This is a genomic window from Enterococcus sp. DIV1096b (assembly GCF_050498765.1).
In the GTDB taxonomy this organism is placed as follows: Bacteria; Bacillota; Bacilli; order Lactobacillales; family Enterococcaceae; genus Enterococcus_D; species Enterococcus_D entomosocium.
Genome location: NZ_JBMHEK010000001.1, coordinates 3,051,789 through 3,167,131, shown reverse-complemented (window position 1 = coordinate 3,167,131; position 115,343 = coordinate 3,051,789). Strand labels below are relative to the sequence as shown.

The 115,343-nt window shown below is 43.3% G+C and carries 111 protein-coding genes, 1 tRNA gene, 1 pseudogene and 1 other annotated feature (2 of these 114 cut by a window edge); of the genes and pseudogenes, 77 read left to right on the top strand and 36 right to left on the bottom strand.

Annotated features, from left to right (window positions below; translation table 11 throughout):
- From IGJ17_RS14820 to IGJ17_RS14795, 6 genes are all read left to right on the top strand, one after another.
- Positions 1 to 1,411 carry the 3' portion of an ABC transporter permease gene (locus IGJ17_RS14820; protein ID WP_429961624.1) on the top strand. It extends 38 nt beyond the left edge of the window, so 1,411 of the gene's 1,449 nt are visible here — the last part of the coding sequence; its start codon lies beyond the left edge, outside the window; the stop codon is at positions 1,409 to 1,411.
- 12 nt (positions 1,412 to 1,423) lie between these two features.
- Positions 1,424 to 2,098 (top strand): ABC transporter ATP-binding protein, encoded by a 675-nt coding sequence (locus tag IGJ17_RS14815; RefSeq protein ID WP_008379303.1) that lies wholly within the window; start codon positions 1,424 to 1,426, stop codon positions 2,096 to 2,098.
- On the top strand, positions 2,091 to 3,404 hold the full coding sequence (locus IGJ17_RS14810; protein WP_422705384.1) for a PASTA domain-containing protein: 1,314 nt from the start codon (positions 2,091 to 2,093) through the stop codon (positions 3,402 to 3,404). The genes IGJ17_RS14815 and IGJ17_RS14810 overlap by 8 nt, the downstream gene beginning before the upstream one ends.
- A gap of 41 nt (positions 3,405 to 3,445) precedes the next feature.
- Positions 3,446 to 3,604, top strand: coding sequence for a hypothetical protein (locus IGJ17_RS14805; RefSeq protein WP_005233508.1), 159 nt, complete (start codon positions 3,446 to 3,448; stop codon positions 3,602 to 3,604).
- Between the two features lie 74 nt (positions 3,605 to 3,678).
- Entirely contained in the window at positions 3,679 to 4,365 is a 687-nt protein-coding gene (locus IGJ17_RS14800; protein ID WP_005233513.1) for a response regulator transcription factor, read from the top strand.
- Positions 4,359 to 5,690 carry a sensor histidine kinase gene (locus tag IGJ17_RS14795; RefSeq protein WP_429961582.1) on the top strand — a complete coding sequence of 444 codons (1,332 nt, stop codon included), beginning with the start codon at positions 4,359 to 4,361 and terminating at the stop codon, positions 5,688 to 5,690. Before IGJ17_RS14800 ends, IGJ17_RS14795 begins: the two co-directional genes overlap by 7 nt.
- 84 nt (positions 5,691 to 5,774) lie before the next feature.
- On the opposite strand, the gene IGJ17_RS14790 is transcribed toward IGJ17_RS14795, so the two are convergent.
- Together IGJ17_RS14790 and IGJ17_RS14785 are read right to left on the bottom strand one after the other, a co-directional pair.
- The gene (locus IGJ17_RS14790) at positions 5,775 to 6,968 is read right to left on the bottom strand and encodes a toxic anion resistance protein (RefSeq protein ID WP_005233515.1); all 1,194 of its coding nucleotides are present in this window, start codon (positions 6,966 to 6,968) and stop codon (positions 5,775 to 5,777) included.
- 97 nt (positions 6,969 to 7,065) lie between these two features.
- Positions 7,066 to 7,707 (bottom strand): 5-bromo-4-chloroindolyl phosphate hydrolysis family protein, encoded by a 642-nt coding sequence (locus IGJ17_RS14785; protein ID WP_008379306.1) that lies wholly within the window; start codon positions 7,705 to 7,707, stop codon positions 7,066 to 7,068.
- Between the two features lie 218 nt (positions 7,708 to 7,925).
- Here IGJ17_RS14785 and IGJ17_RS14780 point away from each other — a divergent pair, with 218 nt between their 5' ends.
- On the top strand, positions 7,926 to 8,504 hold the full coding sequence (locus IGJ17_RS14780; protein ID WP_008379307.1) for an NUDIX hydrolase: 579 nt from the start codon (positions 7,926 to 7,928) through the stop codon (positions 8,502 to 8,504).
- On the top strand, positions 8,497 to 8,793 hold the full coding sequence (macP, locus tag IGJ17_RS14775) for a cell wall synthase accessory phosphoprotein MacP (RefSeq protein ID WP_005233519.1): 297 nt from the start codon (positions 8,497 to 8,499) through the stop codon (positions 8,791 to 8,793). The genes IGJ17_RS14780 and macP overlap by 8 nt, the downstream gene beginning before the upstream one ends.
- Positions 8,794 to 8,850: 57 nt before the next feature.
- Here macP and IGJ17_RS14770 read toward each other — a convergent pair whose 3' ends face one another.
- On the bottom strand, positions 8,851 to 9,453 hold the full coding sequence (locus tag IGJ17_RS14770; RefSeq protein ID WP_008379308.1) for a class I SAM-dependent methyltransferase: 603 nt from the start codon (positions 9,451 to 9,453) through the stop codon (positions 8,851 to 8,853).
- A 151-nt stretch (positions 9,454 to 9,604) separates the two neighbouring features.
- Between IGJ17_RS14770 and IGJ17_RS14765 the strand changes: the two genes are divergently transcribed.
- Genes IGJ17_RS14765 through IGJ17_RS14755 form a run of 3 tightly spaced genes read left to right on the top strand, consistent with a single transcriptional unit; the run spans position 9,605 to position 11,207 of the window.
- Positions 9,605 to 10,300, top strand: a complete 696-nt coding sequence (locus IGJ17_RS14765; protein WP_005227823.1) for a 5'-methylthioadenosine/adenosylhomocysteine nucleosidase — start codon at positions 9,605 to 9,607, stop codon at positions 10,298 to 10,300.
- Between the two features lie 43 nt (positions 10,301 to 10,343).
- A complete protein-coding gene (locus IGJ17_RS14760) occupies positions 10,344 to 10,907 on the top strand; it encodes a cysteine hydrolase family protein (protein ID WP_008379309.1) in 564 nt (187 codons plus the stop codon).
- Positions 10,908 to 11,207, top strand: coding sequence for a hypothetical protein (locus IGJ17_RS14755; RefSeq protein WP_087664562.1), 300 nt, complete (start codon positions 10,908 to 10,910; stop codon positions 11,205 to 11,207).
- Between the two features lie 50 nt (positions 11,208 to 11,257).
- On the opposite strand, the gene IGJ17_RS14750 is transcribed toward IGJ17_RS14755, so the two are convergent.
- A complete protein-coding gene (locus IGJ17_RS14750; RefSeq protein WP_429961581.1) occupies positions 11,258 to 13,150 on the bottom strand; it encodes a M13 family metallopeptidase in 1,893 nt (630 codons plus the stop codon).
- A 140-nt stretch (positions 13,151 to 13,290) separates the two neighbouring features.
- Here IGJ17_RS14750 and IGJ17_RS14745 point away from each other — a divergent pair, with 140 nt between their 5' ends.
- Positions 13,291 to 13,830, top strand: a complete 540-nt coding sequence (locus IGJ17_RS14745; protein ID WP_005233534.1) for a C39 family peptidase — start codon at positions 13,291 to 13,293, stop codon at positions 13,828 to 13,830.
- A gap of 71 nt (positions 13,831 to 13,901) precedes the next feature.
- A complete protein-coding gene (locus IGJ17_RS14740; RefSeq protein WP_005233536.1) occupies positions 13,902 to 14,867 on the top strand; it encodes a ribose-phosphate diphosphokinase in 966 nt (321 codons plus the stop codon).
- 77 nt (positions 14,868 to 14,944) lie between these two features.
- On the opposite strand, the gene IGJ17_RS14735 is transcribed toward IGJ17_RS14740, so the two are convergent.
- Positions 14,945 to 15,964 (bottom strand): LacI family DNA-binding transcriptional regulator, encoded by a 1,020-nt coding sequence (locus IGJ17_RS14735; protein WP_060791571.1) that lies wholly within the window; start codon positions 15,962 to 15,964, stop codon positions 14,945 to 14,947.
- 107 nt (positions 15,965 to 16,071) lie between these two features.
- On the bottom strand, positions 16,072 to 18,336 hold the full coding sequence (locus tag IGJ17_RS14730) for a glycoside hydrolase family 65 protein (protein ID WP_429961580.1): 2,265 nt from the start codon (positions 18,334 to 18,336) through the stop codon (positions 16,072 to 16,074).
- Positions 18,337 to 18,587: 251 nt separating this feature from the next.
- Between IGJ17_RS14730 and IGJ17_RS14725 the strand changes: the two genes are divergently transcribed.
- Positions 18,588 to 20,762 (top strand): PTS transporter subunit IIBC, encoded by a 2,175-nt coding sequence (locus IGJ17_RS14725; RefSeq protein ID WP_429961579.1) that lies wholly within the window; start codon positions 18,588 to 18,590, stop codon positions 20,760 to 20,762.
- A gap of 93 nt (positions 20,763 to 20,855) precedes the next feature.
- Positions 20,856 to 21,686: an endonuclease/exonuclease/phosphatase family protein gene (locus IGJ17_RS14720; RefSeq protein WP_005233544.1), complete on the top strand. Its 831-nt coding sequence runs from the start codon at positions 20,856 to 20,858 to the stop codon at positions 21,684 to 21,686.
- Between the two features lie 56 nt (positions 21,687 to 21,742).
- Here IGJ17_RS14720 and IGJ17_RS14715 read toward each other — a convergent pair whose 3' ends face one another.
- The 7 genes from IGJ17_RS14715 to IGJ17_RS14685 all read right to left on the bottom strand — a co-directional run bounded on the left by IGJ17_RS14715 (position 21,743) and on the right by IGJ17_RS14685 (position 29,756).
- The gene (locus IGJ17_RS14715) at positions 21,743 to 22,183 is read right to left on the bottom strand and encodes a hypothetical protein (protein ID WP_313151146.1); all 441 of its coding nucleotides are present in this window, start codon (positions 22,181 to 22,183) and stop codon (positions 21,743 to 21,745) included.
- Positions 22,176 to 22,949, bottom strand: coding sequence for a MurR/RpiR family transcriptional regulator (locus IGJ17_RS14710; RefSeq protein ID WP_142437366.1), 774 nt, complete (start codon positions 22,947 to 22,949; stop codon positions 22,176 to 22,178). The genes IGJ17_RS14715 and IGJ17_RS14710 overlap by 8 nt, the downstream gene beginning before the upstream one ends.
- A gap of 63 nt (positions 22,950 to 23,012) precedes the next feature.
- Positions 23,013 to 24,344 (bottom strand): 6-phospho-alpha-glucosidase, encoded by a 1,332-nt coding sequence (locus tag IGJ17_RS14705; RefSeq protein WP_008379332.1) that lies wholly within the window; start codon positions 24,342 to 24,344, stop codon positions 23,013 to 23,015.
- Positions 24,345 to 24,357: 13 nt separating this feature from the next.
- Positions 24,358 to 25,950 (bottom strand): alpha-glucoside-specific PTS transporter subunit IIBC, encoded by a 1,593-nt coding sequence (locus IGJ17_RS14700; RefSeq protein WP_005233553.1) that lies wholly within the window; start codon positions 25,948 to 25,950, stop codon positions 24,358 to 24,360.
- A 187-nt stretch (positions 25,951 to 26,137) separates the two neighbouring features.
- A complete protein-coding gene (locus tag IGJ17_RS14695) occupies positions 26,138 to 26,809 on the bottom strand; it encodes a type 1 glutamine amidotransferase (protein ID WP_005233555.1) in 672 nt (223 codons plus the stop codon).
- Positions 26,802 to 28,151, bottom strand: coding sequence for a Mur ligase family protein (locus IGJ17_RS14690; protein ID WP_196043813.1), 1,350 nt, complete (start codon positions 28,149 to 28,151; stop codon positions 26,802 to 26,804). The genes IGJ17_RS14695 and IGJ17_RS14690 overlap by 8 nt, the downstream gene beginning before the upstream one ends.
- Positions 28,152 to 28,349: 198 nt before the next feature.
- Positions 28,350 to 29,756 (bottom strand): TrkH family potassium uptake protein, encoded by a 1,407-nt coding sequence (locus tag IGJ17_RS14685; protein WP_008379338.1) that lies wholly within the window; start codon positions 29,754 to 29,756, stop codon positions 28,350 to 28,352.
- A gap of 391 nt (positions 29,757 to 30,147) precedes the next feature.
- Here IGJ17_RS14685 and IGJ17_RS14680 point away from each other — a divergent pair.
- Together IGJ17_RS14680 and IGJ17_RS14675 are read left to right on the top strand one after the other, a co-directional pair.
- Positions 30,148 to 30,965 (top strand): annotated as a pseudogene (locus tag IGJ17_RS14680) (Cof-type HAD-IIB family hydrolase).
- Between the two features lie 183 nt (positions 30,966 to 31,148).
- Entirely contained in the window at positions 31,149 to 31,943 is a 795-nt protein-coding gene (locus IGJ17_RS14675) for an HAD family hydrolase (protein ID WP_396207440.1), read from the top strand.
- A 152-nt stretch (positions 31,944 to 32,095) separates the two neighbouring features.
- Here IGJ17_RS14675 and IGJ17_RS14670 read toward each other — a convergent pair whose 3' ends face one another.
- Positions 32,096 to 33,160: an iron-containing alcohol dehydrogenase family protein gene (locus IGJ17_RS14670; protein WP_429947822.1), complete on the bottom strand. Its 1,065-nt coding sequence runs from the start codon at positions 33,158 to 33,160 to the stop codon at positions 32,096 to 32,098.
- 162 nt (positions 33,161 to 33,322) lie between these two features.
- Positions 33,323 to 33,841 carry a peptide-methionine (S)-S-oxide reductase MsrA gene (msrA, locus tag IGJ17_RS14665; RefSeq protein WP_008379347.1) on the bottom strand — a complete coding sequence of 173 codons (519 nt, stop codon included), beginning with the start codon at positions 33,839 to 33,841 and terminating at the stop codon, positions 33,323 to 33,325.
- 92 nt (positions 33,842 to 33,933) lie between these two features.
- Between msrA and IGJ17_RS14660 the strand changes: the two genes are divergently transcribed.
- From IGJ17_RS14660 to upp, 9 genes are all read left to right on the top strand, one after another.
- A complete protein-coding gene (locus tag IGJ17_RS14660; protein WP_429961578.1) occupies positions 33,934 to 34,455 on the top strand; it encodes an AAA family ATPase in 522 nt (173 codons plus the stop codon).
- 2 nt (positions 34,456 to 34,457) lie between these two features.
- Entirely contained in the window at positions 34,458 to 34,883 is a 426-nt protein-coding gene (locus IGJ17_RS14655) for a GNAT family N-acetyltransferase (RefSeq protein WP_429961577.1), read from the top strand.
- A 54-nt stretch (positions 34,884 to 34,937) separates the two neighbouring features.
- Positions 34,938 to 35,519, top strand: coding sequence for a GNAT family N-acetyltransferase (locus IGJ17_RS14650; RefSeq protein ID WP_429961576.1), 582 nt, complete (start codon positions 34,938 to 34,940; stop codon positions 35,517 to 35,519).
- Between the two features lie 136 nt (positions 35,520 to 35,655).
- Positions 35,656 to 36,240: a thymidine kinase gene (locus tag IGJ17_RS14645; RefSeq protein WP_005227882.1), complete on the top strand. Its 585-nt coding sequence runs from the start codon at positions 35,656 to 35,658 to the stop codon at positions 36,238 to 36,240.
- Between the two features lie 3 nt (positions 36,241 to 36,243).
- The gene (prfA, locus tag IGJ17_RS14640; protein ID WP_005227884.1) at positions 36,244 to 37,317 is read left to right on the top strand and encodes a peptide chain release factor 1; all 1,074 of its coding nucleotides are present in this window, start codon (positions 36,244 to 36,246) and stop codon (positions 37,315 to 37,317) included.
- Positions 37,310 to 38,167 carry a peptide chain release factor N(5)-glutamine methyltransferase gene (gene prmC / locus IGJ17_RS14635; RefSeq protein WP_429961575.1) on the top strand — a complete coding sequence of 286 codons (858 nt, stop codon included), beginning with the start codon at positions 37,310 to 37,312 and terminating at the stop codon, positions 38,165 to 38,167. The genes prfA and prmC overlap by 8 nt, the downstream gene beginning before the upstream one ends.
- 176 nt (positions 38,168 to 38,343) lie before the next feature.
- Positions 38,344 to 39,372, top strand: coding sequence for an L-threonylcarbamoyladenylate synthase (locus IGJ17_RS14630; RefSeq protein ID WP_086298302.1), 1,029 nt, complete (start codon positions 38,344 to 38,346; stop codon positions 39,370 to 39,372).
- An 81-nt stretch (positions 39,373 to 39,453) separates the two neighbouring features.
- Positions 39,454 to 40,698 carry a serine hydroxymethyltransferase gene (gene glyA / locus IGJ17_RS14625; RefSeq protein ID WP_008379359.1) on the top strand — a complete coding sequence of 415 codons (1,245 nt, stop codon included), beginning with the start codon at positions 39,454 to 39,456 and terminating at the stop codon, positions 40,696 to 40,698.
- Between the two features lie 248 nt (positions 40,699 to 40,946).
- Positions 40,947 to 41,576, top strand: a complete 630-nt coding sequence (gene upp, locus IGJ17_RS14620; RefSeq protein WP_005227894.1) for a uracil phosphoribosyltransferase — start codon at positions 40,947 to 40,949, stop codon at positions 41,574 to 41,576.
- A gap of 178 nt (positions 41,577 to 41,754) precedes the next feature.
- Here upp and IGJ17_RS14615 read toward each other — a convergent pair whose 3' ends face one another.
- Positions 41,755 to 41,991: a hypothetical protein gene (locus IGJ17_RS14615; protein ID WP_005227896.1), complete on the bottom strand. Its 237-nt coding sequence runs from the start codon at positions 41,989 to 41,991 to the stop codon at positions 41,755 to 41,757.
- A 126-nt stretch (positions 41,992 to 42,117) separates the two neighbouring features.
- On the opposite strand from IGJ17_RS14615, the gene IGJ17_RS14610 reads away from it, so the two are divergent.
- Positions 42,118 to 42,190, top strand: a tRNA-Thr gene (locus IGJ17_RS14610).
- Positions 42,191 to 42,292: 102 nt separating this feature from the next.
- Here the strand turns inward: IGJ17_RS14610 and IGJ17_RS14605 are convergent.
- The 7 genes from IGJ17_RS14605 to IGJ17_RS14575 are packed head-to-tail and all read right to left on the bottom strand — an operon-like array spanning position 42,293 to position 48,420.
- The gene (locus IGJ17_RS14605; RefSeq protein WP_016612944.1) at positions 42,293 to 42,808 is read right to left on the bottom strand and encodes a YjbQ family protein; all 516 of its coding nucleotides are present in this window, start codon (positions 42,806 to 42,808) and stop codon (positions 42,293 to 42,295) included.
- A gap of 4 nt (positions 42,809 to 42,812) precedes the next feature.
- Positions 42,813 to 43,505 (bottom strand): triose-phosphate isomerase, encoded by a 693-nt coding sequence (locus tag IGJ17_RS14600; protein ID WP_008379366.1) that lies wholly within the window; start codon positions 43,503 to 43,505, stop codon positions 42,813 to 42,815.
- The gene (locus IGJ17_RS14595) at positions 43,505 to 44,353 is read right to left on the bottom strand and encodes a class II fructose-bisphosphate aldolase (RefSeq protein ID WP_429961574.1); all 849 of its coding nucleotides are present in this window, start codon (positions 44,351 to 44,353) and stop codon (positions 43,505 to 43,507) included. The genes IGJ17_RS14600 and IGJ17_RS14595 overlap by 1 nt, the downstream gene beginning before the upstream one ends.
- 12 nt (positions 44,354 to 44,365) lie before the next feature.
- On the bottom strand, positions 44,366 to 44,650 hold the full coding sequence (locus tag IGJ17_RS14590; protein ID WP_008379369.1) for a PTS sugar transporter subunit IIB: 285 nt from the start codon (positions 44,648 to 44,650) through the stop codon (positions 44,366 to 44,368).
- A 15-nt stretch (positions 44,651 to 44,665) separates the two neighbouring features.
- Entirely contained in the window at positions 44,666 to 46,003 is a 1,338-nt protein-coding gene (locus IGJ17_RS14585) for a PTS galactitol transporter subunit IIC (RefSeq protein ID WP_005233598.1), read from the bottom strand.
- 15 nt (positions 46,004 to 46,018) lie between these two features.
- Positions 46,019 to 46,474 carry a PTS sugar transporter subunit IIA gene (locus IGJ17_RS14580; RefSeq protein ID WP_008379372.1) on the bottom strand — a complete coding sequence of 152 codons (456 nt, stop codon included), beginning with the start codon at positions 46,472 to 46,474 and terminating at the stop codon, positions 46,019 to 46,021.
- A gap of 2 nt (positions 46,475 to 46,476) precedes the next feature.
- Complete coding sequence (locus IGJ17_RS14575) at positions 46,477 to 48,420, bottom strand: BglG family transcription antiterminator (RefSeq protein WP_429961573.1); 1,944 nt, start codon at positions 48,418 to 48,420, stop codon at positions 46,477 to 46,479.
- 555 nt (positions 48,421 to 48,975) lie between these two features.
- Here IGJ17_RS14575 and IGJ17_RS14570 point away from each other — a divergent pair.
- From IGJ17_RS14570 to IGJ17_RS14545, 6 genes are all read left to right on the top strand, one after another.
- Positions 48,976 to 50,160 carry an FtsW/RodA/SpoVE family cell cycle protein gene (locus IGJ17_RS14570; protein WP_034872154.1) on the top strand — a complete coding sequence of 395 codons (1,185 nt, stop codon included), beginning with the start codon at positions 48,976 to 48,978 and terminating at the stop codon, positions 50,158 to 50,160.
- A 9-nt stretch (positions 50,161 to 50,169) separates the two neighbouring features.
- On the top strand, positions 50,170 to 50,547 hold the full coding sequence (locus IGJ17_RS14565; protein ID WP_005233612.1) for an arsenate reductase family protein: 378 nt from the start codon (positions 50,170 to 50,172) through the stop codon (positions 50,545 to 50,547).
- Positions 50,529 to 50,867 carry a glycine cleavage system protein H gene (locus IGJ17_RS14560; protein ID WP_010749086.1) on the top strand — a complete coding sequence of 113 codons (339 nt, stop codon included), beginning with the start codon at positions 50,529 to 50,531 and terminating at the stop codon, positions 50,865 to 50,867. The genes IGJ17_RS14565 and IGJ17_RS14560 overlap by 19 nt, the downstream gene beginning before the upstream one ends.
- A gap of 77 nt (positions 50,868 to 50,944) precedes the next feature.
- Positions 50,945 to 51,194: a binding site (T-box leader), on the top strand.
- Positions 51,195 to 51,265: 71 nt separating this feature from the next.
- A complete protein-coding gene (locus tag IGJ17_RS14555) occupies positions 51,266 to 52,300 on the top strand; it encodes a methionine ABC transporter ATP-binding protein (protein ID WP_429961572.1) in 1,035 nt (344 codons plus the stop codon).
- Positions 52,293 to 52,979 (top strand): methionine ABC transporter permease, encoded by a 687-nt coding sequence (locus IGJ17_RS14550; RefSeq protein WP_429961571.1) that lies wholly within the window; start codon positions 52,293 to 52,295, stop codon positions 52,977 to 52,979. Before IGJ17_RS14555 ends, IGJ17_RS14550 begins: the two co-directional genes overlap by 8 nt.
- A gap of 44 nt (positions 52,980 to 53,023) precedes the next feature.
- Positions 53,024 to 53,878 (top strand): MetQ/NlpA family ABC transporter substrate-binding protein, encoded by an 855-nt coding sequence (locus tag IGJ17_RS14545; protein ID WP_008379385.1) that lies wholly within the window; start codon positions 53,024 to 53,026, stop codon positions 53,876 to 53,878.
- 38 nt (positions 53,879 to 53,916) lie between these two features.
- Here the strand turns inward: IGJ17_RS14545 and IGJ17_RS14540 are convergent, their stop codons facing one another.
- The 3 genes from IGJ17_RS14540 to IGJ17_RS14530 form a co-directional block, all read right to left on the bottom strand.
- The gene (locus IGJ17_RS14540; protein ID WP_429961570.1) at positions 53,917 to 54,969 is read right to left on the bottom strand and encodes a helix-turn-helix domain-containing protein; all 1,053 of its coding nucleotides are present in this window, start codon (positions 54,967 to 54,969) and stop codon (positions 53,917 to 53,919) included.
- Positions 54,970 to 55,212: 243 nt separating this feature from the next.
- On the bottom strand, positions 55,213 to 55,530 hold the full coding sequence (locus IGJ17_RS14535) for a DUF960 domain-containing protein (RefSeq protein WP_005233624.1): 318 nt from the start codon (positions 55,528 to 55,530) through the stop codon (positions 55,213 to 55,215).
- 318 nt (positions 55,531 to 55,848) lie between these two features.
- On the bottom strand, positions 55,849 to 56,463 hold the full coding sequence (locus IGJ17_RS14530) for a 50S ribosomal protein L25/general stress protein Ctc (protein WP_005227923.1): 615 nt from the start codon (positions 56,461 to 56,463) through the stop codon (positions 55,849 to 55,851).
- Between the two features lie 300 nt (positions 56,464 to 56,763).
- On the opposite strand from IGJ17_RS14530, the gene IGJ17_RS14525 reads away from it, so the two are divergent.
- From IGJ17_RS14525 to udk, 3 genes are all read left to right on the top strand, one after another.
- Positions 56,764 to 57,480, top strand: coding sequence for a pseudouridine synthase (locus IGJ17_RS14525; RefSeq protein ID WP_429961569.1), 717 nt, complete (start codon positions 56,764 to 56,766; stop codon positions 57,478 to 57,480).
- A 14-nt stretch (positions 57,481 to 57,494) separates the two neighbouring features.
- Complete coding sequence (locus tag IGJ17_RS14520; RefSeq protein WP_008379392.1) at positions 57,495 to 58,178, top strand: YjjG family noncanonical pyrimidine nucleotidase; 684 nt, start codon at positions 57,495 to 57,497, stop codon at positions 58,176 to 58,178.
- Between the two features lie 83 nt (positions 58,179 to 58,261).
- Positions 58,262 to 58,885 (top strand): uridine kinase, encoded by a 624-nt coding sequence (gene udk, locus IGJ17_RS14515; protein ID WP_005227927.1) that lies wholly within the window; start codon positions 58,262 to 58,264, stop codon positions 58,883 to 58,885.
- Positions 58,886 to 59,235: 350 nt separating this feature from the next.
- Here the strand turns inward: udk and IGJ17_RS14510 are convergent, their stop codons facing one another.
- From IGJ17_RS14510 to IGJ17_RS14500, 3 genes are read right to left on the bottom strand one after another with little or no spacing between them, the layout of a single operon-like run.
- Positions 59,236 to 59,709 (bottom strand): GNAT family N-acetyltransferase, encoded by a 474-nt coding sequence (locus IGJ17_RS14510; protein WP_061053337.1) that lies wholly within the window; start codon positions 59,707 to 59,709, stop codon positions 59,236 to 59,238.
- A gap of 13 nt (positions 59,710 to 59,722) precedes the next feature.
- The gene (locus IGJ17_RS14505) at positions 59,723 to 61,039 is read right to left on the bottom strand and encodes a sensor histidine kinase (protein WP_429961568.1); all 1,317 of its coding nucleotides are present in this window, start codon (positions 61,037 to 61,039) and stop codon (positions 59,723 to 59,725) included.
- A 3-nt stretch (positions 61,040 to 61,042) separates the two neighbouring features.
- Complete coding sequence (locus IGJ17_RS14500) at positions 61,043 to 61,717, bottom strand: response regulator transcription factor (RefSeq protein WP_005233644.1); 675 nt, start codon at positions 61,715 to 61,717, stop codon at positions 61,043 to 61,045.
- A gap of 131 nt (positions 61,718 to 61,848) precedes the next feature.
- Here IGJ17_RS14500 and IGJ17_RS14495 point away from each other — a divergent pair, with 131 nt between their 5' ends.
- From IGJ17_RS14495 to IGJ17_RS14470, 6 genes are all read left to right on the top strand, one after another.
- Positions 61,849 to 62,571 (top strand): polyphosphate polymerase domain-containing protein, encoded by a 723-nt coding sequence (locus IGJ17_RS14495; RefSeq protein WP_429961567.1) that lies wholly within the window; start codon positions 61,849 to 61,851, stop codon positions 62,569 to 62,571.
- Positions 62,561 to 63,238: a DUF4956 domain-containing protein gene (locus tag IGJ17_RS14490; RefSeq protein WP_005233649.1), complete on the top strand. Its 678-nt coding sequence runs from the start codon at positions 62,561 to 62,563 to the stop codon at positions 63,236 to 63,238. Before IGJ17_RS14495 ends, IGJ17_RS14490 begins: the two co-directional genes overlap by 11 nt.
- 15 nt (positions 63,239 to 63,253) lie before the next feature.
- On the top strand, positions 63,254 to 65,110 hold the full coding sequence (locus tag IGJ17_RS14485; RefSeq protein ID WP_429961566.1) for a carbohydrate-binding domain-containing protein: 1,857 nt from the start codon (positions 63,254 to 63,256) through the stop codon (positions 65,108 to 65,110).
- 170 nt (positions 65,111 to 65,280) lie between these two features.
- Positions 65,281 to 66,765 (top strand): ABC transporter permease, encoded by a 1,485-nt coding sequence (locus IGJ17_RS14480; RefSeq protein ID WP_429961565.1) that lies wholly within the window; start codon positions 65,281 to 65,283, stop codon positions 66,763 to 66,765.
- A gap of 10 nt (positions 66,766 to 66,775) precedes the next feature.
- A complete protein-coding gene (locus IGJ17_RS14475; RefSeq protein WP_005233653.1) occupies positions 66,776 to 67,441 on the top strand; it encodes an ABC transporter ATP-binding protein in 666 nt (221 codons plus the stop codon).
- A gap of 167 nt (positions 67,442 to 67,608) precedes the next feature.
- Positions 67,609 to 68,061 carry a YaiI/YqxD family protein gene (locus IGJ17_RS14470; protein WP_008379406.1) on the top strand — a complete coding sequence of 151 codons (453 nt, stop codon included), beginning with the start codon at positions 67,609 to 67,611 and terminating at the stop codon, positions 68,059 to 68,061.
- A gap of 52 nt (positions 68,062 to 68,113) precedes the next feature.
- Here IGJ17_RS14470 and IGJ17_RS14465 read toward each other — a convergent pair whose 3' ends face one another.
- Positions 68,114 to 69,856 carry an ABC1 kinase family protein gene (locus IGJ17_RS14465; RefSeq protein ID WP_016612930.1) on the bottom strand — a complete coding sequence of 581 codons (1,743 nt, stop codon included), beginning with the start codon at positions 69,854 to 69,856 and terminating at the stop codon, positions 68,114 to 68,116.
- 182 nt (positions 69,857 to 70,038) lie between these two features.
- Between IGJ17_RS14465 and IGJ17_RS14460 the strand changes: the two genes are divergently transcribed.
- From IGJ17_RS14460 to IGJ17_RS14405, 12 genes are all read left to right on the top strand, one after another.
- Positions 70,039 to 71,133 (top strand): D-alanine--D-alanine ligase, encoded by a 1,095-nt coding sequence (locus IGJ17_RS14460; RefSeq protein WP_005233659.1) that lies wholly within the window; start codon positions 70,039 to 70,041, stop codon positions 71,131 to 71,133.
- An 86-nt stretch (positions 71,134 to 71,219) separates the two neighbouring features.
- Positions 71,220 to 72,569, top strand: coding sequence for a UDP-N-acetylmuramoyl-tripeptide--D-alanyl-D-alanine ligase (locus tag IGJ17_RS14455; RefSeq protein WP_429947802.1), 1,350 nt, complete (start codon positions 71,220 to 71,222; stop codon positions 72,567 to 72,569).
- 290 nt (positions 72,570 to 72,859) lie between these two features.
- Entirely contained in the window at positions 72,860 to 74,386 is a 1,527-nt protein-coding gene (cshA, locus tag IGJ17_RS14450; RefSeq protein ID WP_010749100.1) for a degradosome RNA helicase CshA, read from the top strand.
- A gap of 202 nt (positions 74,387 to 74,588) precedes the next feature.
- Positions 74,589 to 74,954 carry a holo-ACP synthase gene (gene acpS, locus IGJ17_RS14445; RefSeq protein ID WP_005233665.1) on the top strand — a complete coding sequence of 122 codons (366 nt, stop codon included), beginning with the start codon at positions 74,589 to 74,591 and terminating at the stop codon, positions 74,952 to 74,954.
- 121 nt (positions 74,955 to 75,075) lie between these two features.
- Positions 75,076 to 76,197 carry an alanine racemase gene (gene alr, locus IGJ17_RS14440; protein WP_061053329.1) on the top strand — a complete coding sequence of 374 codons (1,122 nt, stop codon included), beginning with the start codon at positions 75,076 to 75,078 and terminating at the stop codon, positions 76,195 to 76,197.
- A gap of 9 nt (positions 76,198 to 76,206) precedes the next feature.
- Positions 76,207 to 76,578: a type II toxin-antitoxin system PemK/MazF family toxin gene (locus tag IGJ17_RS14435; RefSeq protein ID WP_005227961.1), complete on the top strand. Its 372-nt coding sequence runs from the start codon at positions 76,207 to 76,209 to the stop codon at positions 76,576 to 76,578.
- Between the two features lie 8 nt (positions 76,579 to 76,586).
- Positions 76,587 to 76,883 (top strand): hypothetical protein, encoded by a 297-nt coding sequence (locus IGJ17_RS14430; protein ID WP_016612926.1) that lies wholly within the window; start codon positions 76,587 to 76,589, stop codon positions 76,881 to 76,883.
- A gap of 305 nt (positions 76,884 to 77,188) precedes the next feature.
- Positions 77,189 to 78,256, top strand: coding sequence for a 23S rRNA (adenine(2503)-C(2))-methyltransferase RlmN (gene rlmN / locus IGJ17_RS14425; RefSeq protein WP_429961564.1), 1,068 nt, complete (start codon positions 77,189 to 77,191; stop codon positions 78,254 to 78,256).
- Positions 78,257 to 78,452: 196 nt separating this feature from the next.
- The gene (locus tag IGJ17_RS14420) at positions 78,453 to 79,136 is read left to right on the top strand and encodes a DUF969 domain-containing protein (protein ID WP_005233676.1); all 684 of its coding nucleotides are present in this window, start codon (positions 78,453 to 78,455) and stop codon (positions 79,134 to 79,136) included.
- Entirely contained in the window at positions 79,137 to 80,057 is a 921-nt protein-coding gene (locus IGJ17_RS14415; RefSeq protein ID WP_005233677.1) for a DUF979 domain-containing protein, read from the top strand.
- 30 nt (positions 80,058 to 80,087) lie between these two features.
- Positions 80,088 to 80,735 (top strand): pyroglutamyl-peptidase I, encoded by a 648-nt coding sequence (pcp, locus tag IGJ17_RS14410; RefSeq protein WP_034872152.1) that lies wholly within the window; start codon positions 80,088 to 80,090, stop codon positions 80,733 to 80,735.
- A 441-nt stretch (positions 80,736 to 81,176) separates the two neighbouring features.
- On the top strand, positions 81,177 to 82,838 hold the full coding sequence (locus IGJ17_RS14405; protein ID WP_005233679.1) for a peptide ABC transporter substrate-binding protein: 1,662 nt from the start codon (positions 81,177 to 81,179) through the stop codon (positions 82,836 to 82,838).
- Between the two features lie 100 nt (positions 82,839 to 82,938).
- Here the strand turns inward: IGJ17_RS14405 and IGJ17_RS14400 are convergent, their stop codons facing one another.
- Entirely contained in the window at positions 82,939 to 83,274 is a 336-nt protein-coding gene (locus IGJ17_RS14400; RefSeq protein ID WP_005227990.1) for a DUF3899 domain-containing protein, read from the bottom strand.
- A gap of 84 nt (positions 83,275 to 83,358) precedes the next feature.
- On the opposite strand from IGJ17_RS14400, the gene opp3b reads away from it, so the two are divergent.
- From opp3b to IGJ17_RS14375, 5 genes are read left to right on the top strand one after another with little or no spacing between them, the layout of a single operon-like run.
- Positions 83,359 to 84,300, top strand: coding sequence for an oligopeptide ABC transporter permease (opp3b, locus tag IGJ17_RS14395; protein ID WP_005233681.1), 942 nt, complete (start codon positions 83,359 to 83,361; stop codon positions 84,298 to 84,300).
- Positions 84,300 to 85,343, top strand: coding sequence for an ABC transporter permease (locus IGJ17_RS14390; protein WP_005233683.1), 1,044 nt, complete (start codon positions 84,300 to 84,302; stop codon positions 85,341 to 85,343). The genes opp3b and IGJ17_RS14390 overlap by 1 nt, the downstream gene beginning before the upstream one ends.
- Positions 85,343 to 86,395: an ABC transporter ATP-binding protein gene (locus IGJ17_RS14385; RefSeq protein WP_216593164.1), complete on the top strand. Its 1,053-nt coding sequence runs from the start codon at positions 85,343 to 85,345 to the stop codon at positions 86,393 to 86,395. Before IGJ17_RS14390 ends, IGJ17_RS14385 begins: the two co-directional genes overlap by 1 nt.
- A gap of 14 nt (positions 86,396 to 86,409) precedes the next feature.
- Complete coding sequence (locus IGJ17_RS14380) at positions 86,410 to 87,348, top strand: ABC transporter ATP-binding protein (RefSeq protein ID WP_005233685.1); 939 nt, start codon at positions 86,410 to 86,412, stop codon at positions 87,346 to 87,348.
- Between the two features lie 30 nt (positions 87,349 to 87,378).
- On the top strand, positions 87,379 to 88,377 hold the full coding sequence (locus IGJ17_RS14375) for an RNA-guided endonuclease TnpB family protein (RefSeq protein ID WP_008379437.1): 999 nt from the start codon (positions 87,379 to 87,381) through the stop codon (positions 88,375 to 88,377).
- 145 nt (positions 88,378 to 88,522) lie between these two features.
- Here the strand turns inward: IGJ17_RS14375 and IGJ17_RS14370 are convergent, their stop codons facing one another.
- The gene (locus IGJ17_RS14370; RefSeq protein ID WP_005233702.1) at positions 88,523 to 89,353 is read right to left on the bottom strand and encodes an NUDIX domain-containing protein; all 831 of its coding nucleotides are present in this window, start codon (positions 89,351 to 89,353) and stop codon (positions 88,523 to 88,525) included.
- Positions 89,354 to 89,403: 50 nt separating this feature from the next.
- Positions 89,404 to 89,679, bottom strand: coding sequence for a hypothetical protein (locus tag IGJ17_RS14365; RefSeq protein WP_034872151.1), 276 nt, complete (start codon positions 89,677 to 89,679; stop codon positions 89,404 to 89,406).
- A gap of 356 nt (positions 89,680 to 90,035) precedes the next feature.
- Between IGJ17_RS14365 and metG the strand changes: the two genes are divergently transcribed.
- The 10 genes from metG (at position 90,036) to IGJ17_RS14315 (ending at position 105,116) form a co-directional block, all read left to right on the top strand.
- The gene (gene metG, locus IGJ17_RS14360) at positions 90,036 to 92,042 is read left to right on the top strand and encodes a methionine--tRNA ligase (protein ID WP_005233704.1); all 2,007 of its coding nucleotides are present in this window, start codon (positions 90,036 to 90,038) and stop codon (positions 92,040 to 92,042) included.
- A 262-nt stretch (positions 92,043 to 92,304) separates the two neighbouring features.
- On the top strand, positions 92,305 to 94,983 hold the full coding sequence (locus tag IGJ17_RS14355) for a cation-translocating P-type ATPase (RefSeq protein ID WP_429961563.1): 2,679 nt from the start codon (positions 92,305 to 92,307) through the stop codon (positions 94,981 to 94,983).
- A gap of 171 nt (positions 94,984 to 95,154) precedes the next feature.
- Positions 95,155 to 95,583 carry a hypothetical protein gene (locus IGJ17_RS14350; protein WP_005228008.1) on the top strand — a complete coding sequence of 143 codons (429 nt, stop codon included), beginning with the start codon at positions 95,155 to 95,157 and terminating at the stop codon, positions 95,581 to 95,583.
- 484 nt (positions 95,584 to 96,067) lie between these two features.
- Positions 96,068 to 97,570, top strand: a complete 1,503-nt coding sequence (gene abc-f, locus IGJ17_RS14345) for a ribosomal protection-like ABC-F family protein (protein WP_086316601.1) — start codon at positions 96,068 to 96,070, stop codon at positions 97,568 to 97,570.
- A gap of 469 nt (positions 97,571 to 98,039) precedes the next feature.
- Complete coding sequence (locus IGJ17_RS14340) at positions 98,040 to 99,113, top strand: ABC transporter ATP-binding protein (protein WP_005233711.1); 1,074 nt, start codon at positions 98,040 to 98,042, stop codon at positions 99,111 to 99,113.
- Positions 99,113 to 99,994, top strand: a complete 882-nt coding sequence (locus IGJ17_RS14335) for a carbohydrate ABC transporter permease (protein ID WP_008379450.1) — start codon at positions 99,113 to 99,115, stop codon at positions 99,992 to 99,994. Before IGJ17_RS14340 ends, IGJ17_RS14335 begins: the two co-directional genes overlap by 1 nt.
- Positions 99,995 to 99,998: 4 nt before the next feature.
- Positions 99,999 to 100,817, top strand: coding sequence for a carbohydrate ABC transporter permease (locus IGJ17_RS14330; RefSeq protein ID WP_005228015.1), 819 nt, complete (start codon positions 99,999 to 100,001; stop codon positions 100,815 to 100,817).
- A complete protein-coding gene (locus tag IGJ17_RS14325) occupies positions 100,801 to 102,093 on the top strand; it encodes an MBL fold metallo-hydrolase (RefSeq protein WP_005233728.1) in 1,293 nt (430 codons plus the stop codon). The genes IGJ17_RS14330 and IGJ17_RS14325 overlap by 17 nt, the downstream gene beginning before the upstream one ends.
- A 16-nt stretch (positions 102,094 to 102,109) precedes the next feature.
- The gene (locus IGJ17_RS14320; protein WP_429961562.1) at positions 102,110 to 103,393 is read left to right on the top strand and encodes an ABC transporter substrate-binding protein; all 1,284 of its coding nucleotides are present in this window, start codon (positions 102,110 to 102,112) and stop codon (positions 103,391 to 103,393) included.
- Between the two features lie 175 nt (positions 103,394 to 103,568).
- Positions 103,569 to 105,116: a bifunctional metallophosphatase/5'-nucleotidase gene (locus tag IGJ17_RS14315; RefSeq protein WP_005228018.1), complete on the top strand. Its 1,548-nt coding sequence runs from the start codon at positions 103,569 to 103,571 to the stop codon at positions 105,114 to 105,116.
- Positions 105,117 to 105,159: 43 nt separating this feature from the next.
- Here IGJ17_RS14315 and IGJ17_RS14310 read toward each other — a convergent pair whose 3' ends face one another.
- Genes IGJ17_RS14310 through IGJ17_RS14300 form a run of 3 tightly spaced genes read right to left on the bottom strand, consistent with a single transcriptional unit; the run spans position 105,160 to position 106,747 of the window.
- Positions 105,160 to 105,321, bottom strand: coding sequence for a hypothetical protein (locus tag IGJ17_RS14310; RefSeq protein WP_005233739.1), 162 nt, complete (start codon positions 105,319 to 105,321; stop codon positions 105,160 to 105,162).
- Between the two features lie 33 nt (positions 105,322 to 105,354).
- Complete coding sequence (locus tag IGJ17_RS14305) at positions 105,355 to 105,705, bottom strand: hypothetical protein (RefSeq protein WP_005233740.1); 351 nt, start codon at positions 105,703 to 105,705, stop codon at positions 105,355 to 105,357.
- Positions 105,706 to 105,724: 19 nt separating this feature from the next.
- Positions 105,725 to 106,747 (bottom strand): lactonase family protein, encoded by a 1,023-nt coding sequence (locus IGJ17_RS14300; RefSeq protein WP_034878296.1) that lies wholly within the window; start codon positions 106,745 to 106,747, stop codon positions 105,725 to 105,727.
- A 118-nt stretch (positions 106,748 to 106,865) separates the two neighbouring features.
- On the opposite strand from IGJ17_RS14300, the gene IGJ17_RS14295 reads away from it, so the two are divergent.
- From IGJ17_RS14295 to IGJ17_RS14260, 8 genes are all read left to right on the top strand, one after another.
- Positions 106,866 to 107,219, top strand: a complete 354-nt coding sequence (locus IGJ17_RS14295; protein WP_042890673.1) for a PTS glucitol/sorbitol transporter subunit IIA — start codon at positions 106,866 to 106,868, stop codon at positions 107,217 to 107,219.
- 15 nt (positions 107,220 to 107,234) lie between these two features.
- Positions 107,235 to 108,416: an AI-2E family transporter gene (locus IGJ17_RS14290; protein ID WP_005233743.1), complete on the top strand. Its 1,182-nt coding sequence runs from the start codon at positions 107,235 to 107,237 to the stop codon at positions 108,414 to 108,416.
- Between the two features lie 282 nt (positions 108,417 to 108,698).
- Complete coding sequence (locus IGJ17_RS14285) at positions 108,699 to 109,280, top strand: TetR/AcrR family transcriptional regulator (RefSeq protein WP_016621906.1); 582 nt, start codon at positions 108,699 to 108,701, stop codon at positions 109,278 to 109,280.
- A gap of 19 nt (positions 109,281 to 109,299) precedes the next feature.
- A complete protein-coding gene (locus tag IGJ17_RS14280) occupies positions 109,300 to 109,836 on the top strand; it encodes a flavodoxin domain-containing protein (RefSeq protein WP_429961561.1) in 537 nt (178 codons plus the stop codon).
- A gap of 530 nt (positions 109,837 to 110,366) precedes the next feature.
- Entirely contained in the window at positions 110,367 to 111,293 is a 927-nt protein-coding gene (locus tag IGJ17_RS14275; RefSeq protein WP_061053321.1) for an ROK family protein, read from the top strand.
- Positions 111,294 to 111,422: 129 nt separating this feature from the next.
- Positions 111,423 to 113,690: a helix-turn-helix domain-containing protein gene (locus IGJ17_RS14270; protein WP_429961560.1), complete on the top strand. Its 2,268-nt coding sequence runs from the start codon at positions 111,423 to 111,425 to the stop codon at positions 113,688 to 113,690.
- Between the two features lie 19 nt (positions 113,691 to 113,709).
- Positions 113,710 to 115,011, top strand: a complete 1,302-nt coding sequence (locus IGJ17_RS14265) for a family 20 glycosylhydrolase (protein WP_034872147.1) — start codon at positions 113,710 to 113,712, stop codon at positions 115,009 to 115,011.
- 150 nt (positions 115,012 to 115,161) lie between these two features.
- Positions 115,162 to 115,343: the 5' end (the start) of a GNAT family N-acetyltransferase gene (locus IGJ17_RS14260; RefSeq protein ID WP_005233764.1), read on the top strand. The gene runs 319 nt beyond the window's last position; only the first 182 of its 501 coding nucleotides appear in the window; the start codon lies at positions 115,162 to 115,164; its stop codon lies off the right edge, out of view.

Genomic DNA, 115,343 nt, shown 5'->3' with positions numbered 1-115,343 from the left:
GAAATCTGCAATATTGTTTGCTGTTATTCTAATTTTAGGAAATGTGATCGCTGGTGCAATTGCGGTCAATCAGTCGACTCAAAATGTCGAAAAGCAGATCAAAAACCAATTAGGTTCCCTCGCAACGATCGATATCGACTATGAAGCCTTGATGGCAAATAGTGAGGGCGGCGCAAGTATGGAGGAGATTCAGCCGCTGCCGGAGGAGCTGATCAAACAAATTGGCGAGCGCTCGGAAGTCAAACAGTATGACTATTTGCGAGAAGCAATGATTGCTGTTGATAAATTCAAACCCTATAGTTTTAGACCAGAAGTTGAAAACGAGAATATCATGGTTTCTGGAGGTATGGATTCTTGGGTCTATTTAACAGGAACCAATCTCTTACAACCGTTGGATTTTGAAGAAGATACGGTGAATTTAACACAGGGACGCTTCTTTACTGAAGAGGAACAGCGTACCGGAAAACGTGTAGGGTTGATTTCTGAAGAGGTGGCTCAGGAAAACGGCTTGACCGTTGGTGACACCATGGTATTAGATGGACAGTTTATCGATTATTCATCTGGTGGAGATCCAGAGAAACAAAAAGGCAATGATTACCCAATTGAAATCGTCGGGATCTTTAAAAACACCAGTTTAGAAAAAGCGAATGAAAAAAATGATAATTCGAGTTCGTCCTTTTTTGATGATCGTCCCTTCAATCGGATCTATATGCCAAATGATGCTGTGAAAACGATTGTTGAAGAGGAACGTGCGGGACATCAAGCGGCATTTCCAGCGACAGACCCCGGATCTGATAAGGATTTCTTTACCCCGCAATTTATTTTGAATCAACCAGAAGATGCAGAACAATTCAAACAAGAGGTGACACCACTCTTGCCAAATGGCTATAAGGTCAATTCTTCTACGGATGAGTATGACCGTGTGGGAACCAGCATGAATCGCTTATCACAGATTTCCTCATATGTCGTAGTGATTGCGGTGATTGCTTCCTTGATTATTATCTCCTTGATCATTGTCTTGTTTACCCGAGATCGTAAATATGAGTTAGGCATCTACCTTTCGTTAGGGGAACGACGGAAATACGTGTTTGCACAAATCGTGCTCGAACTCCTGTTGATTGGTGTCAGTGCAATGCTGATCTCCTTGGTTACAGGGAATATGCTGGGCAAGATGGTTTCTGAATCTTTGTTAACCAGCAGTATGCTAGAGGCAAACCAGACAGGGATGGAACAATTCTTTGTGGGGGCACCGAAAATCGACCAAGCGACGATCAACGAGGCGTTTCGCGTTCAATATACCTTATCTTATGTGATCGCCTTTTTAGCGACTGGGATCGTGACGATCTTGCTTTCGGCAGTGGTGCCGCTGTTGTATATTTTACGGTTGAATCCGAAAAAAATCATGCTGTAAGGAGCGATGAACATGGCAATTTTAGAAACAAAAGACATGACGTATTACTACCAAGATGGCGAGAATCGCCGGAAAATTTTAGATAAAACCAATATCTCCTTTGAAAAAGGCAAATTTTACACGATCTTAGGAAAATCAGGCTCAGGAAAGACCACTTTTCTTTCCTTGATCAGTGCATTGGATCAGCCAACCGATGGGGAAGTGTTTTTTGAAGAAAAAAATATCAAAACGATCGGTTATGAAGAATATCGCCGCAACAAAATCAGTCTGATTTTTCAAAGTTACAACTTGATCCCTTATTTGACGGCTTTAGAAAACGTCCTTGTTTCGATGGCGATTTCAGACAACAAACTCCCGGATCAGCACGATCAAATTGCGTATCGTTTGCTGGACTATATCGGCATCAATTCCACGAAAGCCGATCGTTTCGTCAATCAGCTTTCCGGTGGGGAACAGCAGCGGGTCGCCATCGCTCGTGCTTTAGCGACCAACGTTGATATCATTTTAGCCGATGAACCTACCGGGAATTTGGATGAAGGCATGGAACAAGAAATCGTGGATATTTTTAAAGAACTAGCGGCGATCCACAACAAGTGCATCATCGTAGTGACCCATTCGACCGAGATCGCCAAGCAGTCAGATCAGACTTTTTACTTAAAAAAAGGTGCGTTGACGGCCTATGAGTGATTTTTTATCGAAGTTTGAAGAAGAACCGAAACAGCCAGACAAGGAATCAGCAGCAGCCGAAGTACCTTCTTCCCGTGCTTCCCGCAAAGAAAAAGGTTCAGCTTCTTTAGAAGAGGGGATCGAACATGATCCCTCCTTCAAAAAGAAGCGGCGAAAAAAACGACTGCTAGGGTTAGCTGCCTTGCTTGGACTCTTTATACTCAGCGGCTTTTTATTTTTCCAATTGGCGTATGTCCGGTTGGATAACTTTGTGGACAAAGAGATCTCAGAGGTCAGAGAATGGGCAGCGGAACATGATCTTGCGGTTGATGTCACACCAGCCTATGATGAAGCCCCAGCCAATCAAGTGATCGCCCAAGCAGAAGCTGCCAGAAGTCGAGTCAGAAAAAGAAGCACTCTGCATCTAACCGTGAGCCAAGGACCTGATCCAGAAGAGAAATTGGCATTGCCAGACTTTATGGAAATGACGAGGGACGAGGCAGCAGAGTGGATCGAAAAAAATCAAGCAAGCAATTTGACGATCGTCGATGAATACCACGATGAGATCGAGGAAAAAGCACCGATTCGAGTAGAATTTACCAATAAAGAAGTCTCACGAGAGAACTATCATCGTCGAGATGTCGGACGAGTCTTTTATTCCAAAGGCGAAGAAACCTTTGAAAAAGATATTGAAGTACCAGACTTTAGTGATAAAACCCGTGCAGAGGTAGAAACATGGGGGAAAGCCCATGAGCTGGAGCTTGAAGTCAAAGAACAGGCTTCGGATACTGTGGAAGAAGGCAAAGTCATTGAACAAAGCGTGGCACCAAAAGAAAAAATCGCGAAACGGGATGCGTTTCAAGTAACGATTTCCCTAGGGAAAGGGGTCACCGTACCAGACTTTTCAACGATTTTACCAGATGATGCCCAGGCCGCTGTTGAGGGTGTCACTGTGCGGATGCGGATGCAGTTTACTCAGAGTCTGCCCTATGGACAATTGATCTCGCAAAGTGAGACCGCCGGGACCGTCTTAACCAGCAAAGATGACAAAGGCATTGAAGTCGTCTATTCGGCAGGTCAACCGTATATCAAAGATTACCGTCGAAGCGAGATCCTTGAAGGGGATCTGCAAAAACTCTTCTTTGATGAATTCCGTTCAAAAGGGGCGAACATCAGCTATCAAGTCCGTTATGTCAATTCAGCAGAACCCTACGGGACAATCGTGGGGATGAGCAAGTTCAATCAGTTTTTACCGTTAGAAGATACGATCACCTTCGATATCAGCTTAGGCAATCAGACAGCCCCAGCGGCTACTGATCCAGAATAGTCGAGCGGATTTGTCGATGACCTGCAAAAAGGAGGAAACCCATGCGTCATCAAGAGAATTTTCAAGACCTTAGGAAAAAGCTGTTTGTCTTTTTGTTAAGCGGTATGGTAGCATTGTTGCTACACATGTGGATTCATCAATCCAGCGAACACGTGCGGATCGTTTCAACAGAACGTTTTATTGGAGAACAATTGGAATGATCCTACAGGAATGATTGTGCTTACCGAAAAGTGATTGAAAATAGAAATGATGAGTGTAAAAGGGGGACTGACCGATGCGGATCTTATTCGTAGAAGATGAGCCATCGATCGCAGAAGCGGTTGCCAGCTTATTGAAGAAACAACATTATTCCGTTGATTTGGCGTATGATGGCGAAACCGGATTAGATTATGCAGCGAGTGGTGTATATGACATTCTCGTTTTGGATATCATGCTGCCAAAAATCGATGGGATCACATTGCTAAAGACGTTACGCAAGCAAAATATTCGCACGCCGATCATTATGTTGACGGCCAAAAGCGAAGTCGATGACAAAGTACTCGGCTTGGATGCAGGGGCAGATGATTACTTGACGAAACCCTTTCAAATGAAAGAGTTGCTGGCACGGATTCGTTCGCTAGGCAGAAGAAAAGATTTGGATTATCAAGAAGACCAGTTAGCCTTTGGCAACGTGGGCTTAGATCGTAATGAGCTGCAGTTAGCCACGCCTAGCAATCAAGTGGTGCTGTCACCCAAAGAAATGAAACTGATGGAGCTATTTTTAGCCAGACCTAAAGTGATTTTATCAAAAGAAACCATCATCAATAAAATTTGGGGCTTTGATCCCGATGTGGAAGAAAACCGCGTTGAAATCTATGTGTCTTTGCTGCGGAAAAAACTGACGCTGCTTGAAGCGGATATCGGCATTCGCACGATCCGCAATGCGGGGTATATTTTGCAGAGCAAGGAGCCACCATGTTAAAAAAATTGCGAAATAAAATGCTGTGGTTCAATATGGCACTGATCTCGATCATTGTCTTAGGTGCCTTTACCTTTATCTATATTTTGAATGCCACCCAAATTGAAAACGAGATCCAATCGCTCGTCTCGCAAGAATCAAATCTCCTAGCTGCAGCACCGTTAGATGAGGAAGAAGTGCGTCAATCACTGGCAGACCCAGAATATCCAATGATTTTGACTGTCATCAATAGTACGAGTGACGTCAGAGAAATTGGCTTAGTTGTCAGCGATCAAGTCGACGTTGAGATCCAAAGTGATGATGAGGGTGTCGATGAGAGCGAACTGTATGCCGCTTTGGTCGATACAGCAACGAAGCAAGGAGCAGTACCAAACGAGGTGAAGTTGAATGATCGTTATTGGCGCTATTCCCTCTTTTTGGTAGCTTCTTTCAGCCATTATTCCATCAATAATGAGTCAATGGGAATGTACTCTACCAGTATCAATAGCTATGAGCCGTATTACCAAGTAATGTTTTTTGATGTCACCGATTATAAGACCAGTCTGAGAAATCTAAGAAACACGCTTTTGCTCATCGGCGTTTTAGCTTTAGCCAGTATTTATATCGCTAGTTTTTATGTGGCCAATCGAGCCTTGCGACCGGTGGAACTGGCTTGGCGCAAACAAAAAGAGTTTGTTTCTAACGCTTCCCATGAGTTGAAAACACCACTGGCGATCATTCAAGTCAATGCTGAGGTATTAGCTGGCAGTCCAGAAGAAACCTTGGAAAGCCAGATGAAATGGCTGGAAAACATTCAGTTAGGTTCCGAACGGATGGATGAGCTAGTGAATAGCTTATTGCTGTTGACCAAATTCGAAAGTGCCGAACAAGAAATGGTGCGTTCTTTGATCGACGCCAGTCAAGTCGTGCAAAGTGTTTATCAAAGCATGGAGGCGATTGCGCTGGAAAAAGGGATCCACTATCAGGAACAGATCGCTAAACAGGTGCACCTTGAAAGCAATGAGCAAGCCTTGCGGCAATTGACCATGATATTGGTAGACAATGCCTTGAAATACACGCCCGCTGGAGAAACAGTCAAAGTGGCCCTAATCGAACGGCAACGAAAGACAGTATTGCAAGTCTCCAACAGTGGTTGTCTGATCCCCGAAGAAAAAATTCCCTATGTCTTTGACCGCTTCTACCGCGGGGATCCTTCTCGCAACCATCAAGACGGTGGCTATGGGTTAGGTTTAGCCATCGCCAAAGCCATCACAGAAATGCTGGAGGCGCAAATCAGTTTGACGGTGGATCAAGACGGCGTCAATCACTTTGAAGTTTCATTTCATTGAGATTTGATTGCTGCCTTCACTTAAATCAATTTTTTCAAAAAAAGAGGACTCCGGGAATGGAAGTCCTCTTTTGATAGGTGAAATTTACTTGTTGCTAGTTAAATCCAATAAGCGGTCTTTCAAGTCTTCTTCTAGATGACCTAATTCCACTTCGGCAGCACGACGTTTTTCTTTTCCTTCTTTTTGGATCCGTAATGTTTCTTGGATCGTTTCCACAAGGTCGTTTTGTGTTTTTTGCAATGTTTCGATGTCGACGATGCCGCGCTCGTTTTCTTTCGCTGTTTCAATAGCAGAAACTTTCAACATTTCTGAGTTTTTCTTCAATAGATCATTGGTGGTCTCAGAAACTTGGCGCTGTGCCGTAACTGCATCTTTTTGACGCAATAAAGTCAAGGCAATGACCACTTGGTTTTTCCATAGTGGGATCGCTGTATTGACAGAAGCTTGGATTTTTTCTGCTAACGCTTGGTTCGTGTTTTGGATCAGGCGAATTTGCGGTGCCTGTTGGATCGTGATTTGACGTGCCAAGCGCAAGTCATGGGTCCGTTTGTCTAAACGATCTAGGAATTGCGTATAATCGTTGGCGATCTGTACGTCCATTTGATCATTCGTTTCTTCTGCTTTTTTCATGGCTTCAGGAATGATTTTGGTTTGCAATTCTTGCATCTTCAACTCGCCAGCGGCAATGTAGATGTTCAATGCATCGAAGTAATCTTTGTTCTTTTGATACAACTGTTCCAACATCAGGTTGTCTTTTAGCAAACCGTCTTTTTCTTTATCCAATTTGACGGCGATCTTGTCGATTTGGGCACCGATTTTTTGGTATTTAGCGGTGATTTCAAAAATGGATTGTTTTACTTTACCAAACATCCGCTTGAATAAGTTGCCTTCACCTGCACGCAGTTCATCTGGATTGGCTTCTTGCAAGCGATACATCAACTCAGTCAATGAGTCGCCCACAGGGCCGATATCAGCTGCTTGGACATGGTTCAACATAGATTGGGAAAACTCCCCAAGTTTGGTTTGGGCAGCTGCACCATAGGTGATGACTGCTTGCTGGTCAGTTGCATCGATCTTGCTGGCTAATTCTTGGGCCTGTGCTTGACGCTCTGGCGGTAATTTGTCAATCAAACGCGGTGCTGTTTGCTGTTCTTTCAACTGACTGATCTCCGCTTGTTGAGTAGTGGTCAAAGTGTCGACAGGGGTTGAAAATGGGTTGTTCAATAAATCGTCAAGCGTATCCGTTACCGGTTTTACTTGATTTGGTGTGTCACTCATAATAACTCCTCCTAATAATTGTCTGCTTTCGAAAAAAATCTAGCCTGGGCTAGATTTTTTTTTAGATTCTTTTTTTGTTGCCAATCAGAATCTATCCCTATTCATTATCTCGTTTTATGCTTTGTTTGGCAATGGATAACTCAATATCCATGTCATCAAGATCGTCTGCTACAAATTGGGAGTAGTCTTTGGCGATCAAGGAAGCCATTTGCTCGATAATTTGTGTGCTTTCTTCGATTTTATCATAGGTCTCACGACTTTTGATCTCATGGCTATTGATTTCAATGAACTTATCGGTCAAATCGACCATATTGGGCAAGTGGGTATAAAGGAAATGACTTGCCAAAGGCAGTTTAGTTGGTTCTTTTACGAGTTCTTTGAAAAGAGCTTTTGAGGCACGCAAGGCATCGTGACGCAAGTCAATGGCTTTTAACTTGTTATTGCTAGTGATATTTTTTTGGTATTTATCGATTTGGTGTTTCGTCTGATTCATCGTTTCACGGAACAATTCGATCTCACGAGCAGTCATTCCGCTCTTCAAGTAATGGGCTTCTCGTTCTCTCGTTAAAGAAGGCAAAACTTGTGGATCCGCTGCCGGAACTTTACGTCCTCTGATACCGACGTAGACTAAAATTGCACCGACGATTAATAATAGGCTCGCAAATGAATCGCCTACTACGTTAAAAATAATACTGATGAGGACGATCGCACCAACGATCAGCCAGATGTTTTTTTTCATTTTTCCTCCTCCTAAAAATCTCTTGGACAAGTAGATTGGGTTATTCGACATCTTTATTTTAGCATGTTCACTAAAAGAAAAATATCAGACTTGGGGTGGATTTTCCGATTTTTAGTAAATTCATAAGCTTTCTTGCCATTTCTTAAGAAGATATTTTTTCTAAATTATGCTAAAGTGTTTGATAGATAAGACGTATGAGGAAAGTTAGGTGTCGATAGATGTTAGAATTTAAAGATTTTGAAGAAAAAACGATCCAACGGAATGAAATTTTCCATGGCAAAATCATTGATGTGGTGGTTGATGATGTCTCCTTGCCCAATGGTGGAACCAGTAAACGCGAACTAGTCTTCCACCCAGGTGGGGTGGCCGTGATCGCCTTGACGAGTGAGAACAAAATGCTGTTCGTTCGCCAATTCAGAAAGCCATTAGAGCGAGTGATTTTAGAGATACCAGCAGGCAAAATCGATCCAGGAGAAGGCGCACGTCCAGATTTGACTGGCGCCCGGGAATTGGAAGAAGAGACTGGCTATCGCGCAAAAACGCTAGAGCATGTTTCTTCTATGTACCTTTCACCAGGCTTTGCGAATGAAATCTTGCACGTCTATTATGCGAAAGAGCTGGAAAAAGTGGCAAATCCCTTACCGCAAGACGAAGACGAAGTGCTGGAAGTCTATGAATTGAGCTTAGAGCAAGCACAAGCCGCTATCGCTGATGGAACGATCTGTGATGCGAAGACCGTGTTTGCGATCCAATTTTGGGAGTTGCTGGAATTGAAACGGAGGAACGGACTTGCCTAAAGAACCATTGATCACCCGCAGTGAACTTCGACGCCGACGCGAAGAAGAACAAGCGGCGTCTGAACGTAATCAGCAAATCGTAGAAAAGCAAAGCAAGAAAGAATGGAAACAAAAAGAAAAACAAATCGATAACCACTACCGAAAAGTGCGCAAGAAAAACAAAGAAATCACGAAGACCCGTGCCGGTGAGAACCAGAAATCTCGGGATTTGAACCGTTTTTTAATGAAAGCCATTGTGATCGTCACTTTATTGTTAGTCGTCGTCGGTTTGGCGATCTTTTTGTTGTGATTCATCTAGAACAAAGAAAAAGCCGCCCCTGCATCTTCTGCAAGTGCGGCTTTTTTGTTATTCGGTCGGCTTTTTCAAAATAGCTAAAAACATGGCAGCTGGCTGATTCATGAACAAATGATCCGCTTCATGAAAAACGGTAAAGGAAGTGTCGGTAAACCCAATCGCCTCTGTCAGTTGAGTCAATGCAGCAGGGTCAAACCCATTATGAACCAGCGGGTGAGACACGGCGGGATTTTTGAGGAAATCCACTAGGTAAAGGGTTCCTCCTGGCTGCAGCAAGGCGTATAGTTTTTCCATCATAGCGGCTGTGTCAGGAATATGCAGCAAGACGAGGGATAGCAGCACAGCGTCTGCTTTTGCTTGTAAGGATTCTTGCAGCAGATCGTGGACAGTTGCAGAAGCATTGGCCAGCTGCAGTTGGTTGATTTTTTTTTCAGAAACCTCGATCATGCCAGGGGCAGTATCCCAGATGGCTAAGTGCTGGACATAAGCTGCTAAGGGCAGACTTACTAGGCCGGTACCGCCGCCGATATCGATCAGAGTTTGGTGCTGGTTGTCTTTAAAATAAGGTTCAAGGGTTTGGGTGACTAATTGTGCTAACGCGATCCGTTCAGGGGTATCGTATTTTGCTGCCATGGCGTTGAAAATTTCAGACATAAGTGCCTCCTTTGATAATGACAAAAAACTGTTCGTTTCGTCAAAACTAGTTTATCATGAAAGGAGAAAAACACGTCAGTAGATACGTGGGAATTTCTGTTGTTTTTCATTTTAAAGGATGAAAAATAAACGAGAAGTAGGAGGCAAACACATGAAAATTGGTATTATTGGTGCAATGGAGGAAGAAATCAAGGCGTTGCGGGAACAGTTGATTTCACCGCTTTCTTGGGAACGCGGCGGCGCACTATTTATTTCAGGAAGTATCGGCAATCATGAAGTGATCGTCGTTCGTTCAGGTATTGGCAAAGTTCTGGCATCGATCACCACTAGTTTACTGATCCAACAATACGGGGTCAATATGGTGATCAATACTGGATCAGCTGGTGGGATCGGTGCCGGTTTACAAGTAGGGGATTTAGTGATCTCAGATAAAGTGGCCTATTTTGATGTCGATGTGACTGGCTTTGGTTATGAATATGGCCAGTTGCCTGGTGGGATGCCTTTGTATTATGAAGCCAGCCGCTATTTGATCAGTGAGATGACGAAAGCCGCAGAAGCGACTCATCATACCGTGAAAAAGGGACTGATCGTTACTGGTGACAGCTTCATTCATGACCCGCAAAAAGTACAGGAGATTTTAGGACATTTTCCAGATGCCTTGGCTTGTGAGATGGAAGGAGCCGCGATCGCACAGACCGCGCAGCAATTCAATATTCCTTTCTTGATCGTGCGCGCGATCAGCGACACCGCCGACCACGCAGCAACCGTCTCTTTTGATGAGTTTATCTTAGAAGCTGGCAAGCGTTCCGCTGAAATGGTCTTGGCATTCGTTGAAACATTAAAGTAACTTAAAAAACAGGAGAGCCGATCCGTAAGAGGAGGAAGGAAGCATGAGAGCATTACTATCCATTGATTATACGTTTGATTTTGTTGCAGATGAGGGACGATTGACGACGGGTGCTGCTGGGCAAGCGATTGAAGCTGCCTTAGTGGCTCGGACGCAAGCCTTTATCGAAGCCGGTGAGTATGTCGTTTTTGCCATTGATCGTCATGAGGAAACAGACAACTATCATCCTGAAAACCGCTTGTTCCCACCCCACAATCTTGCGGGCAGTGCGGGGCGACATCTTTATGGTCGTTTAGCCCCGCTTTATGAAACCTATCAGGAAGCGCCAAATGTCTATTGGATCGACAAGCGCCATTACTCAGCGTTTAGTGGTACCGACTTGGACATCCGACTCCGGGAAAGAGGGATCACGGAATTGTACCTGACCGGCGTTTGTACCGACATCTGTGTCTTGCATACAGCAGTGGATGCCTATAATTTAGGCTACCAACTGGTGATCGATGCAGATACCGTTGCCAGCTTTGACGCGGTCGGACATGAATGGGCACTACGCCATTTTGAAAATACCCTTGGTGCGAAAATCATTTCTGCGAAGGAGGAAGCATAAATGGGATGGATGGATCAATTAAAAGCAAATTTCAGTTTCAGTGAACTGACTAGCCTTTATCAAGCGTATCAAAAAGGGAATCTTGATGTGAAGGCGTTGTTGAACAATGACTTCTTACAAAAGTATACAGATTTTCAGAACTTGGATGAGTTTATGGCTAAACTAGGAATCCAGAATGAAAACCAAATCTTCGACTTTCTAAAAGACCGCCCCAATCGACAAAAAGCCGATAAAGTCGTCAATGAGCATTCTCAATTCGATTCTGTGATTAGTATGATGAAAAAAGCTTTACAGAAATAAACAATTGGCGAAGAAAAAGCGCAAGCAGAAAAATCTGCTTGCGCTTTTGTTTACCAGATCTGCACACGATCTTCTGGTGCACGATACATAGGGTCACCAGGTTTGATATCAAAGGTTGTATAGAATTCATCGATATTTTGGACTTGGATATTGGCCCGTAGTTTAGCTGGTCCGTGGACATCGATCGCCAGTAAGAGCTGTTGGTATTGTTCTTTGGCTTTTGTACGCCAAATCTTCGCCCAATTGGTGAAGAAGTCTGTTAAAGAAACATCGCTTTCTTTTTGCGCTGCTTCTAGCGCACAGCTTAGTCCGCCTGCATCGGCGATGTTTTCAGAAACAGTCAATGTTCCGTTGACGGTACCGCCGGCAAAGGGCAGGCCATCAAACTCGTCGATCATCGCTTGAGCTAAGCGTTCAAAGTGTGCCAAATCTTCTTCTGTCCACCAATTGTTTAAATTACCATATTCATCAAATTTTGCCCCGTTGTTGTCAAAGGCGTGGGAGATCTCATGAGCAATGACCGCGCCGATCCCCCCATAATTTGCGCTGGTGGATTGCTCCAAACTATAAAAGGGCGCTTGTAAGATTGCTGCTGGGAAAACGATCACGTTCTTAAATGGGTGATAGTAGGCATTCACGGTAGCGGCGGACATTTCCCATTCCTCGCGATCCACGGGCTGCTGCCATTTTTTGAAGGTATCTTCTCGGAACAAACGATTGAAATGAAGGGCATTTGCCAACAGACTTTTCTCTTCATCGGTATGCAATTGATCATAAATAGCAGGAACTTGATCAGGGTACCCGACATGGATGCCTAAACGATTCAATTTGATGATCGCTTTTTGGCGGGTTTCTTCACTTAACCACGTGTTGTTGCGCAAACGATCTTGGTAGACAGCAATCATTGTTTCCACCATGTGTTTGACGTCTTTTTTCGCCATTTCCCCAAAGTACTTGCGTCCATAATAATCACCGATCACTTGACTAAAATGACCCATCGTTAAGTAATAAGCCGCTTTTTGTTGGGGAGCCGCTTCATCGATCCCTGATAAGTAGCGACTGTAGGTTCCGCCTAACTGACGCAATTCTTCACTCAGATAGCTAGTATAGCGCAAGCTTTGGTTGACGATCATCCAGCCTTTCAAGAGTTCAAAATGGCTATCAGAAACAATAATGTCAAAGGCTTCAAAGTAAGCGGGTTCCGTTACGATCAGCTCTTCTGGTGTACCTGGTAAAAGGGCTGTCAAGAGTTGTGTGAAATCGATCTTGCTAGCTTGCTTTGCAAATTCCTCCAAGGAGCGAGGATTGTAGTTTTTACTATAATCCGCACTTTCTTCCGCACTGCGGACATGAGGGGCGATCAATTTATCAAATGCGATCGCTTGCTCTACCAACGATTCCGCTTCTGCTTGGTCTTTTCCGTAAGCAACTAAAACGTTGACGGCCATCTCAAAGTAGACTTGCAGCATTTCGCCTGCTTGGGGATTTTCTGTGTAATAGGTTTTATCCGGCAAAATAGTAGCAGGCGGATAGACCGACAAAGTATTCATTTGCGCATTTTTCATGTCTGCATCGACATCCAGTTGGAAAGGCAAGGCAATACCCTCTAAAACGAAACTTGCCAGTTGCTGATTCAATTCCTCATAAGAACGCAACGCTTCGATTTTTGCTAATAGTGCATTTGCTTCAGTAGCGCCAGCTGCCTCTCGTTGGGCAAAATCGCTGGCTAAGCGGTAAAAAGCCACAGCATCCTTCATGCGGCCTTTTGGCGTAGCATGGGGATCGTGTGCCATATTTTCAAATTCTGCGATCATTAAGGAATCGATTCCGTCAACGAGATCTTGGAATCCACCCGTAGCGGGTTTATCTGCTGGAATAACAGCGGTCTCCAGCCACTCGCCATTTACATAGTCATAAAAATCATCTTTTAACAAGGTTGTCATGTCTTTCGCTCCTCTCGCTTTCTACTATTATGAAACAAAATCTGTAAGGACGCAAAGAAAAGTTTTCTAGACGAAAAAGGGTTTTGATCCAAGTAGGAGGAGAATCTAAGGTATAATAAGAAAAAAGGCAGGTGAACGAGATGGAACAAGTAGAGTGGAAAGGGATCGCCGAAGAGCGGTTTCGTCCGTATAAGCAGTGGGTCACTCCTTCAGGGTATTTATGCGGCACCTATGCGGCAGCCGTCTTTTTGGCCTACTATCAAGATTACATCGATGAAACGATCATCCCGAAAGCGTTTCGCAGAAAAAAACAGCGGGATCTGACAGTAGTGACGGAAATGCTGCGTGTGCTGATTCAGCCTCATGGGTTGCCGACAATCGCTTGGCAAGTCAGTCATGGATTGACTCGGTTTTTCGATCAATTCCAATTGCCTTACCGCGGACGTGCGACCGTTGTTGGCGGTTGGCATCGAGCGTGCAAACGAATCGACGAAGGCAAACCGGTGATCATCGGTATTTTGAAGCCTTTAGGTAGCACATATGGCAATCATTGGGTCGTGGCTTACGCCTACGCTGAAACCGCCAGCGGAGAACGCTATTTTAAAGTTCATGACAACTGGGGTAACTACAAAAAAGTGATTCCCGCCAGTTGGGTAAACGGTACCGTCACACTTCCTTGAACGAGACGGTTAAAAAAACAGTCACTTTGTGCTAGAATAGAAGAAAACAACCACATTCATTGGAGGCAATCATGGGCGAAAGTTATAAAGATAGTTCGTTGAAAATTTTTAGTTTAAATGGAAATTTACCATTAGCAGAAAACATTGCGAAAGTTTTCGGTACAGAACTAGGGAAGTCAAAAGTGACACAGTTTAGTGATGGAGAGATTGCCATCAATATTGAAGAAAGTGTGCGGGGCGACCATATTTATATCATTCAATCGACGAATGAACCCGTCAATGATCATTATTTAGAGTTGCTGATCATGATCGATGCGATGAAACGGGCTAGTGCGAAGACCATCAATGTCGTTTTGCCTTATTACGCATATGCGCGGCAAGACCGAACCGCCAACCCGCATGAGCCGATTACTGCAAAATTGATTGCCAATATGCTGGTGGAAGCAGGGGCTTCTCGGATCTTGACGCTTGATTTGCATGCCGTCCAAGTTCAAGGATTTTTCGACATCCCAGTGGATAATCTCTTTACGATCCCATTGTTTGCCCATTATTATCGCGAACAAAAAATGACTGGTGACGACTATGTCGTTGTTTCACCAAAAAACAGCGGTGTCCAACGGACCCGTAGTTTGGCAGAATACTTAGATACAGCGATCGCGATCGTCGATCAAGATGAAGCCGATGGCGGCTATGTGATTGGTGATGTCGTTGGGAAAAAATGTATTTTAGTTGATGACATTTTAAATACCGGCCATACATTGGCAAAAGCGGCAGACTTGTTGAAGGAAGCTGGTGCCAGCGAAGTGTATGCTTGTGTGTCTCACGCCTTACTTTCGCCGCCAGCTAAAGAAATTTTGGATCAATCAGCGATTGAAAGGATTTGTGTCACCGATTCTTGTTGGACCAGCGAAGAACGCCATCCAGAAAAACTGCACTACATTTCTTGTGCTGAATTGATGGGGGAAGCCGTTCGCCGCATTCACGAAAATACACCAATGAGTCCATTGTTCCGCCTGGAAAGCAAAGAGTATAAATAAAAATATGAAAAGCACCCGCTATCCCTAGGGACAGCGGGTGCTTTTGCGTGTGGGGGAAGTGGACCAAACACAGCGGATCAGTTCAACTGGTTGCGGTTCAAGACCGTTTCTCGTTTGATCAGCTTATGTGGTACGACCAGCTGTACGCCGTTTGAATCTTCATGATTCAATTGCGCCATCAGCCGTTCGGTAGCGATTTTTCCTAAGGACAACACGTTGATATCGATACTAGTCAAATACGGATGGGTCAAAGTAGCAAAGATCGAATTATTGAAACTGATGATGGATAAGTCATCCGGGACTTTGTAGCCATACATCGTCGCTAATTGAATGATCCGCACAGCGAACAGATCATCGATCACGACGATGGCCGTTGCTTGGGATTCTTTGATCGTTTCTTCAAACGTGACGTAATCTTCCGCTTTTTCAAAGGTCAATGCTGGATAAAAGGGGAGATTTGCCAGCATCATGGCTTTTTGGTAGCCGAAAAAACGTTCGAAATACAGATTTTCATGGGTCGTATTAGTAGCAAATAAAATCTTCGTATGCCCTTGGGCGATCAGATGCTCGGTTGCTTGCTTGCCTAACAACTGGTTGTCATTATCGACAAAAACGATTTTGTCTTCATTGCTGTATGGTTGACCGATCAAGGTAAAGGGGACTTCTTTTTCGACCAGATAATCGATGATGGGGTCTTTTTCATCGGAATAGACCAAGATAAAGCCATCTACTTGTTTTTGCAAGTGCATTCGTTCCACGTTTTTTAGCAACGTAGTAAAATCACGGGCGGAGGCGACGGCAACTGTCATTTGATGATGACGGGCCTCTTCGTTGATGGCCTCGATCGTTTCTAAATAAAAGGGGTTTCCTAGTCGTTCTTTCGAATCAAGGGGCGGCAAGATCACGCCGATGGCACTAGATATCTGTTTGCCGAGATTTCGAGCCGCAAGATTGGGGACGTAGCCCATTTCTGCCATTACTTTGCGCACTTTCTTCTTAGTATCTTCAGAAATACTGGGATGATCGTTTACGACACGAGAAACCGTGGATGTAGCGACGCCAGCCTTTTTGGCGACATCTTTGACCGTAATGCTCACTGATTTCCCTCCTTTTTTAGCTTATAGTATCACAAAGTGTCGGCACAAGGGTAGAGCCAATCAAAAGAAAGAAGAAATGCAGACATTTCTTCTTTCAGAAGGCTTGTTTAGCTAATCGCTGTACTGATTTCGTCTTCTAAAACATAGTCTTTGCCATACACCTTGATTGGCAATGCCTCACCGCTGATTTTTTTCAAAGTCACCGTCGACTCATTGACGGAAACAAAGAGCAGACGTCCACGATAGTTGATGTGGAAGGCATAGCGGCTCCACGTTTTAGGTAAGAATGGCGCAAACCCTAAGTGGTCGTGATCGGTTTTCATTTGAGCAAAGCCTTGAACGATCGCTAACCAGCTGCCGGTCATAGAAGTGATGTGCAAGCCATCATCGGTATCATTGTTGTAATTGTCCAAATCAAGACGAGCAGTCCGCTCATACATTTCCAACGCTTTTTCTTCCATGCCTAATTCCGCTGCCAAAATCGCATGGATACTTGGGGAAAGGGAAGATTCATGCACTGTCATCGGCTCATAGAAATCAAAGTTCCGTTGTTTTTCTTCTTTGCTGAATTGATCGCCGAAGAAGTAGATCCCTTGCAAAACATCGGCTTGCTTGATAAAGCAAGAGCGCAAGATATGATCCCACGACCAATTTTGGTTCAATGGTAAATGTTTTGGATCAAGATCGGAAACGGGCATCAAGTCTTTGTCTAAGAAGGTATCATGCTGGACGAAGACTCCAAGCTCTTGGTCTTCTGGGAAGTACATATTGTCGATGATGTCTTGCCATTTGGCTTGCTCTTCGTCAGAGATCGTGACAGCCGCTTCGTCTTTGAAGGCTTCATAGCTGGCTAAGGTATAAGCTAAGACCCAAGTAGCCATTTTATTGGTGTACCAGTTGTTATTGATATTGTTTTCGTATTCGTTTGGTCCAGTGACGCCATGGATCATGTATTTTTGCTGACGTTTTGAATAGTGGACACGATCTGCCCAGAAACGTGAAATCGCGCTTAACACTTCTAATCCTTCTTTTTTCAGGTAACTTGTATCGCCAGTATAATTCGTATAGTTGTAGATGGCATAAGCGATGGCACCGTTTCGGTGAATTTCTTCGAAAGTGATCTCCCACTCATTGTGGCATTCGATCCCAGTGAAGGTCACCATTGGGTAAAGGGCACCTGCTAAGCCTTGTTTTTGCGCATTGATATGGGCTTGCGGCAATTGGTTGTGACGGTATTTCAACAAGTTGCGGGTCACTTCTGGTTTTGCTAATGCCAAATACAATGGGACTGCATAGGCTTCGGTATCCCAGTAAGTCGCACCGCCATATTTTTCACCAGTAAAGCCTTTCGGTCCAATGTTCAAGCGCTCGTCTTCGCCATAATAGGTTGAAAACAATTGGAACAGGTTGAAACGAATCCCTTGTTGCGCCGCAGCATCGCCTTCAATGATCACATCGGCTAAATCCCAGCGGGCTTTCCAAGCAGCGACTTGTTCTGCACGCAACGCATCGTAATCTGCTTTGTATAAAGTGCCTAATTCGGTGACTTTTGCTGGATGATCATGAGCGGGAACATCACGACTCGTAACGATCAAGACTTCTTTGATCAATGAGAAGGTGTCACCGGCTGCCCCAGAAAAGGCAAAGGTATCAGCGACGCAAAGTTCGCTTTTCACGGAATCAATCGGTGTTTGGCTATGACGCATAGCAGAAGTGACAGTAAAGCGTTCAATGTCAAAATTATTTTCTACGGTCCGAGTCGTCAAGTAATGGAAGGTTTCGGTTTGGCCATGAGCCAATTCTTCCCAGAAACGTTCGTCGTAGTTGCTGTCTTCGTTATGGACGTTGTTATCTAGTTTAGAAATGACTTTGATCTCAGCGTCGCCTTCAATGATCTCAGCATCCATCTTAATGAGGGCAAGTTCACGTTTTACGATGCTCAAGAAGCGTTCAAAAGAGAATTTAACCGTTGCACCTGCTAAAGTCACAGTATAGTTGCGGCGTAAAATCCCAGTTTCCATGTCTAGTTCTAAATGGAAATCACTTGGGCTGATTTTTGCTAAGTCGACTAATTGGTCATTGATAAATAGATCCATTGCAATAAAGTTGACCGCATTGATCACTTTGCCAAAATAGTCAGGATAGCCGTTTTTCCACCAGCCAACACGGGTTTTGTCTGGGTACCAGACACCTGCGATATAGGTACCTAAGTGATGATCGCCGCTGTATTGTTCTTCAAAGTTGCCGCGCATTCCCATGTAGCTATTCCCGATGCTTGTTAGCGACTCTTGCAGTCGACGATTTTCTTTATCTAAGGTAGATGTCGCGATTTTCCATGGATCGATCTCGAACAATCGTTGGATTTTTTTCATGAAAGTCCCTCCAGAATCTTTTTGATATCTCTATCATAAGCGCAAACGATTGCATCGTCAAGTGAAAGTTGTTGCGTTTAAAGAATTTCCTATTAGGAAACATCGAGAAGGAAAGATTCAGTTAGATAAAGGCGAAAAAGCGAATAGAATCCCTTTTGATATTTCTGGGTTTACAAAATCTTTTTTCTCCGTTAGAATGAAATCATTAAGAAACCGATTGCGTAAATCGATTCAGGGAAGGAAGAAGGAAGATGAAAAAATTATTGAGCTTCGAATTTTGGCAAAAATTCGGAAAAGCGCTAATGGTGGTTGTCGCTGTTATGCCAGCCGCTGGTTTGATGATCAGTATTGGGAAAACGATCCCAATGATCAATGCCGACTGGGCATTCTTGATCACCACAGGAGGCGTCATTGAAAACATTGGTTGGGCAATTATTGGTAACTTGCATTTATTATTTGCATTAGCTATTGGTGGTAGTTGGGCTAAAGAGCGAGCTGGTGGGGCATTTGCTGCCGGGATCGCCTTTATTTTGATCAATCGGATCACTGGTTCGATCTTTGGCGTGACGAGCGCGATGTTAACCGAAGAAGGCGCCTTTACCCATACGTTGTTTGGGACAAAGATCATGATCGACGGTTTCTTTACTAGTGTATTAGAAGCACCTGCTTTGAACATGGGCGTCTTTGTCGGGATCATCGCCGGTTTTGTGGGGGCAACAGCTTACAACAAATACTATAATTTCCGCAAATTACCGGATGCGCTTTCCTTCTTTAACGGCAAACGCTTCGTCCCTTTCGTGGTGATTGCCCGTTCAGTAGTCGTCGCATTAGTGTTATCAATCGTTTGGCCTTACATTCAAGCCGGTATCAACAACTTCGGTTTATGGATCGCGCAATCACAAGAAAGTGCGCCCGTTTTAGCACCTTTCTTGTTTGGAACCTTGGAGCGGCTGCTCTTACCATTCGGGCTGCATCATATGTTGACGATCCCGATAAATTACACCGAATTAGGTGGAACCTACACAATTCTTTCTGGGGCACAAGCCGGCACCCAAGTCTTTGGACAAGACCCATTATGGCTTGCTTGGGCAACAGATCTAGTGAATATGCGCAATGCTGGAGATACGTCACAATATCAATTTTTATTGGAAAACTTTGTTCCTGCCCGCTTTAAAGTTGGACAAATGATTGGTTCATCTGGGATCTTGATGGGCTTGTCTTATGCCATGTACCGCAATGTCGATGCGGACAAACGGCACAAATATACCTCTATGTATTTATCAGCTGCCATCGCTGTCTTCTTGACAGGGGTAACAGAACCGTTGGAGTTCATGTTTATGTTTGCTGCCGTACCGCTTTACATCGTTTATGCAGTCGTACAAGGGGCGGCATTTGCGATGGCGGATATCGTCAACTTACGGGTCCATTCTTTTGGGAATATCGAGTTGTTGACCCGTACCCCAATGGCGATCAATGCCGGCTTAGGACAAGATTTGATCAACTTTGTGTTAGTGACCATCGTCTTTGGTGTCGGGATGTATTTCTTGGCAAACTTCTTGATCAAAAAATTCAACTTTGCAACACCAGGTAGAAACGGCAACTATGAAACAGAAGGGGCCAGCGATGCGCCAGCAACTGCTTCGGCGGATGGCAACTTGAACCCAGATTCACAAGTCGTGAAAATCATTCATTTATTAGGTGGACGTGAAAATATCGCCGACGTTGATGCATGTATGACTCGTTTACGGGTCTCTGTGAAAAATCGAGAAGCGGTCGGCGATGAAAAAGCGTGGAAAGCCGCAGGGGCGTTAGGCTTGATCGTAAAAGACAATGGCGTGCAAGCAGTCTATGGACCGAAAGCAGATGTCTTAAAATCAGACATTCAAGATATCTTAGATTCTGGTGTCACGATTCCCGAACCGACTGCTAGTCAAGCACCCGTAGAAACCACTACCCATCAAAGCCAAGGCGTGACAGCTGAACTAGCTGCCGTTGCCACTGGAGAAGTGATGCCGATCACCTCTGTCAAAGACCAAGTGTTTGCGGAAAAAATGATGGGTGACGGTTATGGTATACGTCCAGAGCAGACGACAGTTGTCGCACCAATCAGCGGGAAAGTCACCAACATCTTCCCAACGAAACATGCGATCGGCTTGCTTTCTGACGAAGGCATCGAAGTATTGGTTCACATGGGGTTAGATACCGTTGACTTAAACGGTGCCCCCTTTACGGTAGCTGTCACTGAAGGTCAACAAGTGGCGGTCGGTGACAAGTTAGCGGAGATGGATCTAGCTGCAGTAAGTGCTGCTGGCAAAGACATCACCATCGTTGTAGTGTTGACCAACAGCGATCAAATCGATTCCTTTGAATTGACCCAAATCGGCAAGCAACAAGCAGCCGCAGTTGTTGGAATCGTAAAACTATAATAAAATGACAAGCGGGTCGACTCTTTTGTTGACCCGCTCTCTTTTATTTTTAAAAGGAATCGTACAAGCAAATCGAGAGAAGGAGCCTTATTCATGAAGGTATTAACTTTGAACACCCATAGCTGGTTAGAAGAAAATCAGCTAGAAAAATGCAAAATGATCGCACAAGAAATTGCAACAGGCGACTATGACATCATCGCCTTGCAAGAAGTCAACCAAACGATTGCTGCTCAAACCATCGTTCCTGATGGGCTTTATTGCCCGACAGATACGCTGGTGGAAATCAAGGAGGACAATTTTGCTTTACGCCTAGTGGAAGAACTGCAACTGTTAGACTGTGACTACTATTGGTCATGGACATACAGTCACGTAGGATATGACATTTACCACGAAGGCAATGCCTTATTGTCCAAACAGCCCATCATTGCCAAAGAATATCTTGCTTCACAAGCCACGGATGTCTGGGATCATACCACGCGCAAAAACCTGAGCGGCGTGACTGAAGCCGATGGGCAGATCGTACAAGTCGTTAGCTGTCACTTTTCTTGGTGGCAAGACGGTAAATTTGCCTACGAGTGGCAACAGACAGAAGCATTTTTAGCAGAACGGGCAGATACCTTATTGATTTTAGGAGATTTCAACAACGATGCGGCCAGTTCTGGTCATCAACTGGTCCTTGACAGCTCCTTACAGCTGCAAGACAGCTTTTTAACGGCTGCTGAAACGACCGGGGAAGCCTCTGTCGTTAAAGCCATTGATGGCTGGCAAGACAATCGAGAAGCGTTGCGGATCGATTATGTTTTTGCATCAAAAGACCTGCAAGCAACGGAATATGAAGTCGTTTTTGACGGAACGCGTACTCCAATCGTCAGCGATCACTTTGGAATCAAAGTGGTTTTTGCTTCAAAAACAGATCCAAACTAACATGAGCTACAGCAAAAAAGCAGTGCCAACCGGCACTGCTTTTCTTTTTGGGGAAGTTAAATCGCTGAACGAACAAGGAGGAAAAATAATAAACTCAATAAAAGAATGAATGCTAATGCCCCATAGGTAAAACTCTTTTCGCCCCACGTTGCGGTTTCCTCCTGACTCGAAAGACTTCTTCTTGTAAAAAAGACGAGTCCTGCGCCGATGACATTCGCTGTCAGCAACTGTTGAAAGAAGATCAGAAATAAATACTGTCCCAAAAGGCCTTTTTTACTCATGGAAAACCGTTGAATAAAGTACAGGCAAGCCCCTTGCAGCAAAAGGAGACTACTTAACAAGACCCCTAAAGCGGCTAACGGTTGCGAGCTAAGGTACTGGGCAAAGGTCATCCCATGGTTGAAGGCAGTCAAGGAAAGATAAAGATAGTAAGCACCGGCGATCAAAAGCCAATAACTCAGTAAAATCAATGGAAACGCCCATTTTCGTTTAGACATGGTTGCCCTCCTGTAAAGTGAATAGTCCATAGGAACGGATCAAATAATCAATCAAGCAGCTCAGTCCAATCAAAGACTGGCTAGGGATTTTCTTGCGACCGATTTGAAAAAAATCGCAATAATAGGTCAGGTGAAACGTTGAATGGCGAGCAAAATAATTATCTCCTGGCGCACTCAATGTCAAAACGGGAATCTGACGAATCGCAAAAGTCGTCAGATTCTCTTTGACGTTTTCTGTTTCGCCGCTCAGTGAGGCGATGATCACACAATCTTCGGCAGTGATCATCGGCATGACCATATCAAATTCCGTTTTGTTCGGCAATACGATCACTCGTTTTTCCATAGAAAGCATCATTTTGGAAAACTCCTCCAGTGCTTTCTTTTGGGAAAACCCAGTTGGGTAGCAGTAGATGGTTTTGCTGCGGTCAAACAAGCGGTTGAGGGCAGCTAAGTCTACTGTTTTTACATAGTTTAGGGTGGCGAAAATATCCTCTTGTTGCTTTTCAAAAATCGTTTTTTGCTGCGAAATCGTTGTTGCCTGTTCTTGCTGATGCCGTAGAAAATATTTGAACTCGGAATAGCCAGAAAAACCAAGTTTTTTCGTCAACCGTAAAATAGAAGACTTTGAGACGTGAACCTGCTCGGATAGCTCGACGATCCCCATAGATAGAACGGTATCGCCGTGGGAAAGAATATAGTTCAGAATGCCACGATCAAGTTCACTTAACTCTGCTTGGTGCTGTTGAATCAAATACTGTAATTTCACAAAAACCCCTCCTTATTGATTAAGTATAGCTGAAAAGCCAGGAGGGGAGGCGAAGAACGCTGGCTAGTGTAATTCTGGCCAAAAGGCTTGATTTGCTTCGATCAATTCATCGAGTAATTCTTTGGCTACACGGGCATTTGGGACCACTTTTGAAAGAATCAGTGCTTGCCACAGCTTCTGGTAAGAACCCTCTGCCCAAGCTTCCACGACTAATTTTTCTACGGCGACTTGTTGTTCCATCAATCCTTTTTGGAAGCGAGGGATCTTGCCTTGTGTGATTGGTTCTGCCCCGTTACTGCCGACGATACAAGGCACTTCCACCATTGCCTGTTCATCAAAGTTGACGATCGCTCCTTCGTTAGGCACGATCAACAGCATTCGTTCTTGCGTGTTATAAGCAATCGCTCGTGCAAGGTCAACAATGTAGCTGGCGTGTTCATCCACTTCAAGCGTGGTGTCAGTCGCTGTCTGGTTTTCTACGATGCGTTGGCATTCACCAAAGACGTGTTTTTCGCGACCAGCCATGACTTCATTTGCCCGTGTAAAAGATGGGTTGGTGTGCGCCACTTCATCTTGAGGGAAAAAGTAATACTTCAAGTAGGTATTTGGCAAAGTGGATGGATCAACCTCGTACACTTCTTTTGCTTTGGCAAAGGTGTGCATCCAGCTGGCATCAGCATGTTGGCTCGCTTCGATTTCTTCTGGCAATGAATAGCCGTATTTTGCTACATGCGCTTGGATCTGCGGCAGCAAGTCATTGCCAGCTTTGTCTCGTATATCTGTCCACCAGCCAAAGTGATTCAAGCCATAATAGCGAACGACCAATTCTTTGCGAGAAGCTAAACCGATCGCTTGCGCCATCCGTTCTTCGATTCCCACTGGCATATCACAAATATTAATGATCTTAGCATCAGGGCGCAATTTACGAGTCGCTTCTGCGACGATCGCTGCAGGATTGGAATAATTCAACATCCACGCATCAGGGGAATATTTTTCCATATAATCGACTAACTCCAATACACCGCCGATAGAACGCATCCCATAAGCGATCCCGCCAGGACCACAAGTTTCTTGGCCGACCACACCATATTTCAAAGGGATTTTTTCATCCTTTTCGCGCATCGCATACAAGCCAACTCGGATATGCGCCATTACAAAATCGACATCCTGAAACGCGGTTTCGGGATCAGTAGTTGCTAAAAAGCTGATTTCGGGTGCGCGTTCTTTCAATAAAATCTCGCAAGCTTGTGCCACTTTTTCTTGTCGTTCTTCCAAATTGTCGTAAAACTTGATTTGGCGAATCGGGAAACGATCCAAGTGTTCTAAAAGCATCAAGACGATTCCTGGGGTAAAGGTACTGCCGCCTCCGGCGATCACGATTGAAAATTTTTTCATTTTTGTTTCCTCCTTAGTCTGATACAGCTAATAATTTTTCGAATTGTTCTCTCACTTGTGGCACATCCAGGCCAACGATCACTTGGAAGGCGTTGCCGTTGCGAACGACACCATGGGCACCAGCGCCTTTAAAGATGTCATCTGGCAGCACTTGGTCTTGATCTTTGACGGTGATTCTTAGGCGAGTGGCACAATTAGTGACTTTATCGATATTGTCGCGACCGCCAAACCCTTCTAAGTAGACTGCGGCTTGTTCGGTGTAGCGATTGGCACCGGCAATCACTGGAGTTCCAGTGTTGGCTTGTTTTTCTTTGTAATCTTTTTTGGTGTATAGTTTGACTTCGCTATTGTTTTCTTCCCGTCCTGGTGTGGCTAACTTAAATTTGAGGATCAAGAAGCGGAAAACAAGGAAATAAAGCGCAGTAAAGGCTAACCCAATCACCAACTGCGTGAAGATCATACTGCGATGATTTTGAAATAGCGGAATCCAGACCTTCGCTAACAGATCGATCAAGCCGCCCCCCATATCTCCAACGACCCCGAAGGCAAACATCGTTGCCGCCATGGTCGCTGCTAAAACAGCGTGCACCGCAAAGAGGGGTGGTGAGATAAAGAGGAAGGTGAATTCCAATGGCTCAGTGATACCAGCTAAAACGGCAGTTAAAGTGGCAGGGATCAAAATCGCTAAGACTTTCTTTTTATTCTCAGGCTTGGCTGTGAAATAAAAAGCAGCAGCGATCCCCGGTGCAGCAAAGATCTTAGAATTGCCATGTAAAGCAAAGCCCCCTTCAGGGAAAAGCTCTTTCAATGGTCTGGTGGATTGGGCAAATTCTTGTAAATGTGCCATCCAGTATTTGGAGATTCCTTCTTCGACGACAGCAGGACCAAAAACAAAGGGGGTATACACGAAATGATGAAGACCCGTGGGGATCAATATTCGCTCTAAGAAAGTATAGAGCCAGACCCCAAAGACCCCAGCACTTGCTAGAAACCCTTGCATGGACCCAATGCCAGCTTGGACTTTCGGCCAAATCAATGCAATCAAGAAAGCGACTGGCAACATCAAAAAGAATCCAAGGATCACGACAAAGGAAGAGCCTTGGAAGATTCCGAGAAAATCAGGCAGCTTCGTATCGAAAAACTTGTTGTGAAGATAGACGACGATCGCCGAAATAAAAATTGCTCCGATAATACCAGTATCTAATGTTTTGATGCCGGCGATCATTTTCAAGCCACTCTCACCGCCGGGATCAGCTGCAAAGTTGACACCGAAGAAGTGACCAAAGTACTCGATCATGCCAGAAATAAAATAATTACAAGTAATATAGACGACAAAGGCTTCCATTGCCGCTCGCGCATTGGCTTTTTTTGCGAGACCGATCGGTAATCCAATAACAAATAGTAATTCCATTTGGTTGAAGACCGTCCATGCACCGTTTTCAATGATCGTCCAAATGTTGAACCAAGTAGAGCCTTCAGTGGCGATGCTCCCCACAAGCATCGGATTTTTAAAGATAATACACAGCGCGACCATGATCCCCGAAAATGAAAACAAGAGGACCGGGGTAAACATCGCACCGCCAAACCGCTGAACTTTTTCCATCATAATTTCTTAACATCTCCTTTCAATTTTTACTACAACCTCAGTATAGAAAAGAAAGATAGCGGTTACAATAAAGTGAGGCGGCATAGGAACGTAGAAGCAAACAAAGAGAAAAGGTAGCAACTGCGGGGAAATTTCCCATAAAAAAACAAACCTGCGAAAAACAGGTTTGTTTGCTAAGTACGTGTATTTAAATTTCGACGTTGCCATAACGATTGGCAAGGGCGGTGCGGATCAAGCGCTCTGCCAAATGCTCATTTCTTGCGAGAAGTGGTCCGTGGAAGTAAGAGCCGAACACATTGCGGTAAACCACGCCTTCGGTTTGGTCTTCGCCATTGTTTCCTTGTCCTTGGATGACTTTCCCCAATGGTTTTTCCCCTTTACCTAAGAAAGTACGGCCATTATGGTTTTCAAAGCCATAATAGGTCTCATCGAATTCTTCATTGTGGATCACGATGTCACCGATGAACCGGTTGTTTTCTTGGCTTAAGGTGTAATGATCCAAGGCACCGATCCCCTTGATTTTCTCGCCGTTGGCACCGATGTAGTAATGACCCAGCAATTGATAGCCGCCGCAAATTGCCAGCATCACGCCATCATTTTCGATATAGCTGGTCAGGGCTTCTTTTTTTGATTGGATATCTTGTGAAACGATCACTTGTTCAAAATCTTGCCCGCCACCGAAGAAGACGAGATCATATTTTTCAGGATCGAAGGGCTCGTGAATGCTGACGACTTCTGCGTTGAAGGTCACGCCTAGTTTTTCGGCCACGTAGCGCAACATCAAGAGATTGCCGTTGTCGCCGTAAGTATTCAAAAGATTTCCATACAAGTGGGCAACATTCAGTTGATACTTAGTCACGACTCATTCCTCCTTTGATATAGCCTTTTTCCGCAAGCTTTTTGCGTAGCTGCAGGACTGCAGTGTAAGTCGCTAAAATATAGACTTTTTCTGTTGGTAAGTCTGCAATTTGCTTGATGACGTCATCAAGTTCAGGGGTTTCAATGATTTTCTCTTCAGGGATCCCCGCAACTTTTAACCGCAACGACATATCTTTGTGACGATCACCACCAGCGATCACTTGAGGAATCCCCATATCGGCAAACGCTTCATGGTCGCCATCCCAAATCCAGCTGACGTCGATCCCATCTGCGTAGTTGGCATTCAACAAGCTGACTAGTGAGAAAGGATAGGGCGACAGGCCGATCATATCGATGACTTGGTTCAAACCAACAGGGTTTTTAACTAAAACTAACGTACATTCTTTGTCCCCGATGCGGATCACTTCTTGGCGGCCAAAGACTTTTTCGTCATAGGCCAAACCAGATTTGATTTTTGCAGGTGCTACGCCATAATATTCCGCAACCGCAGTTGCCGCCAGCGCATTGTAGACATTGTACATCCCACCAACTTCGATGCGATAGTCATTGCCATCGATCACAAAATCAGCAGAGGTGTTGTCCATTGCAGTCATTTCCGTCAGTTTATAATCCAATTCTGGTCGATGGAAGCCGCAATTTGGGCAGTAGTATTTCCCAAGATTGGCATAGGTGATCATTTTATAATGCAAAATGTGATGACACTCAGGACACAACACGCCATCCGTATTGTAATGGGCCATCTGCTCTTCATCTGGCAAATGATCAAATCCATAGTATTTCCGCGGATTGACAGTTGCCACCGAATTGAACAGTGGCGAATCCCCATTGCAGAGGATCGTTGCTTCCGGTGAGTTTGCGGCACCTTCAACGATCATTTTATAGGTCGTATAGATCTCGCCATAACGGTCCATTTGATCGCGGAAAATATTGGTGAAAACGAACAATTCCGGTTTGATGTACTTCGTTACTTTGCTGAGACTGGCTTCATCGATTTCTAAAACCGCAAATTTTTTGCCTTTTTTAGGGCGTGCCGATAGAAAGGTTGAAACGATCCCTTGGACCATATTGGCACCGGTGGGGTTCGTCAATACTTCATCAAATTCTTGGCGCAAAATATTGACAGTCAAGGCAGTCGTCAATGTTTTGCCGTTGGTGCCTGTGATCACGACGACTTGGTAATCTTTCGCCAAATGATCTAATATATGTGGATCAACTTTTAATGCTAATTTACCAGGCAGGCTTGAGCCGCCTTTGAAAAAGTTCTTTAATACCCATTGAGAGGTCTTACCGACTGAAACAGCCAGATGACTTCGTATTCCCATAATGTAACCCTCCATTAGAGCGAATGCTTTCATTGTGCAAATTCAATTTATCATACCATATACCAAGAAAAAGGTTAAATTGCTTTTGCGATTCTTTAAATTTCTGCAAAGACCATTCTGATAAATGGCTCTTTTACTTGCGATGATCAAAGGCTTGAAAAGCAAAACAGCAAACCTTCTGCCAGGTTTGCTGCTGCTTTAACCGATAATGATTTTTTCCGTTGGGTACTCGTAACCTAAGTCACGTGTTTCTTTTGGTACGAATAACATCAAAGTGTACAGCATACCGACACGGCCAATAAACATCAAAAGAGCAATCACGAGTTTGCCAATAGTTGATAAATCGCCCGTGATTCCTAAAGAAAGTCCTGTGGTTCCAAAGGCCGAGGAAACTTCAACAATGATGGCAATCAAAGGGATATCCTCGATGGCGGTCAAGAATAAGACACAAAAGAAGCACATGCCCATCGAAAGCATGAAGACCACCACTGATTTACGGACGTCATCTTGATCGATCCGGCGACCGAAGATATTGATATTGTCCTCACTTTTCAAGAAGGCATAGAGGTACAGCCCAATGATGGCAATGGTCGTCGTCCGAATCCCCCCACCAACAGAGCTGGGACTACAACCAATAAACATCAGCAAGGAGAAAACGATCAACGTCGTGGTTTGGAAGTTGCCTAAGTCATGGATCTGCAGGCCAGCATTCCGCGTTGTCATGGAATAAAACATGCTGTTCATCCACATACCACTAAAGCTGTAATCTTTGAATAAATAATCTTTCTCAAGGAAAAAAATCGCCAATGTACCGCCGACAAAGAGGATCACGAAAGCCAAAACAGCAATTTTTGTGAATAAAGAAAAGCGAAACGGCAAGCGGCGGCGTTGTTTTTTCATTTTAAAAAGGACCCATTCCCGAAAGTCCATGATCACTGGAAATCCGATCCCCCCGATAAAAATCAAAATCATGATACACGTCAGGAAGAAATAATCATGAGAAAACGGCAAGATGGAATTGCCCGTCACATCAAACCCTGAGTTGGTCACAGCAGAGATCGCTTGATAAAACCCATAAAAGATCGCGTCACGCCAATTGTCATAATACCCGTAAAGATGAAAATAAACAGCGAAGATCGTACCTGCTACCAACTGACAAACTAAAATGATGGTAAACGTCGTTCGAATCATCCGAACGATCCCGCTAAGCTTTGGCTGGTTCATATCTGTCATGATCAATTGGCGCTGCTTTAAACTGATTTTGCGCCGTGAAACGATCGCAAAAAAGGTCGAGATCATCATGATCCCTAAACCACCAACTTGAAAGAGGACTTCCAATAAAATGACCCCGCGGTCGTTAAATACGTCATTGATCGGGAAGGTAGTCAACCCTGTGACACTGACCGTGCTGACCGCCATAAAGAACAGATCGATAAACGCGACATGAGAGCCCGGTTCCCGAAAGAAGGGAAGTGAAAAAAGCCCCAAAGAGACCACCGTCATCACGATATAATAAAAAACAATCACTTGGATTGAAGATACATTCTGGGAAATAAACGTCTTGCTCCTGCGCTGCGTCAAGCGAGCAAAGCGGGTAAAGTTCATAACAAAAACCCCTCACTAATTAAACTATCCCCAGTATACCAAAGAACCAAGTAGATTTGAAAGAAAGCAGGATAGAATTTATTTGGGGCAGAAATTGCGCAAGGAAACGTTTCTGGAGTGATTCTTTTCATTCGGGCAAAGGAGCCGCCAATCAATCCTTGTGTTTGGCAGCGATGGTCTGCCTTTGAATGATCTTCAATCATTGTAAGGATTTTTGAAAAGGTAGGCACGATTGAATGGTGTAAAGCAGTAGTCTCTTTTTTGAGAGGCACTATCCCTTCAATCGATTTTTTAGCAAGAAAAAGGATGCGGAAGTTGTATATACATGTTAAAATAATAATGTAAGAAAAACGCTTTCTTTAATAAAGAAAGCCAGAATGGAGAGAAGTAGATGAATGCCAACCCTTATGATATCAAGTTAGTAGCTGTCGATATGGATGGAACCTTTATGCGCACGGATTATACGTATGATGTTCCCCGCTTCAAGGCCGTGTTGGCCCGCATGAAAGCAGTCGGCTGTCAGTTTGTCGTTGCCAGCGGCAATCAGTATTACCAGTTGCGGGCTCAATTTCCCGGCTATGATCACGAGCTGAGTTTTGTTGCAGAAAACGGAGCACTTGTCAAAGACAAAGAAACAGTGCTTTTTGCAGCGGACATTCCCCGAGAAACGGTTTTCGCAACCTTAGATTTATGTAAAAAATACCCCGAGGTTAAAAATGTAATGTGTGGGCTCAATAGTGCTTATTGTGAACGGGGAACGGTCAGTGATGCTTTTTTTGAATTAACAAATAAGTATTACCACAAATTGCAATGGGTCGATGACTTTGCCCAAGTAGAGGACACGATCCTGAAATTTGCCCCAACCGTTCCTGTCGAAAAAACGGCCTATTATTCGGAACTATTTCAAAAAGAACTAGCTGGTTTGCTAGTGCCAACAGGCAGTGGGCATGGTTCCGTGGATCTGATCGTGCCTAACTGCCACAAAGCATCAGGATTGGCACGCTTGGTAGAGCGATGGGGGATCACTCCTGAGCAATGTGTCGCTTTTGGCGATGGCGGCAATGATTTGGAAATGTTAGCCTATTGCCAGAGAGGCTATGCGATGGACAATGCGCCAGAAAACGTCAAAGCCGTTGCACCGCTGTCTGTCCCTCAAATGATGAGGATGGAGTATTAGTCACATTGGATCAGCTGTTCCCGATAGTCTAGGCGTTCTTTAAGATTCTTAAAAATAGGTAAGTATTCCGATCAATTTTCACAATTTCAGAAGAAAACGCTGGCAATTTATGAGAAGATAAAAGAAATAAAAGATAACAGCGACGATCCGCACGGAACAATAGAGAGAAAAGCGCATCAATTTTTTTGAAAATCGAGACGGAAATGGGGAAGATCATGAAGAACGTGAAAATTATTTTTTTTGATGTTGATGGCACACTGATCGACATGAGCAAAAAGCAAATCTCTAAAAGAATGTTAGCCACATTAAAAACCTTGAAGAAGCAAGGGATCCTGTTGTGCATTGCGACTGGCAGAAGTCCCATCGCGTTGCCGCAATTTGAAGGCGTGACCTTCGATGCGTTTTTGACCTTTAACGGATCGTATTGTTTTAATCAAGCCGAGGGGATCCACCAAAACCCCATTCCTAAAAAAGATGTTCAGCAAATCATAGAAAATGCGACGGCGCTCAAGCGTCCAGTAGCAATCGCAACGAAGGATCGTACCGTTGCCAATGGCAAAGATGCTGATTTAGTTGAGTATTTTTCCTTTGCTCATCAAGAAGTGATCGTGGCAGAAGATTTTGAAGAGTTGATCCAACAGCAAGACATTTTCCAAGTGATGTTAGGTTCAGGGAAAGAAGACTACGCCAAAGTGATGGCAAATACTACAGAGGCGAAAATCACCGCCTGGTGGGATCGGGCAGTCGATATTATTCCAGCCAGCAGCGGGAAAGGAAGCGGCATTGCCAAAATGCTGGCTTACTATGGCTTGGATAAATCCGAAGCCATTGCCTTTGGGGATGGCAACAATGATATTGAGATGCTGGAGGCAGTTGGTTGGGGTCTAGCAATGGCCAATGCTTCGGATGAGTTAAAAGCGATCGCTGACGAAGTGATTGGTCACGTAGCCGAGGAAGGTATTTATCAATACTGCTTAGAAAACGGGTTGCTGGGTGAAGCCGTGCAGTGATGGGCAATGCGTCAGTTGCTGTTGCCCGCTAAGAACATGCGCAGCCAGGATCGCTACTGCGTGTCAGTTTGATCAAATAAAAAAACTGTTTCCGAAATGCATTAGGGAAACAGTTTTTTATTGATATAAAGTTGTTTAGCAATTTGTACGGTTTACAGCGCCTCTACTGCTTCGATCGCCTGATAGACTTTTTCGGGTGTGATCGCAGGATCGATCAAAATAAAGGTTTCTTCTTCCTTGACAGCATAGGTCAGAACCGAGGCGAAGTAATCACGATCAAGGCGTGTCACGTGGAGATCCTTCAGCTTCATCGGCAAGTGCAAAGCTTCGTAAAACGGCCGTAATTCTTCAATCACATCAAAATCATTGGTATAGGCAAGCTGGACCCAAATGCAGTAGGCGACTTTATTGCCGTGCAAGACACTATGGGTCTCATTCAAATAAGACAAGCCGTCATGCAGCGCATGCGCACCGGACGTGCGGCCAAACTCTACTGCAAAACCGCCAACTTCGCCTGCCAAAGCAATGATCGCGTCGGTGATGCGGGCAAAGCCGGGTGTCAGCTGCCCAGCTTCTAGGTCTTTGACAGCTTGGATCGCATCGGCAATCAGCAAGTTTTTGATCAAAAGAGCGCTTTGGAAACCTAGCCGTACTAAGGCAGTCTTGTCGTCTTCTGCCATGTTGCGGACGATGGCTTCCATTTCATAATATTTGGCTAAGGTATCAGCGATCCCTGCGATAAAGTAATCAACAGGTGTGGCTAGTAAAAAACGGGTGTCGACGATCGTCATGTAGGCACCTTTTTTGGCATAGTCGATTTTACAAATCGTATGATCGGGGTAATAGGCGACGATCACCGGGGTAAAGGGCGCACAGTTGGAAACCAATGTAGGGATCACGATCAGCTCTGCGCCAAGGGTTTGAGCGGTGATTTTTGCTGTATCAGCGACCTTGCCGCCGCCGATTGCCACCACGGCATCTGCTTGCTGGATCGCTTCAGCTAAGGTTTGCGCATTTTCATAACTCGATGATCCATCGTAGCGGTAGATCGGGTAGTCAAATGAATGAGGGTAATAGTTCGAAAACACATCGAATGACTGCTCCCCAGTAATTACTGCTACCTCTTGGAACTCTCGTAAATACTCCGGCAAATCAGTTAAGACCCCATCGCCCGTAATATAACGGTTTGGACCTGGACGGACTTCATTAGCTAACATCAAACAAACACTCCTTTATAATCGTCAGAATTTTCTAATCAGTGTAGCGCGAAAATGCCCTGACTGTCAATTTCCTTTTTGGGAAAAAACAGAAAACAGCCGATCTGCTGACGAGGCAGATCGGCTGTTAGTGATGAATTGTAAGGAACGTTCCCCAAAATGTTAAGCCCAGTTTTGGCGAATAAAGCCGGCTCGACCGGAGCCTTCGCTATAAGCATTGTAATGGGCTGCATTTTTTTTGTAAAAATCTTGATGATAATCTTCTGCAGGATAAAAAGGTTCTGCTGGTTCGATCTTCGTTACGATCGGACGGTCAAAGCGGCCGCTAGCTTGCAACTGCGCCTTTGATTTTTCCGCAATCGCTTTTTGTTCTTCACTATTGTAAAAAATCACTGGACGATAGGAATCACCACGGTCGGCAAACTGACCAAACGCATCCGTGGGGTCTGTCTGCTGCCAATAGATGGCAACTAATTCTTCATAAGAGATGACTTCAGGATCAAAGGTGATTTCAACTGCTTCGGTGTGACCGGTGGTACCTGTCGTTACTTGTTGGTAGGTTGGGTTAGGGACATGGCCGCCAGTAAAGCCCGAAACCACTTTGAGGATGCCTGGCTGTGAATCAAAAGGCTTCACCATGCACCAAAAACAACCACCAGCAAAAATTGCCGTATCATTCATAGGTATTCCTCCTTTGCTTCTATGGTATGCTTCTAGTAGAGAAAAACAAGAGATATGCTTAGATAACTTACTAACGAAGAAAGGAACCGCCCATGGAAAGCATGTTAATTTTACTACGGGGGAATTCTGGCAGCGGAAAAACCACTATTGCCAAAGCTGTTCAGCACGTTTTTGGGGAAGCGGCAGTGCTGATTTCACAAGATGTTTTTCGGCGAGAAATTTTTTGTGTCAAAGATACCCCTAATAATTTAGCCAGCGGTTTGATGAAAGAAGCTGTCCTATATGCGAAGGGGAAAGTGCCGATGATACTTGTTGAGGGGATTTATTCTCGTGAAAAATACCAAGACTTTCTCGACTTTCTAATGAAACTCTTTCCCCAAAAAAAGCTAGTTTATTATTTTGATCTTTCTTTCGAGGAAACGGTCAAAAGACATCAGACCCGAATGCAGCGAGACTATTTTTCCGAGGAAGCGATGCGTAAATGGTGGCTTGAGCGAGACTTGCTTTTCCCAAAAGGATCTTCAGAGGAAAGACTGATCAAAGAAGGCCTAACGATAGCAGAAACAGTCGATCAGATCATCGCAGATTATCAAGAAACAAGAAGGAGTGATTGAATATGGCGCGAATCATTGAACAAGGAACAGACCAAGAATTGGCTGCGTTAGAAACAGCATTAACAGCATACACAAAGCATCAAAAACCATTTACACAAACAGATACCTATCAGAACTTTAGCAGTGTAATCAAAAAAGAGGGTGTGGTGATTGCTGGCGGTATTGCCTACGCCTCAATGTATCATATCGGCTATCTTGACACCCTGTGGGTCAAAGCATCCGAGCGGGGAAAAGGGTATGGCAAGCAGATTCTTACGGATCTTGAACAGCAGTTGAAAGCATTTGGCTGTGAAAATTGCCAGACGGCGACTTTTGATTTCCAAGCACCAGATTTTTATCAGCGAGTGGGCTATGAAGAAATCGGGAGAATCGCCCATACGCAAAATCAGCTAACAGAAATTTTTCTAGTAAAGAAATTACGTGATTGAATCCCAAAGAAACCGTTGAACAAGGACGAAACCAATGAAAGAGAGGCACAACCAATGTTAGATAAATCAATTCCATATGCAGAAATCTTGATGAAGCGAGCACACAAAAGCACACCGATCCAGCCCATTCAATCCGATAACTATTCGCTACGCAGCTACCAAGCAGGAGACGAAAGGCACTGGGCACGGATCGAAACATCCGTCGGAGAGTTTGACAATGAGGAAGAGGCATTGGCGTATTTTGAAAAAGAATTTATGCCCGAGCAAGCACAGCTAGGACAGCGAATGTTTTTTGCCATTGATCAAACAGGTACACCGGTCGGCACGGCTACCGCTTGGAAAAAAGCCAAGCAAGACGGTACACCGGTTCCGCTAGTCCATTGGGTAGCAGTAATGCCGCAAGCTCAACGTCAAGGGATCGCTCGCGGCTTGGTCACGCAAGTCGTTTCTGTCTTAGAGGCAGCCAACGAGCCGATGTATCTTCATACGCAAACGTGGAGCCACGCAGCAATCAAGCTCTACCAGCAGCTCGGTTTTGTGATCATTGCAACGGATATCAATGGGAATGAAAATCCAGAATATCCACTGGCTTGTCAAGTATTGGCAGAAGTGGCCCGAAAAGCCAGAAATGATTAAGAAGCACCGGCAGCAAAAAATCCGTTAACTTTTCGTAAAACTCTTGCGTAAAAGGCGGCGTGTGTCGAATTTAAGTCTGTAAAAATTCTCCTTTTTCAAGTATAATACCAAAGGAGTATGAGGAAGGATGGGCGAGATGGCACAGCTTTTTTTTAAATATGGCGCAATGAATAGTGGGAAAACGATCGAGATACTGAAAGTTGCTCACAACTATGAAGAACAAGACAAACCAGTCGTGATCATGACAAGTGGATTGGACACGAGAAGCGGCGTGGGAAATGTTTCGAGTCGCATCGGCTTAGAGCGAGACGCGATCCCGATTTTTGATGAAACGGATCTATTTCATTTGATCAAAGACCTCGGTTATAAACCTTATTGTATTTTGATCGACGAAGCACAGTTCCTAAAGAAGCATCACGTGCTGGCTTTCACCAAAATCGTGGATGAGTTAGGTATTCCTGTAATGGCCTTTGGCTTGAAAAATGATTTCCGCAATGAATTATTTGAAGGCTCAAAATACTTGCTGCTTTACGCAGATAAAATCGAAGAGATGAAAACCATCTGCTGGTTCTGTCATAAAAAAGCAACCATGAACTTGCACTATATCGACGGAAAACCCGTTTACGAGGGCGATCAAGTACAAATCGGCGGCAATGAAGCGTATTATCCAGTTTGCCGCAAGCATTACTTTCACCCGGGAATGAAAAAAGAAGGAGAATAATCAATGTACGATCAGTTACAAGCAATCGAAGACCGTTACGAAGAATTAGGCGAATTACTAAGTGATCCAGCCGTGATCTCTGACACCAAACGCTTCATGCAGCTTTCAAAAGAAGAAGCCAATACACGGGAAACGGTGGAAGTCTACCGCCGTTACAAAGAAGTCGTTGAAGGAATCAAGGACACTGAAGAAATGCTTGGGGAAAACCTAGATGCAGAAATGGCTGAGATGGCCAAAGAAGAACTCTCTGACTTGAAAAAAGAAAAAGACGTTTTAGAAGAACGCATCAAGATTTTGTTATTGCCAAAAGACCCGAATGATGACAAAAACATCATCATGGAGATCCGTGGTGCAGCTGGCGGCGACGAAGCAGCCTTATTTGCTGGCGATCTTTTCAATATGTATCAAAAATATGCGGAAAACCAAGGCTGGAAAGTCGAAGTCATGGATGCCAACGTCACTGGGATCGGCGGCTACAAAGAAGTCATCATGATGATCACTGGCGACAACGTCTTTTCAAAATTGAAATATGAGAGCGGCGCCCACCGAGTGCAGCGGGTACCATCTACCGAATCACAAGGCCGAATCCATACGTCTACGGCAACGGTCGTGGTTATGCCCGAAGCTGAAGAAGTCGAAATCGATATCGCAGACAAAGATATTCGGACCGATATTTACCATGCCTCTGGTGCTGGTGGTCAGCACGTCAACAAAACAGCTTCTGCTGTTCGTTTGACTCACTTGCCAACAGGGATCGCTGTTGCGATGCAAGATGAGCGTTCACAGCTGAAAAACCGTGAGAAAGCGATGAAAGTCTTGCGGGCACGGGTCTATGACCAAATGCAGCAAGAAGCACAAAGCGAATACGATGCAAACCGTAAATCAGCAGTGGGTACCGGCGATCGTTCTGAACGGATCCGGACCTATAACTTCCCGCAAAACCGCGTAACAGATCACCGTATCGGGTTGACTATTCAAAAATTGGATCAAATTTTAGCTGGAAAACTCGATGAAATTGTTGATGCACTGATCGTTTACGATCAAACATCAAAATTAGATGAGATGCAAAATGGCTAAAACCTATCGAGAAGTCCTTTCACGGGCTTCTTCTTTTTTAGAAACGAAAGGACTGGACGGGTATGCGATCCAATACCTGTTTTTACAGCGAAAAAACTGGCAGCAACTCGATTGGCTGCTGCAGATGGACCAACCCATCCTAAGGGAAGATGAGGCACAGATCGCAGCAGATCTTGAACAGTTGCTACAGCATGAACCCCCGCAATATTTATTGGGGTATGAAGAATTTTATGGTCATCGCTTAAAAGTGACCCCTGCAACCTTGATCCCGCGTCCAGAAACCGAAGAGCTGGTGGAAAAGTGTTTGGCAAAATTACCAGCAGATCAGCCACTACGAGTCGTAGACATCGGCACAGGTACTGGAGCGATCGCCATTGCCTTGAAATTGGCACGTCCCCAGTGGGCCGTAAGTGCCGTGGATCTTTCAGCAGAGGCATTAGCCGTTGCTAAAGAAAATGCGACAGCCTTAGGTGCAGAGATCCGCTTTTTCCAAGGAGATACCTTGGAGCCTGTGGCAGATCAGCAATGGGATCTGATCGTTTCCAACCCGCCGTATATCAGCGCTGAAGAGTGGCCGCTGATGGATATCAGCGTACGGGAAAAAGAGCCTAAAATGGCGCTTTTTGCTCAAGAACAAGGATTGGCGATCTATAAGCAATTAGCACAGCAAGCACCGAAGTGTTTGGCACCAAGTGGGCAAATGGCGCTGGAAATCGGCTTCCAGCAAGGACAAGCTGTTCAACAGCTTTTTGCAGCCGCTTTTCCCAACAAAGAAGTTACCGTAGTAAAAGATCTTGCGGGTCAAGATCGGATGGTGTTCGTCAGTCATCCACAAGATGTGGATAAATAAATTTTTTTTGCTACAGAAAAAGTGCAAAAACCTTATGAAATGAACAATTTGGGAATAAATGGAGTTATAAACAAGGTTATCCACACTTGACAAACGACTTATCCACAAAATGTGGATAAGAAACGAGAAAATGTTGATAAGTGTGGAAACTTCTCAAAAAAGGATGTGGATAAATTGTGGAAACAAAAATTTTTGATCAATCACAGTTAAACGAAGCAGCAGCTATCTTAGCTGAGGGGGGATTAGTGGCGTTCCCGACGGAAACTGTCTATGGACTAGGGGCTAGCGCGCTTTTGCCAAAGGCTGTTGCGCAAGTGTATCAAGTCAAAGGACGACCTAGTGACAACCCTTTGATCGTTCATATTGCCGAGCCAGAGCAGTTGGAACCGTTTGTGGATAACAAGCATCCTTTTGCTGATAAATTGATGGAAACTTTCTGGCCTGGGCCCTTAACCTTGATCTTTTCGATCAAAAAAGACAGCTTACCTAGCATCGTTACTGGCGGCTTATCCACAGCGGCGTTTCGGATGCCCAACAACACCAAGACGTTAGCGTTGATCAAACAAGCCCAACAGCCATTGGTTGGTCCTAGCGCAAATACATCTGGTAAACCAAGCCCAACATCAGCTGCGCATGTTCAGCATGATCTGGCAGGCAAAATCGCTGGCATCTTGGACGATGGGGTGACACAGATCGGTGTCGAATCAACGGTCTTAGATTTGAGCGACCCAACGGCACCGCCGATCATCTTACGCCCTGGTGCAATCTCTAAAGAACAGCTTGAAGCAGTCTTACAAACAAAAGTCCTCGTCGATCAGCATTTAGTAACAGAAAGTGAAGCACCCAAAGCGCCAGGCATGAAATATAAGCACTATGCACCGAATACCAACGTCATGATGGTCAATGACCAAGATTGGTCGGCAGCCATGGCTTGGGCGAGAGAACAGCAGCTTAAGGTAGGTGTTTTAGCTGGACCGACGATCGCCGAGCAGGTCCGCTTCGAAGCTGCAGCCATCTATTTATTTTTTGATGACAGTGTGGAAGCTGCGACAAAAGGGCTGTTTGCGGGGTTACGGGCGTTAGATGAATCGATTGCTGAGCTAGATGTCTTATTCGCACCCACGTTTCCAGAAAGCGGTTTAGGGGCTGCTTATATGAATCGGTTGAAAAAAGCTGCAAATCAAAGTTTCTTTCAAGAAAATTAGCAAAAAACCAGAATTCATTATAGGTAGCTTATGAAGAAATGTGATACAATGCTACCATTAAGGTAAAGGGGTGTTGTAAGCATGGATTATCAAACGTTTGATCCCGAATTGTGGCAAGCGATCGAAAAAGAAACGAATCGTCAACAAAACAATTTGGAATTGATTGCGTCTGAAAATATCGTTTCAGAAGGTGTAATGGCTGCGCAAGGTAGTATTTTGACAAATAAATATGCTGAAGGTTATCCAGGTCGTCGTTACTATGGCGGTTGTGAATTTGTTGATGTGGTAGAAAACTTAGCAATTGAACGGGCGAAAAGTATTTTCGGTGCGGCATATGCCAATGTTCAACCGCATTCTGGTTCTCAAGCCAACACAGCAGCTTATTTAGCGTTGATCGAAACAGGCGATACAGTATTAGGGATGGATCTTTCCGCAGGCGGTCATTTGACCCATGGCTCACCAGTGAATTTCAGCGGCAAGACCTATAATTTTGTTAGTTATGGTGTTGATCCTGCAACAGAAGTCATTGACTACAATGTCGTTCGTATTTTGGCGCGCAAGCATCAACCGAAACTGATCGTTGCCGGTGCCAGTGCTTACTCACGTACAATCGATTTTGCGAAGTTCCGTGAAATCGCCGATGAAGTTGGCGCAAAATTGATGGTGGATATGGCGCATATCGCTGGTTTAGTAGCGGCTGGTCTTCATCCAAACCCAGTTCCTTATGCGGACATCACGACTTCTACGACCCATAAAACATTACGCGGCCCTCGAGGCGGCTTGATTTTAACAAATGATGAAGATTTAGCGAAAAAAATCAATAGTGCCGTTTTCCCTGGTATTCAAGGCGGCCCATTAGAGCACGTGATTGCAGCGAAAGCTGTTGCTTTTAAAGAAGCACAAGATGCGTCGTTCAAAGAGTACTCTGAACAAGTCATTCGCAATGCGCAAGCAATGGCGAAAGTCTTCAACCAAGCACCACAAGCTCGCTTGGTCTCTGGTGCAACAGACAATCACCTATTATTGATCGATGTGCGTGGCTTTGATTTGAACGGAAAAGAAGCAGAAGCATTGCTGGATCAAGTCAATATCACCGTCAATAAAAACTCGATTCCTTTCGAATCATTAAGTCCTTTCAAAACGAGTGGGATTCGCGTGGGGACACCAGCGATCACTAGTCGTGGCTTTAAAGAAGAAGATTGTGTCGAAGTGGCGAAATTGATCGTCAAAGTTTTAGAAAAACCAAATGATGAAGCCGTCTTGGCAGAAGTAGCGGCGCAAGTCAAAGAATTGACGGATAACTATCCACTTTACAAAAACAAATAAAATGGGACTGTGACAGAAGTTAAGGTCAGACAAGATGTCTCACGCGTTTTTCCTGCGCTCCAGCTCTTTGATCACCAAAAGTGAAAAAGGGGCTAGAATGAACGCAGAGGCGTGTTACATGCCGTCTTGTCTCCTTCCTTCTAACACAATCCTTTTTTTGAGGAAAAGCAGTATTGCCTGTGGCAGATGGTTGTAACAAGAGCCGATTTGCTTTAAAATAAGAGAAAAACCAAAGGAGATTTTTTTAAATGGGTAAATTTCAAGTAATCGATCACCCGCTGATCCAACACAAATTAACAATGATCCGCGACAAGAACTGTGGAACAAAGGTTTTCCGTGAAGTTGTTAATGAAATCGCAATGTTGATGGCGTATGAAGTGTCTCGCGACATGCCGCTTGAAGATCTAGTGATTGAAACACCAATTGAAGAATCAACACAAAAAACACTATCTGGTAAAAAGGTAGCGATCATTCCGATCCTGCGCGCAGGTCTAGGCATGGTTGATGGTATCCTTGAATTGATCCCAGCCGCAAAAGTTGGTCATATCGGGATGTACCGTGATGAAGAAACGCTAGAACCACACGAATACTTCGTAAAATTACCTGAAGATATCGATGAACGTCAATTATTTATCGTTGACCCAATGTTAGCTACGGGCGGTTCAGCGATCATGGCGATCGACGCACTGAAAAAACGCGGCGCTTCAAACATGAAATTCGTCTGCTTAGTTGCTGCACCAGAAGGCGTGAAAGCATTGCAAGATGCCCATCCAGATGTTGATATCTACACTGCAAATCTTGATGAACGCCTAAATGAACACGGCTATATCGTTCCTGGTTTGGGCGATGCCGGTGACCGTCTATTCGGTACAAAATAAATCAATACAAATAAGACAAAGGCAACTGCTTCAAGTTTTGCCTCGTCAATGATGCCATGGAAGAAGATCGACTGCCAAAACGGTTCGATCGGTTATCCATGGCTTTTTTTAGCTTTTCATAAAATCAGACAATGAAAAAAGGAGAAAATCAACTGATTTTCTCCTTGCATTAAACGGGTTATAGTTTGGTTAATTGTTTGTAATTGATGATCAATACACCATTACTTTGCGAAACTAATTTCTGGTTTTCTGGGGTTTCGTTCAGCTCGACCACCGCAGAGTTTTTCAACTGCTTTGTGATGGTACCAGTTTGTTTCTTCCCATGGAACGTGAACATGACAGGAGTAGCGACCTCAAACGTTGAACCTTCTTGTGACGGGACAATTGTTGTTTCGAATTTACCAAATGTTGCCATGTAAAAACCTCCTTGATACTTCTATTATATCACAATTTTCGGAAAATTTCAGTAAGTAGATTTTTTTCAGCAGACCTCTTTACAAAACAACCGTTTTTGCATATAATTTTCTTTGTGCCATACAACGCCAGCTTAGCTCAGTTGGTAGAGCAACGCACTCGTAACGCGTAGGTCACAGGTTCGAATCCTGCAGCTGGCATAAGAAATGAAAAACCATGAATCTTCTTTTAGAGGATTCATGGTTTTTCTTTTGCAGGCGATAAGTAATCTCAATTTTTCCTGATTTACCCGATAACTGTTCTTATTCGCCCATTAGCATTACATGGCATGACCTATTTCGCACACGATTTTGATCGAAATCAACAAAATAGATATAGCCTACAGAGCCGATCTCTAGCTTGCCGTTACTTAAAATAAAACTTTCGCTTGCACCGAAAAAACTCGAGCGAATATGTGCATCGCCGTTTAAAATCGTTGCTGGATCTGTTGGGTAGTTTGGATCGTCCAGACTCATCAAAAATTCTAAATGCTTTGGTCCAGGATAACGATAATCGGTATTTTCTGATAGTTCACGAGGAATAATTTTATCGAGAATTCGGTTTAAATCAACTTGAAGAAATTCATCTCCGTTAAAGTCTGTATCATGCATGTATTCTTCAAAGATAACAGAACAAGTCGTATGGGGAGACTGTACGAGACAGATTCCATTTGAAATTCCGCTTTTTTCAACCATTGCTTTCACTTCTTCTGTGATGTTGTGGTAAGACACTCGATTCCCGTTAGAAGTTAACGTCAGTTGCTCTTTTAAAAATTTCACAGTGTTAATCCTCCTTTTTATGCTTCACCGCTTGTTTGATCATTTCTGTAAGGGTTTGAACTGGATCATCTGCTTGCACAATGCCGCTTGTCCCGCCAGTCCCATCAGCACCTGACGACAAAGCTTTTTCAACATCGGCAGCGCTAGATATACCAGCAGCCTGCAAAATCAGGATTTCTGGATCAATTTCCCGAACAACACGATTTGTTTCCGTCATGTATTGAAGATCACTGGTTTGTCCTGTCCCAATTAGTTCGGTTGGCTCGCAAACCATCACATCGGGTTTTAGGGAAGCCGCGGCTCTCGCTTCACTCAATGAATTCGCACAGACAATTGTTAAGAGACCCAATTCATTTGAGCGCTGAATCGCTTTAGTCAGTTCTTGCAATGTCATGGGGTGTTCAGCATGGTTTAAAAAGGTAGCTTCAGCTCCGGCTTCTGCCACTGCTTCGGGTAAAACATAGCCCATTCCACGACCGATTTCGATTCCGTCTAAATGTTGGACAGTGACGAATAAATGTGTTGTTGCCTGTTTAATTAAAGAAACGTCTGCATGCTGAACAGTAAATAGAATGTCGATGTCATACAAAGATGACAACTCATCAGCAGCTTTTGCCAATGCCAATGCTTGTTTTCCATAAAGATAGGCTTTGGGATTGATGACAAAGAATGGCGTTCTTAAAGTTCTTTTTTTCATTAGCTTTCTCCTTCACGATAAGGTTTGGTATGAAAGACTGTAAAATAGTGCTCGAGTGTCTTGGACATTCCATTGCTTGCTGAATGAAGTAAATCGAAATAGTCATTTGGTTGATTTTTGTGAATTTCATTCATAGCAGCAGTGACAAAGTCAGTAAAAATATTTATTTTCCGGATACCTTCTAAGGGACATTTTTCAAGGTTTTCATCGCCAGAAGAGGATCCGCCATGCAGAACAAGAGGAACATTGACGGCATGGTGTATTTCCTTTAAAACGTCAAAATTTATTTTGGGTATCCCTTGATAATGTCCGTGAGAGGTGCCAATAGAAACTGCCAACGAATCAACCCCGGTTAATTTGGCAAATGCAACAGCCTCAGAAGGTTCTGTGTAAATAGATTGACTATTTACGGCTGATTCCAGACTGTTTTCCGACCCAACGTGCCCGATTTCGGCTTCAACAACGACACCATTTTTATGAGCGTAATCGGCGATCTCCTTTGACCGACGGACATTTTCTTCAAATGGCTCCTCAGAAGCATCGATCATTACGGAAGTAAAACCTAAATGAATGGCTCTTTTGATGACCTCTTCATCGGTACCATGATCTAAGTGCAAAGCGATAGGTACAGTGCTTTTCTTTGCCAAAAATTTTCCAATCATGGCAGCCTCTTCTAAAGTCAACATGTTCATATGGGACTGAGCGAAGGCCAATATCAAAGGCTTGTTTAAACGTTCAGCAGTCTCCGCGTATGATCTTGCACTAGTTAAGTCGAAAAAATTTGCTGCAGGTAATGCATAATTGTGTTTTTCTGCATGTGCGAATAGTTCTTTTGTTGTGACCAACATAGGGCATTCTCCTTATTCTTTGATTTTCTTTTCGATTTCCGCGTACATTTCTTCTGTACCAATTCCTGTTAAGAGTGGCAGCCCCATAATTACGCGATCTTTGATTGAGTCTGGAACAACCGTTGTACTCACCACGATGTCATAGTCATCAATTTTATTCATCTCATCTGCCACTTTGGATTGATACAGTTTCACTTGATCAGTCATCCCTTTTTCTTTCAGCCATTCTTTTACCTTATTTGTTACAATTGTTGAAGTTGCAACACCTGTGCCGCACATAATCAATAGTTTTTTCATTATCATTTCCTCCTATTATTTTGATAGTTGTTTCTTGGGACGAATTTTATTTACATAAATCAATCCAAACAAAACAGAGACACCAATTATGGCTAAACCGCCCCAGCTTAATATTTTGGTTAAGCCGACATAAAGGAATGTGGTCCATAAACCACCTTCAGCCATAGCAGTGATCATAGAGTTTCCTTGTAGATCAAAGTTTGCGGATCGAGCAGCAGTAGTGACAAGCGGTGCTGCCCACGAAGTAATATAGAGAATGCTTACCATATAAATCGTTCCAGCAATTACTGTTCGAATGATGTTTCCTCCAAAAACAGCAGCCATCAAGCAAATCAGAAAGGGAATGGTTGCTAAATCACCAAAAGGTAAGGTCGTATTGCCAGGTAGAACTACGGCTAACAAAATAGTGATCGGAACTAGCAGCAATGAGGAAGAAAGGACAGCTGGATGACCAACTGATAATGCTGCATCCATACCGATGTAAAGCTCTCTTCCAGGAAATCGTTTTTTGACGAATTCATTTGCAGATTCAGAAATAGGTGTTAGTCCTTCCATCAGTAAAGCAACCATTTTAGGCATCAAAACCATCACAGCGCCTGTTTGGACGGCTAATTGGCCGACACCTGCTGTGTCATATCCGGCAAGTATTCCCATGATGAGACCAATCAAAAAGCCCATAACAGTGGAGTCGCCAAAGACACCAAATTTTTTCTGAATGGTTTCTGGATCTGCTTTCCAATCTTTTAGTCCCGGAATACGATCAAAGAGCCAATTCATCGGTAGTGCAAAGATGAATCCGGGTGCGGCGGTACCATGAGGAAAAGTGATATTAGGAAATCCGTAGAACTTATTAATGATCGGACCTAAAATATCTCCCATTAAAAGAATCATCATCAAATAGATGACGGTGGCCGCGATCCCCATTGCAAAGTCTCCAGTGAGGGCATAAATCAGAGAAGAGATGAAGGCTGCGTGCCAAATATTCCAAATATCTACATTCAATACTTTAGTCAGCCCTAAAATGATGAGTAGAACATTTAGGACCACACCAATCGGAATCGCAAGACTTCCTAAAATCGTCCCGTAAGAAATTGCTGCTGCGGCAGGCCATCCGACATCAATCGTTGTCAAATTTAATCCTAGACGTTCAACCATATGCTGGGCGGCAGGACCCAAGCTGCTGCTTAGAAGGTCAATCACCAAATTCAATCCAACAAACCCGACACCAACAGTTAAGGCTGAAGTAAAGGCTTTGCCAGGCTTGGTCCCCAAAATTATTCCAAAAATAAAAATTAAAATAGGCAAAACAACGATTGAACCTAGATCAACGAACCACTGTAATGCATTTAACATAATTTTTCCTCCTTTTTATTGCAGTCCATTTTTTTCAATAATCGAAAGATACGCTTCTTTAGTCGTTACTGCGGATAAGGCTTCCAAAACCCCTGGTGTTTGAAACATAGAGATAAGATTTTGTAGCATACCCAATTGCTCATGTGGTTCCTTCAATGCAAGCATGAACAACAGAGATACATCGATTTTCTTTTCTTGCGAACCCATTTCAATAAATGAAAGGGGAGAGGCAAGTGACATAAAAGCGACTTGGGATCGTAAAACAAATTTGCTGTCCGTATGTGGGATCGCTACCCCAATGCCGTTAATTTTTAAGCCTGTAGGAAAGGTTTCTTCTCGCTGTACGATATTTTGATAGAACTGATCATTTACACAATGAGTTTTGATGAGTTCGTCTGCTAATAGTCGAAAAGCTTCCTCTTTTGTTTTAAAATCTTTTTCAAGTAACACGATTTGGTGATCAAAAAACATGATCAATTTCCTCCTCTTAACAATCTTTGATACAGTTCTTCTTGCGTTTGACTATTAACGATCCATTGAATTTCTTCGGCTGAGTTAAACAATCCGTAAATCGAAGCGATCAACTCTTTTGCCTCGATCATGTTTTCTTCAGCAATCGCAAGCAAAACAATCAGTTGGATTTTTGTGTCTCCCCAAGTAATTGGCGCATCGAGGGTGAGAAAAGCAAGTTTTGTTTCTTTCACTGTATATGGATCAGCATGTGGAATGGCTACTCCTGTCTTTAAGCCCGTGCTTCCTAGTTCCTCTCGTTCAAATAGAGAATGCTTAAATTTCGTTGTAACAAGCTTTTTTTTCAGATAATCATCTGCTAAAAAATCCAGTACATCTTTTTTTGTTCGAAACTTTTTTTTGACAAAAAGGAAAGTAGGATCTAAATATTTTTGTAATAAAGTCGTTTTCTGGTATTTTTTTGAGTAAAAATTTTTCTCATTCTCATTAAGATTAGATATCTTTGCTGAGATTCTTCCTATTTCTTCGGTAGTAGGAAGCGGCGAAATATAAATAACTGGTAGTGCTGTAATGTCCAATGGAATAGTTGATATAATCAAATCAACAGTCTCAAGAGATGTACTGACCAGTTTACTCAAAGGAATGATCTCCAGTACGGTATCAGCAGCGATCGTCTGTTTGATACGGTTAAAAATCAACTCCGATGTAGCAAAACCTGATTGGCAAACAACTAGTATATGGTTAGTAATTTTTATCTTTTCAAAGGCTAGCTGAAAATGGATCGTCAGAAAAGAAACTTCGTCTTCTGTTAATAAGATTTGAAATCGCTCCTCTAAATCTCCAATTGCATATTTGGTCAATGTATACATTGTTGAGTATTGTTTTTTGATACTTTTTATCAGTGGGTTTTTCAATAAAATTCCTGTCTTTGATCGATGGATCATGGGAACGATATGAGCCAGCAATGTTTGCAGTAATAATTTATCTTGTGTCAGATCTGCGTTTAACATATGTGACATTTTCTGGATAATTTGTTTCGTACAATTTGTGATAGTAGATTCGTGAGGCTCATCCATTTGTCCAAAAGGTTCGATGCCGTGTGCTAATAACAGGGAACATACATATTGAATATCTGTATCACTAAATTGAACAGGTAGTTGCTGTTGGATCATTTCAGCAAAATCAACCGCGATCATGTAGAATTTCATTCGTCTAAGTTCGTCAAATACTAGATGCTCTTGTTTTTCAATGTGTTTATCTATAAGAAGTCTTGAAAGAAAAATTCGCAATGAAAGCTTCAAGGATTCAATAGAATAATTATTGACTGGATGGCCGATTGTTTGAGTCATATCTGAGACAAATTTCTTCGTTAAATCGAGTACCTTAGAGTCAAAGAGATTGCTCACCAAAAGATTTTCACTGGCTTTGGCGTCGGTATACTTCTCTAAAAAAGATTTGAATACGTTTTGAGCAGCAGATTCAGCTGAGGTTAGCTTGAGTCCACTAGTAGTCATTTTTGTAGATACTTGATGGAATCGACAGAAAGCAACGATTTCATCAACATCTTTCTTTATTGACTGGTTGCTAATATAAAAATATTCAGAGAATTCCTGATAGTGCATTGGTTTTACTGAAAACAGATAGTTAGCGAAAATAAAGATTTTACGATAATTAGGTGAAAATAGTTCGAGTTTAGTCTCTTTTTTTGCTAACAATCGATAACCATTCTGTTTCGCTGATTCAGAACCAGATAAAAAGATTCCTTTTCTTGGAACTTTTTTGATAGCTAGTCCTGAATCTTTTAGTTTCTTTTCTAAAGTCGTTAAATTGTTATAAACCGTTTTGGGGGATACATTTAACTGCTTTTGAAAAAAAGAGGCAGGGCGAAACTCCTTTTGTTCTAATAGCAATTGCAACAGTAGCTGTTCTCGATTACTTAAAATCATTGGTTCACCTCCGGAAGCGCTTCCTTAATTGTATTCTAGTGAAATTATATGGTGGCGTAAATAACATTTCATTACCACATTAATGTGGTAAATAGGCTCGTCGTGCATCAATTTATATTCTGAGCAACTTAAGGGAAGTAGTCACAGGTTGCTATTTCTTTGAAACGAAAATAAGGTGGCAATTTTTGACTGATTTAAAGTTGCTTTGTTCGGTTACATTGAGTAAAGAATAATTAAAATAAAGAAGAATACTTAGAATAAGATATTTTATTAAGTAAGGAGAATAGACGAATTCAGCGAGTTTTCATTGAAAAGTATGTCGCTGAACTTCCTATCTAGTACATATACGATCGTTTTACTCTGATTGATCAGATATGAATCAGAATATAGCCCTTCTTTCATTGTAATTCTAAACAATTTCGGATTGTTTTTAACCCTCTTTTCCCGAAAATCATTAAAGTTTCTAAATTTTTTGTGAATGCTCGTGGACAATCCTTTCTTTTCTCCTCAAATATCACTATAATGGATAAAGATTCTACAGAAGAGAGTGTGGACATGGAAAATTCACGAATAAAAACGAACGATAATCGAATTGATTACGGTGTGATTCTACCCGTATTTTTATTATGTCTGATTGGTGTGGCGTCCTTGTATGTGGCGTTGACCCACGATCCAAATAACCCGAATATGTTGCGAACGTTAGGGTTTCAAGCTTTATGGTATGTGCTAGGTATTATTGCGGTGATTATTATCATGCAGATCAAATCAAAATGGCTTTGGAAATTGACTCCCTATATTTATGGAGCCGGATTAGCCGTCATGTTGGCGCTTTTGAAATTTTACGACCGGACAATGGCTGCCTCGACAGGGTCAAAAAACTGGTTCCGTTTTGGGGCCTTTACTCTCCAGCCGTCAGAGTTGATGAAGATCGCCTATATTATGATGTTGGCCTTAGTCGTCACACAGCACAATGTCAAGCATCGGGAACGAGATCTGAAAACAGATGGGTTGCTGATTGCGAAAATGTTGGCCGTCACGATTCCAGTACTGATCCTGATCACCTTGCAAAACGACTTTGGTACGATGTTGGTCTTTCTGGCGATTTTCGGTGGGGTCTTCTTGATGTCGGGGATCTCTTGGCGAATCGTTGTGCCAGTGATTGCGGCATTCGTGATTCTCGGCGGCGGAACGATTTTCTTAGTGACTACCGATGTTGGTCGTGAGTTGCTGTACAATACAGGGATCTTTAAAGAGTACCAGTTTGCCCGTATCGATTCGTGGCTAGATCCTTTTCATGATACCCAAGGGCAATCCTTCCAATTGGCGTACGCTCTGATGGCGATCGCCTCTGGCGGGATGTTCGGGAAAGGATTTAATGTCAGCGATGTGTATGTACCAGTCCGAGAATCTGATATGATTTTTTCGGTGATCGGTGAGAATTTTGGGTTTATTGGCAGCGCGTTTGTCATTTTATTGTATTTTATTTTGATCTATCGGATGATCCGCGTATGTTTCGATACCAACAATGAATTTTATGCTTACTTGGCAACTGGGATCATTATGATGATTCTCTTCCATGTGTTTGAAAACATTGGCGCAAACATCGGTCTCTTACCGTTGACGGGAATTCCACTGCCGTTTATTAGCCAAGGAGGATCTGCCCTATTAAGCAATATGATTGGGATCGGTTTGATTTTATCGATGCGCTATCAAGCTGAGACCGCACCAAAAACACTTTAAGGAGTTCACATGATTACATTTTATTGGTACCCAAAATGCAGTACATGCCGAAATGCGAAGCGTTGGTTAGAAGAGCACGAGATTCCCTTTGAAGCGATCGATATGGTGACCACACCGCCTCAACCGGAACAATTGCTGGCTTGGATCCAATCAAGCGAAGCACCGTTAACCCGTTTCTTTAACACAAGCGGCATGAAATACCGTGAATTGCAATTAAAAGAAAAAGTGCCGACCATGACTGCCCAAGACGCAGCCGACGTGCTGGCAACCGATGGTATGTTGATCAAGCGCCCACTGCTAGTTAGCGGCGACCGCTTTTTGATTAATGGATTTAAAGAAAATGAATATGAAGGAGTCTTACTAGAATCATGGAAAAGAAATGCTTAAGAAAAAAAGATAATTTGTGGGTTTTGTTTAACGGGAAAGAATATTGTGTCGGTTTAACAAAAGAAGCGCAAGAAGAACTTGGTGCGGTCACGTTTGCTTCGATTCAAAAAGCAGGAACTGCTTTAAAACAAGGAGAGACCCTTGTTGAGCTAGAAGCGGAAAAAGCAGTCAGTGAATTTCCAAGTCCATTGACGGGTGTGATTTCTTCCGTAAATGAAAAAATCGATCAATCCATTGATACCTTAAATGATGAAGACGAAATGAATGCTTGGCTGGTCAGCTTCAAAGAGGTTGACCCAAGTCAATTTGAAGCTTTGTAAGTCAGATCTGTAAAAACGACTATTTTTTCAAAAAGAATTGACAGTCGGATAAGACGTTGCTATAATTTGCTCAATAAATGAATGCTTTGAAAAGAAGAGTACATGTTCTTAACGTACACAGAGAGCCCTGTTTGGTGCAAATGGGCAACGGAGAGAGGATGGAAGATGGTCTTTGAGCATGATAGGTGAGTGGAAACAAGCCTATCACGGGAGGCACCCGTTACAGTGCAGCAGTATGCGAAGCAATTCAAGTACTGAGCGAGGCTGTTGATGTGAATCGACAGTAAATCAAGGTGGTAACGCGGAAGTTGTGCTTTCGTCCTTTGTAACAGTATAATGTACAGAGGATGAAAGCTTTTTTTGTGTTTAACCAACCAAAGAGGAAAGATGGGAATAACATGGCATTAATCGAATTGTCGCATGTAAAAAAGTCATTCGGCAAAAAGCAAACGGCTGTCCACGCCGTCAATGATGTTTCACTGCAAGTGGAAAAAGGCGATATCTATGGAATCGTCGGCTACTCTGGTGCTGGGAAAAGTACATTAGTTCGTTTGTTGAACGGCTTAGAATTGCCGACAGCAGGAGATGTAGTCATTAACGGTCAAAATATTTTGGCATTGAAAAACAAAGAATTGAGAAACTTCCGCAAAAAAATCGGCATGATTTTTCAGCACTTTAATCTATTATGGTCTCGAACGGTGGCGGAGAACATCGAATTGCCATTGGAGTTGGCTGGCGTTGAAAAAGCAAAACGACGTCAACGAGCGCAAGAGCTGATTAAATTAGTTGGGTTGGAAGGACGGGAAACTGCCTATCCGGCACAATTGTCTGGCGGGCAAAAGCAAAGAGTCGGGATTGCTCGTGCATTAGCGAATGAACCAGAAATTTTGCTGTGTGATGAAGCAACGAGTGCGTTAGATCCACAAACAACAGAAGAAGTGTTGGATCTCTTACTTTCCATCAATAAAAAATTGCATTTGACGATCGTGCTGATTACCCATGAAATGAACGTCATTCGTAAAATCTGCAACAAGGTCGCGGTGATGGAGCATGGGCAGATCGTTGAAGAAGGATCAGTACAATCGGTTTTCCGTAACCCGCAGCAAGAAGTGACCAAACGTTTTGTTCAGCAAGATTTGGAACCAGAAGAAGATGTTGAAGAACTACGGCAAGCCTTCTTACGAGAAAATCCGCAAGGGCATTTAGTGACCTTGACATTCACACAAGACAACGCCAATGAACCAGTGATTTCACAAGCGATCCGCCGCTTTCAGATCGATGTCAATGTCGTTTACGGAAAGATCCAACAAACCAATGAAGGATCCTTCGGCGGCTTGACGGTCTTATTGACAGGTGAAGCAAGTGAGGTCAAAAAAGCGATCGCCTTTTTCAAAGAGCAGCAAGTGGGCGTGGAGGTGATTGAACGTGGATAAGTCATTTGTAGAAACCTATTTTAATTTTGAAAAAGTCGACTGGACCAACATGCAGCAAGCCACTCTGGACACTTTGTTTATGACTTTTTTCTCAATGGTTTTAGTGGTTGTGCTCGGTTTGCTTCTAGGATTGGCGCTTTATTCACTAGGGCGTAAACAAACGGCGGGAGCCAACATTTTCTATAATGTGGTTTCCATCATCAGTAACGCCTTTCGCTCAACGCCATTCATGATTTTGATGGTCTTGATCATTCCGTTTACAACATTATTAGTCGGTTCGTTCCTAGGGGCAAAAGCAGCGATCCCAGCATTAGTTTTATCGGCTGCGCCGTTTTATGCTCGGATGGTGGAAATTGCTTTTCGTGAAGTCAATCCTGGTGTGATTGAAGCCGCCGAAGCGATGGGCGCCAGTTACTGGGAGATCATTTATAAGATCGTGATTCCAGAAAGTGTTCCGGCATTGATTTCAGGACTGACGGTCACAACGATCTCAATGATTGGTTATACCGCCATGGCAGGTGCGATTGGTGCCGGTGGGCTAGGCGCTTTGGCTTGGCAAGAAGGATTTCAACGTGGAAATTACACTGTTACGCTTGTTGCAACAGTGATTATTTTAATTATCGTTTTCATTATCCAAGGGGTCGGCGATTTCCTTGCGAAGGCCACCGATAAACGGTAAATGAAACGAAGAACAAAAAGTGGAAAATATGGGAGGAAATGGATATGAAAAAGATTTTTGGTATTGCAACAACCTTATTGTTAACTGCCGCTTTAGCTGCTTGTGGAACGGGCTCAAATTCAGGAAGCTCTGATTCATCTGCGGCTGAGGGAGAATCAACAAAATTAGTGATCGGTGCATCGGTTACGCCTCATGCGGAAATTTTAGAACAAGCCAAACCTTTACTAGCAGAAGAAGGCATTGATCTTGAAATCAAGACCTTCGATGATTATGTGTTGCCAAACAAAGCATTGGAAAATGGCGATATCGATGCCAATTACTTCCAACACATTCCTTATCTAAACAAGCAAATCGCAGACAACGGCTATGACTTTGTCAATGCCGGTGCGATCCATATCGAACCAATGGGTCTTTACTCAAAACGAATCTCTGATATTTCAGAATTAGAAGATGGCGCAACGGTTCTTACCTCGACTTCTGAATCTGATTGGGGTCGTATCTTAACGATTTTACAAGATGCTGACTTGATCACTTTAAAAGACGGCGTTGATACGGAAACAGCAACCTTTGATGATATTGCTGAAAATCCGAAAAACTTAGAATTTAAACATGACGTCGATCCTTCTCTTCTGGCGACTGCTTATCAAAACGACGAAGCAGACCTAATTGCCATCAATGCGAACTTCGCATTCGGAATCGATTTGAACCCAGTAGATGATTCTGTTTTGTTAGAAGCGGATAATTCTCCTTATGTCAACGTGATCGCTGTTCGCAGTGGTGATGAAGACAGCGACAAAATCAAGAAATTGATCGAAGTGTTGCATTCAGACGAGATCAAAGATTTTGTTGAAGAACAATGGCAAGGTTCAGTGAAAATCGTTGATGCTGACGCACAATAATTTACTGATAGTAGAATGATTTTAAAAAGAGCGTACCGCTATTCAAGCGGGCGCTCTTTTTGTTGCGGAAAGGCAATGATCGGTTGGAAGAAAGAGACTCCTTGCCAAATGCATTCATAGAGCAAGGGCAACTCGGGATGCTTCTTTAAAAGTTTTTCGTAGTGGGGAAGCTGTGTCAAGAAAGCACGGACTAAGCATTGTGAACGTTCAGATAAGCGAGGACTTAATGGCGGATAGACAAATAAATTGCCTTCCAACAATGCCCCCAGCAGATGGGCTTGAAAAATTTTCGGCAAAATAACCTCTAACGGCTGCTCGACTGGCTGTTGATTCAAAACTGGGGTGATGATTTGGCGCAAGAGGAAAGATTCTTCTGCAGGTACATAGAAAGGCTCCAGTGTTAGCAGCTGTTTCCATAAAAATAAATAGCTGCGTTCACCGACTAAGTAGAAACTTGGAACAAAGTGTTTGGGAAAAACTTGTTGAGTAAACGTGATTGATGTGTTGGGATAAAAAGCAGTTTTCCGTAACTGATGGATTTGTGTCAGCTCCTGAAACGCTTGATTGGGGGAGATAAGCGCTGGGTTTGCTAAGAGGGTAAGGCGAAAAAGCACATAGCGCAATTGTCGTTCGTTGCCAGTGATTAAAGGATAACTGCGGCGATCGATAGCTAGTTGATAAGGTGCTAAAAAGTTAGAAAAGGATGAAAAGCGCCGATGCAAACTGGATGGGCTGAGATAATAGCGTTTGTAGAGATCTGCAAAGGAAATAGTCGGCATTTTTAACAAGAGCAAGAGTAGCTGATAATTTGCACTTTTAGTGAATAATGCAGCAATCATTTCCATATGGGGGAGGGAGCAACTGGCTGATTGCTGCAAATGACGGTCTGCACGAATGTGCCCTTGTTGTACATCATAGTGGAAGAATGGGTCCTCGTTTAAATAGCTTGACAGCAGCCGACGGATCGTTTTGACAGAGATATTTTGGGCGGCAGCAGCTTTATTCAAAGGCAGGGGATTTTCGGTTAAAAGTGTTGTGGAGAGTCGCAGCATTTGCATAATATCTTTTTCAAGGATATTTTTCAACATCATGCACCTCTTTCAGCTAAATTTTGCAACTGTCCTTATTATAAGGGAACTTCATTCGTTATTTTCACTCGCAAAAAATAGTCAATAAAACGTAATAAAAAACGATGTTTTTGTCGAGTATTTATTTGAAATTGCTGCTAGACAGAATTAAATGAAAGGAGGTATGCAAAAAAAAACCACCTTCTAAAATAAAAAGGGTGGTTTTTTATATAGGTGTCGTTATAAAAAGAGAATGGCGAATGGGCGTTAACGAGTCTCGCTAGGCAATAAAATCGTTTGCCGTTGCCCATCGTCATATACATAGACTTTTTGGGGATACAGGTCGGAATACCGGTACGGTAGATCAACACCAAGTTCGATTTGACTTTGGGCTTGAGAAAAAAGCAGGGTGACACGACCATGATTGTTTTGGACTTCAAAGGTGAGCAGATTTGTCAACGGAATAAACCCTTTTAAATCAAGATCAATGATTAACCAGATACTATCGATCAGTTCGCTAGGTAGTGTTTGAACAATACCGCCAGAAGCGTAACGACTGCGGTGATCATCAAATGTTTCAAACATAATAAACCCCTCCTTCAAGTAGGCTTGCCATTAACATCAAATTTGTCTATTTATCATAATGAAGAACCGTCAAAAATGCAACTACTTCTGCTTTTCTTTTTGGTCAGCGACGCATTTTAACTATTTTCTTAAAAATTTGTTGGGTTGGCTGGACCAAGCTTTCCCAAAGACGTCTTTCTATGGGAAATAGTCAGTTGCAGCATACCAGCTCTTCGTAATAATGAAAAGGACTCTTGAAGGGAAATCCCTTCAAGAGTCCTACATTTCTTAGAAGTGTCTGTTGATTGAAGACGTGGTCTTAAGAACGGTGTTCTATAATTACTCTTCGTCTTCACCGATAACTGCTGGTTCAGCAGCTTCGCCGGCTTCTTCATCTTCAGAGATTTCTTGTGGTTCAGTAACCGCAACGATTTGTTCTTCTGGATCGGTCACGATCGTGTACTCGTCGTTCTTAGGCAGATCAGCCACTGTTAATGAATCGCCGATCTCTAATGACGTCACATCGATCTCAACACGTTCAGGCAATTTGTCTGGTGTTGCTGATACAACGACTGTATACAAGTTTTGTGCTAAAACACCACCAGCTTTGACACCAGCAGATTCACCAATTAAGGTTACTTCTGCTTCTACTTCTGTTTCTTCATTCATATCGACAGATAGGAATTCAACGTGGGTTAAATTGCGTGTGAAGGTATCTGATTGATACTCTTTGATCAGTGTATTGACTTTTTTGCCTTCTAAACTGATCGTGATTACGGTATTCAATCCATTTTCACGCAAGATTTTTTCTAATTCTGCTGCATTGACAGCAATCGGTGTGCTTTCTACTTTGTACCCATTGACAATTGCAGGTACTTTTCCTTCGTGACGCAACTTGTTCCGTAAAGAACGTGGGCGAACTTCTCTTTTCGTAACTTCTAATGATACTGACATAACTCAATTCCTCCTAAAATTTTCTCGTTAGTAACGAGATTTTTTAAGCAAATTTTGTTAACTCTGCACATTAAGTGGTACGTGAGTGAAAACACGCAAAAGGGCAGTTGTGTACACAACTGCCCCAGAAAGTTTTGGTTCAACTTTTCTCCACCAGGTCATAACGCTGTGTATGAGAAACTATATTTACTTTACTCTTTAACCTTACGCAAAAAGACAAAGAAAGTCAAATCATTTGAAATCCTGGCAGTTTCCTTTCGCTAGATCCTAAGCTATAATAGCCACTATGGAGAAAAATTTATGCGTTTAGATAAAGTGATCGAGCAACAATTGAATACATCCCGGAAAGAGATGAAACGGTTGTTTCAGCAAGGAAAAGTCTTTGTGGATCATAGGATTGAGCGAAGGCCCGAGCGCAACGTCGATAGCAGCTTGCATCAAATCATGGTTGCGGGGCGGCAGTTGGAAACACAGGAACGCTATTATATCGTCAACAAGCCCAAGGGTGTCGTTACAGCCAATCTGGATCAACAGCACCAGACAGTGATCGCTTTGATTGCACCCGAAGATCAACATCCTGATCTTTATGCCGTCGGTCGATTGGATCGGGACACGGAAGGGTTGGTATTAGTTACGACGAATGGTCAGTTAGGCTATGACTTGCTGCATCCCACCAAAAAGGTGACCAAGCGATATGAAGTGGTGGTCAATGACTTGGTGACTCCTGAGGATGTGGCGGCATTTGCTGCAGGGATCACCTTTCATGATGGTGTCACTTGCAAACCAGCTGCCCTAACGATCATCGATGCCCGAGCGGATCATTCCTTTGTTTCGTTAGAAATTGCTGAAGGCAAGTTCCATCAAGTGAAAAAGATGTTTTTAGCCCGAGGGAAAAAAGTCATTCAGCTGAAACGAACAGCGATGGGTTCGCTGGTTCTACCAGATGATTTAGCAGTGGGCAGTTATCGCTCGCTGACGCAAGAAGAATTAAAAGGACTGGCGGCGCATTTCCGCTGAGAAAGAGGGAGAAAATGAAGTATAAAACATTATTATTTGATGTCGATGACACGATCCTCGACTTTCAAGATACCGAAGATCAAGCCTTAAAAGCACTGTTTGAAGCTCATGGCTTGGAAATGACTCCAGAGCGCAAACAAAGCTATCAAACGATCAATCATGATTTGTGGCAGCAGTTTGAGCAAGGGAAAATCACGAGAGACCAAGTTATCAATGAGCGTTTCGGCTTGTTTTTTGAAACGCAAGGCATTCAGGTCGATAGTCCAGCAGTTGAATTGGCGTACCGAGAATTTCTAAATGAAGGACATAAACTGTTAGACAACAGTGATGAGATCTTAGCGGAGTTGGCGCAGCATTTTGACCTATACGTGGTTACGAACGGGGTTTCTGAAACCCAGTACCGTCGCTTGGAAGATGCCAAATTGAAGCCCTATTTCCGTGATATTTTTGTTTCAGAAGACACGGGTTATCAAAAACCAATGAAAGAATATTTTGACTACGTGTTTGCCCGCATACCAAACGTTAAAAAACAAGAAACAGTCATTATTGGCGATTCACTGACTTCAGATATCTTAGGCGGACAATTGGCAGGGATCGACACGATTTGGTTTAATCCAAAGAAAAAAAACAGTGGTGAGATTCAGCCTACCGTTGAGATCGAACGTTTGCAGCAATTACTTCCTTTATTGCAGCACTGATTCTACAGAAACAGTAGTAATTTGCCGAATTTTCGCTATAATAGAACCAGTGTGAATTTTTTAAGATGAAAGAGGTTAATTGAATGACGAATGGCAAGCCCATTATTATTGGTGTGACAGGTGGATCAGGTAGTGGAAAAACAAGCGTGAGTCGGGCGATCTTTAATCATTTCCCCAACCATTCTATTATGATGCTTGAACAAGACTCCTACTATAAAGACCAAAGTGATCTGAGCTTTGAAGAACGGTTGAACACCAACTATGACCATCCTTTTGCATTTGATACTGATTTGTTGATCGATCACTTGCAGCAGCTGCTTGCATATCAAACGATCGAAAAACCTGTCTATGATTATGTCGCTCATACTCGCAGCGAAGCAACGATCATTCAAGAACCCAAAGAAGTCATTATCTTGGAAGGGATCTTGATTTTAGAAGATGAGCGATTACGTAATTTAATGGATATTAAACTTTATGTTGATACAGACGATGATATTCGGATTATTCGCCGAATCAAACGTGATATGGAAGAACGTGGCCGGACGTTGGATTCTGTGATCGAACAATACTTGACGGTCGTAAAACCGATGTATCATCAATTTATCGAACCGACAAAACGGTATGCTGATGTCATCGTACCAGAAGGCGGCGAAAACCACGTAGCCATTGATTTGATTACGACCAAAGTGGCAACCTTTTTATCCTAAGGTTTCTTGAATCCATCGATTTGAACGTTTCTTTTGAGAAGAAACAACTGGTTCATGTAAAACTGCTGATAAGTGCTCTTTCTTGAAAGATGTTTATCCGCAGTTTTTGATTTTATAAAAAAAACAGTAGTATTCCGACTAATTTTATGGTAAAGTAATCCTCATGCGACGAGTCGAGAAGGTCTAGCATTAGCTGACCAGATTGATAGCAGAGGCACACCGCGTAAGCAACCTACCGGATTTGTAGGGTGTCGGAATATTCCTTTTGTGGAGATAGGGTATTCTACTAGCAATAGTACTGTGAGTGAAAAAAGCTGTGAACAATTTTGTTCACAGCTTTTTTTGTTTATTTACGTGAGAGAACAGCGATAGATGGTGGAAGGCTCTCCCCAAGGATGGTAACCAGTGCCAATCGGTTCAAAAGCAAACTGCTCATAAAAAGTAGAAAGATCCGTACATAGATACAAAGAATCAAAGCCAGCTACAGCAGCGCGTTGTTTGGCTGTTTCGATCAAAAGGCGGGCACCACCTTGGCCACGCCACAAAGGGTCCACATACAAGGCGCAAAGCCAAGGGGTCAAATCCATCCGACTGATGAAGTCGTTGGGGATCAAGCCGCCACAGCCGATGATTTGATAACGTCCGTCTGCTGCGATTTCTTCGTTGACCAGCAGCAGCCATTGCGGCAAACTGCTTGTTGAAAAACTATGGGTCAGGCTATCCTCATAAACCATGAGGGAATCGGGACCAGCCCACTGCTTTTGGAAGTAACGAATCGCTTCTGCTAAGTAGTCAGGGTGTTCTTTAAGGGTGATGACCTGCATTTGTTTTTCTCCTTTATCCTTCTTTAGGTAAGCGAATCTGAAAAATAACCCCTCGTGGCTGCAAATCTTTGACCTGGATTTGTCCTTTGTGCTCTTCGACGATTTGCTTGGCGATCGCTAAGCCTAAACCATAGCCGCCGGTCTCCTTGGAGCGAGAACGATCCTCACGGTAGAAGCGGTCAAAGATGCGAGCTTTCTCTTCATCGGAAATAGTTGGTCCAGTATTTTTGACCTCGATCAGCCATTGCTTGTTAGAAATCTCCGATAAGAGCGTAATTTTATCACCACTGCTGGTATATTTTAAGGCATTATCTAGGAGAATCACGAGGACTTGATGAATTTTCTTTTGATCAAAGCAAGCGGTCGTTTTGGCAAAATTTTCGACAATAAAATGTTTTTGATCCAGTTCGGCAATTTCTTTGAAAGGTTTGACTAAGTCATCGATAAACGGAACTAATTCGACGGTTTCTTTCGTTAACAGCAGTTGATTGGAATCGCTGCGGGCAATCGTTAGTAGATCTGCCGTTAATCCAGTTAGCCGTCGGGTTTCCGCTAACGCTTGGGCGATGCTTTCAGATTCTTCAATGATCGTATGATTGGGCTTGGTAAACAGGCGCTCCAGACTATTTTGAATGATCGTCAATGGTGTGCGCAGCTCGTGAGAAGCATTTTCGACAAATTCTTGTTGTTTCTTCCACGAGGCTAAAATCGGGCGCATGTTCAAGCTGGAAAGCAAGTAGCTGATCCCGATCGAGAGAATCCAGAAAAAAATCATCGATAAAATCAAGATGGTTTGGAAATTGTTCATGGCATTTTTGATTTGATTGGTGTTCGCTAAGACTTGGATATAGCCGACCCCGGCGTCATTGGTTGGGGCTTTGGTGGTGATTGAGCGAAACAAAAGCGTCTCTTCTTCCTCTGTCAAGGACTGGTCCACCACTGAAACAGACGTGATACTGTCTAAATGGCTCGTATCTAAAGATAGACTTGCCAATTGCGAAAAACGGCCGCCTAAAGTCTGTTTGTTTAAAATCTCGCCGTCCTCAGACCAAAGGATCAACTGGGTGTTGAAGCGATTGGTACCAGGGATCTTTGGCATTGCACTATCTGGTGGCAATACCTCTAGATTGGATTGCGAAGCGCTGATCTCTGCTTGAATCAAGCGGAGATCTTGGACTGCTTGTTCTAAAGAAATATCGGTTTGACGATAAGCCGATTGGTTGAATAATTGGAGCACGATCGTTCCTAAAAGTAAGAAGACCAAAGCAAAGGCACTGACATTTAGGAGAAATGAGTGCAGTCGCTGTCTCTTAGAGCGTTCTTTATTCATAGACTAGGCTCCTTGCATAATATAGCCGACATTTCGCAACGTACGGATCTCTTTGTCGATTCCTGTCTGGCGCAAGTGTTTTCGCAGATTGCTCATGTAGACTTCTACGACAGTCAGGGTCGTTTCTGAATCGAACCCCCAGATGCGATCAAAAATCTGTTCCTTGGTCAAAATAATGTTTCTATTTTGTAGAAAATAGAGCAGTAGCTCAAATTCTTTCCCTTGAATCGGTAAAAGCTCCCCTTGATAGCTGACCTCGTTGGTGCCAAGGTTACAGAGCAACCCATTATATTCCAGTGTATTTTCATTGAACAAACCTAAGGAGCGTTTTAGCAACGCTTTGATCCGCATCAATAATTCTTCCCGATAAAAAGGCTTGGTCAAATAATCATCAGCCCCTTTTTGAAAGCCGGTTACTTTGTCTTCTAAGCCGTCTTTGGCTGTTAAAATCAGGACGGGTGTTTGGAGTCCTTTTTTTCGTAATGCTGAAAGCACCTCATAGCCGTTCATCTCAGGCATCATCAAGTCAAGAATAATCAAGTCATAGATCCCCGTTTCCGCCTCGTACAAGCCTTCACTGCCATCATATGCTTGCGTGACTTCACCGATTTCGCTGACGATCTCTTTCATATTTTCAGATAATGTTTTGTCATCTTCGATTACTAATAATTTAATCATGTTCCCACCTCTTTAAGGATAAGAATAGCACGAATAGCATAAAAAATGCTTAAAAAAACTGTTTTGTCTTAAGCTGCATTTAAGATAGCTGCCGTAAATTCAGTGCATGGATTTCAAGGGAGGAACATTTTATGAAATTAAAAAAAGTCTTTCAAAGAAAAGAGACGAAATATCTATTAACTAAGGAGCAATTTCCAGCATTTCTTGGCGAGTTGCAGCAAAAAATGACGATCGATGAATATGGGCAACACACGATTATGTCCTTGTATTACGATACCCGGGATTACCGCTTTATTCGTCATTCGATGGACAAACCGAAATACAAAGAAAAATTTCGGGTCCGCAGCTATGGGGTACCGACAGAGCAACAGTTGATTTTTTTAGAGATCAAGAAGAAAGTCAGTGGCGTGGTCTACAAACGCCGCGTTCCGATGCCCTATGCTGACTATTGCCGCTGGATGCAAACGGGGGTCTTGCCGTCAATGAAGGAAGCCCCGCAAATCGCCGCGGAGATCCACTGGTTATTTAAGAAAAACCCGGACCTGCTGCCGAAAGTTTTGATTGCCTATGATCGCCTGTCGCTGTTTGTTGATGATGATAGTGAATTTCGCGTGACGTTCGATCAAAACATTCGCTTTCGCACCTGCGATCTCATGTTAGGTTCCGGTAGTGACGGTGCACTAGTAGCACCGGAAGTCGGAGTGTTGATGGAAGTCAAAGCCCTCGGCTCTTATCCAATATGGTTTGTGGAACTGCTGAACAAATACAGTGTGCGCAAAGGCAGCTTTTCAAAATATGCCCAAACCTATCAACGGCATTTATTCAAGAAGGAGGAACGGTTACATGTTATCTAGTCTATTTTCTGGCGATACGAGCACCCTTGAATGGAGTAGCTTATTGATCTGTATCGCCGCCTCATTGCTTTTAGGATTATTAGTGGCAGCGATCCATATGATCCGCAATGTCTATACGAAAAACTTCGTCATTACCTTGGCAGTCTTACCGATTCTCGTTCAATCGGTGATCATGCTAGTCAACGGCAATCTTGGCACAGGGGTGGCGATCTTAGGTGCCTTCAGTTTGATTCGTTTCCGCTCGGTTCCCGGGGGTTCTAGAGAGATCACCAGCGTCTTTTGGTCGATGGGGATCGGTCTGGCAACTGGGATGGGGTATGTCGGCTATGTTGTCATTTTTTCCATTATCGTGGCGCTTTTCTTGACCCTTTTATATACGATGCCCTTTGGCGATCGACAAGCCACGAGTGAACGGGAACTGAAGGTCACGATTCCGGAAGATTTGGATTATCCACAATTATTCGATGATCTCTTTGAAAAATATACGCATTCTGCCAAACTGACATCGGTTCGAACGACGACGATGGGAAGCTTGTATGAATTGCGCTATCAGTTGCTGTTAAAAGACCAAGCGCAAGAAAAGCAAATCATTGATGAAGTTCGGGTTCGTAATGGCAATTTACCTGTTGTTTTAGGCAAGCTCACCGCTAACCGCGATGAGCTGTAGAAGGAGGAACCTTTTATGAAAAAACTCATTTATCCACTCTTGCTCTCATCGCTGCTCTTAGGCGCTTGCGGGCAAACCGATAGTACTAGCACGAGCAGCAGTTCCAGTTCCGCAGCAGCAGTTTCCGGTTCTGCCGCAGTGACCAACGTTTCAACGACCCTTGATGATTCTGTGGACTATTACGGTAGTTACGAAGAAGAAGATGTCGATGCTTCCTACGATGAGGCAACTGCTACGCAACTTGAATTGAATGGCAGCGACACGACGGCTGTTGATGGCGTTTCAGTGGAAGACCAAACCGTGACGATCACCCAAGCCGGCACCTATGTCGTCAGCGGGTCGTTAAGTAATGGCCAACTGGTTGTCAACGTCAACAAAGAAGAAAAAGTCCATCTGATCTTTGCTGGTGTCACGATCACCAATGAAGACGGGGCGGCCGTCGTCATCGAACAAGCAGAAAAAGTCATCACGACCTTAGCCAGTGATACGACGAATACTCTGACGGATGGCAGCAGCTACACCTTGGCTGAAGGCGAGACAGAACCAGATGCTGCCTTTTATAGTAAAGAAGATTTGTCCATCAACGGCGATGGGACGTTGGTGATCACAGGAAATTACAGCAACGGATTGCGCAGCAAAGATGATTTGGTTTTAGCAGGTGGTACGATTGAAATCACAGCGAAAAACAACGCCATCAAAGGAAAAGATTCCGTATCGATCTTGGCGGGGAACTACACACTGAACACCACTGAAGGAGATGGTATCCAAGCGAATAATACGGAAGATGCGGAAAAAGGCTACGTTGCGATCGATGGTGGTACCTTTACGATCCAAAGTGGTCGTGACGGGATCCAAGCAGAAACAAATTTAAGCATCCAATCAGCTGATATCACGATCAAAACGGCTGACGGAGCCCAAAGTCAGTCGCTAGTGACGGATGAAAGTTACAAAGGATTGAAAGCTGGCGGTGCGATGACCATCAGCAGCGGCACCTTTGCGATCGATAGTGCGGATGATAGCCTGCATGCCAATGATACGATCAACATTGCAGGTGGCACGATCACTGCCAGCAGTGGCGATGATGGGATCCACGCCGACAATGAATTGACGATCTCCGACGGAACGATTTCTATCGAAGAATCCTATGAAGGATTAGAAGCAAGTGTAATCACGATTGCTGGTGGCACGACACACGTCGTGGCTAGCGACGACGGGATCAATGCCGGTGGCGGCAGTGATACGGATGAAACAACGGGACAATTTGGTCAAGACAGTTTTGGTGGCGGCCCTGGCGGCGGCGATACCGCGGATGACAGTAAACAGATCACGATCACTGGTGGAACGTTGGTCATTGATGCCGAAGGGGATGGCCTGGATAGTAATGGCAATGTCACCATGAGTGATGGCGTCGTCATCGTAAATGGTCCAACGACCGGTGGCAATGGTGCTTTGGACTATAACGGAACATTTGAACTCACCGGCGGCGTCTTGTTAGCGGCAGGCACGACCGATATGGCCATGAACGTTAGCGGTGGTAGTCAACAGTCGATCGGAATCAGTTTCGATCAAACCCAATCAGCCGAGACCCTAGTGACCTTAAAGGACAGTCAAGGTCAGACGATCTTGTCCTATGCCCCAAGCAAAAGCTACCAACACGTGGTTCTTTCCAGCCCAGATTTGACCGATAGCAGCTATACGTTGGTCAGTGGTGGGACGAATGATGCACAAGCAGTCTCCGGTTATTATGCTGGCGGAACCCTCAGTGATGGGACAGAGTTAGGAACATTGTCCGTCACGGATACTATCGCTAACTTGACCCAATCAGGTGCAACAGCGACAACCAATCAGATGGGCGGTGGTTTTGGTCGTTAGTTGAAGTTTCACCGATCATCACCAAATGGTTATCAATAAATCGAACAGATCGCAGGCAGTCGTTGCGGTCTGTTTCTATGATTCAAAAAATCAGGAGACGGTTTAAGGTCAATTTAAGCTAGGATCCTTATAGTCGAAAGACAATAAATAGCTATTCAGGAGGAACAAAGATGAATTTTTTGAAACGAGGTCTCCAAAGTTTATGGGCGAAAAAAGGCCGGAGCCTGTTGCTGATCGCCGTATTTTCTGCAATCTTGATTTTTGTATTGGCGGGTCTGACGATTCGCAGTGCGGCACTAGTAGCGACTGAAAATGCCCAGAAAAGTGTTGGCGCAACTGTGACGTTGCAAGCAAACCGCGAGCAGGCTTTTCAGCAAAGGAGCTCTTCTTCTGACAGCGATGACCAAAGCACCCGACCAGATCCAGGGAGTTTTCAATCGACACCAGTAGCGATTACTGATGCCCAAGCGATCGCCGATTTAGACGGGGTTGCCTCATATAGTTTTGAAGTCAGCACCTCTGCTGATGCCGTCAGCGGGATCGAACCGATCTCCAGCAGTGACTCATCGACAGAGTCAGAAGCAACCGATAGCAGCGAGACGGGGCAAATGGACGGTATGCCAGGAGGAATGCCTGGTGGGAATATGAGTACGGGTGATTTCCAAATCACTGGTGTATCAAGCAGTGCGGCGTATACGACTTTTTCGGAAGGAACAGCGACGATCACGGATGGAGAAGGAATTACTTCTGAGGATGAAGGTACGAACCAAGTCCTGATCGAATCCTCACTAGCTGAAGCGAATGATTTGGCGGTCGGAGATACGTTTTCGATCACTGATGCAGAGGACAATGAAGTAGAAGTGACGATCAAGGGAATCTATGAAACGAGTGAAGTTGGCAACAGCATGAGCCAAATGTTTAACTTTCTCAACCCAGCCAACACGATCATTGCCTCTTATACTCTTGCCAATACGTTGAGCGGCAATGAGGACACCATTGATTCAGCAACCTATACCTTGAGTGATCCGTCTGAGATGACAGCATTCGTGGAAGAAGCGGAAGGGTTGATCGATACAGAAACCTACAGCATTCAAACCAACGATCAAATGTATCAGTCGATGCTGACACCATTGAATAATGTCGCTAGCTTTGCAAAAAATATTATTGTGTTAGTTGCTGCTGCCGGTATCATTATTTTGACGTTGATCGTGATGATGTCGATTCGGGAACGTCGCTATGAGATTGGTGTATTGCTCTCTTTAGGCGAGTCACGGGCTAAAGTGATCCTACAGTTTTTCACAGAGATTTTTGTCTGTATGGTGTTTGCTTTAGGGATCGCGGCCGCTAGCGGCAATCTTGTCGGTAATGCCGTCGGAGAGCAATTATTGGCACAACAAACAGAGACAACGACTGATCAAGCAGCCACTGAAAACGCTGGTCCTGGAGGCGGGGAGATGCCGCAAATGGGCGGAAATCGTGGTGGTTCTTTCCCATCCTTCACCCAATCAGCAGAAGTGGAGTCCTTGGAGATCACCGTTTCCCCTCAACAAATTGGTTTATTGGCATTACTCGGTCTAGGGATCAGTTTTGGCTCGATCTTACTCACTTCCGCGGGCATTTTGCGGTTGAATCCGAAAAAAATCTTGGTTTCTTAGGAGGAACGACATGACATTACGAACAGAACAATTAGGATATTGGTATCAAAGCGAAGCAGAAGCGCTGTTTCGTGACGTTGATTTGACCTTTGAACCTGGCAAGATGTATGCGATCTTAGGTTCCAGCGGATCGGGGAAAACAACTTTCCTGTCACTGATCACGGGCCTAGATACACCGAAAGAAGGAAAGATTTTCTACAATGAAGAAACGTTAGCAAAAATCGGATTGCGAGAATACCGCCGCAAAGATGTTTCCATCGTGTTCCAAGCGTATAATCTATTGCCTTATATGTCGGCACTGGACAATGTGATCACAGCCATGGCGATCGCGAAGTCGCAGCAAGCCGATAAAAAGGCCTATGCTTTAGCCAACTTAGCCAAAGTTGGTATCACGGAAGAACTGGCACTGAAAAAAGTGACCCAATTATCGGGTGGGCAACAGCAACGGGTCGCTATCGTTCGCGCGTTGTGCTGTGAACATGAACTGATCGTGGCTGATGAACCGACTGGAAACTTGGATGAAACGACATCTAAAGAAATCGTCAAACTATTTCAAGAAATTGCCCATGAGCAAAAAAAATGTATCATCTTAGTGACCCATGAACAAGAAGTAGCAAAGGCTTGCGATGTCGTTTATGAGTTGAAGGAACGAGCATTTTCTAAAATTGAAAGGTGAGCTTTGCGTATGGTAACTGCTAGTTAGTGAGACAAAGATCGTCATACTTATTCCCTCATTGAGCAAGACTGAAATGAAAATACCGCAAAGTCTGCTTGCATCTTCTAGGTGCTCCTCTTACAATAGAAGTAATTGTAAAAGAAGGAACTTTTGAGAGGAGCAAGCAGATGCGGCTTTTTATTGACGGCGACGGTTCGCCGGTGAAAAATGAAGTGATTGAACTGGCTCAGCAGTATCAGCTGCCGGTAGTGATCGTGACCAGTGTCGATCATTATACGACCAAAGACTATCCCGCCCATGTCCACTTTGTCTATGTCGACAAAGGCTCGGATCGCGCGGATTATGAAATCGTGAAGGAGATAGAACCCGGCGATTTTCTCGTCACCCAAGATTATGGCTTAGCCTCGTTAGTCTTGCCCAAAAAAGCACGAGTTTTTCACCATAACAGTACAGAGTATTTGCCAGAAACGATCGATTTTTTATTAGGTCAACGCTACTTAGGTGCGCAGATGCGTAAAGCAGGCAAGCGCACAAAAGGACCGAAGCCCTTTACGAAAGAGGATCGGGAAGTCTTCAAACGAATCTTTGAAAACGAATTGCGACAGACCCTTGCAAAATAAGCACCCTCAAGACCCAGCTTCTGCATGAAACACGGGAATTGAAGGTGCTTATTTATTTCTTACGAAAACGATCATAAAAGTATTTGCCGACTAAAGCTACGATCGCGAAAAATGCCAAGGTATATCCGAAGATCCCCATCTGATGGACGAAGGCTCCTTGTTGCGGGCTGGCGACCACCAATAAGGAAGAGCCAAGGATGACCGCAGCTAGAATAATACCGATCACCAGTCGATTGACCATCTGATCAAAGCGATCCAATAGCTGTTTTTGTTCGCGGATCTCTAAATTTAACCGGTGTTTACCAGTGGCAAAAGTGTCTAAGACAGCCAAGGTTCGATCAGGAAGATGGCTAAGTGCCCGCAAGCTTTTTGCGGTTGCCAAGGCGCTTTTTTTCACCTCGTCTTCAATACTCAGCTGCTGTAAGAAATATTTTTGTGCAAAAGGCTGAGTGACTTCCATCATTGATAATTCGGGGTCTAAGGCTTTGATCACACCTTCCAAGGTGCCAAAAGCCTTAATCAGCAAGGTGATGTCTCGATGCATCTGCAGTTGGTTATCATGGCAGATCGTGATGACTTCCCCCATCACTTTTTGCAAGTCGATATCCTTTAGCGGCATATTATAGTAGTTTTCAACAAATTTTTGAAGATCCTGATAGAAGGCGACTTCATCAAAGGAACTGCCGCTGCTGTTGCACAAACGCAAGACAGCTTTGCCGACTTCTTGGGTGTCTTGGGTATACAAAGCAATCAATGCATCAGCTAAGCGACTGCGTAATGACTGATCCAAGTGTCCCATCATCCCAAAATCTAAGAAAATCACTTGGTAAGGCGGCATAATCGCTTCTTCTTGCCACTTCAATGAATAATCAACACCGCCGAGGACACCGACGCGCTGTTTGACTTGGAATGGTTTTGGTCGGTTGGTTTGATCTGTGAAGACATGTAAAAAAAGATTGCCAGGATGCGGATCAGCGTGAAAGAAGCCATCTTCAAAGACTTGCTTCATAAAGTTTTCGACTAATAGCGTTCCCACTTGTTTTTTCACTGCTTTCACGGACTGATTGTCATAAACGATATCTTGATTGCTGCGGGTCAGCAAGCAGTTCAAACTTTCACCGGCCATGTAATCCATGACTAATACTTTTTGGGTGCACCATTCGGGATAAACTTTTGGCAATGCCAATTGCGGGTTTTGGTGATTGTTACGGTAGAATTCCTGCGCATTTTTCATCTCTTGTAAAAAATTTGTTTCATTGGCAAGGGATCGTCTGACTTCGCTTAACACGCTTTTTAAATCCACCACATTGGCTTCTGGAATTGCACGAACCAACGGTAGAGCCTTTTCAAAAAGATCGAGATCCACTTGAATCGCCGCAATGATTCCCGGATGCTGCACTTTGACGATCACTTCTTTGCCGCTGATCAAGTTTGCTCGGTGGGCTTGTCCGATGGAAGCTGAGGCGACTGGGATTTCATCAAAAGCGGAAAAAACTTCCGTTAGTGGCTGCTGTAGTTCTGCTTCCAGCAGTGCTTTGACCTTGGGAAATGGATCACTTTTGACATTGTCTTGTAACTGCTTGAAGGCATCAACGAAAGTGCTGGAAAGCAGGTCATTGCGGACCGAAAGCATCTGCCCGATTTTGATAAATGTTGGTCCTAATTCTTCAAACGCTTGACGCACCATTTCGGGATGCTGCTGTTTGCTGATATTTTGAACGACTTTGTATTTCAAAAAGACTTGAAGGATTTGTTTTAATCGTCCTTTTCTAGAAGGAGCAGTTTGTTCTGTCATAGGTCCCACCTCTTTAAACGTGCCGTGATATATTCATAGTACTGACAAAATGAAAAACATTCAACTAACGACTGTGTAAGCTTAAAGAAATTTCTGCAAGATTTAATGCCGGTTGGTCGATTTTGTGCTAAAATGTGGAAGACTTAGTTTGGTAGAATCAATGAATACAGGAGGAAATTCTTTTGAAAATCATTTTATTATACGGGGGACGCAGTGCAGAGCATGAGGTATCACTGTTATCCGCTTTTTCAGTTGTTAATGCTGTATATTATAATTACTACCAAGTTCAATTAGTAATGATCACTAAAGAAGGACGCTGGTTAAAAGGCCCATTATTGTCTGAGGCGCCAACGTCACCAGATACTTTGGCATTGACCAACGAAGAGACCAAAGGGGAAGAAATTTCACCTGGGGCCATCTATGAAGAAGACGCGATCGTCTTTCCATTGCTCCATGGACCAAACGGCGAAGACGGCACGATCCAAGGGTTTTTAGAAACCATCGGAATGCCTTATGTCGGTGCTGGTGTCTTGACTAGTGCCTGTGGGATGGACAAAATCATGACCAAGTACATCTTGCAAGCTGCGGGAATTCCGCAAGTTCCGTATGTACCAGTCTTGAAAAATGCGTGGAAAGAAAATCCGAAAAAGATTTTCGATCAATGCGAAGGCAGTCTCCTTTATCCGATGTTTGTCAAACCAGCCAACATGGGATCAAGTGTCGGTATCTCGAAAGCCGAGAACCGCGAAGAACTGCAAAATGCGTTGCAAGAAGCGTATCGCTACGATACCCGAGCAATCGTTGAACAAGGAATCGAAGCCCGTGAGATCGAAGTCGCTGTTCTTGGAAACGAAGACGTGCGGACCACCATGCCGGGAGAAATCGTGAAAGATGTTGCCTTTTATGATTACAATTCCAAATACATTGACAACCGAATCGAGATGCAGATTCCTGCACAAATTCCCGAAGAAACACAAGCCAAAGCCCAAGAGTTTGCGAAAAAAGCCTATACAATGCTAGGCGGCAGCGGATTGAGCCGTTGTGATTTCTTTTTGACTAATAAAAATGAGCTCTTTTTAAATGAGCTGAACACGATGCCAGGGTTCACTGAATTTAGCATGTACCCATTGCTATGGGAAAAGACCGGATTGCCGTATGGTGATTTGATTGAAGAATTGATCCAATTAGGGATGAATCGTTTCAACCAAAGACGTTCTTTCTTGACGAATGTGGAAGAAGCAGAAGTTGAAGCAGAGAATGAAAAAGAAGCAGAATAAATAGCAGGAAGAAAGCCAGCTCAACTCAAGGAAAATACTTGAAGCGATCTTGTGCTTTCTTTTTTTGTAAAAAAGGAGCGAAACTGATGAATTTTACTGTAAAAGAAGCCGCTGCCGTATTTGGTCAGCCAATTGAAAATGAGACACCACTTGCCTCTGTGGAGTTTGACAGCCGTCTAATCAAAGAAAACAGTCTTTTTGTTCCCTTGGCGGGGACTCGGGATGGACATGAATTTGCCCAACAAGCCAAAGACAATGGTGCGATCGCGACATTGTGGAGTCATCCCACCATCCAACCACCGCAAGGCATCCTTGTGATACCCGTCAAGGATACTGTCAAAGCGTTCCAACAGTTAGCACGAGCCTACAAAGAAAAACTTGCGCCAAAAATCATCGCTATTACCGGAAGTAATGGGAAAACAACCACAAAAGATATGGTAGACGCGGTTATGGCACAAAAATACCAGACCTACAAAACTCAAGGTAACCATAACAATGAACTAGGCGTGCCTTTGACTATCTTGCATGCACCAGAAGATACGCAAGTGTTGATTTTAGAAATGGGAATGGACCATGCAGGAGAGATCGAAGTCCTTTCGCGCTTAGCAGAACCTGATGCAGCGGCGATCACGTTGATTGGCGAAGCCCACATTGAAAACTTAGGGTCCAGAGAAGGGATCGCCAAAGCCAAAATGGAGATCACCGCAGGATTGAAAAAAGACGGCTTCTTTATGATGCCGGCGGATGAACCATTGTTAGACCCCTTTGTTCCTAACTTGACGCAGCCCATTGAAACTTTTGGCTTAACAGAGGGAGATCTGCAAGGAGACATCGTAGAGGAATCGCAAGATCAAACGATTTTTACGGTAGCAGGTAAGACTTTTACCTTACCGGTATTAGGCGGTTATAATGTCAAAAATGCCTTGATCGCGATTGGTTTAGGACGTCATTTTGGTGTATCAAATGAAGCCATCAAGGAGGGCTTGGCGCATTTTCAATTAACGAAAAATCGGACCCAATGGGTGACTGCCGGTAATGGAGCAGCGATTTTGAGCGATATTTACAATGCTAATCCGACTGCCATGGGTCTCGTATTGGATAGTTTCCGCAAATTGCCGTTAGAAGGAAGACGGATCGCCGTATTGGCAGATATGCTTGAGTTAGGACCAGATTCTGCACAAATGCACGAGCAGATGGCCGCACATTTAGATGACTCGTTCCAACTAGTTTTTCTTTATGGCAAAGAAATGCAAGCATTGCAAAAACGACTAGCTCAGTCACCACTTGCTGACAAGGTGCGCTATTTTGCGACAGATGAAAAACTACAACTGATCGCCTCCTTAAAGGAAACTTTAGAACCTTCCGACAGCTTGGTAATCAAAGGGAGCAATGGCATGGGCTTGAGCGAAGTCGTTGATGCACTAAAAGGAATGTAAAGCGGAGTTGAAATCTTGCTGAAACTTTCAAAACGTGTTATACTTATCTAACGCCGAAAGATGAAGCACAGAATGATTACTGTAAAAAACATTGACGTTTTGAGATAAAATGATGGCTGAGACAAACAACACTTGTTTTAGCCTTTTATAATGCCTTCGTGAAGCGGTTTTTCGGTACCGAGAGAAAGATAAGAGTAAATGGGACTACTCTTGTGTTTCTGAAGAACTAACCTACGCTTCGATGATAGAAAAACAGGCATCGAAAAGATGACCAGCCTAGGAGGATCCATTTGAAATTTAAAGATCTAGAATTATCCAACGAATTATTGACTTCTGTTGAGCGTGCCGGCTTTGAAGAAGCAACACCCATCCAAGAAGCAACGATTCCATTAGCCTTAGCAGGCAAAGACGTGATCGGTCAAGCACAGACCGGTACTGGTAAAACCGCCGCATTTGGTTTGCCAATGTTAGAAAAAATCGACCCAGCGAACCATCAACTACAAGGATTAGTGATTGCCCCAACCCGTGAATTAGCGATCCAAACCCAAGAAGAATTGTATCGTCTTGGTAAAGACAAAAAAATTCGCGTTCAAGCAGTTTACGGTGGAGCCGATATCGGCCGTCAAATCCGTCAATTAAAAGATCGTCCCCATATCGTAGTTGGTACGCCAGGACGTATGTTAGACCATATCAACCGCCACACCTTAAAATTAGGTACGGTTGAAACGCTTGTATTAGATGAAGCAGACGAAATGTTGAACATGGGCTTCTTGGAAGATATTGAAAAAATCATCAGCCAAGTGCCAGATGTTCGTCAAACGTTGCTATTTTCAGCAACAATGCCGCCAGCAATCAAAAATATCGGCGTGAAATTCATGAAAGAGCCTGAACATGTTCAAATCAAAGCCAAAGAAATGACCGCTGATTTGATTGATCAATACTATGTTCGCTCAAAAGATTACGAAAAATTCGATGTCATGACTCGTTTGTTGGATGTGCAATCACCAGAATTGACGATCGTTTTCGGTCGTACGAAACGTCGTGTTGATGAATTGGCACGTGGTTTAGAAGCCCGTGGCTACAAAGCTGAAGGCATTCATGGGGACCTTTCTCAACAAAAACGGATGAGCGTTTTACGTTCATTTAAGAGTGGTCAATTAGATATCTTAGTTGCCACAGACGTAGCAGCTCGCGGATTAGATATTTCTGGTGTTACACACGTTTACAACTACGATATCCCTCAAGATCCTGAAAGCTATGTTCACCGGATCGGACGTACAGGTCGTGCCGGAAAAGGCGGAATGTCAGTGACTTTCGTTACACCAAACGAAATGAGCTACTTGCATGTCATTGAAAACTTAACGAAAAAACGGATGACACCAATGCGCCCACCAACCGAAAAAGAAGCTTTTAAAGGTCAATTAGGTGCCGCAATCGAATCTGTTGAAACAAAATTGGATGAAAATGGTTTGGATAAATACTTGCAAGCAGCCGACGATCTTTTGGAACGTTATTCTGCACAAGATTTAGCAGCACTGCTTCTAAAAACAATGGCGAAAGATCCAGCTGATTTAGAACCAGTCAAAATCACACCAGAACGCCCATTACCTCAAGGAAAAAAATCATTCAATAAAAACGGACGTCGCAGCAATAACAGCAATGGCGGCAATCGTAACCGCAAAGAAAACGGTGGGAACCGTGGCGGCGGAAACGGCAATAAAGCCCGTGGTAACTATTCAAAAGATGGTGCCCGTAAAAACAATCGCCGTAGCAACGACAAAAAACGCGGTTTCGTTATCAGAAATAACCAAGACTAATTGAGTTTGTGGACCTTGTAAGGAAACTTGCAAGGTCTTTTTTATATAAAAAACAAATACGAGTGATTGAAAATCTTAATCTCCGTATAAACTCGTCAGATTTGAATGGTAATTCGCCATTTTTTTGGTAGAATGGTAACTAGCTAAACAAGGGCCAATTCCAATTTGGAAACCCCTATCTTAAGTAAAGGTAGCGAGAAGAATGATTAAAGGAATCGGGATCGATGCAGTCGAGCTGCCTCGAATGAAAGAATTAATTGAAAAAAAACCTCAGTTTATAACGCGTATTTTAACAGAGAAGGAAGCAAAATTATTTGCCCGTTTGCCCCTGAAACGTCAGGTAGAGTTCCTCGGGGGGCGCTATGCCTGCAAAGAAGCGTTCTCCAAAGCTTGGGGGACAGGGATCGGCAAAGTTTCTTTTCATGATATTGAAGTCTTGACCAATGAATTCGGTGCACCGATCGTTACCAAAGCACCGCACCCTTTAGAAAAAACGTTTGTCAGTATCACCCATACAAATGATACTGCCTTTGCACAAATTATCTTAGAAGTATCGGATAGTGAGTAACCTGAGTGGAAGTCGTCACTTGGTGAAAAAACTACGATACTTTATGGACGAACAGCCGACTACATAAAACCAACTTAATTTGTTTGTCTGATCAAGCATTAGTAGAAAGAAGGAACTGGAAATGGTGGTTGCTTACCATAGACCAACGAAAGCGATTATTGATACGACCGCGATTACCGAAAACATCAAAAATGAGATTGCTCACTTACCAAGCGAGACGTTTCTTTTTGCGGTGGTAAAAGCCAATGGGTACGGACACGGAGCGGTACAAACTGCTCAAGCAGCCAAAGAAGGCGGTGCAGCCGGTTTTTGCGTTGCGACGATCGATGAGGCAATCGAATTGCGAGAAGCAGGAATCACTGACCCGCTGCTGATTTTAGGGGTTGTGAACGTGCAAGATATTCCCTTACTTGCAGAATACGATTTTTCTTTTCCAGTCGCTTCGATGGACTGGTTGGTAGAAGCCGGTACTTATTTGGAGGAGAATCCTATAAAGACACCGCTTAAAGTACATGTCAAAGTGGATACCGGCATGGGGAGAATCGGTTTTTTGACCCCAGAAGAAGTGCTTCAAGCCGTTCTTTGGTTGGAAACTCATCCCACATTTGATTGGGAAGGAATCTTTACCCATTTCTCCACAGCCGATCAAGCTGATACAACTTATTGGGAAACACAGCACCAGCGGTTTAAAGAAGTCTTAACTGTTTTGCCTTATTTGCCGACATATATACATACAGGCAATAGCGCGACCTCCTTGTGGCACAAAGAGGCCGTTGGGAATATGGTCCGTTTTGGGATCGCGATGTATGGATTGAATCCGTCAGGTCATGCATTGAAGGAACCATTTTCCTTAAAACCAGCCCTTTCACTTGTTTCTGAACTGATCCAAGTGAAATTACTTGAAAAAGGAGCGGGGATTGGCTATGGTGAGACATATATCACGCCCCGTCAGGAATGGATCGGCACTGTGCCTATCGGTTATGCGGATGGCTGGTTACGAAAAATGCAAGGCTTCTCACTCTTAGTAGAAGGCGAACCTTGTGAAATCGTCGGTCGGGTGTGTATGGATCAACTGATGATTCGTTTGCCGCGAGCCTTTGCTGTCGGTACAACGGTCACGTTGATTGGTGAGAATCATGGGAAACGAATTACGATGCAGGATGTTGCAGACCAGTTAGAAACGATTCACTATGAAGTAGCGTGCACCCTCTCAGCAAGGGTTCCGCGAGAATATAAAAGTTAGGGTGGTCCTATGGTAAAAAGGGGAGATATTTATTTTGCCGATCTTTCACCAGTCGTTGGATCGGAGCAAGGCGGAATACGACCGGTCTTGATCATTCAAAATGACTTGGGCAATCACTTCAGTCCCACCGTGATCATTGCGGCGATCACGGCAAAAATGGCGAAGCCGAAATTACCAACCCACATTGGGATTTCCGCTTCTTGCACAGGGATTGGCAAAGACTCCGTCATTTTGATGGAACAGATCCGCACGATCGACAAAAGTCGGTTGAAAGAAAAAGTTTGTCATTTAGACGATAAAGTGATGTGTGAAGTCGATGCTGCTTTGATGATCAGTATTGGTGTGGAGCCGACCTTTGCTACATCAACGATCGAGGTGTAAAACAAGCAATGGGGTATGTAGTATTAATAGTAGTTGTCATTTTATTGATTCTCTTTACTTATAAACATATTCGCCGTTTTCTTTCAGAAACCAAAAAGCGCAACGAAACCATGGAACAAGGGTATTACCTTGTCAGTCATACATATGAAGAGAAACGGGAACAGACCCATTATTACGGCGTTTTTCAACAAGGAGACAAAGAACTGATATTAGAAATGTCACTCCAGCTTTATTTACAGCTACAGCCACCGCAACGGGGGATGTTGACCGCCAAAGAAGGCCGAGTCCTTTCTTTTGAAGGGTGATCATGTGAAGAAAGCAGTGCCCATGAGAGAGTATCTCTTCAAGGAAAAGCAAACAAGCAGGAAAGAGCTGCTCCATTTATTTCACAGGAGTTGGTTCATTCACTGCTTGTTTTTTATGACTAAAATGTTTGTGAGAGCTATTTCAAGTAAGATGGCGTGATGGATGGGAACATTGAGCATCGAAAAAATGATCAACCAGCGCAGTAGAGCAACGGTTTTGCTTTGACAAACAACCAAGGTACGGTTGCTTTTCACAAAGAATTCAGTTATAGTATGTAGCGACTAGTTTGAAAAGAGGGAAAAAAGTGAACCCATCGATTTATGGACTTACCAAATCAGATCTATCTTTGTGGATAACTGAACAAAATGAAAAGAAATTTCGAGCCAACCAAGTGTGGGAGTGGCTCTATGAAAAACGAGTAACCAGCTTTGAAGAAATGACCAATTTACCGAAACCTTTGATTGAGAAACTGACGGCAGCCTTTGTGATCAATCCCCTGAAGCAGATGGTGGTACAAGAAGCCAGTGATGGGACCGTCAAGTATTTATTTCAATTGCCCGACAATCACATGATTGAAACGGTCTTGATGCGTCAAGAGTATGGCATGTCGGTTTGTGTGACGACCCAAGTCGGTTGCAACATCGGTTGTACCTTTTGTGCCAGTGGGTTATTAAAGAAACAGCGGGATTTAACAGCAGGCGAGATCGTGGCTCAAATCATGTTAGTACAACACTATTTTGATGAACGCAACGAGGGAGAACGGGTCTCTCACGTAGTCGTCATGGGGATCGGCGAACCCTTTGATAACTATGACAATGTGATGAATTTCTTGCAGATCATTAACGACCCAAAAGGTTTAGCGATCGGTGCGCGGCATATTACCGTGTCAACCAGCGGCTTGGCGCATAAAATCAAAGAGTTTGCGGAGAACGGCTTGCAAGTGAACCTAGCGATTTCGCTGCATGCCCCAAATAATGAAGTCAGAACCTCCATGATGCGGATCAATCGGAGCTTCCCGATTGAAAAACTGATGGCAGCGGTCGATTATTATTTAGAAAAAACCAATCGTCGCATCACGTTTGAGTATATCATGCTGGATCATGTCAACGACCGACCGGAACATGCCCGTCAGTTGGCAGCATTATTGAAGGATAAAAAGAAATTGTCTTACGTCAACTTGATTCCTTATAACCCAGTGAGTGAGCATGACCAATATGCTCGAAGTAAAAAAGCCGATGTGTTAGCTTTTTATGACATTTTAAAGAAAAACGGCATCAACTGTGTGATTCGTAAAGAACATGGGACAGATATCGACGCAGCATGCGGACAGCTGCGAAGCAAACAAATGAAAAAAGAAGCTTCTGCTTCTTAAACAAAAAAAACCAAAAGAAGGACTGCACAAGCGCAGTTCTTCTTTTGGTTTTTTATTATCTAAGCAATTAAAAAACGCCTTAAAGAAAGCGTATTCCTGTAAAGAAAATTCAAAAAACATTGTTTTACAAGAAAAAAATAGATTATACTAAAAGCTGGTATTCATTAAAAATAACTTACTGTGAAAGGATGATTTGATGGAATGGATTAAATTAATTGGTATTCTAGTTATTTTAGTCGGCTTTTTGCTGAAGCTAGATACTATTGCTGTCGTAATCGTTGCTGGTTTTGTCACCGCGCTTGTATCGGGAATTTCTGTTGTTGATTTTTTAACAATGTTAGGAGAAGCGTTTGTCAATAATCGACTCGTTACACTGTTCTTGTTGACATTACCAATGGTCGGCTTGTCGGAACGTTTTGGCTTGAAACAGCAGGCCGTCATATTGATTGAAAAAATCAAAGGCTTGACACCAGGGAAGTTTTTGAGTTTGTACTTATTTATTCGGGAACTTGCTGGCTTTTTCTCTATTCGGATCCAAGGACATACGCAATTTATCCGCCCAATCGTTAACCCGATGGCGCAAGCTGCTGGGGAAAATAAATTTGGGGAACTGGATGAAAAAGATCAGGAAAAAATCAAAGCTCGGGCTGCCGCTAATGAAAATTTCGGGAATTTCTTTGCGCAAAATACCTTCGTGGCTGCTTCTGGTGTGCTGTTGATCGTAGGAACGTTGCAATCACTTGGATATGATGTGGCAGCTAGTTCGATCGCTCAAGCATCATTGCCGATCGCATTGATCGTCTTAGTTATTGCCACGTTATCGAACTTGCTCTTTGATCGCAAATTAGCAAAAAAATATGGCAAGAAGGAGGAGAAATAGATGGAAGGAATCGTTAACGGATTACTAGAATTCTTTTATATCTTGATTGGGCTGCTGTCGATCATGACGGCTGTCCGGGTTTTTCGTGAAGCAGACCATCCTACACGATTGGGCACCTCTGCCTTTTGGTTACTGCTAGGGGTCGTCTTTGCTTTCGGAAATTTTTTGCCGTATCTTGTGGACGGAATTTTGATCGTTTTGATGGGCTGTTTGACCTTCTTCAAACAAGTACAGATCGGTAAAATCGTCGACGTTGATGATGAAAAAGCCGAAGCGTCAGCAAAACGGATCGGTAGTACGATCTTCGTACCATGTATCAGCTTGGCATTGATCGCTGTGGTGATTTCTTATACACCATTAGGGGGCCAAGTGGGGATCGGGATCGCGTCGATCTTAGCACTCTTGTTGGCAGTCGTGCTAACTTCCGCTAAACCAAAAACAGTGTTAGACGATTCCGACCGGATGCTTCGCCAAGTCGGAACTGCCGGTATCTTGCCGCAGTTATTAGCAGCACTAGGTGTCATTTTTAACGCTGCTGGTGTTGGTGATGTGATTTCTCAAGGAATCTCTGGCGTCGTGCCAGAAGGCAATCGTTTTATCGGTGTCGTGGCTTACTGTTTAGGAATGATGATCTTTACTATGATCATGGGAAATGGCTTTGCAGCATTTACCGTTATAACTGCCGGTATTGGCGTACCTTTCGTAATGGCGCAAGGCGGCGATCCAGTTGTTGCTGGTGCTTTAGCAATGACCGCTGGTTTTTGCGGCACGTTGCTGACCCCGATGGCAGCCAATTTCAATGCACTGCCAGTGGCTTTGTTAGAGATGAAAGACCCTAATGGTGTCATTAAAGCACAAGCTCCAATTGCTTTATTATTGTTAGTGATCCACATCGCTTTAATGTACTTTTGGGCATTTTAGTGGTAAAACAGAGATGGAAGGATGATGGAAATGAAACTATTAATTACCGGATTTGATCCATTTGGCGGAGAAGCAATCAATCCTGCCTTAGAAGCAGTGAAATTACTGCCAGATACAATTCATGGTGCACAGATCGTGAAAGTAGAGATCCCCACTGTATTTGGGAAATCAGCGGCGATCGTCGAAGAGAAAATTGAAGAGGTCCACCCAGATGTCGTCTTAAACATCGGTCAAGCGGGCGGCCGGTTTGCCATCTCACCAGAACGAGTGGCAATCAATGTGGATGATGCCCGGATTCCTGATAATGAAGGCAATCAACCCGTCGATGAAGCGATCCAAACAGAAGGAAAGCCTGCCTACTTCACACAACTGCCAATCAAAGCAATGGTAGAAAATATGAAAAAAGCAGGAATACCTGCAGCTGTTTCTAATACTGCTGGAACCTTCGTCTGCAACCACATCATGTATCAAGTACAATACATGATCGATACAAAATACCCTGAAATGAAAGGCGGTTTTATTCACGTGCCATTTATTCCTCAGCAAGTCGTCGATAAAGCAGGACAGCCTGCAATGAGCATCGAAGACATCGCCAAAGGATTAACTGCAGCAGTGGAAGCTATCGTTGATTATGCCGACAAAGAAGATTTAAAAGCGATTGGCGGCGCGATCCATTAATCATTGAAGGACATCCTTTCGAGGACAAAACAAAAGTTCTTAAAATGAAAAGACCTGATCAGTAAGCATGCGATCAGGTCTTTTTTGTCTGAATTTGATAAGAAATCATCTTTGTTTTCTGCATGTTTACTTTTCTATCAGACATTTCTCATTTTGATGACTGAAATGAAAAAAGCAGACAGAAAATGAATGTAAGTTACATTTAACCATGTTTTTTTATTATTTTTTTCGCTTTATTTCTTATAAATAAAGAAAGGAAAAATAGCATTTAACGAATGTTTGATGAGAGTAAGGTAAGTAAATACCAAGAAAACTTTCTTCCAAAGGTGTTTTTTATCGAAAAAGGGATTGCTTTTTTAATAATTATTAATTAAAATCTTATCTAACTTCAGAAATCGAATGATTATTCTGAAAATTAATTCAATTAAGGGGTAGGACAGGATGAAAAATAAATGGGCCTATGGTTTAGTAGCTGTGTGTGGCGTGGTGTTAGCCGGCTGTACAACAGGCGGAACAAATAGTTCAAGCAATGACACAGCAACTAGCGGCGATAGCAACGCAGAACAAGTATTTAACGTAGTGGTTTCACAAGAAATGCCAAGTGCGGATCTTTCATTAGCAACCGATACGATCAGCTTCAGTGCATTGAACAATGTATATGAAGGACTGTATCGTTTGGATGCTGACAGCACACCACAACCTGCTGGTGCAGCTGAAGCAGCTGAAGTCAGCGAGGATGGACTAACTTACAAGATCAAATTGCGTGAAGATGCGAAATGGTCAAATGGTGACCCTGTTACAGCAGCGGATTATGTTTATGGCTGGCAACGGACGGTCAAACCTGAAACTGCATCAGAATATGCGTATCTATTTTCACCAGTCAAAAATGCGGATGCCATCACAGCTGGCGATACGGATCCATCAGAGCTAGGCATCAAAGCAGTGGGGGATTATGAATTAGAAATCACCCTAGAAAAAGCAACACCTTACTTTGATTACTTATTAGCATTCCCATCATTCTTCCCACAAAATCAAAAAGTAGTGGAAGAAAATGGCGATCAATATGCATCAACAAGCGACAATGCCGTTTATAATGGACCATTTGTCCTGACTGGTTTTGATGGACCAGGAACGGATACAGAATGGGCTTATGAAAAGAACGATCAGTATTGGGACAAAGACACTGTTAAATTACAAACGATCAACGTAAGCGTCGTGAAAGAATCCTCAACTGCCTTGAATCTTTTCCAAGATGGTCAAGCAGATGATGTCATCCTAACAGGTGAACTGGCGCAACAGATGGCTAACGACGAAGCATTCGTTTCTCAACCAGAAGCAACGACTTCTTACTTAGAATTGAATCAACGTGATGAAGATTCACCTTTCCGTAACGAAAATTTGCGTAAAGCAATCTCTTATGCGATCGACCGTGATGCCTTAGTAACATCCATCTTAGGTGATGGTTCAATTGCTTCAAGTGGTTTGGTTCCAGAAGGCATGACTTTCAGCCCTGGCGATCATACAGACTTCACAGAAGCAGCTGGCAGCGTCATTAGCTACGATCAAGAGAAAGCAAAAGAATATTGGGAAAAAGCCAAAGAAGAATTAGGAATCGATTCATTAGAATTTGATATCTTAGCTTCTGATACAGACTCAACCAAGAAAATCATTGAGTACTTGCAAGACACGATCGAAAAAACATTGGACGGTGTGAAAGTCACGTTAAGTCCAGTTCCATTCTCTGTTCGTTTGGATCGTTCAAATGCGGGTGATTTTGATACAGTAATGGGCGGTTGGGGTGCTGACTATGCCGATGCAAGTAGCTTTACTGACTTGTTTACGACAGGTAACTCATACAACCGTGGTCAATGGAGCAGTGAAGAATACGATGCAGCTGTAAAAGCAGCAGGTACGACCAATGCCAATGACCCTGACAAACGTTGGGAAGATTTAGTCAATGCAGAAAAAATCATTATGAATGAACAAGGTGTCATTCCAGTTTATCAAAAAGCGGAAGCACACTTACGTGCAACAAAAGTCAAAGGTGTTGTTGCTCACGCAGCGGGCGCACAATACGACTACAAGTGGACATCAATCGAATAATCACGAGTAGTTGACTTGAAATGCCGAAGAAAAGGCTGGGACAATTTCTTGTCTCAGCCTTTTGCTTCTCATTTCAATGAGTAAAACTATAAGAATGAAATTAACTAGTAGCAATCATTAAAAAGAGCAATGAAAGGAATAACAAGAAGACACCAGGCCATAACCAAAAGGCGTAACTCTGTTTGCCGACTTGGGATAATTTCAGATAATCTGTTTTATTTTTGGAAAAAGCTTTCTTCATGGAATATTGAAAATGGTCAAAGAAACCAGAAGCAAATACCCATAAAAAACCGCCAATGATCAAAAAGAACAGCGCCCACAAGAAAAGGGCATCTGAAAGAGCTGCTATGGAAAATTCATTTTTTATGGCTAACCATCCGCCAGAAATTGCGAGGCATAGGAGGGGTATGAGCCCACTACTTTTTTTTATTTTCATGATCTGACTCCTTTTTAATGATTCGTACTATGTTAATTTACATAATTATTGAATAGAAGTCAAAATACTTAAGGGGGAAACTGCGTGAACAGCTTTTTGAAATATTTATTGAAACGAGTGTTCTACATGGTCTTAACATTATGGCTGATTGCCACGATCACCTTTTTCTTGATGCAATTTTTGCCAGGAACACCATATACGAATGCTGAAAAATTAAGTCCAGAACAAATTGCCTTGCTAAATGAGCAAGCAGGATTGGACAAACCGATCATTACCCAATATTGGCTTTATTTGACCAATCTACTAAAAGGTGACTTTGGGATCTCTTTCCAATTTAAAAACCAGCCAGTAGCGAATTTATTATCAGGAAGAATCGGACCTTCACTGCAACTAGGACTACAAGCGATCATCTTTGGTACCTTCTTTGGGATCATTTTAGGAACGATCTCTGCAATGAAACAAAATACTTGGGTCGACACAACGTCTACCTTAGTGGCGATCTTAGGGCGTTCGATCCCTAACTTTGTCTTTGCCGTTTTGCTGCAATATATTTTTGCCATCAAACTAGGGATCTTGCCGATTGCCAAGTGGGAGACCTTTGCCAGCACGATCTTACCGACCGTCGCCTTAGCGATGTCGCCGTTAGCGGATTCCGCTAGGTTTATTCGAACCGAGATGGTGGAAGTGCTGCATAGTGATTATGTCGAGTTGGCACGAGCAAAAGGGTTAAGCCGCTGGGAAATTGCCTTCAAGCATGGTTTGCGGAATAGTTTGATTCCGTTATTGACGTTGTTAGGACCGCTAGCTGTCGGTTTGATGACTGGTTCCCTTGTCGTAGAAAATATTTTTGCGATCCCGGGTATCGGTGAACAGTTCGTAAAATCAATCATGACCAATGACTATCCAACGATCATGGCGGTAACGATCCTTTATTCCGCAATGTTGGTCTTTGTGATTCTTGTTGTTGATATTTTATATGGAATCGTTGATCCGCGGATCCGAGTTTCAGAAGGGAGTCGTGGCTAATGGCAGAGAAACCTTACACAGCAAATGATGTTGCTGCCATCGATGCAGCCAAATTTCAACCGTTACAAAAAAATACCAATGAAGAGCGTGAAGCGATCGCAACCCCCTCGTTAACCTTTTTCCAAGATTCATGGCGTCGTTTGAAAAAGAACAAAGCCGCTGTTTTCTCAATCGTTTTGTTGCTGATCATTATTACGATCTCAATCATTACCATTTTTGTCTCGCCACATGATCCGACCGCGCAAAATGTGACCTTTACAAATCTGCCGCCGAAAATTCCCGGTATCAACATCAATGGCTTAAACGGCTATGCGATGGTGGGAGGCGAGCTAGTAGATAAGTATGCAGCTGCCAATGTACCTGACGGGACATATTTCCTTTTAGGAACGGATGGATTAGGTCGTGACTTATTGAGTCGTCTATTTGTAGGGACACGTATCTCCTTATTGATTGCGTTTATCGCAGCGATGCTAGATATCATTTTTGGTGTAACCTATGGTTTGATCTCTGGTCTTTTAGGTGGACGAATCGATAATGTGATGCAACGTTTCCTAGAAATCTTATCAGGTATTCCCAACTTAGTGGTAATGATCTTAATGTTGGTAGTTTTCGAACCTGGGATCTTCTCGATCGTGGCAGCAATGGCGATCACTAACTGGATTCCAATGGCGCGGATCGTACGGGCCCAAACAATGAAACTAAAAGATCAGGAATTCGTTTTAGCCGCAACAACGCTGGGGGAAAGCCGTCTCAAGATTGCGATGAAACACGTATTACCAAATATTTCCAGCGTGATCATCGTACAAATGATGTTCAGTATTCCCTCGGCGATTTTCTTCGAGGCCTTCCTAAGCTTTATTGGGCTAGGATTAAAACCACCTTCAGCATCTTTAGGGATGCTACTAAGCGATGGCTACAAAACCTTCTTGTTCCTGCCTTACCAAATGTGGGTGCCGGCTGTGACCTTGTCTGTGATTATGATTGGGTTCAATTTGCTGGCAGACGGTTTGCGTGATGCCTTTGATCCGAAAATGAAAGAGTGATTGCTATGAAAAAAGTCTTAGAAGTGAAAAACTTAGAAATTTCTTTTGACACCTTTGCTGGGAAAGTCCAAGCGATCCGCGATGTCAGTTTCGATCTATACAAAGGAGAAACCTTGGCGATCGTGGGCGAATCCGGGAGCGGCAAGTCCGTGACAACCCGCAGTATCATGGGGTTATTAGCCAGCAATGCCAATGTCGATAATGGCCAGATCCTCTTCAATGGGACGGACATTTTGAAAAAATCCGAAAAAGAACTGCAAAAAATCCGTGGCAAGGAAATCGCCATGATTTTCCAAGATCCAATGACTTCACTAGACCCAACGATGCCGATTGGCAAGCAAGTGGCAGAGTCATTGATGAAGCACAACAAAATCAGTAAAAAAGAGGGCTTGCGACAAGCGTTGGAATTACTGAACCTTGTCGGCATCCCGAATGCTGAGAAACGCTTGAAAAATTATCCGCATCAATTTTCGGGTGGTCAGCGGCAGCGGATCGTTATTGCGATCGCGCTGATCTGTTACCCACAGATCTTAATTGCAGATGAACCGACGACTGCATTGGATGTAACGATCCAAGCACAGATCTTAGAGTTATTAAAAGATATTCAGAAGAAAATCAATTCGTCCATCGTCTTTATCACCCATGACTTGGGTGTCGTTGCCAATGTGGCTGACCGAGTAGCCGTGATGTATGGTGGGAAAATCGTCGAAGTGGGCACCGCAGAAGAAATCTTCTACAACCCGCAACATCCATACACCTGGGGCTTGTTGGGTTCGATGCCAACGTTAGAAGGGACAGGCGATCGTTTGTACGCGATTCCTGGTTCACCGCCGGATCTGTTGGACCCGCCAACCGGGGACGCTTTTTATCCACGAAACGAATTTGCTTTGCAGATCGATGCAGAACAGCAACCGCCGTTCTTTGATGTTTCACCGACCCACAAAGCAGCAACGTGGCTGTTAGCGCCGCAAGCACCGAAGGTAACTCCGCCGGATGAGATCTTGATTCGCTGGAAAAAATTCCAAGAAAAAAATACTCAGGCATCTGTCTAAAGGAGGAGAAACGGTTGGAAAAAGTTTTACTTGAAGTAAAGAATCTCAAACAATATTTTAACGTTGGCCGCAAAGACGAAGTCAAAGCCGTCGATGATATCTCCTTCCAAATCTATGAAGGAGAAACCTTTGGTCTAGTAGGTGAATCCGGAAGCGGAAAATCGACCACTGGACGGACGGTGATTCGTTTGAATAATCCTACCGGAGGCGAAGTTCTTTTTGATGGACAAGATGTTATGAAAATCAAAGGCAAGAAACCGCTGGCTGATTTTCGCCGGGAAGTTCAAATGGTCTTCCAAGATCCTTATGCCTCCTTGAATCCACGGATGAAAGTTCGCGACATTATTGCCGAAGGGATCGATATCAACGGATTAGCTAAAAATGAAAAAGAACGCAATGATCGGGTGGATGAACTCTTGCGAACCGTCGGACTAAACCCAAGTCATGGGACCCGTTATCCTCATGAATTTTCAGGGGGACAACGTCAGCGGATCGGAATCGCCCGAGCATTAGCCGTCGATCCAAAATTCATCATTTGTGATGAACCGATCTCGGCATTGGATGTTTCGATCCAAGCCCAAGTTGTCAACTTGCTGCAAGATCTGCAAGAAGAACATAAATTGACGTACTTGTTTATCGCCCATGATTTATCGATGGTCAAACACATCAGCGATCGGATCGGCGTGATGCACAACGGCAAACTGCTAGAAGTAGGAACCAGTGATGAAATCTATCATTACGGGGTCCATCCGTATACTGAAAGTCTTTTATCAGCGATTCCGCTGCCAGATCCTGACCATGAGCGTCAACGCAAACGGATCAAATACGTCAGCGAACCAAACGATAACCAAGAACGAGCAATGGAAGAGATCGCACCAGGACATTTCGTTTATGCCACGAAACAAGAAGCCAAGATCTACCAAGAAAAGTTAGCACAAAAAAAGGGGAACTAGCGTCAAAGGTATAGGGAGTGTTAGGAGGAGATGAAACTGGGTGTTTTAAAAGCATACAAATTTCGGATCTATCCTAATGGACAGCAAAAACAGTTTTTCATCGAAACCTTCGGCTGTGTTCGGTTTACGTACAATCAACTGCTGGAGGCGAAGATGGAGGAGCTGGCCAACAATGAAGCAAAGCAAGGGTTGACGCCAGCCAAACTAAAAAAGGAGTATCCTTTTTTGAAGGAGACCGATAGTTTGGCATTGGCGAATGCACAAAGGAATCTGGACCGAGCGTTTCGAAATTACTTTCAAAAGCGGGCTGGCTTTCCAAAAATGAAAACCAAAAAAAGTATTTGGCAATCGTATACTACGAATAATCAGCAGCACACCATTTACTTTGAAGAGGATCAAATCAAGCTGCCAAAGCTCAAAACACTGGTTCCAGTAAAAAAGCATCGGGAGATCAAAGGGAAAATCAAATCGGCAACGATCTCAGCGAAAAACAATGAAGAGTTTTATATCTCGATTCTTTGTTTGGAAGAGATCACACCACTCCCGAAACAGCAAGCGTCTATCGCGGTTGTTTATGATCCGCAGCAGCTGATCAAAGCCAACCAATCGGTACCGGTCACTTGTGAGCATGCGATCCAAACAAAACAGAAGCTGACACGAGCAGAACGCAAACTTCAGGTGAAAGCTACGGCGGTCAAACGGAAAAAAATCCTTTTGACTCAGGCACGGAATTATCAGAAGCTAAAAGGAAAAGTCGCTCGCCTCTATCGTTTTCACTGCTGTCAAAAGCGGGAATTCATCGATCAAGTCAGTTATCATCTCGTAAAACAGTACGATACAATCTATTTGGAACAAATTGCTGAAGAAACGGTTCTAAAAGCCGGTCATTACAGCATCAGCGATTGGCATCAGTTTGTTCGCAAAATCCAGTACAAAGCGCAGTGGTACGGCAAAGAACTGCGTTTTGTCACGTTGGACACGCAGGACCAACAGAAGCTAGAGCGGCTCTCAGGCGAAATGAGCAGCTGATCTGCTTGAACTGGAAGGAACGCCAGGGATCGCCTAGGGTATAGAAAAAATCTTTATGATTTTTGTTTCTAGGAACCACGTTCACTAATTATGATTAACCAGCAACCCCCTGCCAAACTACAGTTTAGCAGGGGGTTGTATTTTTTTACATTTTATCACCTAAAAATGCGTCATTTAAGCGATAGATCTTTGAGGGACGCCCGATGCCAACGGGCTTTTCGCCGACCTCCGTAAAATATTGAAGCATGGATTTTTTAAAGTTGGAATGATCGATCATTTTGAAATCGATCCCCAAAAACTTGGCGAATACTTTGCGGGCTTCCGTGATCGTAAAATCTTTGCCTAATACAAGAAGCACTTGCGGCTCGTGTTCCATCTTGTTGGCAACCCGTTTGAAGGCTTTGAGAATGATCGCGCTGTGGTCAAAAGCCAGCGTATCTTTTCCAACAGAGGCACCAGTCACCAGGTCAAGAATGATCTCGATCTCACCGCTGGTCAAATAGATTTGATTGGCTTTTCTTTCCAGAGAAAACCAGCGTACCTGATTCGCATCGTCCCCAGCACTTAAGGGCTCTTCACCAATAAATGCCAAATAGCTGACGGTGATTACCCACCCACGCGGATCACGACCAGGGGTGCTGAAGGTGTGCAGCTGTTCGATGTTTTGTTTGGAGATGGTGACCCCGATCTCTTCTTGGGTTTCACGGATCACACTTTGGCCTGTCGATTCATTCGGATTGACGAAGCCCCCCGGCAATGCCCAAGAATTGCGGAAGGGATGGCCTTTTCTTTGGATCAGCGCAATTTTGAGTTGTTCTTCTTCTTTGTTGTAACACATCAACACCATATCGACGGTTACGGAGGGTTTCTCGTATTTCGGCTGATCTTGTGCCTGATACCACGTAAGAAAGTCTGCTTCAGAAGCTTCTTTCTCATAGTAGTGTTTTTCAGCTGATTTTGAGGTAAATTCTTTCATTGGTTTCTCCTGCCTTAGATAAAGTAAGTAACTGAGCGCGATGGTTTTCCTTAACGGAAAAAATAAGGAACGATCAAATTAATGAAAAACAGTGCGAGATAAAGCCAAGAAGACCGAGGGTGTTCTTTGAGTGCTAAATAGCCCCAAAGAGCGATCCATAGCAGAAAAGCTACCCGTAGGATTGCCAACGCTGTCGCAAAAAGCGCCGCGTAATCATGGCTGTTGAAGTAAGCAAACAAAAAGGGGTAACCTGTGGTTGAAAAGAGCAAGTGCCCCACAGAAAGCGCGGTTAAAAGCAAAAAATGCTGTTTGTTTTTTCGAGTCATAGCGTTCCTTTCTATAAGAGAAGTCTTCCTCATTATAGCAAAAGAAGTACCTGTTAATCAAAGAGAGATAAAACACCTTTATTTCTTATGAGATTCGTTGTCAGGATCAGATTCTTCCCCTAGAACATTGAAGTGAACGGCTATCTGCGCTATGATAACTAGTAGAAAAGAAATACTCAAATCTGCTGGTTTATTTGCTGCGTTTTAAGGACGAAAACGATTCCTTTGCTTCTTTTAGAGCATGAAGAAAGGTCTTATTATGTCCGCTTTTTTGATTAAATTTATAGCATTTTTGGGTTGCGAACTGTATACTACCTAAGTATACACTTTACTAGTGAAAAGGAGGACTTGCGTCCATGGCTGAAAAAGAAACATTCTATATTACGACGCCAATTTATTATCCAAGCGGCAAGCTGCATATCGGGAATTCTTACACGACGATCGCTTGTGATGCGGTAGCACGATACAAACGATTGATGGGCTTTGATGTCTTTTATTTAACGGGTGTCGATGAGCACGGTCAAAAAATCGAGAAAAAAGCAGAAGAACTTGGCGTAGATCCGCAAGAATACGTCGACAAAATGGCAGCTGACGTCAAGAAATTATGGAACACACTAGACATCAGTTATGACAAATTTATCCGTACAACGGATGACTACCATAAAACAGCCGTTCAAAAAATCTTCCAGCAATTGCTTGATCAAGGAGATATCTATCTTGGTGAATATGAAGGCTGGTATTCTGTTTCTGATGAAGAATACTTTACTGAAACGCAATTAGCAGAAGTTTACCGAGATGAAGAGGGCAAAGTCATCGGCGGCAAAGCGCCAAGCGGTCATGAGGTAGAATTGGTGAAGGAATCTTCTTATTTCTTCCGCATGAGCAAATACGCCGATCGTTTGGTTCAATACTATGATGAACATCCAGAGTTCATTCAACCAGAATCACGCAAAAATGAAATGCTGAATAACTTCATCAAACCAGGTTTAGAAGACCTGGCTGTTTCCAGAACGACCTTTAAATGGGGCATTCCTGTCACGGCTAGTCCTGAACACGTGGTGTATGTTTGGATCGATGCGTTATCTAACTATATTACGGCATTAGGCTATGGCTCAGAGGACGATTCCTTGTTCCAAAAATACTGGCCAGCTGACGTGCATATGGTTGGGAAAGAAATCGTGCGTTTCCATACGATCTATTGGCCAATCATGCTGATGGCCTTAGACTTGCCCTTACCGAAAAAAATCTTTGGTCATGGCTGGTTGATGATGAAAGACGGCAAGATGTCGAAATCAAAAGGCAATGTCGTTTATCCAGAAATGTTAGTGGAGCGCTACAGCTTAGATGCGTTGCGTTACTATCTATTACGGGCGGTTCCTTTTGGTAGCGATGGTGTGTTTACACCAGAAGATTTCGTTTCTCGTTTGAACTACGATCTAGCCAACGACTTAGGCAACCTGCTGAATCGGACGATCGCCATGATCAATAAATATTGTGATGGCTTAGTGCCCGATTATGCCTCAAAAGTAACGCCTTTTGATAGCGAGCTGTCAACGACTGCGGCCAATGTGGTTGGTCGTTACCATGAAGCCATGGATAAAATGGAATTCAGTACGGCATTGTCAGAAGTTTGGACATTGATTTCCCGTGCCAACAAATACATTGACGAAACCCAACCATGGGTGTTAGCCAAAGAAGAAGAAAAGCGCGCGGAATTAAACAGTGTGATGGTTCATTTGGCGGAAAGCTTACGCATCGTTGCGATCTTATTGCAACCGGTGATGACAGAAACACCAGCCAACATTTTCCAACAATTAGGATTGGCTTCTGTTGCCATGGATCTGAAAGATTTACGCTTTGGTGAATTTCCAAGTGGCACGAAAGTCGTTGCCAAAGGCACACCGATTTTCCCTCGGTTGGAACTTGAAACAGAAGTAGCCTACATCCAAAAGAAAATGGCTGAAGGGACACAAAGTCCAGAAGAAACAGTCAAATGGAATCCAGAAGAAACCACATTGCAATCAGACAAAGCCGAGATCAAATACGAAGACTTCGACAAGATCGAATTAAAAGTGGCAGAAGTCGTTGATTGTCAAAAAGTCAAAGGGGCCGACAAGCTGCTACAATTCCGCTTAGCTGCGGGAGATGATCAAGATCGTCAAATTTTATCGGGGATTGCTGAATTTTATCCAGAACCACAAGATTTGATCGGCAAAAAAGTCGTGATCGTTGCCAACTTGAAACCACGGAAAATGCGGGGGCAAGTCAGCCAAGGAATGATCCTTTCTGCAGAAGACAATGATGGTCGTCTGCAAATCGTGGAAGCGCCAAAAGGCATGCCAAACGGCTCGGTCATCGCTTGATTTTTAAGAGAAATTCTTTGTTGAATTTCAGCGAAAATAAAATTGCCAGACCCGAAAAGTTTTTGTATAATGTAGGTTATTGATATGAACATGAGGGAGTAATTGGCGGATTTTATCTGCGGCAGTATCACCATCCTGAAAGAAATTTCTGGTGCTGTCTTAAACAGTGAGACTTATGTATGCTTAGACAGTGCATACATAAGTCTATTTTTTTTCATATCATGTACAATAAAGGAAGAGTAAGTATAAAAGGAGGAGAAACATGTCAGAAGAAAACAAAAAGGAGCAGCTATCGCAGGCGTTTTATGCGCAAGAAGCGCAGCATGTTCTGGAAGAAATGCAAACAGATGCCAATGGATTAACGAACGATGAAGCGCAAAAACGCTTATCTGAGTATGGTCCCAACGAATTAGAAGTAGGCAAAAAGAAATCGATGGCACAAAAATTCTTTGAGCAATTTAAAGATTTGATGATCATCGTTTTGCTAGCGGCGGCAATTATCTCAGCAGTCGTTTCCCATGAAGTCGTGGACTCAATTATTATTTTAGCAGTTGTCATTATCAACGCGATCATGGGTGTTGTTCAAGAGGCAAAGGCAGAGCAGGCCATCGAAGCACTAAGAGAAATGTCCACACCAAATGCCAATGTCCTGCGTAATGGTCATACCGTCACCATCAAGAGCGATGAATTGGTTCCGGGGGATATTGTCCTATTAGAAGCTGGCGATGTCGTACCGGCAGATTTACGCCTCTTAGAAGCAAGTTCGTTAAAAATTGAAGAAGCCGCTTTGACCGGTGAATCCGTACCAGTCGAAAAAGAATTGACTGTCATCGAAGGGACGGATGTCGGGATCGGCGATCGCGTCAATATGGCCTATTCAAACAGTAATGTGACCTATGGCCGCGGAAAAGGGGTCGTGGTCAATACAGGAATGGGAACCGAAGTTGGGAAAATCGCTGGCATGCTAGCTAGCGCCCAAGAAACCGAAACACCATTGAAACGTAACTTAAATGAACTAGGAAAATTCCTGACGATCGCCATCATTATCATTGCAGTGATCATGTTCTTTGTTGGAACGATCTTTAACAATACGTCATGGGTCGACATGCTATTGACTTCGATCTCATTAGCAGTAGCGGCGATCCCAGAAGGTCTGCCAGCGATCGTAACGATCATCTTAGCCTTAGGTACGCAAGTAATGGCGAAACGAAATGCAGTGATCCGTAAATTACCAGCGGTTGAAACCCTTGGGGCAACGGATATTATCGCTTCTGATAAAACTGGTACTTTGACGTTGAATCAAATGACCGTGGAAAAATTGTATGTCAATAGCAAACAACATGCTGCTTCAGAAGATATTCCGTTAGACAACATGGCATTAAAAGTCATGAACTTTGCCAATGATACAAAATTTGGTGAAGAAGGCAACTTGATCGGTGATCCGACCGAGACCGCATTGGTGCAATTCGGGATGGATCAAGGATTCCATGTGCGGGATCTCGTCAATCAAGAACCACGGGTAGCGGATCTGCCCTTTGATTCTGACCGAAAACTTATGAGTACGATCCACCAACAAGAAGACGGCCGCTATTTAGTTGCTGTCAAAGGTGCACCGGATGTCTTACTAGGCAGAACCTCAAAAGTACTATTGGATGGCCAAGAGCTACCAATGACGAATGAAGAAAAAGAAAAAATCTTATTCAACAATACCGATATGGCAAAACAAGCGCTGCGGGTATTGGGAATGGCCTACAAATACGTAGATCAAGTGCCAGAAAACTTAGAATCAGAAATCGTCGAAAATGATTTGGTCTTTGCTGGCTTAGTCGGAATGATTGACCCAGAACGGGCAGAAGCAGCCGATGCGGTACGTTTAGCCAAAGAAGCTGGGATTCGTCCAATCATGATCACCGGAGACCACCGGGATACAGCTGAAGCCATTGCGGGACGTTTAGGGATCATCAAACCGGGCGATGATGATGCTGTCTTGACCGGCGCTGAACTCAATAAAATGAGCGAAGAAGAGTTTGCCCAAAAGGTAGCCCACTATTCAGTCTATGCGCGGGTATCGCCGGAACATAAAGTCCGCATCGTCAAAGCTTGGCAGCAAGAAGGCAAAGTCGTTGCCATGACTGGTGACGGGGTCAATGATGCACCATCCTTGAAACAAGCAGATATTGGGGTAGGTATGGGGATTACGGGTACCGAAGTTTCTAAAGGTGCTTCCGATATGGTCCTAGCCGATGACAACTTTGCTACGATCGTCGTAGCAGTGGAAGAAGGACGTAAAGTCTTCTCCAATATTCAAAAAGCGATTCAATACTTGCTAGCCGCTAACCTAGGGGAAGTTTTGACCTTGTTCTTAGCAACCTTGTGGGGTTGGGACTCGCTATTGCCGATCCACTTGCTTTGGATCAACCTAGTAACCGATACCTTCCCAGCAATTGCCTTAGGAATGGAGCCTGCTGAAAAAGATCTAATGAAACATGCACCGCGGGGACGCAGTTCCAACTTCTTCTCCGGTGGTGTGATGAGCAGTATCATCTACCAAGGGATCTTAGAAGCAGCAACCGTGCTGTTCGTTTATTGGTCAGCGATCCAATGGCCCGTTCACAATACGTACGATGCGATCCATGCCGATGCCTTAACGATGGCCTTTGCCACGTTAGGATTGATGCAATTGTTCCATGCCTTCAACGTCAAATCGATCCATCAGTCGCTCTGTAAAGTAGGAGCATTTAGAAACAAAGCCTTCAACTGGGCGATCCTGTTGTCCTTTGCGTTGATGCTAGTGATCTTCATTGTGCCAGGATTAAACGATATCTTCCGTGTCGCACACCTTGACTTGTATCAATGGGGCATCGTTTTAGGCGCCTCCTTTGCGATCATTCCAGTCGTTGAGATCGTCAAAGCGATCCAACGAGCAATGGGACGCAAATAAGCCAAAAATAAACAGAAAAACAACGAATGGTCTGCTGTCCTTCTCCATGGGCAGCAGGCCTTTTTTTGCTGGCTTATTTTCGATAAACCCTATGGCTGTTTCTTGACCTTTTCATTTGCATCAAGAAACGGTAAAATAGAAGATAATAACAAAGAAAGTAGGGGACCCACTGTGCGACCAAACTTAGGTTTTTATGTACAAACAATCAACGATCTTGTCAAAGAAACAGAAGCAATCGGGGAGAAAATGAATCCCAATTATGAAGAGATCCGCAAAGCGATCGACGAGAAGAAAGAAGCAGAGGTAACACCTGAGCGGCTAGCTGAGATTACCAGAATTTTTAAAGAAGGCACGGACAAATACCGCTTGATGCTTGAAAAAATCAGCAAATTGCGTCCACCAGCGAATGTGATGGGGATCCATAAAAAATTCGAGCGAGCGTATATGAAATATGTTGCCGGCTGTGATGAGATGATTTTGAGTCTGGATAACAAAATCGACCAAGAAGCCTTTGATGCAGCTGAAGCTAAGCAAGATGAAGCAACGGACGAAATTTCTTTTGCTATCCAACGGATGACCGCTTTATTGTTAAAAAAATGATAAACATTCAAGTTAAACAAGAGTTATTTAATTTAACTGTTATGTTTTTCACATGTAAAGTTTTTTTATCGGAGGTATAATGAATTCACAACCAACAACCTTTTTATTTTTCATTTTACTCCTTTTGCCATCAGGACTAACCAACCTGATGGTTTTTTTTGTTTTTTAATGAAGTGTTTCCATCAAAAGCGGGGATAGTTTGTGAACAAAATATAAAGTTGAAATAGCAAGGAATAGCAAGCTTGCGCTTTTTTGTCGATCAATGCTATACTTAGGGCACTATTAAACGAAATGAGGGATCCTCCATTGAAAAATTAACCAATTTGTTGAAAGCTGCATGAAACTGTTCCTCCAAGGGGATAGTCTGCAGATTTTCAGGATTGGTTGACTTTTTCAATGGGGGATCTTTTTGTGTACCTCTAAAAACTGATTCTGAAAATAGCTTTAGTCTACTCTATTCCGTGAATAGAGACGAGGTATATTTATGTCGAATATCAGTATTAATCATTTAACTTTTGGCTTTGATAGCCAGGAACGGTTGCTTTTTGAGGATGCCAACTTGAACCTTGATACTCAATGGAAATTAGGGTTGATTGGCAGAAATGGTCGCGGCAAAACGACCTTGCTGCGTTTGCTGCTCAATGAATTGCCGTATAGCGGCTCGATTACCCATGAGCAGCAATTCGTTTATTTTCCCTTAACCGTCGCTGACGATCAGCAACTGACGCTTTTTGTTTTACAAGAATCAGGTGAATTTGAGCAGTGGCGTTTGGAACGAGAATTGAACCTGCTGCAACTTGATCCAGAAGTTCTTTGGCGGCCCTTTGCCACTTTATCTGGCGGCGAGCAAACGAAAGTTCTATTGGCGCGTTTGTTCGTTGATGAAGAGAATTTTGCTTTGATCGATGAGCCAACCAACCATTTGGATGTGACCGCTCGCCAACATGTTGCCCGCTATTTGCAGCAAAAAACCGGGTTTATCGTTGTGAGCCATGATCGACAGTTTGTCGATGAAGTCGTCGATCATGTATTGGCGATCGAAAAAAGCCGCTTGGTGTTGTACAAAGGGAATTATTCAGTTTATGAACTGCAAAAGCAGCAAAAAGATGCCTATGAGCAAGAACAAAACAGCAAGTTGAAAAAAGAAATCGGTCGTTTGAAGCAGACGGCAGCCGAGAAAGCGGAGTGGTCCCGAGGACGCGAACGGGACAAATTAGGGTCGCCGACCAAAAAAGGCAGTGGGGCAATCTATGATACGGGGGCGATCGGTGCCCGAGCGGCACGGACCATGAAGCGCTCGAAAGCGATCGTTAAACGGATGGAAGATCAAATTCAAGACAAGTCTGCGTTGTTAAAAGACATTGAGTGGATCGATCCTCTGAAAATGACCCCGCTTGTTAGCCATCATGACGTGTTGCTGGAAGCAGAGCATTTTCAGCTCGGCTATGAGAAGCCTTTGTTTAAACCGCTGACGTTTGCGATCCGTCAAAAAGAGCGCTTGGGGATTCAAGGGGCCAACGGATCTGGCAAGTCCAGTTTGATTGCGAGTATTTTAGGTACTTTCGAAGGACAGCAGACAGGGACGATCAAAACAGCCCATGGGATCACCATCAGTTATGTTCGACAAAACTACGAGGACAATTGTGGGATGCTGACAGAATTTGCCCAAGAGCATGGCTTGAATTATCAAGATCTGCTAAATAACTTAAAAAAGCTTGGCTTGGAAAGAGCTGTTTTTCAAACGCCGATCCAGCAAATGAGCATGGGGCAGCGTAAACGCGTGGAACTAGCCAAATCATTAGCAACACCAGCAGAATTGTTTATCTGGGATGAACCTCTGAATTATTTGGATGTCTTCAATCAGAAGCAATTAGAGGAAGTAATCCATTTGGTGGAGCCTTCTATGCTGATCATTGAACACGACCGTTATTTTCTTGAGCAAGTCTCAACGAAATTGCTGACGTTGACGATCGATGAAGTCGAATAACTGAAGGGAAAAAAGGACGATTGTTTTCTTTGGGGAAACCGTCCTTTTTTGTTATTTTAATCGGAGAGATACTGACGATTTTAGTAAGTATTTAATAAGGGTGCTTTTGATAAAAAAGCTGTGTAAAAATAGTGTTATTATACACAGGTATGTATATTTGATAAAATTCATTCATTTTTTCATGAAAATTTTCGAAAAATGACGAAACGTTCGGGATTAGCGGGTAGAATTCCCTTTGAATCACTCATCGTTTTCTCATTGTTTGGTAAATTAATTAAAAATTCTTTCATAATTCCCATTGGTTTTTACAAAACATTTACAATAATAGTATCGAATAAAAACATTCGTTTGTTATGATTAAAATCGAATTTCTTTGAGCGTTTGACCGAAACATCAAGAGTTCGTTTTTTTTGTGACTTGAAATGCCAGTCAACTATTCGGAGGAAAAAGAGAAAATGGAGGGGCAGTTTTGATAGAAGTAGTCGGGTTGAAGAAGGTTTTTGATAATAAGTTCGAAGCCTTGAAAGCAGTAGATTTTACAATAGAAAAAGGCGATTTGGTTTGTTTGTTGGGACCTAGTGGTTGCGGGAAATCGACGATATTGAATTTGATCGCGGGGTTGTTAAGTCCCACCGATGGTGATATCCGCTTTAATGGTACTTCCGTTGTTAAGACGGAGCCGAAAGACCGCAATATCGGGTTTGTTTTTCAGAACTATGCCCTTTATCCCCATATGACTGTGTTAGAAAATGTCATGTTTCCCTTGACAGTCGGAGAGAAAAAAATCAAGAAAAACGAAGCACAGAAAATTGCTGAAAAGTTCATGAAGCTGACCAATATTGAAGAATTAAGTCAGAAAAAACCAGGAACCCTTTCCGGTGGACAACAGCAACGGGTCGCCATTACTCGTGCTTTGGTGCAAAGTCCAGAAGTGTTACTGCTGGATGAACCATTGAGTAACTTAGATGCCCGTTTGCGCTTGAAGATCCGTGAAGAAATTCGTCGGTTAGTCAAAGAAGTAGGAATCACTACGATCTTCGTGACTCATGACCAAGAAGAAGCTCTTTCTATCAGTGACAAGATTATTTTGATGAATGAAGGGATCATTCAACAAAATGATGATCCGCAAAACCTTTACTTAGAACCAAACAATCTTTTCGTAGCGAAATTCATTGGTAATCCAATCATCAACATCTTGCCAGTAGAAGTCAAAGAGGGACAAATGATCCATCCAGCATTCACGATCCCAGTTGACCGCTTTACCGACATTCGCTTCAAGAAACCATTGACAGACGGCCAATATACGTTAGGTATTCGTCCAGAAGATGTGCTGACCACCTTACAAACGGGGTTGTTCCAAACAGAAATCAAGAGTGTGGAGCTGATCGGACGAGAACGAATCTTGAACTTTGATCTGGCTGCAAAACATATGAAATCGATCGTTAGTATTGAAGAGATCATTGAAGAAGGCGCGCAAGTGTCATTTGATTTTCATTACAAAAAAGCCTTTATCTTTGATGAAAAAGGAGAGCGGGTCTACTAATGTTCAAAAAAAATTATAACCCTGAGAATCAACCAAAGGCGTGGCTGTTTTTACTGCCTTCATTGGTCATTATTTTCTTATTCAGTGTGTATCCGCTGTTTCGTTCTTTCATCATGAGTTTCCAAAAAGGAACCTTGATTAACCAACAGTATGCTGGGCTTGAGAACTATCAAAGGGTTTTAACGGACCCCGTATTCTTTCGAGCACTGCAAAACACAGCACTGTTTGCTTTTGCGGTCGTGCCGATCTCGCTGATTCTCTCATTAGCGATTGCTTGGATCATTTTTGAAAAAGTCAAATACAAAAGTTTTTTTGAAACGATCTTCTTTATGCCCTATGTCACAAGTACGATTGCGATCGGGATCGTGTTTCGTTACTTTTTCAATGGCTCTTACGGGATCATTAATTATCTGCTAGGTCTTGTCGGCATTGCGCCAGTCAACTGGCTAGATAACGTCAACATGAGTATGACGACCTTGATCATCTTCGGCGTTTGGACGAGCCTCGCCTTCAACATTATTATCTTGTTGGCAGGAATGCGCAACATCGACAAAGAACATTATAAAATCGCAAAAATGTTTGGCGCTACCGATGGCGAAATTTTTCGGAAAATCACCTTTCCGCAGTTGATCCCGACCTTTGCTTTCTTGTTGACGGTCAATCTGATCAGTGCCTTTAAAGTTTATACCCAAGTATATGCTTTGTTTGGCGGCCAGCCAGGGATCGCTCGTAGTGCCACGACAGCAGTCTTTTATATCTACGACAAATTCCATATCGCCGGACGTCCGGGGATTGCAATGGCGGCAACCGTGATCTTGTTTATCATTATTTTGCTCGTCACCTTTATCCAAAATAAACTTTTGAAGAAAGTGGGCGAATAAACGAATGAAAAAAATTGTCACGATTGTTTCGATGCTGTTTTTAGCAATTTTAGCAGTGATCACGCTGTTTCCCTTTGTCTATATGATTTTAGCTGGTCTAATGACCTACAGTGAAGCAACCAGTATTCCACCGACGATCATGCCAGAGTCCTTCCAATGGAGCAACTACGGGGAAGTCTTTACCCGAGCACCGTTTTTACGCTACTTCTTCAATACGGTCTTTGTTTCAGCGGTCACTACCATAGCGACGCTGATCACGGCAATTTTAGCTGCTTTTGCATTAACGAGTCTTGAATTCAAATACAAGCGTCTCGTGATTGGTTTGATGATCTCCTTACTGATGGTTCCTTATGAATCCATCATCTTTACCAATTACAATACGATTGCTCGAATGGGCTTATTGAATACGTATAGTGCCTTGATCATTCCGTTTCTGACCAGTATTTTTTACATCTATTATTTAAACGGTTATTTACAAAGTATTTCTAATACCTTTTATAAGGCAGCCAAAATTGACGGTGCCAGCGACCTAGCTTATATCCGCCGAATTTTGATCCCCATGTCTAAACCAGCCTTGGTGACAGTCGGGATTCTGACGTTCATCTCTAGCTGGAATTCTTTCTTATGGCCGTTGTTAGTGACGAATGAGAAAAAATACCGTCTCTTAAATAATGGATTGGCTGCCTTTACCACAGAAAGCGGCAGTGACGTTCATTTACAAATGGCGGCAGCGACCTTGACCGTCATTCCAATTCTGATCATTTACTTGATCTTTAGAAAAGAAATTATCAAAGGAGTGGCTAAAGATGGCATCAAAGGATAAAACAACGATCACCTTCCATAGCGGAATTTTAACGATTGGAGGAACCGTCATCGAAGTTGCGTACAAAGATGCCCATATCTTTTTTGATTTCGGTTCGGAGTATCATCCAGAAACACCCTTACCAGATGAAGAATTACAAACGTTAGTTGCGCATCGCTGGATACCAGAACTGAAAAATGTCTACGATCCACGCTTAGACTACACGTACCAAGGAAGCGAAACGAAAGAATACCAAGAAACAGCAGTTTTTCTTTCCCACGCCCATCTGGATCATTCCAAGATGATCAACTTTTTAGACCCAAATATTCCTATGTACACCTTGAAGGAAACCAAAGCGATCCTCGAAGTGTTGAATCAAAAAGGGGACTTCTTGCTGCCCGTTCCTCATGAGGAAAAAAGCTTTGTCCGTGAATTGATCGGCTTAGAACCCCATGATGTGATTCGGATCGGGGAAATCGAAGTCGAGATCATTCCAGTCGATCATGATGCGTACGGTGCGGCGGCCTTGTTAATTCGCACGCCGGATCATTTTATCGCTTATACCGGTGATTTGCGTTTGCATGGCTATCATCCAGAGCGTACCAAAGAATTCTGTCAATTAGCCAAACACACGGATCTATTGATGATGGAAGGGGTCAGCATCAGCTTTCCAGAAAGAGAACCGGACCCCAAAGCGATCACAGTGGAAAGTGAAACAGAATTGATCGAGACCTTCGTGCGTCTGGTCAAAGAAAATCCCCAACGACAAATTACTTTCAATGGCTATCCAGCCAATGTCGAGCGCTTTATGGCGCTTGTTGAAGCCGCGCCGCGGACGGTTGTTTTAGAGGCGACGCAAGCTGCTTTGTTGAAAGAAATTTTCAATAAAGATGTACCGTTCTATACGATCGATGATCAAGTACCAGCGACTCTCGATCCAGCCTTCGCCATTTCTTATCAAGCATTATGTGCCGACACGAGCCAGTACCTTTGGCAAGCAGTCGCGCATTTTGAAAACTTGCAGACGGGTGGTTTGTATATTCACAGTGATGCGCAGCCGTTAGGCGATTTTGATCCAGCTTATCAAGTCTTTTTGGATCAATTGGCAGCACTGGAGATCGAATTTGTCCGTTTGCCAAACTCGGGACATGCGAAACCAGCTGATTTAGATCAGATCATTGCATGGATCGAGCCCCAACGATTGGTTCCAATCCATACGCTGAAACCAGAAAATCTGGTGAATCCGTATGGTGAAAGAATATTGCCGCAACGCGGTGAAAAAATTATTTTAGAGTGATAGAGGAGAGGAAAAAATGAAAACAAAGAAACTTGCATTTGCAGCAGCTGCAGCCGCGACAGTGGTATTAGGGGCTTGTGGAAACAACAACGATTCATCTGGTTCTACCGAAAGTGATGAAATCGTTACAGAACTAAGCGAAGATACGACTGTCACCTTTTGGCATGCAATGAATGGTGCGCAAGAAGAATCATTGACGAAATTGACCGAGCAATTCATGGACGAAAATCCAAACATCAAGATCGAATTGCAAAACCAATCCAGCTACTCTGATCTACAAGCAAAGGTGAATTCAACCTTACCTTCACCAAAAGATCTACCAACTATCACCCAAGCATATCCTGGTTGGTTATGGAATGCTGCCCAAGATGACATGTTGGTTGACCTTGGCGAATACATCAACGATGATACTATCGGTTGGGGTGACCAAGAAGAGATCCGCAGTGCCCTTTTAGAAGGCGCGCAGATCGACGGCGTGCAATACGGGATTCCTTTCAACAAATCAACAGAAATGCTGTTCTACAATGCAGACATGTTAGACGAGTATGGTATTGACGTACCGACAAACCTTGAAGAATTAAAAGAAGCTTCTCAAGAAATCTTTGAAAAATCAAACGGTGAAGTAGTAGGTGCTGGTTTTGACTCATTAAACAACTACTACGCCATCGCAATGAAAAACCAAGGTGTTGATTTTGACAAAGACTTGCAACTAGACAGCGATGAATCAAAAGAAGTCATCAACTACTACCTGGATGGTGTCAAAGAGGGCTACTTCCGAATCGCTGGTTCTGATCAATACTTGTCTGGACCATTTGCCAACGAGCAAGTCGCAATGTATGTCGGCTCAATCGCAGGGGAAGGTTTTGTTAAAAAAGATACCGAAGGCAAATTTGAATATGACGTAGCAGCTCGTCCAGAACCAATCAACTTGCAACAAGGAACTGACTTGTACATGTTCAACAGCGCAACACCAGAGCAACGTACTGCTGCTTTTGAATACATGAAATTCTTGACTTCTCCAGAAGCGCAAAAAACATGGGCAATCGATACCGGCTACATGCCAGTTGTTGAATCTGTTTTGGAAAGCGATGAATACAAAAACAATCCTGAAACAAAAGTGGCTGCCAAATTAGAAGATGCAACCAAAGAATTGTTCTCGATCCCAGTGATTGAAAATGCTGATCCTGCTTACAATGAAATGCGTTCAATCATGGAAAACATTTTGTCTAATACAGATCAAGATGTCGATCAATTGATTGAAAACGCAAAACCACAATTAGAAGATGCTTGGAACCAATAATTCTGAATTTCTTCGTCAAAATAGGGTATAATCAGGGAAACACCTGAGATGAAACACCAAAGGGTTTGTATCATAAGGTTTGAAGACGCAAGGAAGCAAAATTTGCTGGCTTTCGAGGGTTTTCGACTTATGCGCATGCCCTTTTGGTGTATTGAGGGGAAAAGGAGTCTTTTGAATGAAAATCACGTTTTTAGAAACGAGCGATATGCATGGCTATGTCTATCCAACCAATTTTGCCGATGACACGGAACAAGGATTCGGCGTGGCAAAAGTTGCCACCAAAATGAAAGAACTGCGCCAAGCAGCCACCGGACCGGTCGTAACGATCGAAAATGGCGACTTTATCCAAGGCTCGCCCTTAAGCTATTACATTGCCAAAAGCCAGCACTCCGTTGCCGCATTGACCGCTGTCGTCAACCACCTAGACGTTGATGTTCATGTCTTAGGCAATCATGAGTTCAACTACGGTCTGCCTTATTTGCAAGAAGCGATCGCCAGCTACCAAACGCCGGTACTTGCAGCCAATATTTTAAATGAAGCGGGGGAACCATTCTTTGGGCAAGCTTACACCATCATTGAAAAAGAAGGGGTAAAGATCGCGATTTTAGGAATGGTGACGCCCTATATTCCTCATTGGGAACAACCTGCGACGATTCGCGGGATGCAGTTTGTCAGCATCGTTGAGACAGCGAAAAACTATGTACCTTACTTACGAGAACAAGCCGATATTGTTGTTGTCAGTTATCATGGCGGCTTCGAGCGTGATTTAGTCACTGGGGAACCGACTGAATTATTGACCGGCGAAAATGAGGGCTATCAATTATTGCAGGAAGTCTCAGGAATCGATGCCTTCTTCACAGGACACCAGCATCGTGAGATCGCCACAAAAATCAATGGTGTCCCTGTTGTGCAGCCCGGTTATCGTGGAAGCTTTATCGGCGCCATCGAATTGACGGTTGAAAAAAATCAGACAGGGGTTCATGTCACAAACAGTACGGCTGCGTTGATCCCTGTTGCGGATGCTGTCCCAGATCAAGAGACGTTGGCCTTGTTAGCACCCATCGAAGAAGAGTTACAAACATGGCTAGATCAGCCGTTAGGCAAAGTCAGTGGGGATATGCGAATCACCGATCCGATGGGGGCACGCTTGAAAGAGCATCCTTATATTGAATTCATCAATCGTGTTCAGATGGCTGCCAGTGGCGCCAAAATTTCTGGCACTGCTCTTTTCAACAATGAAGGCAAAGGCTTTGGCGCAACCATCACGATGCGGGATGTGATTACCAATTATATTTACCCAAATACGTTAGCTGTAGTCAAAATAACAGGTGCCGAATTAAAAGCTGCTTTAGAACAAACGGCGGATTATTTAGCCGTTGTTGACGGTCAGATCGTTTTCAATCCTGCTTTTATTGAACCAAAACCGCAATATTATAACTACGATATGTATGAAGGCATCGAGTATACGATCGATCTTAGTCAACCCGTTGGTCAACGAATCACCCGTTTGGACTTTGAAGAAAAAGCCATTGCGATGGACCAAGAATTAGAGATCGTCATCAACCAATACCGTGCCGTGGGCGGTGGCAACTACGCCATGTTTTCTGCCGAAAAAATCGTTCGTGAGATACAAGTCGATATGACGGAACTGATTGCTGACTATTTGAAACAGCATCCTCAGATCGAAGCTACCACGAATCAAAACTTTCTAGTGACGTTATAATAGCAAAACAGCCTGCGATGAATGAATCATCGCAGGCTGTTTCTTAATTTTCTACATTACGTACATAGTCATCAAAGTATTTTACCAAATCCGCTTTGACTTGTTGATAGTCTTCTTCGGAATAGTCTTTGTCTTCTAGTTTTGCTTCGAAAAATGGCATGGCCAATTCTTCTCGTAAACGATCCAACACTTGTTCTTGGTTCATAACGTCACCTTTTTCACTTTTGATTTGATTTCATCATAACAAATGAAATGAGGCTGTCAATGCTTCGTAAGTGTCTTTCATTTTTTCTAAACGATTTTTTAAAGAAACAAAATCATCGTCATCATGAAAAAGGACTTGTTTTAATTCAAAATAATAGATCTCAAAAGCATCAAAGAAAGCAATGACTTCCGCTGTTTGCAGCTCTTTGGCAGTATCGCAGCGAATATAGGCTTTTTCAGCGATCGCATACGTTTCCGCAGTCGTTAATAGGACCAATGATTCATTGTATTTGCGGCTCGTCACTAGTTCAAAGGTTGATTGACATTTATTGTAGATATTAGAAAAATCTTTGAGCACGAGTTCCTTTGGTGTTTTATCAAACATGGGGGAATCCTCCAAAACTTTATTTTTTGAATAAGACGCAGACACATTCTGGTGCGTAGATGTCTTTTTCTAAGACAGTCAATTTGCCAGTGGCTTCATCGCGTTTGTATAACGTTAGGTTATCAGAATTTTGGTTGGCACAAACCAGATAATCGTTTGTCGGGTCCAAATCGAAATCGCGAGGGAAGTCGCCTTCTGTTGAGATTGATTGAACAAAAGCCAGGCCAGCGCCTTCATCGGTTACTTCAAAAACAGCGATTGAATTATGGCCGCGATTTGAGCTGTAAACAAAACGTCCATCGTTCGAGATCCGTACCGCAGCGCCACTGTTGAAATCCGTAAAGTCCGCAGGGATCGTTGGCACCTTTTGGATTTTCTCAAAACTGCCATCTGCTTGATTGTAGCGTAAAACAGTCAATGAGCTGTCTAATTCGCCCACTAAGTAAGCGTATTGGTTATTTGGATGGAAGACTAAGTGACGAGGACCAGTTCCGTCTTCTGCCACATAGACAGCTACTTCTGTTAGTTTGCCATCTTCTGAAATATCATAAGTATAGACCCGGTCCGTTCCAAGGTCACAAACTGCTAAACGTTGGTCTGGTGTTAAGTCAGTATAATGGACATGAGGTTTGTCTTGGTTTTCATGAGAGCCGACGGGTTCATCATGGTAGATGCTGTCCGTTGCTTCGATGCTGCCATCTTCTAGAATTTTATAAACATTCACTTCACCTTTGTGGTAGTTGGCACCATATAAAAGCTGACGGTTTTCATCAACTGCTACATAGCAAAGGGGTGCGCCTTCTTCCGTTGCGGTATTCAGCAAGGTAAAGTCTGGGGTATAAGCAGCGGCACCGCCGTTGCCAGCTACTTCTGTGACGCTGTAAACTGCTTCTTTTTTACTGCGGGCAAGATAAGTCGGACTTTTTTCTTCCGCACATAAGGTCAAATCGGTCAGTGTTCCTTTTTCCGTATCTAAAGCGATCGAATAGATCCCCTTACTTTCGCGACGAGTGTACGTACCTAAATAAATCGTTTGCAACATAAAAAAACCTCCTAATAGTTTCATTCCTCTTTAATTCTACCATAGAATGCGGTTTTGGGCGGGCAGAAAAACTCTTTATGTTATAATAAACGAGAAGATAGAAAGGGGAGTTTGTCATATGAAAAAAGGGACGATCAAAGAAATCGGTCCACAGGCGATCGATTCGCAAGAAAGAATGATCATCTTCTTTGGGGAAGAAGCGACCGATACATTGCGAGAATATTCAGTCATCCAAACGATTCCTGATTCGCAAGCGTTAGTCGTAAAGAAAGAGGATCAGATTACTTTTGGTGATCAGACCTATCAAGTCCAATATGTAGGAACGGTGGCTAACCAAATCCTGCAAACGATCCAGCATGTGACCTTTGTCTTTGACGAAGTGCCGGCTGAAGAACCGCTTTCAAGTGCGATTTATTTAACGCCAACTGTTTTGCCGAACCTAGAAGTCGGCATGCAAGTGACGTACAACTAGGAGGCAAAGAATGTCATGAAAGAAACGCAGAAAAAGCCGCATTCCTGGTTTTGGAAATGGTTTTTAAACAATCAAGCAGTGACCAGCTTGCTGGTCATTTTATTGATTCTCTTAATTTTGCTGCTCTTCACGAAAGTTTCATATTTGTTTGAGCCTGTCTGGCAATTTTTAGCAATCGTCGGATTGCCAATCATTTTGGCGGGGATCTTGTATTACTTGATGAATCCCACTGTTGACTATTTGGAGCGCAAAGGAATCAAACGAATTTACAGTATTTTTGGTCTTTTTGTTTTGGTGGTTGGTCTGATTGTCTGGGGGGTGGTGGTCATCATTCCTAAGATCCAAGAGCAATCCATGAGTTTTGCGGATAATCTGCCGGGGTATTTGACGATTATTGAGAATAAGGTGAATGAAATCTTGTCTGATCCAATCTTCTCGCAAGTCCAAGATCAGATCGAAGCTTCCAATGAGAAGTTGATTTCTTCTCTGACGGATATCGTCCAAAATCTTTCCCGCAGTACGATTCAAAATCTAGGTAGTTTCTTCGGGGCCGTTGCGACGATCGTTTTAGCGGTCATTACCATGCCGTTTATTTTGTTCTACCTACTGAAAGATGGCCGCAAACTAGCCCCTTATTTTGTCAAATTTTTACCAACCAAAATGCGCCAGCCCTCACTGATCGTTTTAAAAGAAATGAATGACCAGGTATCCTCCTATATTCGGGGACAGCTGACAGTGGCGTTTGCGGTCGCAGTGATGTTTATGATCGGCTTTAGTATTATTGGCTTAGATTATGCCATCACACTGGGGATTGCAGCGGGATTTCTAAATTTGATCCCTTATTTAGGCTCCTTTTTGGCCATGATCCCTGCGGTTTTTTTAGGAATCGTCGGCGGACCAGTGTTACTGATCCAAGTTCTGATCGTTTTTGTTATTGAGCAAACCATTGAAGGACGCTTGATTTCGCCATTAGTTCTAGGAAATGAGTTATCGATCCATCCTGTCACGATCCTGTTAGTCCTCTTGACTTCAGGAAAATTGTTTGGTCTTGTTGGGGTCATTTTAGGGATTCCTGTCTATGCGGCTGCCAAGGTGATCATTACCCATGTGTTTGAATGGTATACGCGGGTTTCCTCCTTGTATGAAGAGGAAGAACCAATCCTCGAAGCACCACCAGAGGACACCCCAGAAGTTTAGCAGCTTCGAGTGCAAAAGAGTCCATACGTATTATCAACGGTACAGCCTTTTTCTGTGGGCTGTACCTTTTTTGTGCGGATAAAAGAGCCAGCAATCACTGGGAAGTAATGCAAGATTTACAACCTATGAACGATGATTTGGGAGAAACCGACAGCTCTTTATTCAATAGAAAGAGTGAGGGAGTAGTGTCTTGGACCCGATTGACTTCGCAGGAACAAAAGAATATAATCGAGTTATATAAATCGTTTATATAATGTGACTTGTGCTTAAGGAGGGTCTTGGATGCCAAAACAACGAATAACAAAGGAAATGGTGGTTGATGCCGCTTTTGAGATTGCTCGAAAAGGCGGTATGGAGCAAGTGATTGTCAAAAATATTGCGGAAAAGTTAGGCTGTTCAGTCCAGCCCATTTATAGTTATTGCACCAATATGGCGGGTCTGCGAACAGAAGTAGAGCAGAAAGCACGGCAATTTTTACAAGCGTATCTAGAAGCCCATAGCGACTCCCAGGATCTGTTTCGCAGTACCGGACACGCATATTTGCAATTGGCGAAAGAAGAACCCCAAATTTTGAGAATTTTTGTCTTACAAAAAAGAGCGAATGTTTCGTCATTAGAAGAGCTGTATCAGTTGGAGACGAATCCTCAAGTAGCGAAAAGGATTGCCGCCGATTTGAACATCAGCATAGAAACCGCCAAACAGCTGCACTTGCATATGCTCATTTACACGATCGGAATCGGCACGATTTTCGCAGTAACGACACCAGGTATTCCACTAGGTGAAATCTATGCACAACAGGAAGAAGCTTACGAGATGTTTTTGAAACAGGCAATAGATGGCACAAAAAGTAGGTCGCAGTCCTAACTGCAGGGAGGAATTCCTCATGAAAAATGGCATTCTTGTTTATCAATCGAAATACGGCGCTGTCAAAAAGTATGTCCACTGGCTTCAAGAAGCAACAGGTTTTCCCTGCCTAGAAACCCCAAAAGCCAAAATAGCTGAAGTAATGGATTATGACACAATTATCTTCTGTGGGGGAATCTATGCTTCGGGTATTGCTGGACTGTCCTTTTTAAAAAAGAATAGCAATCAGCTAAAAGGCAAAGAGATACTCATCTTTTGTGCGGGAGCTTCTGTTCCTGAAAAAGTGGTAGTGAAAAAACTCAGAGAACAGAATCTCACGGGTCCACTAAAGGACATCCCCTTTTTTTACGGAAGAGGACAATGGCAGGAAAGCAAAATGAACTTTTTCGATCGAACCTTAGTGAAAATGTTAAGAAAAGCGGCCGCTAAAAAAGAGCCACACACCTATGACCCACAGACGAAGGTACTCATGGAAGCCAATGGACAAGATTGCGATTGGACGGATAAAAAATACTTGGTTCCGTTGGTGGATTATTTGGAGCAGGAATTGTATTGAACGAGCACAAGCGCTTTATTGAGGTTTTATGAATCAAATGAGCAATAAGTGACCAGAGTGTAAGAACAGAACAAAATTAGTTTACTGCGAATAGATTTTTTGTTGTGACACCAAGAGTCTGCAACTAAGTTCTTAAAATTGTTTGATCTATTCCTAAAATTCAATGAGTAAGTAGAATGCCGATCACGCATGAGAGGATGTCTTATGCGTGACGGTTTTTTTGTTTATAGCTTATCTTAATAGAAAAAACGGGAGTAGCTGATTCCTTTGTTTATAAAATTCTCAGACATTGTATCTAATAGTTCTATTTTTTAGCTTTGCATGATGAACATTTTTGTGAAGCTGAACGTTAAACCAGGTCTTTCAAGTGCTAAAAAAATAAGCAGAGAAGCTATCTCTGTATGTACAATGTATATTCTTTCTAAATGCAAGATATCTTTCGTTGCGGGCTTTTTTATGGCTTGGACGGATTTGACATATTGTTGCAAGAAATACATATGGTCGCTGAAAACATTGGTTGCGTATACTGAATGCAAGACAAAAGAAAACCTTGCGAGGTCAAGAAAATGTGGATTTTAGCAATTGATATTGGCGGTACTGCTATTAAATGTGGGTTAGTGAATAGTCAAGGGGAACGCAGACAATTGACTCAATTTCCTATGAACAAGGAATATTCCACAGTCACGCAACGTATATGTCGACAGATCGATGCATTCTATGCAGCAGCATTTGATGGCATCGCTATTAGCTCAACGGGACTGGTTGATCCACAAAGCCAAGAAATCGGGATGACATCACCTTTATATGAAGGATTTGGTAAAAGACTGGTTAAGCATTTGCGCAGTACATACCAATGTCCAGTTGCTGCCGAAAATGATGGCAACTGTGCGCTATTGGCAGAAAAATGGTTGGGTCACGCTCAAAATTGTGCGTCCTTTGCGACAATTGTCCTAGGTACATCCGTTGGCGGTGGCTTGATGATCGATCATCAATTGATTCGCGGCAAACACTTACTAGCAGGAGAGTTTGGTTATCTGCTTTTTCCGACCGAAAGGAAGGATTGGGAACTTTGGAGCATCGCAGGGTCAACCAGAACATTAGTAGAGAAAACAGCAAAACGTATCGGAGACCCAACAATCAATGGCCAGCGTATTGATACACTGGTTCAAGAACAAGATCCGCGATGTCTGCCAGTAGTAGCTGATTTTGTCGATAAACTGGCGGCGGCTTGCTATAGCCTGCAATATATGATTGATCCGGAAATCATCTTGATTGGCGGTGGAATCAGTGCGAGCCGTTTCTTGATCCCACATGTAAACGCACGATTAGCTATGATTGCTGAGCAAATTCCTAGTACTGTTATCGTGCCAAACATTTGTGCCTGTCGTTTCGGCAATGAATCTAATTTATTGGGCGCTTGTTATAACTGGTTAAGAAAATACAAGCCTGATAGCTGACTTGTAAAAAAGCATTGTTTTTTATTAAAATAAAGCGTATTTTATTAGAGTATCATACATTCTTTTCTCCTAAATAAGTACCGATAAATGAAAGCGTTTTTGAGCTTTCGAAATAACAGAGAATAGGTGATGCAAATGGGAAAGTACACGGAACTGAATCGTCAAAAACTATTTAGGGGAATCATTCGTGCCATCAGCTCTTATTTAATCGTGTTTTTAGTGCCTTTTTTAGCCGTGTCATGGATTTGGTATGATACATCTGTCAAAAGTATCAATGAACAAGTGATGCTGACCGCTAGAAATCAATTGATTCAGTTGAAATATTCTTTAGAAAATACGTTTATTCAATTGAATTATCTGACGCAAAAAATGACCAATGATCATGTTGTCTCATTGAAATATTTGCAGCATCCTTACTTGACCAAAGAAGCAAGAGAGGCCATGCAAACGTACAAAATCACCAACGACTTAGTCGAAGAAGTCTATTTATATTATAAAGAGTCCCCAGCAACCTTGTATTCAACCGTAGGATCATTCTCTTTTGACACATTTTTGAAAAAAGTACTGCCGAAAAATGAAATGGGCCAGGAACAGTTAGCCGCACAATTGGATTCCTCAGCGCCTACATTGTTGACATTAGAAGGCGCCGGTGAGGATCAGCGATATTCCCGTTTCTTTTATATCGTTCCCATTCAAAGTGAAGAGATGACTGTCTATGGCTCAGCGATCTATGAAATCAAAGAGAACAATTTGAAGAGAATTCTTGATCTCAGCAATAACGATGGGATCAGTAACACCTATATTATCAATGATGAGTACCAGTTATTAGCCAGTACCACCAATGATGAGTTAGCGCGCTTTTTAAATCATCCCGAACGCATGAAAAAAGGCATTCAAACAGGACGAATGCGGTTTGAACAATCAACGTATTTTGTTCAAGCGATTGCCAATAATGAATTGAATATTTCAGTGGTAGCCGTTGCTAATCCGAATCAAGCGCTGGCATCGGTCAACCGTGTACAAGAGCAGTTCGTCCTAGTATTTATCGCCATATTATTTACGGGTATCACTGCAGTCGTGATGCTTGGGTTACGTAGTTATCGCCCAATTCGCAAAATCGAAAATCTGGTTCAGGAGTTTCATCGGGACCCCAAAATGACCCTTCATTCGATGGATGATGTCCATAATACGCTAGCGGCATTTTTGGTAGAGCACCAAGAACTGCATCAGGAAGTACGTTTACAAACACCCCATGCGAGAGAACAAGTATTGCGCAAATTAATGAGTGGACGTTTCCGTTCAGAACAAGAATTGGCTCTGCTTTTGGAAGCTGTCCATGTTTGTTTTCCTAAGTCGAATTACTTTGTGATCGCCATTGATACGAAAACTGTTGATACCAAAGCCAAGCAAGGAGATAAGAAATTTTTAATTGATTATATCGAAGAAATCAAAGAGGCTGATTATACGGCATATGCCACTGAAATTTTGTCCACAGAAATGCTGGCATTGACCGTTGGCTTTGTTGATGGCAAAGAACAAAAAGAAATTGTAGATGCTATCGCGGAAAAAATTACCCAAGCGATCTCCCTAACACCCGCAATGGGTGTCGGGATGACGGTGGATCAACTAACGGCTATTAATGAATCGTATATCGAAGGATTGGCGGCACTGGAAAATCAAGGAAGTCAAGGGAAGCAAATCAGCTACTATGCGGAGCTTTCCCAAGAGACCAAACATTTACCGATCAATTATCCAGACAATCAAAAATTAAAATTGATCCAAGCCTTGAATCAAGGAAATATTGAAATTGCCAGTGAAACGATCCAACGTTTGATTGAAGAAGGCGAGAGCAAGCAGACCTCGCCTCGTGTCCAAAAAATGTACGGCTACTACTTGTTGAATACGATCGCGCAAGTCGGCGGTGAATTGGTGGGGGCAGAGGTACTGCATACTGCTTCTGAAAGTGCCGATTTCAACAGCTTGAATCAATTGCAGACGGCCTTGTTAACGATTGCCCAGCAGATTTGTACAAAGGTGCAGAAACAGCCGCTGGATGACGAGTCGGAAATGAATGAGAAAATCTTCAGTTTTATTCAAGAAAATTATCATTCCTCTCAGCTATCGCTAGAATCGGTGGCAGAGGAAGTAGGTGTATCTGTCTCTTATGTCAGCCGTTTTGTAAAAAAAGAAAGTGGCAAAACCTTCTCCAAATATATTCAAGAATTACGGCTGAAAAAAATCAAAGAAGAACTGATTGAAACAGATTTGCCGATCAAAGAAATTATTCGCAACAATGGGTATTATGATGTTTCCAATTATACGAGAAAGTTCCGAAAAATAGTGGGTGTGACACCAGGGCAATACCGTGAAATGAACCAAAAAATGAGAAATTATTGAAAGTATGGGGGAAAATGAGATGAACAAACAAGTTGATTTGACAAAAGTTCAGCAACGAGCAGCCGTCTTTTTTGAGGAAATAGGTTGGCAGTCGGCGAAAGATCCGTTACCGAAAATAGTGATCGATCCGCAGCTGGATGCTGATTTTCGATTTGAAAACCAAACAATCAGTGTGTCCTCGCCAGAACATGCCTTTTACGCGTTAACCAAATATGGCCGAGATCAGGCGACGGGTCAATTAGCACAGAAAAGCTATCTAGCAGCGCTTAAAGAACGCTGTCTGATGATCGATATCGGGCGCAAATTTTATTCGCTAGCTGATTTGAAAGCAATCGTCCGCAGCATGGCTTGCTTCCAATTCACGCATCTGCAACTTCATTTTTCGGAAAACGAAGGCTTTCGGATTGAATCCCAGCAATTTCCAGAAATTGTTTCGGAAGAATGTTTGACCAAGCAAGAAATTCGTGAATTGATTGCGTATGCTCAAAACCATGAAATTGCCATTATCCCTGATTTTGATTCTCCTGGTCATTTGCGTCAAGTCCTAGCACAAAAACCTCAATGGCAATTGCCGACAGCAGATGGCACTCGTGATGATCGAGCACTGAACATTTTGGATTCAGAAGCGGTAGCCTTTATTCAGGAAGTTTATCGAGAATATGCGCAACTGTTTGAAGACAGCACCTATTTTCACATCGGGGCCGATGAGTTTATTGATTTTGACCAGTTAGAAAACTTTCCACAAATGATCGAAGCTGCCCGCGAGCGTTATGGGGAAAAAGCCAGCGGAATCGAAGTCTTTATTGATTATGTCAATGAGCTGGCGGCCTTTGTTGAAAGTCTCGGCTTTGTTGTGCGGGTCTGGAATGATGGTTTTTACCGCTTGAATCGCCAAGAGCAGACAACGTTGACGGAGAATTGTCAAATCTCCTATTGGACCCGTTGGAACCAGAATATGGCGCCGGCGGATGTCTTTTTTGAAAAGGGCTATACCATGATCAATCACAATGATAATTTTTTCTATTATGTCTTAGGAGAAGCGGCAGGGTATACCTACCCAACTTACGAAAAAATCAGCAATGAATTCCAGTTGACGACGTTTGCCAATGGACAACAAGTTGCACAGGAACAGCTTGCCCAAACACAGGCGATCGCTTTATCCGTCTGGGCGGATGTACCTGAGGCTCAGACTAGTCGTGAAGTGATCCAAGCGATTTTTTGGCTCCAAACGGCCATTAGCCAAAAAGTTTATAATGAGCCAAATCGACCAAAAGAGACATTTCGAAAGCTTTATGATGGGTGGGAAGCGACATTTAGCTGATTGTTAGAGGAATTGGGTGAAAGGGCACATCGCTGACAATCCCTGTTGTTTTCTTTATGATGAATAAGTTTAGCGACAAGTGAAACAAAAGCCAATAGTATTTTGATAAAATGAACGTAACTCCGAGTGAGGGGAGAAATGGAGCAATAAGTGATCATAGACATTCAACCGTTGAAGAAAAAAGATATCCTTGAAATGGATCAAATGTTTTTAAAGCAAGGGTGGCCTTCTCGCCAGCAGCTCTTGATGGAGTATTTAAACGAGCAAGAAGCGGGGGAGAGATACATTTTGCTTGCCAAAATAAACAACAAAACTGCCGGGTATTTGACATT

Bases quoted from the DNA above. Each gene is read 5' to 3' on its own strand.
- IGJ17_RS14590 (WP_008379369.1), bottom strand. From the start codon at position 44,650: ATGAAAAAACTATTGATTATGTGCGGCACAGGTGTTGCAACTTCAACA.
- IGJ17_RS14555 (WP_429961572.1), top strand. From the start codon at position 51,266: ATGGCATTAATCGAATTGTCGCATGTAAAAAAGTCATTCGGCAAAAAG.
- IGJ17_RS14370 (WP_005233702.1), bottom strand. From the start codon at position 89,353: ATGAAAGAATTTACCTCAAAATCAGCTGAAAAACACTACTATGAGAAA.
- IGJ17_RS14295 (WP_042890673.1), top strand. From the start codon at position 106,866: ATGAAAAAAGGGACGATCAAAGAAATCGGTCCACAGGCGATCGATTCG.
- IGJ17_RS14290 (WP_005233743.1), top strand. From the start codon at position 107,235: ATGAAAGAAACGCAGAAAAAGCCGCATTCCTGGTTTTGGAAATGGTTT.
- IGJ17_RS14355 (WP_429961563.1), top strand. From the start codon at position 92,305: ATGTCAGAAGAAAACAAAAAGGAGCAGCTATCGCAGGCGTTTTATGCG.
- IGJ17_RS14760 (WP_008379309.1), top strand. From the start codon at position 10,344: ATGAGAGCATTACTATCCATTGATTATACGTTTGATTTTGTTGCAGAT.
- IGJ17_RS14770 (WP_008379308.1), bottom strand. From the start codon at position 9,453: ATGTCTGAAATTTTCAACGCCATGGCAGCAAAATACGATACCCCTGAA.
- IGJ17_RS14535 (WP_005233624.1), bottom strand. From the start codon at position 55,530: ATGTTTGAAACATTTGATGATCACCGCAGTCGTTACGCTTCTGGCGGT.
- IGJ17_RS14525 (WP_429961569.1), top strand. From the start codon at position 56,764: ATGCGTTTAGATAAAGTGATCGAGCAACAATTGAATACATCCCGGAAA.
- IGJ17_RS14300 (WP_034878296.1), bottom strand. From the start codon at position 106,747: ATGTTGCAAACGATTTATTTAGGTACGTACACTCGTCGCGAAAGTAAG.
- prmC (WP_429961575.1), top strand. From the start codon at position 37,310: ATGGCTAAAACCTATCGAGAAGTCCTTTCACGGGCTTCTTCTTTTTTA.
- IGJ17_RS14585 (WP_005233598.1), bottom strand. From the start codon at position 46,003: ATGTTAAATGCATTACAGTGGTTCGTTGATCTAGGTTCAATCGTTGTT.
- IGJ17_RS14320 (WP_429961562.1), top strand. From the start codon at position 102,110: ATGAAAACAAAGAAACTTGCATTTGCAGCAGCTGCAGCCGCGACAGTG.
- IGJ17_RS14750 (WP_429961581.1), bottom strand. From the start codon at position 13,150: ATGACAACCTTGTTAAAAGATGATTTTTATGACTATGTAAATGGCGAG.
- IGJ17_RS14390 (WP_005233683.1), top strand. From the start codon at position 84,300: ATGGCAGAGAAACCTTACACAGCAAATGATGTTGCTGCCATCGATGCA.
- IGJ17_RS14810 (WP_422705384.1), top strand. From the start codon at position 2,091: ATGAGTGATTTTTTATCGAAGTTTGAAGAAGAACCGAAACAGCCAGAC.
- IGJ17_RS14400 (WP_005227990.1), bottom strand. From the start codon at position 83,274: ATGAAAATAAAAAAAAGTAGTGGGCTCATACCCCTCCTATGCCTCGCA.
- IGJ17_RS14790 (WP_005233515.1), bottom strand. From the start codon at position 6,968: ATGAGTGACACACCAAATCAAGTAAAACCGGTAACGGATACGCTTGAC.
- IGJ17_RS14335 (WP_008379450.1), top strand. From the start codon at position 99,113: ATGTTCAAAAAAAATTATAACCCTGAGAATCAACCAAAGGCGTGGCTG.
- IGJ17_RS14780 (WP_008379307.1), top strand. From the start codon at position 7,926: ATGTTAGAATTTAAAGATTTTGAAGAAAAAACGATCCAACGGAATGAA.
- IGJ17_RS14520 (WP_008379392.1), top strand. From the start codon at position 57,495: ATGAAGTATAAAACATTATTATTTGATGTCGATGACACGATCCTCGAC.
- IGJ17_RS14420 (WP_005233676.1), top strand. From the start codon at position 78,453: ATGGAATGGATTAAATTAATTGGTATTCTAGTTATTTTAGTCGGCTTT.
- IGJ17_RS14405 (WP_005233679.1), top strand. From the start codon at position 81,177: ATGAAAAATAAATGGGCCTATGGTTTAGTAGCTGTGTGTGGCGTGGTG.
- IGJ17_RS14725 (WP_429961579.1), top strand. From the start codon at position 18,588: ATGAAAAAATTATTGAGCTTCGAATTTTGGCAAAAATTCGGAAAAGCG.
- acpS (WP_005233665.1), top strand. From the start codon at position 74,589: ATGATTAAAGGAATCGGGATCGATGCAGTCGAGCTGCCTCGAATGAAA.
- IGJ17_RS14455 (WP_429947802.1), top strand. From the start codon at position 71,220: ATGAATTTTACTGTAAAAGAAGCCGCTGCCGTATTTGGTCAGCCAATT.
- IGJ17_RS14565 (WP_005233612.1), top strand. From the start codon at position 50,170: ATGATTACATTTTATTGGTACCCAAAATGCAGTACATGCCGAAATGCG.
- IGJ17_RS14475 (WP_005233653.1), top strand. From the start codon at position 66,776: ATGACATTACGAACAGAACAATTAGGATATTGGTATCAAAGCGAAGCA.
- IGJ17_RS14365 (WP_034872151.1), bottom strand. From the start codon at position 89,679: ATGACTCGAAAAAACAAACAGCATTTTTTGCTTTTAACCGCGCTTTCT.
- IGJ17_RS14505 (WP_429961568.1), bottom strand. From the start codon at position 61,039: ATGAATAAAGAACGCTCTAAGAGACAGCGACTGCACTCATTTCTCCTA.
- IGJ17_RS14740 (WP_005233536.1), top strand. From the start codon at position 13,902: ATGGGCGAAAGTTATAAAGATAGTTCGTTGAAAATTTTTAGTTTAAAT.
- udk (WP_005227927.1), top strand. From the start codon at position 58,262: ATGACGAATGGCAAGCCCATTATTATTGGTGTGACAGGTGGATCAGGT.
- IGJ17_RS14490 (WP_005233649.1), top strand. From the start codon at position 62,561: ATGTTATCTAGTCTATTTTCTGGCGATACGAGCACCCTTGAATGGAGT.
- IGJ17_RS14690 (WP_196043813.1), bottom strand. From the start codon at position 28,151: ATGGGAATACGAAGTCATCTGGCTGTTTCAGTCGGTAAGACCTCTCAA.
- IGJ17_RS14570 (WP_034872154.1), top strand. From the start codon at position 48,976: ATGGAAAATTCACGAATAAAAACGAACGATAATCGAATTGATTACGGT.
- IGJ17_RS14675 (WP_396207440.1), top strand. From the start codon at position 31,149: ATGAAGAACGTGAAAATTATTTTTTTTGATGTTGATGGCACACTGATC.
- IGJ17_RS14730 (WP_429961580.1), bottom strand. From the start codon at position 18,336: ATGAAAAAAATCCAACGATTGTTCGAGATCGATCCATGGAAAATCGCG.
- IGJ17_RS14270 (WP_429961560.1), top strand. From the start codon at position 111,423: ATGCAAATGGGAAAGTACACGGAACTGAATCGTCAAAAACTATTTAGG.
- IGJ17_RS14330 (WP_005228015.1), top strand. From the start codon at position 99,999: ATGAAAAAAATTGTCACGATTGTTTCGATGCTGTTTTTAGCAATTTTA.
- IGJ17_RS14510 (WP_061053337.1), bottom strand. From the start codon at position 59,709: ATGCAGGTCATCACCCTTAAAGAACACCCTGACTACTTAGCAGAAGCG.
- IGJ17_RS14470 (WP_008379406.1), top strand. From the start codon at position 67,609: ATGCGGCTTTTTATTGACGGCGACGGTTCGCCGGTGAAAAATGAAGTG.
- IGJ17_RS14685 (WP_008379338.1), bottom strand. From the start codon at position 29,756: ATGAACTTTACCCGCTTTGCTCGCTTGACGCAGCGCAGGAGCAAGACG.
- IGJ17_RS14660 (WP_429961578.1), top strand. From the start codon at position 33,934: ATGGAAAGCATGTTAATTTTACTACGGGGGAATTCTGGCAGCGGAAAA.
- IGJ17_RS14435 (WP_005227961.1), top strand. From the start codon at position 76,207: ATGGTAAAAAGGGGAGATATTTATTTTGCCGATCTTTCACCAGTCGTT.
- IGJ17_RS14275 (WP_061053321.1), top strand. From the start codon at position 110,367: ATGCAAGACAAAAGAAAACCTTGCGAGGTCAAGAAAATGTGGATTTTA.
- IGJ17_RS14800 (WP_005233513.1), top strand. From the start codon at position 3,679: ATGCGGATCTTATTCGTAGAAGATGAGCCATCGATCGCAGAAGCGGTT.
- IGJ17_RS14670 (WP_429947822.1), bottom strand. From the start codon at position 33,160: ATGTTAGCTAATGAAGTCCGTCCAGGTCCAAACCGTTATATTACGGGC.
- IGJ17_RS14655 (WP_429961577.1), top strand. From the start codon at position 34,458: ATGGCGCGAATCATTGAACAAGGAACAGACCAAGAATTGGCTGCGTTA.
- IGJ17_RS14280 (WP_429961561.1), top strand. From the start codon at position 109,300: ATGAAAAATGGCATTCTTGTTTATCAATCGAAATACGGCGCTGTCAAA.
- IGJ17_RS14795 (WP_429961582.1), top strand. From the start codon at position 4,359: ATGTTAAAAAAATTGCGAAATAAAATGCTGTGGTTCAATATGGCACTG.
- IGJ17_RS14325 (WP_005233728.1), top strand. From the start codon at position 100,801: ATGGCATCAAAGGATAAAACAACGATCACCTTCCATAGCGGAATTTTA.
- IGJ17_RS14595 (WP_429961574.1), bottom strand. From the start codon at position 44,353: ATGTTGGTCACAACAAAAGAACTATTCGCACATGCAGAAAAACACAAT.
- IGJ17_RS14755 (WP_087664562.1), top strand. From the start codon at position 10,908: ATGGGATGGATGGATCAATTAAAAGCAAATTTCAGTTTCAGTGAACTG.
- IGJ17_RS14375 (WP_008379437.1), top strand. From the start codon at position 87,379: ATGAAACTGGGTGTTTTAAAAGCATACAAATTTCGGATCTATCCTAAT.
- IGJ17_RS14580 (WP_008379372.1), bottom strand. From the start codon at position 46,474: ATGTTTTTTGATCACCAAATCGTGTTACTTGAAAAAGATTTTAAAACA.
- metG (WP_005233704.1), top strand. From the start codon at position 90,036: ATGGCTGAAAAAGAAACATTCTATATTACGACGCCAATTTATTATCCA.
- prfA (WP_005227884.1), top strand. From the start codon at position 36,244: ATGTACGATCAGTTACAAGCAATCGAAGACCGTTACGAAGAATTAGGC.
- IGJ17_RS14305 (WP_005233740.1), bottom strand. From the start codon at position 105,705: ATGTTTGATAAAACACCAAAGGAACTCGTGCTCAAAGATTTTTCTAAT.
- IGJ17_RS14785 (WP_008379306.1), bottom strand. From the start codon at position 7,707: ATGAAAAAAAACATCTGGCTGATCGTTGGTGCGATCGTCCTCATCAGT.
- IGJ17_RS14560 (WP_010749086.1), top strand. From the start codon at position 50,529: ATGGAAAAGAAATGCTTAAGAAAAAAAGATAATTTGTGGGTTTTGTTT.
- IGJ17_RS14645 (WP_005227882.1), top strand. From the start codon at position 35,656: ATGGCACAGCTTTTTTTTAAATATGGCGCAATGAATAGTGGGAAAACG.
- IGJ17_RS14600 (WP_008379366.1), bottom strand. From the start codon at position 43,505: ATGAAAAAAAGAACTTTAAGAACGCCATTCTTTGTCATCAATCCCAAA.
- IGJ17_RS14715 (WP_313151146.1), bottom strand. From the start codon at position 22,183: ATGTCTAAACGAAAATGGGCGTTTCCATTGATTTTACTGAGTTATTGG.
- IGJ17_RS14575 (WP_429961573.1), bottom strand. From the start codon at position 48,420: ATGATTTTAAGTAATCGAGAACAGCTACTGTTGCAATTGCTATTAGAA.
- IGJ17_RS14615 (WP_005227896.1), bottom strand. From the start codon at position 41,991: ATGGCAACATTTGGTAAATTCGAAACAACAATTGTCCCGTCACAAGAA.
- IGJ17_RS14765 (WP_005227823.1), top strand. From the start codon at position 9,605: ATGAAAATTGGTATTATTGGTGCAATGGAGGAAGAAATCAAGGCGTTG.
- IGJ17_RS14815 (WP_008379303.1), top strand. From the start codon at position 1,424: ATGGCAATTTTAGAAACAAAAGACATGACGTATTACTACCAAGATGGC.
- IGJ17_RS14540 (WP_429961570.1), bottom strand. From the start codon at position 54,969: ATGATGTTGAAAAATATCCTTGAAAAAGATATTATGCAAATGCTGCGA.
- IGJ17_RS14495 (WP_429961567.1), top strand. From the start codon at position 61,849: ATGAAATTAAAAAAAGTCTTTCAAAGAAAAGAGACGAAATATCTATTA.
- IGJ17_RS14530 (WP_005227923.1), bottom strand. From the start codon at position 56,463: ATGTCAGTATCATTAGAAGTTACGAAAAGAGAAGTTCGCCCACGTTCT.
- IGJ17_RS14700 (WP_005233553.1), bottom strand. From the start codon at position 25,950: ATGATGGAAAAAGTTCAGCGGTTTGGCGGTGCGATGTTTACCCCGGTC.
- IGJ17_RS14650 (WP_429961576.1), top strand. From the start codon at position 34,938: ATGTTAGATAAATCAATTCCATATGCAGAAATCTTGATGAAGCGAGCA.
- IGJ17_RS14805 (WP_005233508.1), top strand. From the start codon at position 3,446: ATGCGTCATCAAGAGAATTTTCAAGACCTTAGGAAAAAGCTGTTTGTC.
- msrA (WP_008379347.1), bottom strand. From the start codon at position 33,841: ATGAATGATACGGCAATTTTTGCTGGTGGTTGTTTTTGGTGCATGGTG.
- IGJ17_RS14315 (WP_005228018.1), top strand. From the start codon at position 103,569: ATGAAAATCACGTTTTTAGAAACGAGCGATATGCATGGCTATGTCTAT.
- IGJ17_RS14705 (WP_008379332.1), bottom strand. From the start codon at position 24,344: ATGAAAAAATTTTCAATCGTGATCGCCGGAGGCGGCAGTACCTTTACC.
- IGJ17_RS14485 (WP_429961566.1), top strand. From the start codon at position 63,254: ATGAAAAAACTCATTTATCCACTCTTGCTCTCATCGCTGCTCTTAGGC.
- IGJ17_RS14480 (WP_429961565.1), top strand. From the start codon at position 65,281: ATGAATTTTTTGAAACGAGGTCTCCAAAGTTTATGGGCGAAAAAAGGC.
- IGJ17_RS14310 (WP_005233739.1), bottom strand. From the start codon at position 105,321: ATGAACCAAGAACAAGTGTTGGATCGTTTACGAGAAGAATTGGCCATG.
- upp (WP_005227894.1), top strand. From the start codon at position 40,947: ATGGGTAAATTTCAAGTAATCGATCACCCGCTGATCCAACACAAATTA.
- IGJ17_RS14745 (WP_005233534.1), top strand. From the start codon at position 13,291: ATGGAACAAGTAGAGTGGAAAGGGATCGCCGAAGAGCGGTTTCGTCCG.
- IGJ17_RS14545 (WP_008379385.1), top strand. From the start codon at position 53,024: ATGAAAAAGATTTTTGGTATTGCAACAACCTTATTGTTAACTGCCGCT.
- IGJ17_RS14500 (WP_005233644.1), bottom strand. From the start codon at position 61,717: ATGATTAAATTATTAGTAATCGAAGATGACAAAACATTATCTGAAAAT.
- abc-f (WP_086316601.1), top strand. From the start codon at position 96,068: ATGTCGAATATCAGTATTAATCATTTAACTTTTGGCTTTGATAGCCAG.
- alr (WP_061053329.1), top strand. From the start codon at position 75,076: ATGGTGGTTGCTTACCATAGACCAACGAAAGCGATTATTGATACGACC.
- glyA (WP_008379359.1), top strand. From the start codon at position 39,454: ATGGATTATCAAACGTTTGATCCCGAATTGTGGCAAGCGATCGAAAAA.
- IGJ17_RS14720 (WP_005233544.1), top strand. From the start codon at position 20,856: ATGAAGGTATTAACTTTGAACACCCATAGCTGGTTAGAAGAAAATCAG.
- IGJ17_RS14430 (WP_016612926.1), top strand. From the start codon at position 76,587: ATGGGGTATGTAGTATTAATAGTAGTTGTCATTTTATTGATTCTCTTT.
- IGJ17_RS14265 (WP_034872147.1), top strand. From the start codon at position 113,710: ATGAACAAACAAGTTGATTTGACAAAAGTTCAGCAACGAGCAGCCGTC.
- pcp (WP_034872152.1), top strand. From the start codon at position 80,088: ATGAAACTATTAATTACCGGATTTGATCCATTTGGCGGAGAAGCAATC.
- IGJ17_RS14415 (WP_005233677.1), top strand. From the start codon at position 79,137: ATGGAAGGAATCGTTAACGGATTACTAGAATTCTTTTATATCTTGATT.
- IGJ17_RS14465 (WP_016612930.1), bottom strand. From the start codon at position 69,856: ATGACAGAACAAACTGCTCCTTCTAGAAAAGGACGATTAAAACAAATC.
- IGJ17_RS14285 (WP_016621906.1), top strand. From the start codon at position 108,699: ATGCCAAAACAACGAATAACAAAGGAAATGGTGGTTGATGCCGCTTTT.